Origin of the sequence: Rhodoferax fermentans, assembly GCF_002017865.1 — a bacterium.
GTDB lineage: Bacteria > Pseudomonadota > Gammaproteobacteria > Burkholderiales > Burkholderiaceae_C > Rhodoferax > Rhodoferax fermentans.
Window position 1 is genome coordinate 57,672 of record NZ_MTJN01000002.1, and the last position, 115,343, is coordinate 173,014.

The 115,343-nt window shown below is 58.6% G+C and carries 108 protein-coding genes, 1 tRNA gene and 2 pseudogenes (2 of these 111 cut by a window edge); 38 read left to right on the forward strand and 73 right to left on the reverse strand.

Annotation, left to right across the window (positions count from 1 at the left end; genetic code table 11):
* The 5 genes from RF819_RS00310 to RF819_RS00330 all read right to left on the reverse strand — a co-directional run.
* A protein-coding gene (locus tag RF819_RS00310; protein WP_242472963.1) for a DNA methyltransferase family protein crosses the window boundary here: on the reverse strand, positions 1–1,583 show its 5' portion. Its footprint begins 3,514 nt before the window's first position; the window shows 1,583 of its 5,097 coding nt (coding positions 1–1,583); it begins with the start codon at positions 1,581–1,583; the stop codon falls past the left edge of the window.
* Between the two features lie 2 nt (positions 1,584–1,585).
* Positions 1,586–4,579: a DEAD/DEAH box helicase gene (locus RF819_RS00315; RefSeq protein ID WP_078363136.1), complete on the reverse strand. Its 2,994-nt coding sequence runs from the start codon at positions 4,577–4,579 to the stop codon at positions 1,586–1,588.
* A complete protein-coding gene (locus RF819_RS00320) occupies positions 4,572–5,534 on the reverse strand; it encodes a helix-turn-helix transcriptional regulator (RefSeq protein ID WP_078366688.1) in 963 nt (320 codons plus the stop codon). Before RF819_RS00320 ends, RF819_RS00315 begins: the two co-directional genes overlap by 8 nt.
* Before the next feature lie 173 nt (positions 5,535–5,707).
* Positions 5,708–7,057, reverse strand: a complete 1,350-nt coding sequence (locus RF819_RS00325) for a vWA domain-containing protein (protein WP_078363137.1) — start codon at positions 7,055–7,057, stop codon at positions 5,708–5,710.
* A 182-nt stretch (positions 7,058–7,239) separates the two neighbouring features.
* Positions 7,240–7,701, reverse strand: a complete 462-nt coding sequence (locus RF819_RS00330) for a hypothetical protein (RefSeq protein WP_078363138.1) — start codon at positions 7,699–7,701, stop codon at positions 7,240–7,242.
* A gap of 287 nt (positions 7,702–7,988) precedes the next feature.
* Between RF819_RS00330 and RF819_RS00335 the strand changes: the two genes are divergently transcribed.
* Positions 7,989–8,321: a hypothetical protein gene (locus RF819_RS00335; RefSeq protein ID WP_078363139.1), complete on the forward strand. Its 333-nt coding sequence runs from the start codon at positions 7,989–7,991 to the stop codon at positions 8,319–8,321.
* 18 nt (positions 8,322–8,339) lie between these two features.
* Here the strand turns inward: RF819_RS00335 and RF819_RS21585 are convergent, their stop codons facing one another.
* Entirely contained in the window at positions 8,340–8,903 is a 564-nt protein-coding gene (locus tag RF819_RS21585) for a helix-turn-helix domain-containing protein (RefSeq protein WP_242472974.1), read from the reverse strand.
* Between the two features lie 280 nt (positions 8,904–9,183).
* On the opposite strand from RF819_RS21585, the gene RF819_RS00345 reads away from it, so the two are divergent.
* On the forward strand, positions 9,184–10,161 hold the full coding sequence (locus RF819_RS00345; protein WP_078363140.1) for an SOS response-associated peptidase family protein: 978 nt from the start codon (positions 9,184–9,186) through the stop codon (positions 10,159–10,161).
* 591 nt (positions 10,162–10,752) lie between these two features.
* Here the strand turns inward: RF819_RS00345 and RF819_RS00350 are convergent.
* The 3 genes from RF819_RS00350 to RF819_RS00360 form a co-directional block, all read right to left on the reverse strand.
* Positions 10,753–11,376: a tyrosine-type recombinase/integrase gene (locus RF819_RS00350; RefSeq protein WP_078363141.1), complete on the reverse strand. Its 624-nt coding sequence runs from the start codon at positions 11,374–11,376 to the stop codon at positions 10,753–10,755.
* A gap of 319 nt (positions 11,377–11,695) precedes the next feature.
* Positions 11,696–13,096, reverse strand: coding sequence for a heavy metal sensor histidine kinase (locus RF819_RS00355; RefSeq protein ID WP_078363142.1), 1,401 nt, complete (start codon positions 13,094–13,096; stop codon positions 11,696–11,698).
* Positions 13,087–13,770, reverse strand: a complete 684-nt coding sequence (locus RF819_RS00360; RefSeq protein ID WP_078363143.1) for a heavy metal response regulator transcription factor — start codon at positions 13,768–13,770, stop codon at positions 13,087–13,089. The genes RF819_RS00355 and RF819_RS00360 overlap by 10 nt, the downstream gene beginning before the upstream one ends.
* A gap of 194 nt (positions 13,771–13,964) precedes the next feature.
* Here RF819_RS00360 and RF819_RS00365 point away from each other — a divergent pair, with 194 nt between their 5' ends.
* On the forward strand, positions 13,965–14,408 hold the full coding sequence (locus RF819_RS00365; protein WP_078363144.1) for a DUF411 domain-containing protein: 444 nt from the start codon (positions 13,965–13,967) through the stop codon (positions 14,406–14,408).
* Between the two features lie 121 nt (positions 14,409–14,529).
* Here RF819_RS00365 and RF819_RS00370 read toward each other — a convergent pair whose 3' ends face one another.
* The 6 genes and pseudogenes from RF819_RS00370 to RF819_RS21590 all read right to left on the reverse strand — a co-directional run.
* Complete coding sequence (locus tag RF819_RS00370) at positions 14,530–14,871, reverse strand: copper-binding protein (protein WP_078363145.1); 342 nt, start codon at positions 14,869–14,871, stop codon at positions 14,530–14,532.
* A gap of 50 nt (positions 14,872–14,921) precedes the next feature.
* A complete protein-coding gene (locus RF819_RS00375; RefSeq protein ID WP_078363146.1) occupies positions 14,922–15,413 on the reverse strand; it encodes a cupredoxin domain-containing protein in 492 nt (163 codons plus the stop codon).
* A 73-nt stretch (positions 15,414–15,486) separates the two neighbouring features.
* The gene (locus tag RF819_RS00380) at positions 15,487–16,872 is read right to left on the reverse strand and encodes a multicopper oxidase family protein (RefSeq protein WP_078366690.1); all 1,386 of its coding nucleotides are present in this window, start codon (positions 16,870–16,872) and stop codon (positions 15,487–15,489) included.
* A 15-nt stretch (positions 16,873–16,887) separates the two neighbouring features.
* Entirely contained in the window at positions 16,888–17,994 is a 1,107-nt protein-coding gene (locus tag RF819_RS00385; RefSeq protein ID WP_143541538.1) for a TolC family protein, read from the reverse strand.
* Positions 17,995–18,344: 350 nt separating this feature from the next.
* Positions 18,345–18,467, reverse strand: a complete 123-nt coding sequence (locus RF819_RS21845; RefSeq protein WP_274610609.1) for a hypothetical protein — start codon at positions 18,465–18,467, stop codon at positions 18,345–18,347.
* Between the two features lie 38 nt (positions 18,468–18,505).
* Positions 18,506–18,661: pseudogene (locus tag RF819_RS21590) on the reverse strand (transposase); the annotation flags it as partial.
* Between RF819_RS21590 and RF819_RS21595 the strand changes: the two are divergent.
* On the forward strand, positions 18,652–18,888 hold the full coding sequence (locus tag RF819_RS21595) for a hypothetical protein (RefSeq protein ID WP_242473019.1): 237 nt from the start codon (positions 18,652–18,654) through the stop codon (positions 18,886–18,888). The pseudogene RF819_RS21590 and the gene RF819_RS21595 overlap by 10 nt on opposite strands.
* Positions 18,889–19,006: 118 nt before the next feature.
* Here RF819_RS21595 and RF819_RS00395 read toward each other — a convergent pair whose 3' ends face one another.
* The 3 genes from RF819_RS00395 to RF819_RS00405 form a co-directional block, all read right to left on the reverse strand.
* The gene (locus tag RF819_RS00395; RefSeq protein WP_078363148.1) at positions 19,007–19,306 is read right to left on the reverse strand and encodes a CopK family periplasmic copper-binding protein; all 300 of its coding nucleotides are present in this window, start codon (positions 19,304–19,306) and stop codon (positions 19,007–19,009) included.
* A 207-nt stretch (positions 19,307–19,513) separates the two neighbouring features.
* Entirely contained in the window at positions 19,514–19,960 is a 447-nt protein-coding gene (locus RF819_RS00400) for a MerR family DNA-binding protein (RefSeq protein WP_078363149.1), read from the reverse strand.
* Positions 19,957–20,154 (reverse strand): heavy-metal-associated domain-containing protein, encoded by a 198-nt coding sequence (locus RF819_RS00405; RefSeq protein WP_078363150.1) that lies wholly within the window; start codon positions 20,152–20,154, stop codon positions 19,957–19,959. The genes RF819_RS00400 and RF819_RS00405 overlap by 4 nt, the downstream gene beginning before the upstream one ends.
* A gap of 124 nt (positions 20,155–20,278) precedes the next feature.
* Between RF819_RS00405 and RF819_RS00410 the strand changes: the two genes are divergently transcribed.
* A complete protein-coding gene (locus RF819_RS00410) occupies positions 20,279–22,510 on the forward strand; it encodes a heavy metal translocating P-type ATPase (RefSeq protein WP_078366691.1) in 2,232 nt (743 codons plus the stop codon).
* A gap of 26 nt (positions 22,511–22,536) precedes the next feature.
* Here the strand turns inward: RF819_RS00410 and fliE are convergent, their stop codons facing one another.
* Both fliE and RF819_RS00420 read right to left on the reverse strand, forming a co-directional pair.
* Positions 22,537–22,845: a flagellar hook-basal body complex protein FliE gene (fliE, locus tag RF819_RS00415; RefSeq protein ID WP_078366692.1), complete on the reverse strand. Its 309-nt coding sequence runs from the start codon at positions 22,843–22,845 to the stop codon at positions 22,537–22,539.
* Between the two features lie 121 nt (positions 22,846–22,966).
* A complete protein-coding gene (locus RF819_RS00420; RefSeq protein WP_078363151.1) occupies positions 22,967–23,248 on the reverse strand; it encodes a CopK family periplasmic copper-binding protein in 282 nt (93 codons plus the stop codon).
* Between the two features lie 193 nt (positions 23,249–23,441).
* Between RF819_RS00420 and RF819_RS00425 the strand changes: the two are divergent.
* Positions 23,442–23,750, forward strand: a pseudogene (locus tag RF819_RS00425) (P-type ATPase actuator domain-containing protein); the annotation flags it as partial.
* Positions 23,751–23,881: 131 nt separating this feature from the next.
* Here RF819_RS00425 and RF819_RS00430 read toward each other — a convergent pair.
* From RF819_RS00430 to RF819_RS00470, 9 genes are all read right to left on the reverse strand, one after another.
* On the reverse strand, positions 23,882–26,260 hold the full coding sequence (locus RF819_RS00430; RefSeq protein WP_078363153.1) for a heavy metal translocating P-type ATPase: 2,379 nt from the start codon (positions 26,258–26,260) through the stop codon (positions 23,882–23,884).
* Between the two features lie 19 nt (positions 26,261–26,279).
* Positions 26,280–26,780, reverse strand: coding sequence for a TPM domain-containing protein (locus tag RF819_RS00435; protein ID WP_078363154.1), 501 nt, complete (start codon positions 26,778–26,780; stop codon positions 26,280–26,282).
* 2 nt (positions 26,781–26,782) lie between these two features.
* Complete coding sequence (locus RF819_RS00440; protein WP_274610610.1) at positions 26,783–27,643, reverse strand: TPM domain-containing protein; 861 nt, start codon at positions 27,641–27,643, stop codon at positions 26,783–26,785.
* Positions 27,640–28,272, reverse strand: a complete 633-nt coding sequence (locus RF819_RS00445) for a LemA family protein (protein ID WP_078363155.1) — start codon at positions 28,270–28,272, stop codon at positions 27,640–27,642. The genes RF819_RS00440 and RF819_RS00445 overlap by 4 nt, the downstream gene beginning before the upstream one ends.
* A gap of 36 nt (positions 28,273–28,308) precedes the next feature.
* Positions 28,309–28,566, reverse strand: a complete 258-nt coding sequence (locus tag RF819_RS00450; RefSeq protein ID WP_244899848.1) for a heavy-metal-associated domain-containing protein — start codon at positions 28,564–28,566, stop codon at positions 28,309–28,311.
* Positions 28,559–29,215 carry a methyltransferase family protein gene (locus RF819_RS00455; RefSeq protein ID WP_078363156.1) on the reverse strand — a complete coding sequence of 219 codons (657 nt, stop codon included), beginning with the start codon at positions 29,213–29,215 and terminating at the stop codon, positions 28,559–28,561. Before RF819_RS00455 ends, RF819_RS00450 begins: the two co-directional genes overlap by 8 nt.
* Positions 29,212–29,493 (reverse strand): DUF2933 domain-containing protein, encoded by a 282-nt coding sequence (locus tag RF819_RS00460; RefSeq protein ID WP_078363157.1) that lies wholly within the window; start codon positions 29,491–29,493, stop codon positions 29,212–29,214. The genes RF819_RS00455 and RF819_RS00460 overlap by 4 nt, the downstream gene beginning before the upstream one ends.
* Positions 29,494–29,504: 11 nt before the next feature.
* Entirely contained in the window at positions 29,505–29,975 is a 471-nt protein-coding gene (locus RF819_RS00465; RefSeq protein ID WP_078363158.1) for a hypothetical protein, read from the reverse strand.
* A gap of 281 nt (positions 29,976–30,256) precedes the next feature.
* On the reverse strand, positions 30,257–30,538 hold the full coding sequence (locus RF819_RS00470; RefSeq protein WP_143541539.1) for a CopK family periplasmic copper-binding protein: 282 nt from the start codon (positions 30,536–30,538) through the stop codon (positions 30,257–30,259).
* A 550-nt stretch (positions 30,539–31,088) separates the two neighbouring features.
* Here RF819_RS00470 and RF819_RS00475 point away from each other — a divergent pair.
* The 5 genes from RF819_RS00475 to RF819_RS00490 all read left to right on the forward strand — a co-directional run bounded on the left by RF819_RS00475 (position 31,089) and on the right by RF819_RS00490 (position 37,863).
* Positions 31,089–31,472 (forward strand): copper-binding protein, encoded by a 384-nt coding sequence (locus tag RF819_RS00475; RefSeq protein WP_078363159.1) that lies wholly within the window; start codon positions 31,089–31,091, stop codon positions 31,470–31,472.
* A 211-nt stretch (positions 31,473–31,683) separates the two neighbouring features.
* Positions 31,684–31,827: a DsbA family protein gene (locus RF819_RS21205; protein WP_158081208.1), complete on the forward strand. Its 144-nt coding sequence runs from the start codon at positions 31,684–31,686 to the stop codon at positions 31,825–31,827.
* 7 nt (positions 31,828–31,834) lie between these two features.
* Entirely contained in the window at positions 31,835–33,106 is a 1,272-nt protein-coding gene (locus tag RF819_RS00480; protein ID WP_078363160.1) for a TolC family protein, read from the forward strand.
* Positions 33,103–34,716, forward strand: coding sequence for an efflux RND transporter periplasmic adaptor subunit (locus RF819_RS00485; RefSeq protein WP_078363161.1), 1,614 nt, complete (start codon positions 33,103–33,105; stop codon positions 34,714–34,716). Before RF819_RS00480 ends, RF819_RS00485 begins: the two co-directional genes overlap by 4 nt.
* Positions 34,717–34,728: 12 nt before the next feature.
* A complete protein-coding gene (locus tag RF819_RS00490; protein ID WP_078363162.1) occupies positions 34,729–37,863 on the forward strand; it encodes an efflux RND transporter permease subunit in 3,135 nt (1,044 codons plus the stop codon).
* A gap of 604 nt (positions 37,864–38,467) precedes the next feature.
* Here RF819_RS00490 and RF819_RS00500 read toward each other — a convergent pair.
* The 7 genes from RF819_RS00500 to RF819_RS21210 form a co-directional block, all read right to left on the reverse strand.
* Positions 38,468–39,004, reverse strand: coding sequence for a hypothetical protein (locus RF819_RS00500; RefSeq protein ID WP_143541540.1), 537 nt, complete (start codon positions 39,002–39,004; stop codon positions 38,468–38,470).
* A complete protein-coding gene (locus RF819_RS00505) occupies positions 39,001–39,438 on the reverse strand; it encodes a hypothetical protein (protein ID WP_078363165.1) in 438 nt (145 codons plus the stop codon). Before RF819_RS00505 ends, RF819_RS00500 begins: the two co-directional genes overlap by 4 nt.
* Positions 39,439–39,825: 387 nt before the next feature.
* Positions 39,826–40,965 (reverse strand): recombination directionality factor, encoded by a 1,140-nt coding sequence (locus RF819_RS00510; RefSeq protein ID WP_242472979.1) that lies wholly within the window; start codon positions 40,963–40,965, stop codon positions 39,826–39,828.
* 152 nt (positions 40,966–41,117) lie between these two features.
* Positions 41,118–42,128, reverse strand: coding sequence for a YqaJ viral recombinase family nuclease (locus RF819_RS00515; protein WP_078363166.1), 1,011 nt, complete (start codon positions 42,126–42,128; stop codon positions 41,118–41,120).
* A 161-nt stretch (positions 42,129–42,289) separates the two neighbouring features.
* Entirely contained in the window at positions 42,290–43,258 is a 969-nt protein-coding gene (locus tag RF819_RS00520; RefSeq protein ID WP_078363167.1) for a DUF932 domain-containing protein, read from the reverse strand.
* A gap of 389 nt (positions 43,259–43,647) precedes the next feature.
* Entirely contained in the window at positions 43,648–44,010 is a 363-nt protein-coding gene (locus RF819_RS00525) for a hypothetical protein (protein WP_078363168.1), read from the reverse strand.
* Between the two features lie 43 nt (positions 44,011–44,053).
* On the reverse strand, positions 44,054–44,197 hold the full coding sequence (locus RF819_RS21210; protein WP_158081209.1) for a hypothetical protein: 144 nt from the start codon (positions 44,195–44,197) through the stop codon (positions 44,054–44,056).
* Positions 44,198–44,265: 68 nt separating this feature from the next.
* Here RF819_RS21210 and RF819_RS21215 point away from each other — a divergent pair, with 68 nt between their 5' ends.
* Together RF819_RS21215 and RF819_RS00530 are read left to right on the forward strand one after the other, a co-directional pair.
* Positions 44,266–44,475 (forward strand): hypothetical protein, encoded by a 210-nt coding sequence (locus RF819_RS21215; RefSeq protein WP_158081210.1) that lies wholly within the window; start codon positions 44,266–44,268, stop codon positions 44,473–44,475.
* 559 nt (positions 44,476–45,034) lie between these two features.
* Positions 45,035–45,454 carry a hypothetical protein gene (locus RF819_RS00530; protein ID WP_158081211.1) on the forward strand — a complete coding sequence of 140 codons (420 nt, stop codon included), beginning with the start codon at positions 45,035–45,037 and terminating at the stop codon, positions 45,452–45,454.
* Between the two features lie 307 nt (positions 45,455–45,761).
* On the opposite strand, the gene RF819_RS00535 is transcribed toward RF819_RS00530, so the two are convergent.
* The 18 genes from RF819_RS00535 to RF819_RS00620 form a co-directional block, all read right to left on the reverse strand.
* Positions 45,762–45,838: transfer RNA gene (locus tag RF819_RS00535), tRNA-Pro, on the reverse strand.
* A gap of 34 nt (positions 45,839–45,872) precedes the next feature.
* Positions 45,873–46,322: a MerR family transcriptional regulator gene (locus tag RF819_RS00540; RefSeq protein ID WP_078363170.1), complete on the reverse strand. Its 450-nt coding sequence runs from the start codon at positions 46,320–46,322 to the stop codon at positions 45,873–45,875.
* A gap of 94 nt (positions 46,323–46,416) precedes the next feature.
* Positions 46,417–46,758: an integration host factor subunit alpha gene (locus RF819_RS00545; RefSeq protein WP_078363171.1), complete on the reverse strand. Its 342-nt coding sequence runs from the start codon at positions 46,756–46,758 to the stop codon at positions 46,417–46,419.
* A gap of 39 nt (positions 46,759–46,797) precedes the next feature.
* Positions 46,798–49,230: a phenylalanine--tRNA ligase subunit beta gene (pheT, locus tag RF819_RS00550; protein ID WP_078363172.1), complete on the reverse strand. Its 2,433-nt coding sequence runs from the start codon at positions 49,228–49,230 to the stop codon at positions 46,798–46,800.
* A gap of 55 nt (positions 49,231–49,285) precedes the next feature.
* The gene (gene pheS / locus RF819_RS00555) at positions 49,286–50,362 is read right to left on the reverse strand and encodes a phenylalanine--tRNA ligase subunit alpha (protein ID WP_078363173.1); all 1,077 of its coding nucleotides are present in this window, start codon (positions 50,360–50,362) and stop codon (positions 49,286–49,288) included.
* Between the two features lie 108 nt (positions 50,363–50,470).
* Positions 50,471–50,830, reverse strand: coding sequence for a 50S ribosomal protein L20 (gene rplT / locus RF819_RS00560; protein WP_075587399.1), 360 nt, complete (start codon positions 50,828–50,830; stop codon positions 50,471–50,473).
* 25 nt (positions 50,831–50,855) lie between these two features.
* Entirely contained in the window at positions 50,856–51,059 is a 204-nt protein-coding gene (gene rpmI, locus RF819_RS00565) for a 50S ribosomal protein L35 (protein ID WP_078366696.1), read from the reverse strand.
* Positions 51,060–51,281: 222 nt separating this feature from the next.
* On the reverse strand, positions 51,282–51,875 hold the full coding sequence (infC, locus tag RF819_RS00570; protein ID WP_078363174.1) for a translation initiation factor IF-3: 594 nt from the start codon (positions 51,873–51,875) through the stop codon (positions 51,282–51,284).
* Positions 51,876–51,973: 98 nt separating this feature from the next.
* Complete coding sequence (gene thrS, locus RF819_RS00575; protein ID WP_078363175.1) at positions 51,974–53,887, reverse strand: threonine--tRNA ligase; 1,914 nt, start codon at positions 53,885–53,887, stop codon at positions 51,974–51,976.
* Between the two features lie 284 nt (positions 53,888–54,171).
* On the reverse strand, positions 54,172–55,500 hold the full coding sequence (aceA, locus tag RF819_RS00580) for an isocitrate lyase (protein WP_078363176.1): 1,329 nt from the start codon (positions 55,498–55,500) through the stop codon (positions 54,172–54,174).
* Between the two features lie 258 nt (positions 55,501–55,758).
* The gene (glnT, locus tag RF819_RS00585; protein ID WP_078363177.1) at positions 55,759–57,090 is read right to left on the reverse strand and encodes a type III glutamate--ammonia ligase; all 1,332 of its coding nucleotides are present in this window, start codon (positions 57,088–57,090) and stop codon (positions 55,759–55,761) included.
* A 79-nt stretch (positions 57,091–57,169) separates the two neighbouring features.
* Positions 57,170–58,639 (reverse strand): aldehyde dehydrogenase, encoded by a 1,470-nt coding sequence (locus RF819_RS00590; protein ID WP_078363178.1) that lies wholly within the window; start codon positions 58,637–58,639, stop codon positions 57,170–57,172.
* Between the two features lie 60 nt (positions 58,640–58,699).
* The gene (locus RF819_RS00595; RefSeq protein ID WP_078363179.1) at positions 58,700–59,560 is read right to left on the reverse strand and encodes an ABC transporter permease; all 861 of its coding nucleotides are present in this window, start codon (positions 59,558–59,560) and stop codon (positions 58,700–58,702) included.
* A gap of 136 nt (positions 59,561–59,696) precedes the next feature.
* Complete coding sequence (locus tag RF819_RS00600; RefSeq protein WP_078363180.1) at positions 59,697–60,599, reverse strand: ABC transporter permease; 903 nt, start codon at positions 60,597–60,599, stop codon at positions 59,697–59,699.
* A gap of 10 nt (positions 60,600–60,609) precedes the next feature.
* A complete protein-coding gene (locus RF819_RS00605; protein WP_078363181.1) occupies positions 60,610–61,713 on the reverse strand; it encodes an ABC transporter ATP-binding protein in 1,104 nt (367 codons plus the stop codon).
* Between the two features lie 97 nt (positions 61,714–61,810).
* Positions 61,811–62,971: an extracellular solute-binding protein gene (locus RF819_RS00610; protein WP_078363182.1), complete on the reverse strand. Its 1,161-nt coding sequence runs from the start codon at positions 62,969–62,971 to the stop codon at positions 61,811–61,813.
* Positions 62,972–63,062: 91 nt separating this feature from the next.
* A complete protein-coding gene (locus tag RF819_RS00615) occupies positions 63,063–64,472 on the reverse strand; it encodes an aspartate aminotransferase family protein (RefSeq protein ID WP_078363183.1) in 1,410 nt (469 codons plus the stop codon).
* A gap of 56 nt (positions 64,473–64,528) precedes the next feature.
* Positions 64,529–65,896 (reverse strand): glutamine synthetase family protein, encoded by a 1,368-nt coding sequence (locus RF819_RS00620; protein ID WP_078363184.1) that lies wholly within the window; start codon positions 65,894–65,896, stop codon positions 64,529–64,531.
* A 184-nt stretch (positions 65,897–66,080) separates the two neighbouring features.
* Between RF819_RS00620 and pdxR the strand changes: the two genes are divergently transcribed.
* The gene (gene pdxR / locus RF819_RS00625; protein ID WP_078363185.1) at positions 66,081–67,556 is read left to right on the forward strand and encodes a MocR-like pyridoxine biosynthesis transcription factor PdxR; all 1,476 of its coding nucleotides are present in this window, start codon (positions 66,081–66,083) and stop codon (positions 67,554–67,556) included.
* Positions 67,557–67,635: 79 nt separating this feature from the next.
* On the opposite strand, the gene RF819_RS00630 is transcribed toward pdxR, so the two are convergent.
* From RF819_RS00630 to cadR, 6 genes are all read right to left on the reverse strand, one after another.
* Positions 67,636–68,940, reverse strand: coding sequence for an NAD(P)/FAD-dependent oxidoreductase (locus tag RF819_RS00630; RefSeq protein WP_078363186.1), 1,305 nt, complete (start codon positions 68,938–68,940; stop codon positions 67,636–67,638).
* 9 nt (positions 68,941–68,949) lie between these two features.
* Entirely contained in the window at positions 68,950–69,870 is a 921-nt protein-coding gene (gene speB / locus RF819_RS00635) for an agmatinase (RefSeq protein ID WP_078363187.1), read from the reverse strand.
* A gap of 151 nt (positions 69,871–70,021) precedes the next feature.
* Positions 70,022–70,552: a GNAT family N-acetyltransferase gene (locus RF819_RS00640; RefSeq protein WP_078363188.1), complete on the reverse strand. Its 531-nt coding sequence runs from the start codon at positions 70,550–70,552 to the stop codon at positions 70,022–70,024.
* Positions 70,553–70,616: 64 nt separating this feature from the next.
* Positions 70,617–71,135 (reverse strand): ClbS/DfsB family four-helix bundle protein, encoded by a 519-nt coding sequence (locus RF819_RS00645; RefSeq protein WP_078363189.1) that lies wholly within the window; start codon positions 71,133–71,135, stop codon positions 70,617–70,619.
* Between the two features lie 9 nt (positions 71,136–71,144).
* A complete protein-coding gene (locus tag RF819_RS00650) occupies positions 71,145–71,576 on the reverse strand; it encodes a GNAT family N-acetyltransferase (protein WP_078363190.1) in 432 nt (143 codons plus the stop codon).
* 86 nt (positions 71,577–71,662) lie between these two features.
* Entirely contained in the window at positions 71,663–72,094 is a 432-nt protein-coding gene (gene cadR, locus RF819_RS00655) for a Cd(II)/Pb(II)-responsive transcriptional regulator (RefSeq protein WP_078366697.1), read from the reverse strand.
* A gap of 79 nt (positions 72,095–72,173) precedes the next feature.
* Here cadR and RF819_RS00660 point away from each other — a divergent pair, with 79 nt between their 5' ends.
* Both RF819_RS00660 and RF819_RS21220 read left to right on the forward strand, forming a co-directional pair.
* The gene (locus RF819_RS00660) at positions 72,174–74,459 is read left to right on the forward strand and encodes a heavy metal translocating P-type ATPase (RefSeq protein WP_078363191.1); all 2,286 of its coding nucleotides are present in this window, start codon (positions 72,174–72,176) and stop codon (positions 74,457–74,459) included.
* A gap of 167 nt (positions 74,460–74,626) precedes the next feature.
* Positions 74,627–74,797, forward strand: coding sequence for a hypothetical protein (locus tag RF819_RS21220; RefSeq protein WP_158081212.1), 171 nt, complete (start codon positions 74,627–74,629; stop codon positions 74,795–74,797).
* Between the two features lie 63 nt (positions 74,798–74,860).
* On the opposite strand, the gene RF819_RS00665 is transcribed toward RF819_RS21220, so the two are convergent.
* On the reverse strand, positions 74,861–75,826 hold the full coding sequence (locus tag RF819_RS00665) for an alpha/beta hydrolase (protein ID WP_078363192.1): 966 nt from the start codon (positions 75,824–75,826) through the stop codon (positions 74,861–74,863).
* A 201-nt stretch (positions 75,827–76,027) separates the two neighbouring features.
* On the opposite strand from RF819_RS00665, the gene RF819_RS00670 reads away from it, so the two are divergent.
* The 6 genes from RF819_RS00670 to RF819_RS00695 all read left to right on the forward strand — a co-directional run bounded on the left by RF819_RS00670 (position 76,028) and on the right by RF819_RS00695 (position 82,438).
* On the forward strand, positions 76,028–76,819 hold the full coding sequence (locus RF819_RS00670; RefSeq protein ID WP_078363193.1) for a sulfite exporter TauE/SafE family protein: 792 nt from the start codon (positions 76,028–76,030) through the stop codon (positions 76,817–76,819).
* 73 nt (positions 76,820–76,892) lie between these two features.
* Positions 76,893–78,713: a nitrite/sulfite reductase gene (locus RF819_RS00675; RefSeq protein ID WP_078363194.1), complete on the forward strand. Its 1,821-nt coding sequence runs from the start codon at positions 76,893–76,895 to the stop codon at positions 78,711–78,713.
* A gap of 31 nt (positions 78,714–78,744) precedes the next feature.
* Positions 78,745–79,128 (forward strand): DUF934 domain-containing protein, encoded by a 384-nt coding sequence (locus RF819_RS00680; protein ID WP_078366698.1) that lies wholly within the window; start codon positions 78,745–78,747, stop codon positions 79,126–79,128.
* Positions 79,125–79,871 (forward strand): phosphoadenylyl-sulfate reductase, encoded by a 747-nt coding sequence (locus RF819_RS00685; protein ID WP_078363195.1) that lies wholly within the window; start codon positions 79,125–79,127, stop codon positions 79,869–79,871. Before RF819_RS00680 ends, RF819_RS00685 begins: the two co-directional genes overlap by 4 nt.
* Entirely contained in the window at positions 79,868–80,839 is a 972-nt protein-coding gene (gene cysD, locus RF819_RS00690; protein ID WP_078363196.1) for a sulfate adenylyltransferase subunit CysD, read from the forward strand. Before RF819_RS00685 ends, cysD begins: the two co-directional genes overlap by 4 nt.
* A gap of 195 nt (positions 80,840–81,034) precedes the next feature.
* Positions 81,035–82,438, forward strand: a complete 1,404-nt coding sequence (locus tag RF819_RS00695) for a sulfate adenylyltransferase subunit 1 (protein WP_078363197.1) — start codon at positions 81,035–81,037, stop codon at positions 82,436–82,438.
* Between the two features lie 273 nt (positions 82,439–82,711).
* Here the strand turns inward: RF819_RS00695 and RF819_RS00700 are convergent, their stop codons facing one another.
* From RF819_RS00700 to ppa, 3 genes are all read right to left on the reverse strand, one after another.
* A complete protein-coding gene (locus RF819_RS00700) occupies positions 82,712–83,347 on the reverse strand; it encodes a hypothetical protein (RefSeq protein ID WP_078363198.1) in 636 nt (211 codons plus the stop codon).
* A 374-nt stretch (positions 83,348–83,721) separates the two neighbouring features.
* Positions 83,722–84,576 carry a fumarylacetoacetate hydrolase family protein gene (locus RF819_RS00705; protein WP_078363199.1) on the reverse strand — a complete coding sequence of 285 codons (855 nt, stop codon included), beginning with the start codon at positions 84,574–84,576 and terminating at the stop codon, positions 83,722–83,724.
* Between the two features lie 179 nt (positions 84,577–84,755).
* Positions 84,756–85,295, reverse strand: coding sequence for an inorganic diphosphatase (gene ppa, locus RF819_RS00710; protein ID WP_078363200.1), 540 nt, complete (start codon positions 85,293–85,295; stop codon positions 84,756–84,758).
* A 230-nt stretch (positions 85,296–85,525) separates the two neighbouring features.
* On the opposite strand from ppa, the gene RF819_RS00715 reads away from it, so the two are divergent.
* A complete protein-coding gene (locus RF819_RS00715) occupies positions 85,526–87,589 on the forward strand; it encodes a sodium-translocating pyrophosphatase (protein ID WP_078363201.1) in 2,064 nt (687 codons plus the stop codon).
* A gap of 125 nt (positions 87,590–87,714) precedes the next feature.
* Entirely contained in the window at positions 87,715–88,629 is a 915-nt protein-coding gene (gene ybiB, locus RF819_RS00720; protein ID WP_078366699.1) for a DNA-binding protein YbiB, read from the forward strand.
* A 7-nt stretch (positions 88,630–88,636) separates the two neighbouring features.
* Here the strand turns inward: ybiB and RF819_RS21850 are convergent, their stop codons facing one another.
* Positions 88,637–90,379 (reverse strand): methyl-accepting chemotaxis protein, encoded by a 1,743-nt coding sequence (locus tag RF819_RS21850; protein ID WP_078363202.1) that lies wholly within the window; start codon positions 90,377–90,379, stop codon positions 88,637–88,639.
* Positions 90,380–90,677: 298 nt separating this feature from the next.
* Here RF819_RS21850 and moaA point away from each other — a divergent pair, with 298 nt between their 5' ends.
* The 3 genes from moaA to moeA all read left to right on the forward strand — a co-directional run bounded on the left by moaA (position 90,678) and on the right by moeA (position 93,895).
* Positions 90,678–91,838: a GTP 3',8-cyclase MoaA gene (gene moaA, locus RF819_RS00730; protein ID WP_078366700.1), complete on the forward strand. Its 1,161-nt coding sequence runs from the start codon at positions 90,678–90,680 to the stop codon at positions 91,836–91,838.
* 87 nt (positions 91,839–91,925) lie between these two features.
* A complete protein-coding gene (mobA, locus tag RF819_RS00735) occupies positions 91,926–92,561 on the forward strand; it encodes a molybdenum cofactor guanylyltransferase MobA (protein ID WP_078363203.1) in 636 nt (211 codons plus the stop codon).
* Positions 92,558–93,895 carry a molybdopterin molybdotransferase MoeA gene (moeA, locus tag RF819_RS00740; RefSeq protein WP_078363204.1) on the forward strand — a complete coding sequence of 446 codons (1,338 nt, stop codon included), beginning with the start codon at positions 92,558–92,560 and terminating at the stop codon, positions 93,893–93,895. Before mobA ends, moeA begins: the two co-directional genes overlap by 4 nt.
* Positions 93,896–93,963: 68 nt before the next feature.
* On the opposite strand, the gene RF819_RS00745 is transcribed toward moeA, so the two are convergent.
* On the reverse strand, positions 93,964–95,004 hold the full coding sequence (locus RF819_RS00745) for an NmrA family NAD(P)-binding protein (RefSeq protein ID WP_200224240.1): 1,041 nt from the start codon (positions 95,002–95,004) through the stop codon (positions 93,964–93,966).
* Between RF819_RS00745 and RF819_RS00750 the strand changes: the two genes are divergently transcribed.
* The 3 genes from RF819_RS00750 to RF819_RS00760 all read left to right on the forward strand — a co-directional run bounded on the left by RF819_RS00750 (position 95,005) and on the right by RF819_RS00760 (position 96,960).
* Positions 95,005–95,829 carry an AraC family transcriptional regulator gene (locus RF819_RS00750; protein WP_078363205.1) on the forward strand — a complete coding sequence of 275 codons (825 nt, stop codon included), beginning with the start codon at positions 95,005–95,007 and terminating at the stop codon, positions 95,827–95,829. It abuts the gene before it with no gap.
* Between the two features lie 183 nt (positions 95,830–96,012).
* Positions 96,013–96,420, forward strand: coding sequence for an energy transducer TonB (locus tag RF819_RS00755; RefSeq protein WP_078363206.1), 408 nt, complete (start codon positions 96,013–96,015; stop codon positions 96,418–96,420).
* A 93-nt stretch (positions 96,421–96,513) separates the two neighbouring features.
* Positions 96,514–96,960, forward strand: a complete 447-nt coding sequence (locus tag RF819_RS00760; protein ID WP_078363207.1) for a hypothetical protein — start codon at positions 96,514–96,516, stop codon at positions 96,958–96,960.
* Between the two features lie 10 nt (positions 96,961–96,970).
* Here RF819_RS00760 and RF819_RS00765 read toward each other — a convergent pair whose 3' ends face one another.
* Genes RF819_RS00765 through RF819_RS00775 form a run of 3 tightly spaced genes read right to left on the reverse strand, consistent with a single transcriptional unit; the run spans position 96,971 to position 99,074 of the window.
* Positions 96,971–97,240, reverse strand: coding sequence for a cytochrome C oxidase subunit IV family protein (locus RF819_RS00765; RefSeq protein WP_078363208.1), 270 nt, complete (start codon positions 97,238–97,240; stop codon positions 96,971–96,973).
* A 13-nt stretch (positions 97,241–97,253) separates the two neighbouring features.
* Entirely contained in the window at positions 97,254–97,847 is a 594-nt protein-coding gene (locus tag RF819_RS00770; RefSeq protein WP_078363209.1) for a cytochrome c oxidase subunit 3 family protein, read from the reverse strand.
* An 18-nt stretch (positions 97,848–97,865) separates the two neighbouring features.
* Positions 97,866–99,074 carry an NnrS family protein gene (locus RF819_RS00775; protein ID WP_078363210.1) on the reverse strand — a complete coding sequence of 403 codons (1,209 nt, stop codon included), beginning with the start codon at positions 99,072–99,074 and terminating at the stop codon, positions 97,866–97,868.
* A 206-nt stretch (positions 99,075–99,280) separates the two neighbouring features.
* Between RF819_RS00775 and RF819_RS00780 the strand changes: the two genes are divergently transcribed.
* The 7 genes from RF819_RS00780 to RF819_RS00810 all read left to right on the forward strand — a co-directional run bounded on the left by RF819_RS00780 (position 99,281) and on the right by RF819_RS00810 (position 108,135).
* A complete protein-coding gene (locus tag RF819_RS00780; RefSeq protein WP_078363211.1) occupies positions 99,281–99,718 on the forward strand; it encodes a c-type cytochrome in 438 nt (145 codons plus the stop codon).
* A gap of 37 nt (positions 99,719–99,755) precedes the next feature.
* The gene (locus tag RF819_RS00785; protein ID WP_078363212.1) at positions 99,756–101,201 is read left to right on the forward strand and encodes a cbb3-type cytochrome c oxidase subunit I; all 1,446 of its coding nucleotides are present in this window, start codon (positions 99,756–99,758) and stop codon (positions 101,199–101,201) included.
* A complete protein-coding gene (locus RF819_RS00790) occupies positions 101,194–101,982 on the forward strand; it encodes a CbbQ/NirQ/NorQ/GpvN family protein (RefSeq protein ID WP_078363213.1) in 789 nt (262 codons plus the stop codon). The genes RF819_RS00785 and RF819_RS00790 overlap by 8 nt, the downstream gene beginning before the upstream one ends.
* Positions 101,972–103,042, forward strand: a complete 1,071-nt coding sequence (locus RF819_RS00795) for a 4Fe-4S binding protein (RefSeq protein ID WP_078363214.1) — start codon at positions 101,972–101,974, stop codon at positions 103,040–103,042. The genes RF819_RS00790 and RF819_RS00795 overlap by 11 nt, the downstream gene beginning before the upstream one ends.
* Positions 103,042–104,877 (forward strand): nitric oxide reductase activation protein NorD, encoded by a 1,836-nt coding sequence (locus RF819_RS00800; protein WP_078363215.1) that lies wholly within the window; start codon positions 103,042–103,044, stop codon positions 104,875–104,877. Before RF819_RS00795 ends, RF819_RS00800 begins: the two co-directional genes overlap by 1 nt.
* An 88-nt stretch (positions 104,878–104,965) precedes the next feature.
* Positions 104,966–105,670 carry a Crp/Fnr family transcriptional regulator gene (locus RF819_RS00805; RefSeq protein ID WP_078366702.1) on the forward strand — a complete coding sequence of 235 codons (705 nt, stop codon included), beginning with the start codon at positions 104,966–104,968 and terminating at the stop codon, positions 105,668–105,670.
* Positions 105,671–105,798: 128 nt separating this feature from the next.
* A complete protein-coding gene (locus RF819_RS00810) occupies positions 105,799–108,135 on the forward strand; it encodes a TonB-dependent hemoglobin/transferrin/lactoferrin family receptor (protein ID WP_078363216.1) in 2,337 nt (778 codons plus the stop codon).
* A gap of 213 nt (positions 108,136–108,348) precedes the next feature.
* On the opposite strand, the gene RF819_RS00815 is transcribed toward RF819_RS00810, so the two are convergent.
* Both RF819_RS00815 and RF819_RS00820 read right to left on the reverse strand, forming a co-directional pair.
* Positions 108,349–108,660 (reverse strand): c-type cytochrome, encoded by a 312-nt coding sequence (locus tag RF819_RS00815; RefSeq protein WP_078363217.1) that lies wholly within the window; start codon positions 108,658–108,660, stop codon positions 108,349–108,351.
* A 65-nt stretch (positions 108,661–108,725) separates the two neighbouring features.
* Positions 108,726–110,444, reverse strand: a complete 1,719-nt coding sequence (locus tag RF819_RS00820; protein WP_078363218.1) for a nitrite reductase — start codon at positions 110,442–110,444, stop codon at positions 108,726–108,728.
* A 417-nt stretch (positions 110,445–110,861) separates the two neighbouring features.
* Between RF819_RS00820 and RF819_RS00825 the strand changes: the two genes are divergently transcribed.
* Positions 110,862–113,768: an adenosylcobalamin-dependent ribonucleoside-diphosphate reductase gene (locus RF819_RS00825; RefSeq protein ID WP_078363219.1), complete on the forward strand. Its 2,907-nt coding sequence runs from the start codon at positions 110,862–110,864 to the stop codon at positions 113,766–113,768.
* A 72-nt stretch (positions 113,769–113,840) separates the two neighbouring features.
* Here the strand turns inward: RF819_RS00825 and RF819_RS00830 are convergent, their stop codons facing one another.
* Together RF819_RS00830 and RF819_RS00835 are read right to left on the reverse strand one after the other, a co-directional pair.
* On the reverse strand, positions 113,841–114,278 hold the full coding sequence (locus RF819_RS00830) for a universal stress protein (protein ID WP_078363220.1): 438 nt from the start codon (positions 114,276–114,278) through the stop codon (positions 113,841–113,843).
* A gap of 44 nt (positions 114,279–114,322) precedes the next feature.
* Positions 114,323–115,343 carry the 3' portion of an NAD(P)-binding protein gene (locus tag RF819_RS00835; protein WP_078363221.1) on the reverse strand. 605 nt of this gene lie beyond the right edge of the window, so only the last 1,021 of its 1,626 coding nucleotides appear in the window; its start codon lies off the right edge, out of view; the stop codon is at positions 114,323–114,325.

A 115,343-nucleotide genomic window follows, 5' to 3' on the forward strand; every position in this document is an offset into this window, starting at 1 on the left:
GCATCACCGCCGCTGCCGTCTGCGTCGTCGGCATCGTCGTCAGCACTGGCACGGCCACCCTTTTTGGGGGCGGGTTTGACTTCATACAGGTCTTCTGCGGCAAAAAAACCCCGGTAACTCAGCAACGCCTCATACACCGCGCCCAATTGGTTGATGGACAGCAGCTGGTAGCTGACGCGGCCACGGCGCTGGCCACCTTTTTTGCCACGGCTGAGTGACATAAGGCGGATGATGGTCTGCCACACATGGTTGGGGAAACGCACCTTGGCCAACAGCGGCATGGTGGATTCGTCAAACAGGCGGCTGTCCAGCGGGGCCAGCGTGAAGGTGTCTTTGGCACCGGCCAGTTGGCTGGCCAGGTGTTGCTGTTCACCGGTTTGCTTCTCAAAACCGCAGCCGGTGGCTACCAGGCTGAACAAGCGGCGCAAGGTGGCATCGAAGTAAAAGCCGTCACGCGCGTGGGGTGTGTTGAGCGGCTGCAGCTCTAGCTCGCGCAAGGACTCCAGGCTGTAGCCCTTGAGGTAAACCTCACTCTTGGCGATGGGCACATAACCCAGTTCAGGCCGAGCTTCGATGTAGAACATGAACAGCAGCCGGTACACCATACGCAGGCATTCCAGACTGAGGTCGGCGGGGTCAAGCTGGTCTTTGCCACTGAAGAAGCCTTTTTTTGCATCGACCGCTTGCTGACGCAACTGGTTGGCGGCCTCGTTGCCCAGCAACTCGATGGCTTCGCGCAGGGCGTGTTTGAGGTCTTCGCTGACACCAAAGGCGTGTTTGTGGGCGTTTTCGTCCAGGCTTTCCAGCAGGCTGATGCCCTCACCGGGGGCCAGACTGTCGTGGTGCAAGAGCGCGGCGGCGGCTTGCAGGGTGGCGGTGTCTCTGCGGTCGAGGATGTCGACCCAGTCAAAACGCAAGGCGCGGTTGTTGGGCCACTTATACCGATCCAACAGCAGCCAGTGGTCCAGGCCCAGCAGGATGACGTAACGCGGGGGATTTTCAGCGCCAAAGATAGCTTCAGAAACAATAGCAGCCCACGCTTGCCCCTTGAGGGCTGGCGGGACATTTTCACCGGCATAGTGCAGGTGAGTGAGTTTGTGGTCAAGCAGGTCTTCGTCTTCTGCGCCGGGCTGGTAGGCCGGGACGATGGCGAGCTGGCTGGGCAGCATGGCTGCTGCAGCGGCGCTCTGCCCTGCACTGCTGCCCTTGGCCAGCAGCTGCCACAGTGGCAAGGGCTGGCCGGGGACCAGTTCATGTATCACCGACGCTTTACTGGGGGCGGCATAACCCAGGGCTTGCAGCAAGCCGGTCTGGATCTGGGTGAAGATTTGCCACTTTTCAGCGTCGTCGCGGGCTTTGGCAATCTGGCCACGCAGGGCAAACCACTTTTGACCCCAGGCGCTGAGACGTTTGGCGGGGGCACGCTCTTGTTCTTCGCCGGGATGCAGGGCTTCATGCGCGTCCCAAGCTTCCAGGCGGCTTTTGATGTCGCCCTTGAAAACTTCGGCCAGGTAGTGGTGGCTGTAAAACTCGTTTTCGTTGGCAATGCCAGCGAAGGTTTCAACGGCGTCGAGTACGGCCATGGTCAGGCTCCCGTAGAGGTATCGCCGGAGGCGGGGTTGCACAGCGCCGCCAGCACCTGGATCCAGGGCTGGGGTTCGGTGGTAAGGGTGTCTTTAACCCATTCACGGTAGTCGTCGAACACGCGGCCAATTTGCTGGCTACGCCGCTCAAAGCGGCTGCGTTTGACAGTTTCGATCTGGCCCGCCAGGCGCAATTCAAGCTGAACGATTTGCCTCTTTTGCAACTGCTCCAGACTTTGGAGCGTGTTTTGCAGGCGCAATGCGGACTGGGTGGCAAATTCACCTTGCAACTGCAGCATGTGCGCATGCATGGTGGCCACGGCGTCTGGCAACGCTGCTTGCAACAAACGGGTGGCGCTGGCCAGCGCGTCAGAGGTGCCACGATTGGGCAAACCACCTGCTTGCAGCCCCACGCGGTGAGTAAAGGATGTGAACGGCTCCAGGGTAAAGGCCCCGTGGTTGCCAACACGGCAAGCCACCTGCCACTCCACCAGCAAGGGCTGGCCTTTGCGGTTGGGCACCAGGCTCATCAGGATGAAGGCCTGCTCACCAGGGCGCAGCTTGTGGTTTTGCAGCACGGGTGCGCTGTGGCGGGGAAAGTGGTTCAGAACACGGTCACCCAGCCATTCCAGCACTGGGTGCTGGGGCCAGAGGTAATGCAGTTGTGGCCAGGTGTCGTCTTCAGCCTTGGCCTGGCGTGCGGTCTCGATGGCGGTGGCCATACGCGACGGGTCGGCACACAAGGCGTAGTGATCATTGGCGGCCTGAGCTTCTCGGGGCAACTGGCGCAAGCGGTCTTGCAGATCTGCAGGCGCAGTGATGGCGATGATCTGCTCGGCGTCATGTGCCGTCCACTGGCACAGCATCTCAGGCTGGTTGATTTGCTTGAGGGCTGTGTGGGCGTAGTGGTAGTCGTTTTTGAAAAGCGAGGTGGGCTCGGTGATTTGTGACAGGCTGTTGCCGGTGTGCCCGGATGAGCCGGCCCCGCTGCCTGACGGTTCAGCGCCGTTTGCTGCGGGCGATGGGCCTGCGCCAAACAACTGCATCATCCAGTCGGCTTCGTTGTCGTTTTCTGAAGCGGCGGCTGCGTCCAGCGTGGTTTCGACCTGCTCTGGAGTCAGACCGTCGACCATGAAGTTGGCGACTTTTTCAGCCTCTTTGTCTGGGTCAAAGACGTTCAGGAAGGCAGACGGGTCACCCAGGTTGGAGGTGGCTTGTTCGTCTTTTCTTTCCAGAATCTCAAGAATACGCAGGTCGCCACGGATCTTGTCGTTGAGTGACTCGGTGAACAGGTAGACGATTTGTGGTTGGTGCTTCTGGCCGTAACGGTCCACCCGGCCGTTGCGCTGCTGAAACACCATCAGCGACCAGGGCATGTCGAAATGCACCAGACGGTGACAGAAGTAGTGCAGGTTCAGGCCTTCACTGGCCACGTCTGAACACAGCAGCACGCGCAGGGGATCTTCCAGGCGGCCAAATCGCTCCACCAAGGACTGCTGCTCTGTGTCAGCCATCTGGCCGTGCAGCAGTTCAATCTGGTTGGCTTTGAGCTTGAGGTCTTGACCCAGTTGGTTCTGCAGCCAGCGCAAGGTCTCGATCCGCTCAGAGAAGATGACCAGGCGATCATTGGCATCGGTCTTTTGCCAAGCGAATTCGTTAGACGTCAAATGGCCCAGTAAACGCTGGTACTTGCTGAACGCGCTGGCGGACTCGTCTGAAGTCAGCACCTTGAGGGCGTCGGAAAAATCCTGCAATCCCTGAACTTCAGTGGCTTCATCTGCGGTCGGGCTGGACTTGGTCTGCAGCACCTGCATGCGCTTGCAGGTGGACTCCAGCGCTGCTGCCGGGCTGGAGAACAAGCCTTTTTGCATGCCGACGCGTTGCAGCTCTTGCTGTTTGCCCGCGCGGTGCTCACCGCCTTGGGTGAATCTGATGTCAAGCAGGGCGCGGTAAGCGGCTTCCTCATGGGCGCTGGCCGATTGACGTAAACAGGTGGTCACGCGCTCCTGAAAATCAGCTGTCACCTGGTCTTTGATGTCTTTCTTGAACCGGCGTACCACCAGGCCTTTGCTTTTGAAGTCATCCGGCGTGTAGTCGTCTGGGTCGGAAATGGCGGTGGGGTCGAGCAATGCCATGAGGGACGCAAAACTGCGGGCAGAGCCGTCATGCGGGGTGGCCGACAGCAGCATAAGCGTGTCAGATCGGGTGGCCAACAGTCGGGCCAGGCGGGCGCGGCGGGACACACCCGACTCCCCGGCCCTGGCAGCTACGTTGTGACACTCGTCAATGACGATGATGTCCCACCAAGCGTTTTCGAGATAGTTGCGGTATTCCAGATTGGACTTCAGCGTGTCAATGGAGATGATGCTGCGGTCAAAGTGGTTGAACGGGTTATGGTTGGCAGGAATACGGTTGCGCACACGAGCCAGGCCAACGGAGTCGAGCCGCACCAAGGGAATAGAAAAACGGCTCCACCACTCCTTTTGAAACTGGGTCAGCATGGCTTTTTGGGTGACCACCAGGATGCGTTTGCCACGGCCTCGCTGGATGAGCTCGGTAGCCAGTACACCCGCTTCAAGCGTCTTACCCAGGCCAACAGCGTCAGCGATCAAGATGCGCGCACGGGGTTGGCGCAATGCCTGCAGCGCGGGGTCAAGCTGGTAGGGCACCAAGTTCATCACACCTCGGTGGCCCAGATGGATGCGTTCGTCATTCGCCACGCTGCGGCGACGCTGGCTTTCCAGATACAGCAGGGTGGCGTTGTAGGTAGGACTGTTGTCCGGCACCAGTGCCGTGGTGGCGGGGTCGAGGATCTCAATCTTGTCCTCGAGGGTGGTTAGAAATAGAGCTGATTGACTGCGCACCAATTCCGAGATGCCATCACAGGTGAGTAACCAGCCGCCATCGGTTGCCGGGTCAACGCGTCGGATGAGCCATTCTTCGTCGCGGATAACAGCACGGGTACCAGGGGCAAGACTCTCAGAACGATCAAACATACTTGGCCGCGGCCTCCAGAAAACATTTTTGAACCTTTGACCGCAGTGTCGCAGGCGAAAGCACTTGCACATCCGCGCCATAACGCATGATGTCGCCAATCAGCTCCCGGTCATCCGCATATGGAAACGACAGCACATAGCTGCCATCGGCATCGAAGGCAGTCTCTTGCATCGGGTGCCAGGTCTCGCCAGCCACCCAGCGCGCCCGCTCAGGCGTGAACTTCAATTTGGCCCAAGCCTGCGCCGCACCGTTGAAGATGCCGTAGCTGTTACCCAGGGCCTGGTCAATGGCTTTGGTGGACACTTCTTTGGCTTTGGTTTCCAGCACCTCCAACTGGGTGATGGCATCAATGCTGAAGTTGCGCACATCGTCCCGCAGGTGGCACCAGGCATCCAGGTACCAGTTATCCCGGTAATGCACCAGACGCTGTGGTGAGACTTCCCGCTCGGTGGTGATGCCGTTTTGTCGGTTGAAATGCCAGATATTCAGGCGCTTACCAGCCATGGTGGCGGCTGCCACCAGCTCAAACGACTTTGCAACCACCTGGCGTTTGCCCGCATGAACAATGCGAATGCGTTTTGCAACGTCCTGGCTGGCCAAACCGTGCTTGTCCATCAATTGGGCCAGGCGCTTCTGAAGGGGTTGCAACTTGGCGCCCAACAGACCAGGTTCCAGTTGCTCCAACAAATGCTGGATGGTGACCAGGGACAGGATTTCTTCCTGGCTGAACCACAGACCAGGCAATTCGCTCGCCGTTTGGTCCCGCTCCAACTGGTAGCCACCGAGTTCACGGTTGTAGACGATGGGCACATGGAGTTGGTCACGCAACTTGGCGATGTCGCGCTTGAGGGTGGCGCGGGAGATTTCCAGCGCTGTCATGAGTTCGTCGGCAGAGATGGCGGCGCGACTGCTCAGCAAGCCCTTGAAACGATAAAGACGCACCACCTCACTCATCATCACTCCCCATGGTTACCCGTTTGTTCTTTAACTTTTGATAGACAGGCATTACAAATGATATTCGATTCAATGGGCTCCACAGGGCGGGTTTCATCAATGAAACTCTCAATTTTTACCCTGTGGAGCAGCTCCCTGCGTTCACCCTGTGTGACAGCGTGATAGGTGTCCGGTCAGACCGGGTTGTTGGGTGAAATGCCAGGCGATGCGACATGCGGCTGGCTACGACCCCTGCCCTCTTGGCCCTTCTTGCGCAAGAAGGCCGGGATAGCCAGATCGGTCTCATCCACGCTGTAACGGACTTCCGACTTGGCCGACAAGCGACTGGACATGCGCATGGCCGAGAAACACGCTTCCTTGCCCATCATTTCTGGATCGCGCTGGGCTAGTTCACGCAGGCGCTGCAGCTTTTCTTGTAGCCATGGGTGTTGGCTGAAGCGCGTCTCCAGGTCCGTCAACAGCTTGCGGGCCATCAGGATCTCGCCTTGCTGCACCAGGGTGTGCAATTCCTGGCTGGATTGGGCGAACTCGACTTCCTGCATGCGGTCCAAAACGCTCTGGTCGGGCGCCAAGGCGGCAAAGGCTGTAGCGTCCACTGCGGACAAACTGAGCATGGCCGCGTGGGTGCTGACTGCCTCACCTTCGGGGGTATGGGCTTGCAGTGAGGCTGCCAGCAGGTCACGGGTGTCACCGACGGCACTTGGGCTGACATGCAGACGCAGCATCATCCAGCTTTCAGAGTCCCACGCCAGGTCGCTAATTCGGTAACTGCCATCCGGGTTCTTCTGCACCAGGCCCATGTGTTCGATGATGACACCGGGGGCTGGGATGAGTTTGAGGTCAAGCTGTCGCAGACACAGGGCATGCAGCAGTTGGAACTCTTCGTCAAAGCTGTCAAACAGGTCTTCTGCGGTCTGACCGTAATACTGTTGCCCACCACCGGCACGGGCCATGGCGATCATCAGGTTTTCATTGAAGCCACCGCCCAGACCAACGGTGGTGGTGCTAATGCCACGGGCCAGTAAAGCGCTGCAGTGTTTTTCAATAACAGGGATGTCACACAGACCATGGTTGGCCTGACCATCGGAAAGCAGGATCACCCGGGAGATGGAGGAGGCGACGCCGCCTTCGAGCTGTTTGGCACCCGCCTCCCAGCCACCAAAGAGGTTTGTCATGCCACCGCTGACCACTTGAGACACCGCTTGTTGGATCCGGCTTGGCTTGGTCATGGCTGTCAGTGGCATCAACACATTGACCTTGTCGTCGTACACCACGACCGAGAGGAAATCAGCCGGTGTCATGCGCTCGGCAATGTGGGTGACACAACGCAGTGCTTCTGTCAGAGGTTGACCGTCCATGCTGCCGGAACGGTCCACTACCAGGGAGAGACGCTTAGGGATGATGGTGGCTTTGGCTGTATCAGGTGCATCGGGAGCCTGGACACGGACCAGGACTTCAAGAACACCGCCTTGGGCGGAGACGGCGGATTTGATGGGTGACAGCAGAATGGTGGCTTGGGTCATGGTTTTCTCCTTAGGGGTTGACGATGTGATGACCTCTCAAAGGGCCTGATCCATCGTCGTCAGGTAAAGAGTTTGGGCTTGCTGAAGTCCACAGCGTGCACCTGTGGGGCTGTTCGTTTACCCAGCCAGTCGCGTGGTTTTACAGGTAAGTCAGGGTCATCTGGTGAGCCTGGCGTGCGGTGTCACTGCTTCGACCGCAGTAGCCTGATGGCGGTCATGGCCAGGCTGACATCGTTGATCTCAACGTCAAAAATTTGGTCATCCGGCTCTCGGTAAAGGAAGGAACGGGCCAGGATGGTCTCAGCCCAGGTGTCACCATAGGCTTGGTACAGCGGGAGCTCTTTGAAGCGCGGCATCGCCAGCAACAACTTGACGACCCTGGGTGCGGGGTTTCTGACCATCCACCTGACGGTGTCGCGAATGTGTTCGGAGCCTGCCAGGTCAAGTTTGCCGGTGGTGGGCACAAACTGGAGGGTGCGCCGGACATGGGTACTGAAATTGGGGTCGGGCCAGCGCTGGCAGGTCTCAAAATCCCATGAAAGGTACGCTAGGTTCCATGCATCCGGGTCTTCTGTGAGGATTTGAGACTTGGCCGAGAAACTGTAACTCTCGATGGGCAGGGGTGAGTAGCGTACTGGGGTCATGGTGATTCCTCTCTGTGTGGATGTGGAAAGCCATGAGCTTGACGGGTGCAAGGCTCGTGACATGAGCCTGTTCGTCTGGTACGCATCACTTGATGGTCCTTCATGACACCGGGTTGAGCCAAAAACACACCATGAACACCGGATTTGGAGGTTCTACAAACTCATCGCTGGCCGCTGAGCCATCCGAGCTTGAATGTGCTCAACAACAATGGCATGCCGTCGAGGCGCCATGACCACCATAATCATGGCTCCTTCAGTCAGAACCAAATTTCAGTAAATCGTCGTAGATGGCATTTGAGAATTCACTCAGCAAAATTTCATTGGGCGACCACGTTCGCTTCAACGAGGATCGGCTGGCCTTACTAACGCTTGCAGACAAAAAACGACTTGAGGGCCGGGTGGGTGTCGTGCAAGGATACTGGAATTCCACAAGAAAGCTGATTGTTGCCTTTCCTGAGCACTGTGGCAGGCCGGTATTGCGCATTCTGGGTGTCGATCCGCGACACCTTGAAAGAGTTATCGAGGAAGAAATCGCGTCTGGTGATGCGCCCAAAGTCGATGATGAAATTCAAGGCGATTCAAAACTATCCCAGGACGATTTGGACAACCTCTTCGGCTAGCGAAACCAGCCAAATAGTTCAGGACGCACTGGTCTCTGCTGGTGACTCTTTCTTGACCAATGAAAATTCTGGATGGCTATCCGTTAGAAGCTGGAACATGGCAAAGATGGGGCCAGGCATCTTGCGCGGGTCCTGCGAGCTTTCAAGCGCCTGCCAGGTCCGGGATTGCTGCCCTCCCCGACTGCCGGACTGAACGGGATAGCCCATCAAGACCGCAGCCTGAACTTGGCTCAAGCCCACCTTGACCCTTGCTGCCTTGAGTTCGTCACCCGTTGGGGTGGGCATTTGCATCTGCATGTTGACGATAATTGAAATTAAATTTGGTCGGTGACCAAGCCGACCATGAGGCATCTTAGCCTCGCCAAGGTCAGACAATACCGGCAACGAACTTAACTGCCGAGCCTTGAAGTGAAAGAGAAATCCCGCTGGAACGTGCGCCTTGGACCCCTCGAATGGGCCAAGCACACCCATGAGCGTTTGCCCGATGACCCCCTCAAATTGCTGGGTAGCGCCCGTCACGGCATGCAAATCGGTGCCCTGGCCAAGCTGGGGGATGAATTCGTCCTGGTGGTTGGTGACCATGTGACGCCCTTGAGCAATGCAGACAACAAGCATCTTGCCGCAGCGACAGCTCACGCCAAGGTGCTAGATCGGCCGTTTGTTGCTCAGCCAGTGCCTGTGCGCTGCGCCCCTGCTGTGGTGGTGGTTGTGAAACGGCGGCGCATTCCAGTGCCACATTGACTTGCGCGCCCACTGCGTGGCGGCCTCGCAGGCAGCCGCCGAGGTTGATAAACGACTGGCCTGCAGGGGGAGCAGTCGCTCCCCCTGCAGGCGCAATCAAGATGGGGCACACTGATATCCCATGTGCTACAGCGCCCAAATCTGGCAAGACTACCGGAAGTATGTCCGGCAATTCGACGGACAGCTTGATCTGGAAGCGTTCGTGCAGCTTTTCTGGAGCCGCCTGGACAACGACAAGATCAAGATACCCAAGGCCATGGAGATGGCGTTCACCGACCCATTGAATCCCTCGGAGGAAGGATTCAAGCAAATCCGGGCAGCAGTAGGCATCTGGCAAACCCAGCAGGCACTCAAACTTGAACAGGAGCTCTTCAAGCAGCGCGCTCGTTTGGCCGATGCACAGCGCGCCTTGCAGTCCAAAACCACCAAGGCAGCACTGGAGGCACAGCGCATCTCAGGCAGCAAGGTCGAGTGGATTCTGGCCAAGCTGGCAGACCTCCGACGCAGGGAACTCCAGGACGATGACAGCAGAATCTATCCGGGTACTTATGCACCGGTGATGGTGATCGAAGACGGTCGGCGGGTGCTCAAACCCATGCGTTACCAATGCCGACCTGCTGGCAAGCCTGTCAGCTATGACCGCCAGTACCCGGGCACCTACAACGCCAGGCGCGACAACCTGGAGGGATTCTGGAAGCGACAGTTCGGTCACAGCCATGGCCTGATGGTCGTCAATGCCTTCTATGAGCATGTCACCCGTCCACGTCCAACGGCGGCCAGCACCGGCAACGGTCACGAGGGTGATGGCTTAGAGAATGTGATCCTGGAATTCAGGCCCAGACCTCAGCAAGACATGCTGGTCGCGTGTTTGTGGTCACACTGGCGTGGTGAAGGCGAGTCCGACCTGGACTCCTTTGCCGCCATCACCGACACCCCACCGGAAGAAGTAGCAGCTGTTGGGCATGACCGGTGCATCATTCCGATCAAGTACAAGAACATGGAAGCTTGGTTGAGCCAGAACCCACGTAATCTATCGGACTTGTACGCAATTTTGGATGACCGGCAGCGGCCATATTTTGAGCATCGCCTCGCGGCCTGACTTGGATTGCGTTGGGCCGTTTCACCTCTACAGATAGTCCCCCGAAGGTTGCGTATTCCGGTCGGACTGATCACTCGTCAGTGTTCTTATCTATCTGAACGACTCACAATCTGACGACCACGCAGCACCTTATTTTGGCTAGGTGAAACATGAAGTTTCTGATCATTCCATTGCTTCGCGGGATCGCTAGTCTTGCCAGTTGCTCCGATAAATACAAGAATGGTTCTCAAACAGCCCATTCACAGAGAATTACTGATGCAGAACAAATCGTTCCCACCGATTACGGGAAACGGACTTGTCAATTGGAGCAACGGGCTTCTTCCAATACAGGAACCGCATCTATGTTGGCGACAACGAAGGTCTAGGGCCCGCTGTGAGCTCACCCGCTTAGCGTCAGCTTTTGGAGCGTCGCCGATGCCCGCAAAGGGCCAGTTGCTGTCAGTCGCGAATGACCGCTGTCCGGCAGCCAAATGACGCTGTCAATTTGCCCCATCAGTAATCCCTTTCAGCAGGGGGCGCCTGGAATGCTAACGGATCAAGGCTGGGTTTTCGCCATTCCCGATGCAACAAGTCAAAGAGAAAACTGGTCAATCAGATGTCTGTCTGCTCGGCGAGCTCCAGTGCATCTTCGACTTCGATTCCCAGATAACGCACCGTGCTCTCGATTTTGGTGTGGCCCAGCAGCAGTTGCACTGCCCGAAGGTTCTTGGTTCGGCGATAGATCAGGGTCGCTTTGGTTCTGCGCATGGAATGGGTTCCATATTGGGCAGGATCTAAACCGATCTCCTTAATCCAACTGTCCAAAATTCGGGCGTACTGTCGCGTGCCCAGATGTGGTGATTCATGAACGCGGCTCGGAAACAAGTAGTCGTCCGCCTTCAGTGATGACTCTTTGATCCAGGTCTCGACCGCTTCACGAGTAGGCTGTGTGATTTCAAACTGAACCGGCAATGATGTTTTTTGTTGCAAGACGATGGCGCGGGTCGAGACGCGATCACCATGACAGATGTCATTGACGCGCAATTTCACCAAATCGCAGGCCCTGAGTTTGCTATCCAGCCCCAGATCAAACAACGCCAGTTCTCGAGTCCTTTTGTTGAGCTGTAGTCGAATCCTGATGGCCCAGATGTCTTTGAGCTTGAGAGGTGACTTTTGACCAACAATTTTTCCCTTGTTCCATGGAATCTTGGCAGGCGAAGCGGTTGTAGTGTCCACAATGATCTCCTAAAAGTTGGGGGAGAACAACTGTGGACCGGTTGTGCGAATAGTCAATTCGATCCGGCCGTGGAATGCCGGACAGCTGACATTGGCCATCGGCTTGTCGGTGCCCACAAGAGCCATTCGACTTTCGCAACTACCTGCTACAAAGCGGACGGTCAAACGATGGCAGTAAGGCAATGTCTTGCATGATTGATTGCACCGTGGGCATCGCATCGCAAAAGCGTTCACACGGCTTCAAATGCTTGCCCATGGATCTGGATCCAAGCCTGGGTTCTCACGTTTGAACCGGAGTTCCTCATGATCAGATAGAAAATCACCGCATCGCTGAAACGCGCGGCAATCTGATTGTGAACGCGGTGATGGTTGTCGATGAGGCTGCAGAAATGCTTCCTCCATGTGCTAAGACGATGGACTTGGCAATTGCCAGACCGAGGCCAGTTCCGTCACGGCGTTGACGTGCAGTGTCAACTCTGAAAAATCGATCAAAAATACGTTCCAGATATTCCTCTGGAATGAAATCACCCGTGTTTTCAATTCTCATCAAAACCCAATCGGATTCCTGCGAAATGCAAACATTAATCGATCCATTTGGTGCCGAATGTCGAATGGCGTTGGACATAATATTCCCAATGGCCCGCCTCAACATAAACCTGTCGGCATTCACGATCGCGTCACCTTCAAGGATGAGCCGTAATCCCTTTTCTTCTGCCACAGCATCATAGTAATCAAAGAGAGCTTTGATCTCCTGAGCCAGCGTAATTGACGTGCAGCCTGATGCCGTCAAACTGTTTTCGGACTTGGCTAACAGAAGCATGTCTGAAATCATCCGGGTCATATGATCCAATTCTTCGGCGTTCGATTCAAGAATGCTGCGGTACTCATCGGCACTGCGCATTCGCGTTAACGAGACTTGGGTCTCAGTCATCAGGTTACTGACAGGCGTACGTAATTCATGCGCAATATCTGAAGAAAAATCGGAAAGGCGCTCAAAGGCTTCTTCAAGGCGGGCCAGCATGTCATTGAGTGACTGCGCAAGCTCTTCTAGCTCGAGTGGCACTGAATCTACCTTTACACGTCGATTGAGCTGTTGAGCCGTTACAACCTGAGCTTGATCGCGCATGGCGCGCAGGGGTTGCAGTCCACGTCTCACAGCAGCCCATCCGAGCAAGCCGCTAAAAGCAGCAGCAACTGCGACAAACAGCCATAAGGTTTGCACGAACGACTGCATGTATGCCAGGTGATGCATGATGTCCATGGACGTCGCCACGATGACCTTGACCCCGGGATCAGTACCAATCGACACCTCATCGGCAATGCCCCGATACGACTGCTCACTAGACTGCCACCGGAAAGGTTTGTTCGGGTGATTGGCGGCGCTTGACATGACCAATTCTTTGGGGAAAGTAGCGTCAGGTGTGGAAAAGATCGTCTCGCCCTTTGCGTCATACACGATCAAGTCCAAACCATAGTGGCCGACGAGTGCATCATTTAGAACTTGCGTAATCTGTTGGCGATCACTTGGTGAGTCAAATTTTTCAAAGGTATGACGAGTCAACATCATTTTGGCCGTCAAAACCTCCATATCTTGTTCTTCAAAGTGCTTTTCAACCGTTGAGGAAATGACAAACCCGAGTGTCATTAGAACCACGGTAGAAGTAATCGAAAATAGTAAAGTCAGCTCCAGCGTGATTGATCTTTTTCTGTTCAGGCGCAATCTGGATTCTCCAAAACATAGCCCATTCCGCGAATTGTGCGTATGAGCTTGGGTTCGAAATCGTCATCTACCTTGGCGCGCAAACGTCGCATTGCAACTTCGATCACATTGGTGTCAGAGTCAAAATTCATATCCCACACTTGAGAGGCAATCAACGAGCGCGGCAACACCTCGCCCTGGCGGCGTAAAAGCAATTCAAGTAGTGCGAACTCTTTGGCTGTAAGGTCAATGCGCTTTCCAGCACGGGTAACCCGACGACGCATCAAATCAAGATGCAAATTGGATGCCTCCAAATAGTCCGCGGCAGAAACCTTGGATCCTCTGCGCAAAAGGGTTCGAACACGGGCTAGCAGTTCTGAGAACGCAAACGGTTTGACCAAATAGTCATCGGCTCCGAGCTCTAGGCCCTTCACTCGATCATCAACATGATCGCGGGCAGTCAAAAACAGCACTGGAATGTCCTTGCCTGAGCGTCGAATGCCTGCCAACACCCCCCATCCATCTATGCCCGGCAGCATCACATCCAGTATGACCAAGTCGTAATCTTCAGTGAGTGCGCTGTGTAAACCGTCTGTCCCGTTGCGCAACAGATCTGTGACAAACCCCGCTTCAAGCAAACCTTGTTTGAGGTAATCCCCGGTCTTTTGCTCATCTTCAACTATTAAGATTTTCATGGCGTCCCTTCAATGTTTTCTAATCTGGTGCCATTTTCGATTGCAACAGTCCCGTAGATGTACAGATAACAAGAATGTAATATTCGGCTCATCGAACTGTTAGGTGGCAACGGTCACACTTCATCTTTTACTCATTGCATGTTGATGTGAAAGGAAATGGTTTGACTAAAAATTCAAATGTGAACCGGCGGGAAATGGTCATTGGCGTTCTTGTGTTGCCTTGGGTGGCAGTACAAGCGGCACCTTCGCGTGAGTTGATCGAGGTGTGGAAAACGCCAACCTGTGGTTGCTGTAAGGATTGGATTTCGCACTTGGAAAAAGAAGGTTTTGATGTCAAGACCTACATGGTGAGCGAGTCAGCCAAAACTGCCCAGCGAAGCAAGATCGGCATGCCAGAAAAATTGGGCTCCTGTCATACAGCGCTCGTTAAGGGCTATGTCCTTGAGGGCCATGTGCCAGGACGCGACATCCGTCGCTTGTTAATCGAGCGACCGCGTGCAGTTGGATTGGCGGTTCCGGGTATGCCGGTTGGCTCACCTGGTATGGACGGCCCTGAATACGGGGGCCGTAAAGATCCTTACAACGTTCTGTTGGTTCAGCGCGATGGATCTTCCTCTGTCTTTCATGCCTATTCATGAGCACAAGTCGCGCGCAACAGCAACGGTTCCCCCTATTTTGGTCAATTGTGCTTCGAGCTCGGGAGTGATACATGAAGCCCAATGCGCCAGGTATCCGCACTGGGCGATTGCATCATGTCAGTTACTTGATTGGCTGTAGCTCTGTGACGATCATCTGGCCATTTTCGTGAAGAACCATGAAGCGCACCTTGTCTCCAGCCTTTACCATGTCGAGCATGGACTTGTCTCTGGCCACAAAAACCATGGTCATTGGAGGCATCTCAAGGTGTTTAATCTCGCCATGTTTGATAGTGAGTTTTCCCGTTTCTTTGTCGATTTTTCGAACTTCCCCGTCTGTCAAGCTAGGCTTTGCAGACATATCCATTGTGTTGTGGTCTGGGGACGTCTGGGCAAAAACTGAGCCAAAAAATAGGGACGGCAGGGTTATGGCTATTGCAGCCAGCAAAGGTTTCGTTTGTTTCATGAAGTATTTCCTGAAAAGGTAATAGTCAAAAGACCGATAGCGAGTTGACCTTACTTGGCGGCTACGATGACGCGGCCTTTCATACCTGCCTCGAAGTGCCCTGGGTGCAGACACGCAAAATTGATGGTGTCCGCCTTTGTGAATTGCCATATCACATCTCCCTGCTTGCCCGGTGCCAGACTGATCTTGTTCGGCTCGTCGTGTTCCATATCGGGAAACTTCTTCATGACCTCGTAGTGTTCCAGCAGTTCCTTTTCTGTTCCCAGGCTGAATTCATGTTTGACGCCATCGGTGTTTTTTAAGACAAAGCGGATCGTTTCCCCCTTTTTGACCCGAATTTCAGAGGGTTTGAAGCGCATGCCGTTCATCATCTCCATTTCGATCGTACGGTTGACTTTGGAAGCGACTCCGGGTTTTCCAGTGGGCGAATCACCATGTCCTCCAGCGTGAGATCCCGAGGCCAATGCGGCAGAAGATGCTGCAAGCAATGCGATGGAAACCAGTGTGGAAGACTTCGACAGGAGGAGTTTTGCAAATTTCATGTTTACTTATTTAATGGAGGGTTGATAACGCTGAAAAAATTGAGCGACAAATGGCTTTGGCGGTGTTTTACAGTTAGTGCGACACTCCTTTACCACTGGGCTTGATGGCGCTTGCAGCAGCAGGCGCAGTCTCGGTACTGCCAGTTGGGCGTGCGGTCTGTGGTGTGGTGCCATTCCACTCGTAAGCCACGGTGCCGGCTGGAAACTTGTATGGTCCGGGGTCGCTGTAGTCCCCCTGCTTCTGGTCTTTGCGCACCTTGAACACCGTGAACATGCCGCCCATTTCCAATGGGCCAAACTGGCCTGTGCCGGTCATCATGGGAGCCGTGTTGTCGGGGATGGGCATCTGCATTTCGCCCATGTCGGCCATGCCGCGCTCGCCCATCAGCATGTAGTCAGGTACCACTTTCTGGATCTTTCCGACCAGTCCGCGGTGATCCACACCGATCATCGTTGGTACGGCGTGCCCCATGGCGTTCATGGTGTGGTGGCTTTTATGGCAGTGCATGGCCCAGTCGCCTTCTTCGTCAGCAATCAGTTCAATCTGGCGCATCTGCCCCACCGCCACATCCGTGGTGACCTCATACCAGCGTGTGCTGGGCGGTGTCGGACCACCGTCTGTCCCAGTGACCAGAAATTCATGGCCATGCAGATGAATCGGATGGTTGGTCATGGTGAGGTTACCGACCCGGATGCGAACACGGTCATTCAGCCGCACGTTCAAGGTATCGATCGCCGGAAAGACACGGCTGTTCCAGCACCAGATGTTGAAGTCCGTCATGGTGTTGATCTTGGGCGTTTTGCTGCCAGGTTCTATGTCAAAGGCGTTGAGTAAAAAGCAGAAATCCCGGTTCACCTCGCTGATGTACGGGTGTTTGGCCTTCGGGTGCGTCACCCACATGCCCATCATGCCCATAGCCATTTGCACCATCTCATCCGCGTGGGGGTGGTACATGAAGGTGCCTGGCCTACGCGCCTCGAACTCGTAGACAAAGGTCTTGCCCATAGGAATGGCGCGCTGGGTCAACCCGCCGACACCGTCCATGCCGTTGGGCAAGCGCTGGCCATGCCAGTGGATGGTGGTGTGCTCGGGCAATTTGTTGGTGACAAAAATGCGCACGCTGTCACCTTCCACCACCTCGATGGTGGGACCCGGACTTTGACCGTTGTAGCCCCACATGTTGACCTTGAACCCTGGGGATACTTCTCGTACCACCGGTTCAGCCACCAAGTGAAACTCCTTGACCCCGCTGTTCATGCGCCAGGGTAAGGTCCAGCCGTTTAGGGTGACAACCGGGTTATAGGGTCTTCCCGTGGTAGGGATCAACGGGGGTGCCGTTGCCACCGAAGTCTGGATGACCGGCTCAGGCAAGCCAGCCAGCGCCGAACGCGCCACAGCCAAGCCAGCCACCGATGCGGCAGCCCCTGCAAAAAATTGTCGACGTGAATTGAGATGCATGTTCTTCATTCCTTATTAGTGCGCAGCTGGTGTGGCAGTTTCACCACCACCGCCCAGAGATACAAAGCTTTCTGGTTCACCGCCATGCAACACCCATTGCAAGTCGGCCTCGGCGATCCAGAAGTCGCGCTGCGCACCGATGGCATCAATCACGGCCTGTGATTGATTACGGGATTCACCCAGCAAATCCCAAACGCTGCTCAACATGCCGTTGTAGTGCAGGAGAGTTTCCTCGCTGATGAATTCGCGCGTCTTAAGCAACTCATCCCGCGTGCCTTTGACCAATGCGTGGCTGGCCTGGTATGCGGCCAACGCCAAATCGACGTTGGATTGGTTACGTATGCCTTCAGCAACCGGCAATTGCGCTTGTATCTCCTTTACTTTTTTCTGCCATTCATCGCGTGGCACCAGTTGTGGGGGCACATCTGGCAGGGAATTGGGTAGCGTCACATGCGTGTATTGGCCACTTAAACCCAGTAGCTTTATCAAACCAGCCTGAGCCTGGTCCGCTGTGTATTGGGCGCGTACCAGATTCATTTTGGCGGTTGACTGGGCCAGTTGCATCTGAGTCTGTTGCAGCTTGCTCCAATTGCCCACGTTGACCATGCGCCTGCCCAATTCATTTGCAGCTTCGGTAGCATCCAGGGCTGCACGGTACTGCGCCAGAGCTTGACGTGTGGCAACCGCTTGCAACCAGGCTTTTCGCCCTTGTACGGCCACCTCCAGCACCTCGTCCATACCGTCCACTTTGCGCTGCAGGCTGGGGTCAACTTCAGTCCAGCGGCCCGTCACGATAAGTGCCACAGTGGCCGTGTCAAGACGAGTCAACGACCGAGCCAAATCGCGGTGAGCTCGCCAAGCCTGACGAGTAAGATCTTCTATCGTTAGCAGCTTGAGCCCATTGGCGACCTGCCCTTGTGTTGTCGAGGGCGACTCATTGGCTTGTTCCCATTTGAGTACATCTGCATGGCCTCGCTTGAGTTGCCCCACCGCATCGTTTGCACTTCGCCAGTCTGTGCCCGAGTCGGGAGCAGTCGTCTGTGCTGACAATGTCAATGGAATCGACACGAAACCCAAAACCATAACCGGCCACACATGTTTTATTTTAAGTTTGAGAGTCACTATTTCACTTCCTTTTGATGTGGATCAAATAGGTTTTATTGTGCGGGCTAATGGATGTCATTTGAATGTCTTGAAAATTACATAGTCGTAATGTTCATCAGTGATGTGTTAAATCCGACAATAGAAAACTCACTAAAAAGTGGCGTTGCTTGCACGCACCTGATCAGATCGGGCTGTCATTGAAGCTGTTGGCGTGGGTTGTGTCGGCGAATGCACTGAATGATGTGCAATCACGTCAAGTCGCTTTGAGGCTTCAACTTGCTGCTGACCGATTTGCATAACAGAAGTGACTGTCTGTAGTGCATTAGCTTCTCAGAAGTCCGGGGGGGGATCAAGACCGCGAGCTCTGATCACAAGTGCTTATTTCCGATGTCGGAAAAACCGGTATCGGTGATACCGTTGTTGTCAAACCGGACGACGTAGTCGAAACCGCGCCCAATCGAGCCAGCGTTTCCCACTTTGGGGTGTTTCATGGGTCTTTCGTCCCCCTATCGCGCCCTCATGGACGCACCTATGCCATCAACCACACTCGACTGAGATAGATGTTGGTCAGTGCCAGAGCAGTAAATACCCGTGTCGCATTCTTTTGCAATCCGCGGTATCGCACCTTGCCAAATCCCCACAGCCGCTTGACCACAGCAAAGACATGCTCCACGCGTGAACGGATTTTTTGGATATGTTGCGGTTCTTGGCGCAAATCGCCTCAACGACAACCCCAGCGCGGCGACTGCGCTGATTGGTGAAGTCTTTGGCCTTGGGTGCGGCACTGTGGATCAGCTCCTTCTGGCTGGCATAGGCACTGTCGCCATAGAGGCGTTGCTCGCAGCCATGCAACAAATCTGGCAGTCGGTGTTTGCAATGAATCATGCAAATCACGGGCCAGGTTGGGACTAAATCAGCATTGCCTTAGTCAGAAAGACCGAATAAAGAATGCGGGTGGAGGTGCGACATCTTGTTCTAGGACGCTTTTGTGGCTTCCTGACGCTCCAAGATGTAGATTGCACCCCGAAATTTACTTGCGGGTTTCCGATTTCTTTTGCGTGAAGAGTCTAGCAACTTCGTTACCAGACATGGAGATTGTTTTTCCGTCGCTGGTTTCCATTGATACGCCGTCCTTCATGTAAACGATTTTTCCTAATGAATCTTCCATGGACATCTTGCCGTCCTTGTAATGGTGCATCGTGGTCCCATCCTTGAGTTGCACGGACTGCACGATAGCGGCATCGCCTTTTGAAACATCCGGACCTGCGGCAACTGCCGACAGTGCGGTAGCGACAAGACTCAAGGCGATCAGCGATTTGCGAATAGACATGATAAAACTCCATTTTGATGATTGCGGTGCCCTGTTGAGTTCATCAGTAGGGCTGGTGATGCAACTGCTGCATCACTGGGGTTAATGTAGAACTCGGGTACTGTCAGCAGCATGACCCAGAAATTACAGATATGTAGGATTTGGGTCACAAGCCGAATATCATGGAGTTTTCTTGCTGTCTTGCGTGATCGTGAAACGCGGGCAGAATTAACAACACCCACCCGCCAGGTCATCCAAAATTGGGCAGTCAGGTCGTTCATTGTCTGGGCAATGTGTTAGCAGCGAAGCCAAGGTCCGTTGCATGGACTGCATGGCCTCAATGCGTACGGCCAAGTCCTCAACATGCTTTTGTGCAACGCGTTTGACACTGGCACTGGCACGCGTTCGGTTGCGCCACAATCCCACCAGTTCCGCAATCTCGATCATGGAAAACCCAAGTTCCCGCCCGCGTTTGATGAACTGCAGAGTGCGCACATCTGCCTCGCCATATTGACGGTAACCGCTGTCTGTACGTGCCACTGGAGCCAGTAAACCCAGTCCTTCATAGTGCCTGATCATCTTGGCCGACACCTTGGAAAGACGCGCTGCGACACCAATTGTCACCGGCCAAACGGTGCCAACCAAGTCAGCAGTGACCTTTATGTCAGCTTTCATTGGACGACGATATAGCCTTCGTCCGTGATGGCCTTGGAAATCAGTTCAGGCGCACACGTGGAAACCACCTCCACCTTATTGAGGTGTCGATCAATCGTCACTTCGGCTTTTGGATCAATCCCTTTGACGGCACGAGCGACTGCTTTTTCACAATGGCCACATGTCATGCCCGTGACGGTGAAAGATTGGTTCATAAAAACTCCTTTTAAACATTGGAAAGCATAGCTTGAAGCCTCCCACCATGGGAAGGTCAAGGGTTAGAAGCATGGAATCTTTGTGCTTGACCTTGCCATGGTGTCAAGGATTACGCTTGCCGGCATGACTACTTATCCAACACAATCAATCGTCACTACTATTTCTGAACCAGTGGACATAGGCATAGGGGGCATGACTTGCGCCTCTTGCGTTTCAAGAGTCGAAAAGGCGCTCAGAAAAGTGCCGGGTGTTCAAGATGCCACTGTCAACTTGGCCACCGAGTCGGCCCGCATTTTGGCAGCACCAGGTGTGCACATGCAGGCGCTCCTGCGCCGCGCCGTGCGCGACGCAGGCTACGAACCTCGGACCGCCGAGGCGGGTCTAGATGCTCAAGAAGCTTCACCTTGGTCGGGCTTTATGCCTGTGGCCATAGGACTGCTTCTGTCTATGCCGCTGACTGTTCCCATGCTGGGTGACCTGTTCGAACAGCACTGGATGCTGCCCCCGTGGTGGCAATTTTTACTGGCAACACCCGTACAGTTCGGCCTTGGCGCACGCTTTTACAGGGCGGGGTTGCACGCACTCAAGGCCCGAACCGGCAACATGGACCTGTTGGTATCTATTGGCACGACAGCAGGTTGGGCGTTGTCGGTGTGGTTGTGGTTGACGGCCGAAGCAGGTGCCGTGGTTCATCTTTACTTCGAAGGCTCAGCGATTGTTATCACGCTTGTGTTGCTGGGCAAGTGGCTCGAAGTCCGTGCCAAGTGGCAAACAACCTCCGCCATACGCGCCCTCCATGCGCTACGCCCCAACATGGCTCATCTGCTGGGGCTGGACGGCGAAGTGGATGTTCCCGTGGCTGAGGTGCTTGTCAGTGACAAACTGGTGGTCAAGCCTGGCGAACGTTTTCCGGTTGATGGAACGCTGTTTGAAGGGCATACCGAGGTGGACGAGTCCATGCTCACAGGCGAGCCCCTTCCCGTAGCCAAAGACGTGGGCACAGCCCTCACAGGTGGCTCAATCAATGGCGAAGGGCGTATCGTGATGCAGGTCGGCGCAGTAGGCAACGAAACCGTGTTGTCCCACATCATCCGGCTGGTGGAGGACGCGCAAGCTGCCAAAGCACCGATCCAGCGGATGGTGGATCAGGTCAGTGCGGTATTTGTTCCAGTGGTTCTGGTGCTGGCAGTCGCCACTCTGCTGGGCTGGTGGCTGACAGGGCATTCGTTTGAGCTCGCAGTGATTCGCGCCGTGGCTGTGCTGGTGATTGCATGCCCCTGCGCATTGGGCCTGGCTACACCAGCAGCCATCATGGCGGGCACTGGCGTGGCTGCTAAGCATGGCATTTTGATCAAGGATGCCCAGGCCCTTGAGTTGGCCCACAAGGTTGATGTGGTTGCGTTTGACAAAACTGGCACGCTGACAGTAGGTAGACCCAAATTGACGAGCCTGTTCCCGTTGCATGGGATCTCCGAGGACGAAGTGCTGCAGATAGCAGCAAGTGTGCAAAGCGGTAGCGAGCATCCACTGGCGCGTGCTGTGGTGGCAAGAGCTCAAGAGTGTGGACAAGTGTTCGAAGCTCCCGAGAGTGTTCGCTCAATCGCCGGTCGAGGCACCGAGGGTGCGGTGGGTGCGCGCAATTTCTTGATTGGTAGCCTGAGATGGATGGAAGAACTCAATGTTGACACCCTCGCAGTGAAAGCGCGGACTGTCGAGTGGCAGAGCCAGGGTGCCACTGTTTCTGCGATGGCTGAGCGCACGGCACAAGGCTTGACTCTGCGAGCAGTAATGGCGTTTGGAGATGAACCCAAGCCAGGAGCGAAGGAAGCGCTCGCCACGTTGCGGCGACGCGGTATCAAAACCGTGATGATTTCCGGTGACAACCAAGGTGCTGCCGAAGTTATGGCACGTCGCCTTGGCTTGCGACCAGAGGACGGTGAAGTCATGGCGGAAGTGCTGCCAGGCGAAAAGGCCGCCAGGGTCATTGCCCTCAAAGAGGGCGGTTATACCGTTGCCATGGTGGGCGATGGAGTTAACGACGCTCCTGCACTTGCCGTTGCGGATGTTGGCTTTGCAATGGGCAACGGCACCGATGTTGCAATGCACGCAGCAGGGATCACCCTCATGCGAGGCGATCCCACGCTAGTCGTTGCCTCGCTGGATATTTCAGATAAGACCGTTGCCAAAATTCGTCAAAATCTATTCTGGGCGTTTGCCTATAACGTTGCAGGCATTCCTTTGGCGGCGTTCGGCTTTTTAAGCCCAGTCATGGCCGGTGCCGCAATGGCTTTGAGCTCGGTCAGCGTAATGAGTAATGCACTGCTACTAAAGCGTTGGAAACCGGACAAACAATAGGTTTTTATGCTGCGCAAAGCTGCTCTTCACACCTGCATATTCATGACATCTGTATATGCCTGGACAACCCTGTTGCGTACCTGCAAGGTCGCCTGAAACGCGACATTTGATTTAACACCTGCCAACATGGTTTGCTCAAGGCTAACGGTTGGATTTTCGAGGGTGAACGCCGTGGTAAGTCGCCCAGACTCTTTTTGAAGATTGCTTGTTGAACTCAAGGCCTGCACCAGAGCATCCTGAAATCCGGTTTCAGATGAACCCTGACTTTTGCGGAGCGGTGGATTTAGATCCACGACAGCACGTATTAATTCGGGTGACTTGATTGTGAGGTTCATGAGCATGCCTATAGGCTGCAAATCGGCTGAGTTGAGGGCAAGTGCCCAACCGCCCAGTGCGCACGGCACTGGGCTCTAATGCGGGCAAAACCTCTTGGGTACGCCTGCACCGGTCAGTACCCTAGTTGCGGTTGTGTTTATAAATGCCTTGGGCCAGCTTAGCTACCTCGTCTCCTTTCATGGTGATCGATTGACCGTCTGCTGTTTCCATCGTTGTGCCTTCTTGCATGCGCACGGCTTTTCCGAACTGACTTTCCATGGCCATCTTGCCGTCTTTGAACTGATACACAGTTGAGCCGTCCTTGAGTTGGGTGGACTTCACGACATCGGTGTTGTCCAAAGCGAAAGCCGACAAAGCGGGCAACACAAGACTCAGAACCAGAATGGATTTACGAATTGACATGATAAAACTCCTTCAAGATGATTGCAGTTCTCCCCGAAGTTTCTCGGGGACTGGTGACGCAACTGCTGCATCACTGGTGTTAATGTAGAAGTCCAACCCCAACAAAGGCATGACCGCAAAATTACAAAAAGGACGCCTAAAGAAAGTTTTCGGATCACATTGACGGGTTCTGAAAAACGACATCAAGCATCGCGAACGTTTTCCGGTTGATGGAACGTTGTTTGAGGGGCATACCGAGGTGGACGAATCCATGCTCACTGGCGAGCCCCTTCCCGTAGCCAAAGACGTGGGCACAGCCCTCACAGGTGGCTCAATCAATGGCGAAGGGCGCATCGTGATGCAGGTCGGCGCAGTAGGCAGCGAAACCGTGTTGTCCCACATCATCCGGGTGGTGGAGGACGCGCAAGCTGCCAAAGCACCGATCCAGCGGATGGTCTATCAGTTCAGCGCGGTATTTGTTCCAGTGGTTCTGGTGCTGGCAGTCGTCATTCTGCTGACATGGCATTCGTTTGTGTGTGGTGAGTAATGCACTACAGTTAAAGCGATGGAAGGCTGCACAGTGAAGCGTGGAAGTGGTGACGAAGTGCTCTTGAAATTTTGCAGAACATGACACCCCATGTGCCTGGCGAACCACTAAAGCCGAGCAGATCGCAACCGCAGTGCATTGCCAATAACCGACACCGAACTAAAGCTCATTGCCAAGGCAGCAATCATAGGTGACAGTACCCAACCGGTGAAGGGATAGAGGACCCCAGCAGCCACGGGGATGCCCAGTGCGTTGTACAGGAATGCAAACATCAGGTTCTGTTTCATGTTGCCGACAGTGGCATTTGAGAGTGCCAGGGCGATAGAAATGCCACGCAAATCCCCCTTGACCAGAGTGACCTGAGCGCTGTTCATTGCCACATCAGTTCCCGTTCCCATTGCAATTCCCACATTGGCTTTTGCCAGGGCCGGGGCATCATTGATGCCGTCACCCGCCATGGCCACGATACGGCCGTCCTTTTGCAGCTGCTCGACCAAATTGAGTTTGTCTTGAGGCTTGACCTCCCCATGTACTTCATCGATGCCGAGCTTTGCGCCAACTGCTTTGGCCGTGGTCAGACCGTCACCCGTTGCCATCACAATGCGGATGCCTGATGCCTTGAGTGTCCTGAGGGCCTCCATCGAACTGGTCTTGATGGGATCGGAGACCGCGAGCAATCCGGCGAGCTTTCCATCAACGGCAAGGTGCATGACGCTGGCACCTTCGGTCCGCAGGGCTTCAGCCTGTCCTTTCAACTCATCCACCGCAATCTTCATTTGCTGCATCAGAGTAGTATTTCCCAAGACCAAATGTTTTCCTGCAACTTGGCCTTGCACACCAATGCCAGAGCCTGATTCAAAGTTCTCTGGCTTTTCCAATATGAGTTTGCGATCACGCGCGGCGGTCACAATGGCTGCCGCCAAAGGATGTTCGCTTCCCTGATCAAGGCTTGCGGCAAGACGCAAAACTTCGTCAGCTTCGTACCCAGCACTCGGCACCGTCTTTTCAAAACTTGGGTGCCCTTCTGTCAGAGTACCGGTTTTATCGATGATCAGGGTGTCGATCTTGCGCAGGTTTTCAATGGCTGCGGCGTCGCGAAACAGTATTCCCTGCGTCGCCCCTTTCCCAGTGGCCACCATGATCGACATGGGTGTGGCCAGCCCCAGTGCGCAGGGGCAAGCGATGATCAATACGGCGACGGCGTTGATCAATCCGTACACCCAGCTTGGCTCAGGACCCCAAAGCCCCCAACCAATGAAAGTGAGCATGGCGATGCTTACAACTGCCACGACAAAGTACCCAGCGACCTCATCCGCCATGCGCTGCATCGGAGCCCTAGAGCGTTGGGCCTGTGCGACCATTTGAACGATTTGGGACAGGACGGTGTCAGACCCGATTTTTTCAGCCTTCATCACCAACGCGCCACTGGTGTTCAGCGTTGCACCAATGATCTTGTCGCCCACGCGTTTGGTAACAGGCAGAGGTTCGCCAGTCAACATGGACTCATCGAGTGCACTGCTGCCTTCAGTGACGATGCCATCGACTGGAACCTTTTCGCCCGGGCGCACCCGCAACAAGTCACCCAGATGAACATGCGAGAGTTCAATGTCCTCCTCGGTGCCATCGGTTTTCACACGGCGCGCCGTTTTTGGTGCCAGTCCCAGCAGCGATTTGATTGCCGCTGAAGTCTGGGAACGCGCCTTGAGTTCCAGCATTTGCCCCAAAAGTGTCAGTGAAATGATGACCGCAGCCGCTTCAAAATAGACAGCCACCCGGCCCATGGAGATGAATGAATCCGGAAATACACCTGGCACAATGGTCGCCACCACGCTGTAGAGGTACGCTGCTCCAGTGCCAAGACCAATCAATGTCCACATATTGGGACTGCGGTTCATGACGGACTCTGCACCGCGTACAAAAAACGGCCATCCCGCCCACAGGACGATGGGCGTTGCCAGCGCAAATTCGACCCAACTCTGCACCGTCATATCCATCCACTGCAGGCGATGGCCCACCATCGCCAGCACAAAAACCACGGCAGTGAGAGGCAGCGTCCACCAAAAACGCCGCTGAAAGTCTTGCAGCTCTGAATTTTCCTCATCATCGAGCGCAGGCATCAGGGGTTCCAGCGTCATCCCACATTTCGGGCAGTTGCCTGGATGATCCTGGCGAATTTCGGGGTGCATGGGGCAGGTGTAAATCGTCCCTGCAACCGTTGGTGCAGCGGCCGTTTTGGCAGTGGGTTCCCCCATGTACTGCATGGGAGCGGCATCGAATTTCGTTTTGCACTTGGGGCCGCAAAAGAAGAACGTACGACCCATATGCTTGGATCGGTGAAAGGACTGGTCCGTCACCGTCATACCGCACACGGGATCCTTCAGAGCCTCAGTGCTGCCTTTTTCGGTGCTATTGTCTGCTTGAGGCACAGCGCTCCCGGCGCCATGGTGGTGCGCATGCGCGTGTTCGTCGTGTTGGTGGGTATTCATAGTATTTCTGCAATGTTTGTCAGGTCAACAAGACCGGGGCATCGGGAAGCTCGTTAACGCGCGCTTCCTGCGCTGGGAAATACGCTCCGATCAGGTTGGCAAGTGCCGCAATGCCCTGCAATGCGCCGGCTTGGAACGCGGCACTGGAAAACGCCTTTTGCATGTCATGGCAGATGGCGGCCCAAGTTTCATTGCCAGCTTTGGCATGGATTCCCCGGTCTGCAACGATTTCAACCGCATGGTCTGCCAGCAAAACGTAAATCAGGACACCGTTGTTGTGCTCGGTGTCCCAGACTCGCAGTTGGGAGAACACTTCAAGGGCGCGCTCGCGCGAGGATTGGCCCTTGAGCAAGCGCATGCCGTCCAGACCACCTTCCACGGCAAATCGAATCTCGCCGCCATGCTGTTGTTCGCTGGACTGGATCGCTTGCTCTATGGCGCGCAGGCTCTGTGGCGTGAAGGCCCGGTGCAACTGCCAATCGGTAAACAGCAGGTGTCGCATAAAACGCTGGATATGCATGGCTACCACCTTCCCGACGCGCCGCCGCCGCCGAAACCACCACCGCCACCCCGGAATCCGCCACCGCCGAATCCACCTCGACCACCACCAGAATAGCCTCCGACGCCACGAAGCAGTGTGCCTGCTCCAATCAATGTGACAAACATGGAAGCAATACCGGCCAAGATGGCATAAAGCAAGGTCCCAATCAACATCCAGGCAAGGCCAGTCACGATGGCCCCCGTGATCAAGGACCCACCAAACTTTCCAACGACATGGCGCAGCACACCGCCAACTCCCAGGGCCACAATGAACAGAAATGGCACGAACTGCCGAAGACTCTGATCGTTCCCTCTTGGGTTGCTCTGGGTTGCCGGTAGAGGTTCACCATCCACCACCTGCATGATCTGCGCCGTGCCGGCTTGCACACCGCCGTAGAAATCACCTTGCTTGAAGCGCGGCACGATGGTCTCGCTGATGATGCGCTTGCTGACGATGTCTGACAGTGCGCCTTCCAGGCCATAGCCCACTTCGATGCGTACGGTGCGATCGTCCTTTGCCACCACCAGAATGACGCCGTCATCTACCTTCTTGCGCCCCAGCTTCCATTGCTCGGCCACCCGCAAGGCATATTGCTCAATGCCTTCGGGCAGCGTGGTGGCAAGCATCAGCACGGCCAACTGTGTGCCCTTGCGCGCTTCAAAAGCTGTCAATGCTTGTTCGAGCTGGGCTTTCTGCTCCTGCGTGAGCGTGCTGCTCCGGTCGGTGACGTGTCCCACTAGGGGAGGCACTGCGACCTGTGCATCGGCAAGTCCTGGAACGAACAATGCAAACGTCAGCCAGACAGCAAGACACCCGCGGTGCATCGCCCCTTTGATGGTCATTTTGTGACTCCGGATGCCGCGCCTTGTGGCGCAGCCGCTGGGCGGTCAAAGCTGACGGACGGTGGCTTGGAGATTTCCTTCTCGTTCTCCACCGTGAAATTGGCTTTTTCTTTGTATCCAAACACCATTGCAGTCAGATTCGATGGGAATGACCTCACCGTCACGTTGTACTCCTGAACTGATTTGATGTACCGGTTGCGGGCGACCGTGATGCGGTTTTCTGTGCCCTCCAGCTGCGCCTGCAAATCTCTGAATGCCTGGTTGGCTTTGAGATTGGGGTAGTTCTCGGATACCACCAGCAGGCGCGACAGGGCTCCCGACAATTGGCCTTGTGCCTGTTGGAACTTCTGAAAAGCAGCAGGGTCGTTGATCAGCTCAGGCGTCGCCTGTATGGACGTTGCCCTTGAGCGCGCCTCGACCACTTTGATCAACGTGTCTTGCTCAAACTGGGTCTCGCCCTTGACGGTGCTGACCAGGTTGGGCACCAGATCCGATCGACGCTGATACTGGTTCAGCACCTCCGCCCAGCTGGCCTTGATCTGCTCGTCGGTGCTCTGAAAGCTGTTGTATCCACAGCCCGTCAACCCAAGGATCGCGGCAGACATGATGAAGATGAGAAGTTTGCGCATTTTTTGTGCCTCCGATATAAATGAAATATGCCAGCGTTATGCGCAGCAGCAGGCGACTTTGTTATCCAGGCTGCTCTGGCACCCAGATGTCTTCGAGAATCCAGAAGAGACCACACGCGTGCGGCCACTTGCCAGGTCCACCTCCACACGAGTTACACCAGGAACAGCTTGCAATGCTGTCGTGACATGTTTCACGCACGATTCGCATGTGATGTCGTGAACCCTCAAATCACCTTCGATTCCCTTTTTTCTATTTTGCGAAACAATCCCAGTAGCTCCACATGGCTCAGCCACCAGATGTCGCAGACGACTGATGAAAGTGCGGAAAAAAACGTGGCGTCTGCTGGGCGTAACGCGTATACATCTCGCCAAATTGCGACCGCATCTCTGCCTCTTCGGTGACTGCCAAGCGCCCATACATCGTTAGCAAGACTGGAAACATCAACAGGGTTAACAAGGTCGGCCATTGCAATAGGAAGCCAAAGAGAATCAGGACAAAGGCCACATATTGCGGATGACGGATACGGGCGTAAGGTCCCGCCGTTGCCAATACGTGCCTGCGTTGGGCGTGGTACAGCACATTCCAAGCACTCGACAACAGGTAGAAACCCAGGCCCAGGAAGATATAACTCGCAATATGAAGAGGCCCCCAATGCGGATCACCCTTTTCGCCCAGCAGTGTGGACCATAAATGTCCAGCGTCATGGGTCAGGATGTCCAAGCCAGGGTATTTGGTTTGCAACCAACCGGACAGAAGATAGATGGTCAATGGGAACCCGTACATCTCCACAAACAGGGCCACGATAAAGGCAGAGAACGCACTAAACGTTCTCCAATCCCTGGCCGTTGCGGGTTTGAAGAAGCTGTAGCCAAACATGATGAAAATCGCTGAATTGAAGATCACCAACGTCCACAACCCATAGGCAGGTTGATCATGGCTCATGCTGATTCTCCCGGCCGCGGATTGCTCGATTTGCTGGAATCATCAATGGGTGGACCGCCACCTTGACCGTGACCATGAGCTCCGTGTCCGTGGTGCATGAAGACATGCATCAAGGGACATGCCAACAAGAGCAGCCAGGGCAAAGCTCCTGCAACATGAGCCAGGTGCTCCGTCAACAAGTAATACGCAGCTGCTGCGCCAATCACCAATAGTCCCACGGCGTATCGGGAACTCCAAAAGCTTGGCGGTTGGTCTGGGGTTTCATGGTCATGGTCCATGATTGGGCTCCTTACTTTGCGGGATCGTCAGGAAGGCGATCCATCATCATTTGCATCATGGAAGTCATCATTTCCATGCGCTTTTCCATCATCTCGGGGTGGGCCATCATGTCCAAGGGCACACGCCCTTTGTTTGCGCCAGAGTCCGTGCTGCCCATGCCTTTCATGCCACCCATGGAGGCCATCGAACCCATCATGTTCATGCCGTCTTGCATGGCCTTCGCGTGATCAGCCATAAGCGCGTTGCGTTCTTCCGGTGTTTTTGCCGCCATCATCTTTTCATGCATCTCGCGCATAACTTTCATTTGGCTATCCATAGCGGCCATCGATTCCTTGACCAATGCTTTCGGCTTGGCTACAGCCGCCTTTTTTACAGAATCAGCCGGATGATGTTGAACATGTTGGGCGTCCGTTTGCGCATAGGCGCCAAATGCAGCGGCAGCCATAACTAGAGGCAGAACAGTTTGACGAAAAGTTGTCATTTGAAACTCCGGTTGGTGGAAATGGGTAATGCCAATGCCATGCCCAAATTGGTGAGCAGTGCGAGTGAAGCAGTCAGAGCGCCAAGCGTCCGTGCGCTAAGCAACTTATTGAAAGCTTTCGCTGGATGGAAAAGTTCAATATCGACAAGTGGAGGATTCCGCATGTGAATTCCTTTGCACCTCGCCCAGACGTTGTTTGAAGATGGCCTCTTGGTTACCACACTTGCACCAGATCATGATGCGGTGCTGAAATGTCCGCATCACTCCTGGTTACGGGCTCGTTAGCGGCGGTTTTCCAATTTGACGTAGTAAGCCAGCCTGCCGACCTCATCCCCGTTCATGGTGATTGTTTGACCATTCGCGGTTTCCATCGCTGCGCCTTCTTGCATGCGAACAACTTTTCCAAACTTGTTTTCCATGGCCATCTTGCCGTCTTTAAACTGATGCACGATAGCGCCGTCCTTGAGTTGGGTGGACTTCACAATATCCTGATTGGTCACTGCGAATGCAGACAGGGCAGGCAAAGCAAGACTCAGAACCAGAATGGATTTACGAATTGACATGATAAAACTCCTTCAAGATGATTGCAGTTCTCCCCGAAGTTTCTCGGGGACCGGTGACGCAACTGCTGCATCACTGGTGTTAATGTAGAAGTCCAACCCCAACAAAGGCATGACCGCAAAATTACAAAAAAGACACCTAAAGAAAGTTTTCGAATCACATTGACGGGTTCTGAAAAACACGAACGTCTCGGTGGATTAATGCTCTTCCTCCACGCCGGCTTATGCACTCAGTCTCAGTTGGAAAACGCTCAAGTGCCAAGTCTGAGTTCATAGATGCATGAAGGCAACAGCCCAGATGCGGTCTCAAAGACTTTGTGTCTTTGCCAGGTAATCGGTTAGTCAACGACGATATCCAGAAGTGCGAATTTCGTCAGAGTCAGTCAGATCAATCAAATTGCCTTCTTCACTGTCGTCTTAATGCCAACAGCTGATTGAAATAGAAAGTCGAGCATGAGATTTCGAAGATGACACAAATGTAATTTTCGGGTCAACTTGTTGTTCGTTTCGGCGGTTCAAAATCGGACATCCAATTTCACAAAGGAGTTCCCTCATGAACGCTCGTTCTTTTTTCACCTTGATTCTGGCTGTTGCTGGAGTGGGATTTTCGACACTTGGCTTGGCGCAAATGGATCACGGCAGTATGAAGGGCGGTGCCATGGCTGGTGGCAGCATGCAGGGAAGCGCTGCCACCATGGCGGCCCAACATGGCGCCGACACCAGCATGGCTGAAGGCACGGTCAAGCGGGTCGACAAGACAAAGGGAACAGTGACCCTGGCGCATGGGTCGGTGAACGGCATGCCGCCCATGACCATGGCCTACAAGGTCAAGGACATCACTTGGCTCGACAAGATGCAGGTCGGACAAAAGATTCGCTTTGCCACCGACCCCGCCGACGGAGGCATGGCCGTGCTGCGTTTTGAAGCATTGAAATAACTGATACAAGTTTTATGCGCTGGTCAAGGTTCTGGTGGCTGCGCACCAACAATGCCGGTTTGAAGTCATACTGCAATCTCTGCATGCCAGCCAAGATACCTGGATGATCATCCACACGGTCGATGGGCAATGCATCGGCCCCTTGCTGCAAAACCTGGGATTGAACCTGGCTCGCCTGTAAAACGACGCGACTGCCCTTGAAGTAACGGCCTTGGCCACGTGTGATCTGGCGGATGCCCAAACTCTGAAAGTGACGATGACGCCGTGGTATTTTGTCAACGGCAAACCGCTGCCACAGTTCGGTTTTGACGAGTTAATGAAGCTCGTCGAAGACGCACTCGCCCAACATCTATAGGATCATTATGAAAGACATTTTTCAATCGGCTGCCTTATTGACGCTGCTGGCCTGGGGCAGTGCTGCGCCTGTGCTGGCACAGGAGACCTTGCCCGGCGCCCAGCTCGAAGGTTTGCTGGCCATCGCCAAAGCGAGCAACCCGGACTACGCCAGCATGCGCAAGGAAGCCCAAGCCGCCAGCGAGCGAGTCGTTATGGCCGGCGCCTTGATGGACCCGAAATTCCGGGTGGAATGGATGGACATCACCAAGGGCGGTTCGCAATCAGCCACGCTGTTGCCCAACGAAACCGGCAGTACCAAATACACCTTCATGCAAGACCTGCCCTGGTGGGGAAAACGCGATTTGAAGCGTGCCATTGCTGGTCAGGAGGCACAAGCTGTTGACGGCAAGGCACAAGGGACTTGGGCGGAACTGGCCGCCAAAGTGAAAACCACCCATGCCCAGCGTTACTTTCTGTACAACACCAAGAAACTCACACAGGAATTACTCGACCTGACCAACCGCTTGTCCAATGTGGCCCAGGTGCGCTACGCCGGAGGGTTGGCCATGCAGCAGGATGCCATTCGCGCCCAGGTGGAGCAAACCACCATGCAGACTGAATTGGTGGCACTAGAAAGCGAAGCCCGCCAGGCCGACGCACGGCTTAACGCCTTGTTAGCGCGGCCAAGCAGCGCGCCCTTGGCTGCGCCTGAGCGTCTGTCAGTTTTGCCTGCTGCGGAGAAGTTCGATGCCGATTCCTTGCTGGAGCGGGCGCATCAGCGTAACCCGCAGCTTTTCTCGGAGGACGCACGTATCAAGGCAGCAGAGCTGTCACGTGAGCTCAGCCTGAAGAACCGCTACCCGGACTTCACGCTGGCCATCACGCCCACGCAAATGCAGAGCCGCGTCACCGAGTGGGGTCTGATGCTGGAGATGAACATTCCACTGCAACAGGGCACACGACGGGCTCAGGAGCGTGAGGCCCAAGCCATGCTGGCGGCAGCTCAGTCCCGTCGTGAGGCCGTGGCTAACCAAGTCGCATCCGATTTGTCTGAAAACCTGGCTGGCATACAAGCGGCGCAAAGGACAGAGCAACTTGTCAAGACCAGCTTGTTGCCACAGGCCGAATTGACTTTTCAGGCGGCCTTGGCGGGATACGAAAACGGCAAACTCGACTTTGCCACTCTGCTGGACGCACAGCGGCAAATTCGCCAGGCCCGCTTGGGACAACTGAAGGCGCAAGTTGACGCGCAGATGCGTCTGGCTGAGATTGAAAAGTTATTGGGAGAAGAATTATGAAATCAGGTGCAGCTATCTCTGTAGGTGTTATCGCTTTGGTTGCTGCCGTGGGCAGTGGTTATTGGTTAGGACAGTCGGGCAAGGCAGCACAACATGCGCCAACTGCCGCAGTTCAGGCCACAGGCGCACCAGATACCCCCAAACAGCCAAAACTGTTGTACTACCGCAATCCCATGGGCCTACCCGACACCTCGCCGGTGCCGAAAAAAGACCCGATGGGCATGGATTACATCGCCGTGTTTGAGGGCGCATCCACCGACGACAGCGCTGCTTCTCCGAATCAGGTCAACATCAGCACCCAGAAGGTCCAGAAACTTGGTGTGCGTGCCGAAGCCGCCCAGCTGCGCAGCCTGGATCGGACCATTCATGCCGCCGGCCGCGTGGAGCCCGATGAACGCCGCATTGCGATGATTTCGCCAAAGTTTGAAGGTTATGTCGAGCGCTTGCATGTCAATGTGACCGGCCAGTATGTGGCCAAAGGCCAGCCGCTGTTTGAGGTTTACAGCCCGGAGCTGGTGTCGGCGCAGCGTGAATATGCGATTGCGGTACAGGGCGCCGCGTCACTCAAGGGTGCCGACAGCTCGGCGCAGTTGGGCATGGGGCGACTGGTCGAATCGAGCCTGCAGCGGCTCAAGAACTGGGATATTTCCGAGGAGCAGATCAAGGCCCTGGTGGCCTCTGGTGATACCAGACGCACGATGACTTTTCGCTCACCGGTGTCGGGCATCGTGACCGAAAAGAAGGCGGTGCAGGGTATGCGTTTCATGCCCGGTGACGCGCTTTATCAGGTGTCCGATTTGTCGGCCGTCTGGGTGGTGGCGGATGTGTTTGAACAAGATCTGGGACTGGTCAGGACCGGCGCAAAAGCGCAGGTCAGGATCACCGCTTACCCCGACAAGCTGTTCGAGGGAAAGGTGACTTATGTCTACCCCACACTTAAAGCAGAAACGCGAACGGTGCCGGTGCGGGTGGAGATGGCTAACCCGGGCGGACTGCTCAAGCCCGGAATGTTTGCCCAGATGGAACTTCAAGTCTCGGGCAAAGCTCAGGCGGTGACTGTGCCGGTGTCGGCGGTGATCGACAGCGGTACCCGGCAAATTGTCTTGGTCCAGCTCAAAGAGGGCCGCTTCGAGCCGCGCGAGGTCAAACTCGGTGCGCGCAGCGACACCTATGTCGAAGTGATCGACGGGGTCAAGGAAGGTGAGCAGGTGGTGGTTGCGGCCAACTTCCTGATTGATGCCGAAAGCAATCTCAAGGCCGCAATAGGTGGCTTCGCGGGCGCAGCAACACCCAATTCTGCGGCACCGGCCGCATCTGGTGCAGCCGGCCCGGCCAGCGCCGGTCATCAGGCGCAAGGCACGGTCGAAGAGGTAGATGCCAAGACCGGTACGGTCAGCATTGCCCACGGTCCCATTGCCAGCCTCAAATGGCCAGCGATGACGATGGAGTTCAACGTGGCCAACGAGGCATTGCTCAAAACACTCAAGCCAGGCGCCAAAGTGGCGGTCGAGTTTGTCGAGCGCCAACCCGGTGAGTGGGTGATCACCAGTGTCAAGCCGCTTACAGCGGGCCAGGCCTCCACTGGCAGCGACGCGCACGCCGGTCATTAATGGGAATCCGCAATGCTTTCAAAAATCATTGATTGGTCAGGCCGCAACCGTTTTCTGGTGCTGCTGGCCACCCTGTTCATTCTTGCGGGCGGTGTTTTCGCCGTGCTGCGTACGCCGATTGATGCACTGCCGGACTTGTCGGACGTGCAGGTCATCGTTTACACCGAAGTTCCCGGCCAGGCGCCGCAGGTGGTGGAAGACCAAGTGACCTACCCGCTGACCAGCGCCATGTTGTCGGTGCCTAAATCGAAAGTGGTGCGCGGCTTCTCGTTTTTTGGTGCGTCGTTTGTCTACATCATTTTCGAAGACGGCACCGACATTTACTGGGCACGTTCACGGGTGCTGGAGTACCTGAACTTTGCCTCCGGCCGTATGCCTAAGGGCGTCACGCCACAGATCGGGCCGGACGCCACCGGCGTTGGCTGGGTCTACGAATACGCGTTGATCGCCAAGAACAAAACCCTGGCCGAATTACGCAGCATTCAGGACTGGTATGTGCGTTACCAGTTGACCAAGGCCCACGGCGTGGCCGAGGTCGCGTCGATTGGCGGCTTTGTCCAGACCTATCAGGTGACCGTCGACCCGGTCAAGCTGCGTTCCTACGGCATTCCGCTGATGAAGGTGGCGCAGGTGATTCGCGACTCGAACCGCGATGTGGGGGGCCGTGCGGTCGAGATGGCCGAGACCGAGTACATGGTGCGTGGCAAAGGCTATCTGCGTGGCAAAGGCGACATCGAGATGCTGGTGGTCAAGGCCGACAAGGGCACACCGGTGCTGATTCGTGACATTGCCCGTGTGGAACTGGTGCCCGACGAGCGCCGTGGCTTGACGGAACTCAATGGTGAGGGCGAAGTGGTCTCAGGCATTGCCATGGCGCGTTACGGTGAAAACGCGCTGGAAGTCATCGCCAACCTCAAAGACAAGATTGCCGAGATTGGCCCGGGCCTGCCCGAAGGGGTGACAGTGCAGGCGGTGTATGACCGCTCCGAGCTGATCTACCGCGCCATTGACACCCTCAAACGAACACTGCTGGAAGAATCGCTGATCGTTGCCGCCGTGTGTATCGTCTTTCTGCTGCATGTGCGCAGCGCCTTGGTAGCGATTCTGATGCTGCCAGTGGGCATTCTGATGGCGTTTATCGCCATGCGGTTGCTGGGCATGAGCTCGAATCTGATGAGCCTGGGCGGCATTGCGATTGCCATCGGCGCGATGATTGACGCGGCGATTGTGATGATCGAGAACGCCCATAAACACCTGGAGCGCCTGCCCGAAAACCACAGCACGCATGACCGTTTTGAGGCCATGCTGGCTGCCTGCAAGGAGGTTGGCCCGGCGCTGTTTTTCTCGCTGCTGATCATCACCGTGTCGTTTTTACCGGTGTTTGCACTGGAAGGGCAGGAGGGGCGGCTGTTCTCGCCGTTGGCCTACACCAAGACCTTTTCCATGGCCAGTGCGGCGCTGCTGTCGGTGACGCTGGTGCCGGTGCTGATGCTGCTGTTTATCCGCGGCAAGGTGATGCCCGAGTCCAAAAATCCAGTGAACCGGTTTCTGATCTGGGTCTACCGGCCAATCATCACCGGCGTGATGCGTTGGAAAAAAGTGACCATCTTCCTGGCACTGTTGACACTGCTGGTTTCCTGGTATCCGGCCTCCAGGTTGGGTTCTGAATTCATGCCCACGCTCAACGAAGGCAGCCTGCTCTACATGCCAGCTTCGTTGCCCGGCATGTCGATCACCAAGGCCGCTGAGTTGTTACAAACGCAGGACAAGATCATCAAGAGTTTCCCCGAGGTGGCCTCGGTTTTTGGCAAGGCAGGGCGCGCCAACACCGCCACCGACCCGGCGCCGACCGAGATGTTCGAGACCGTGATCAACCTCAAACCCGAGTCCGAATGGCGTGCCGGTCTGACCATGGACAAGTTGATCGCCGAGATGGACAAGGCGCTGCAGTTCCCCGGTGTGGCCAACTCCTGGACCATGCCGATCAAGGCGCGCATCGACATGTTGTCCACCGGCATCCGTACGCCGATTGGCATCAAGGTGTTTGGCAAGGACCTGATTGAAATGGAAAAGCTGGCCCGGCAGATCGAAGCCGTGGTCAAGACCGTGCCGGGCACCAGCAGTGCCTTTGCCGAGCGCATCACCGGCGGCTTTTACCTCAACATCGAACCCGATCGCACGCAGTTGGCGCGGTACGGCCTGGCCGTGGGCGACCTGCTTGACGTGGTTGGCAGCGCCTTGGGGGGGGAGATGGTGACAACGACGGTCGAGGGCCGGGAACGCTTTGGCGTGACGGTGCGTTACCCGCGTGAATTACGTGGCGACCCGCAGCAAATCGCACGTGAGGTGCTGGTGCCAACCATGGATGGCGCGATGATCCCGCTGGGACAATTGGCCAAGGTAGTGGTGGCCAAGGGCGCACCGGGCATCCGGACCGAAAATGCTCTTTTGTCGGCCTACATCTATGTTGACATCCGCGACCGTGACATTGGCGGTTATGTGCATGACGCTAAAAAAGCCGTGGCCGAGCAGGTGACCTTCCCAAGTGGTTATTACGCCACCTGGAGCGGCCAGTTCGAGAACATGGAGCGCGCCATCGAGAAAATGAAGGTGGTGATTCCGGTCACGCTGCTGATCATCTTCCTGCTGCTGTACCTGAATTTCCGGCGCATCACCGAGACGCTGATCGTGATGCTCTCGGTGCCATTTGCCCTGGTGGGTGGTATCTGGCTGATGTGGGCGCTGGGCTACAACCTGTCGGTGGCGGTGGCGGTGGGCTTCATCGCGCTGGCCGGTGTGGCCGCCGAGACCGGCGTGATCATGCTGATCTACCTCGACCATGCCTGGGAGGCTATCAAGGTTAAATGCCGTGCAGAAGGGCGCGAGCCTGCCGTTGGTGATCTTTACGAAGCGGTGATGGAAGGCGCTGTCGAGCGCGTGCGGCCCAAGATGATGACGGTGGTGGCGATCATGGCTGGCCTGCTTCCCATCATGTGGGGCACCGGCACCGGCTCTGAAGTCATGAGTCGTATCGCCGCGCCGATGGTCGGCGGCATGTTGTCAAGCACGGTGCTGACGCTGGCGGTGATTCCTGCGATCTACGCGCTGGTCAAACAGTGGCGGTTAAAGAGGGGGTTGGAGGGCTAATCGTTCACCCTGAAGTTTGAAACCACTGGCCTTCTTCAGTTAGATTTATTTTCAAGCATGAATCAAATTGGATATGGCAGTGCTCTGAGTGAGATGTGTCCTGTGCCAGGCAGAGATACTTCAACAAGTGGACTTTAATCTGGGAGGGAATTTTGATTTTGGCATCTCGATACCGGCCATTGTTGAGCCTCAATTCCTGGTCGAGACACGACTACCACTTTAAAGATTGGGTCTCCCGCAAGCGGTCATTGCGGGTCTGCTGATTCCCATCAGCGAATGTCAGCTTTCCGGCGTTGAAATCGCCAGAGGCTAAGACCGCAATGGGTCGTGTCCTGCCGATGGCAACCGCCATTCCAATGGCGCCTGTCAGTCTGCCTGTCGCTGAAGACAGCCACATTACCGTGGTCCCTGTCATTTTTGAACACAACTCATCTCGAGCCATCCACCACGCAGCGTCAACGAGATCGACTACAGGCAGGATTTTTTGCGCAATGCCATCGTTAATGTCTGAGACCGACCTCATGAGCAAAATTTGTGCTTCTCAAGAAAAAAAAACAGGCTGCCACCCACTGCACCACACCACAGGGGTGCAGTGCAGCGGCAATCAAGCAACTTGGCGCAGGTTCATGCGATTCAACCGATCATCGACACAGTCAGATATTCGCTTGAGCGCCAGGCCCTCCAACTCAAACGTCTCCGGTTCATTAATGTCGTGATGGATCATGGCCCGTTTGATGCCCAGCGCAGCCACCGCCTTGGTCAGTTCGGCATGCACATTGGTGTCACGCGCAAAATCACTGCACGGGTAGACCTTGCCTTTGACCAACAGCCGCTTCATCACCTTGATGCGAAGTTCGCACTCACGCAAAGTCATTGAACTCACATCATGCAACCGTAAGTCAATGCTGACCGTACTCGCAACGGTGGCATAGACATACAAGCCAATATCACTCACTGCACGGCAAACGTCGTTCATGTCATTGTGGCGGTCCCCGGGCAACACCCCCCGAAGTGACACCCAGAATGAGGATGACTGGTCGTCATAAGCAGAATAGTCCCGGTCACCCCAATACCCTGGCCCGGTGCTGCCTGCCCAGGTGGGAATGACAATTTCCGTTTTGGTTGATTTCTTCATGCTCATGCTGCCTCTTTGAAGTGAGTCGTGGCTACTGTCCGGCATGGCGGTGAAGCTGCGATTTGGCTGTCAACGCCTCGCGGATAAGTGATGTGCTCAGCCAGTGGCCCAAAGTGACTGGGTGTCCCCAGTTGGTTCAACGCGTAGTACGCTTTAACGTACGCCTTGGCGCTCAATCCGGTGGGTGGAAAGACACGGGGACTCGGGAACAGCCTGACCTTACGATGCCGCCCGTCGCATTTCATCGCGTAAGTCTGCAGGTCCTTGACACGTTCAGCCAGCAGTGCCTCGGGTGTCAAGTGCCCTCTCACCTCCTCCCAAGGCATGTCTGGGTTGGCTTTGTAAAGTTTGGCCAGCGTTGGTTGCTGGTTGGTCGGCACACGCACCAGGTAACGCAGCTTGCCGATTTTGAGTACCGCGCTTGAAACGTTTTGCGCCATGATGTCCTCCTGAAAGGTGAGTGAATTGGCCCGGTTTCCAACTTTGTGTACGTGACCGAGGAAACAGGAAAATCGCCACGGCCTGCTTGCCAGGCTCAGTGATGCCTTTCAACAGCGCACTAAAAAGCCCTGACGCGCAGGGCTCTGTGGTGTGGGTTGAAGTGGTGGTGTCAGAGCGGCTATCAAAACCGTCGGAAATCAGCCCGCTCAAAGCGCTGGCGATCCCAGCCCAGTTGACGCTTCAGACGTGCTTTGGCCTGAGCCGGATCAAAGTCAAAGGCAGACCAGGTATCGCCTCCACTGGAGTACCGATACTCCCAGCCCGCGCTGATGCGCTGGAACAAGATGACATCCCGGCTGTTCCTGCATATCTGTGGCTGCTGCCGATCAGTGGCTGCCATGCTGCGCTGGCCCTGTCGGCTGGGATGGACGCGGTGGCTGGGATGGCTGAGAAGATCCGGACAACTGTTCCACTGCCACTGGCTTGCCCAGGTCCGTCATCAGCGCCACTTTTCGGTTGAGCTTGTCTGCCAGCCCAGGTTTCAGGCCATTGGGTGACAGTCTTGCACTCTCTTTGTCAGCCCCCTCCTCTGCGCTGCCAGCTTCTGGACTGCCAAACTCATCTGGATAAAACTCCTCGACCACCGCCGCACCCTCCTCTTCCGACTCTTCAAAGGCCCCGGCTGCAAAACCCAGCCTGGCCGCCGCATCCAATGCCACCTGGTCAAACCCAGCGTTCTGACGCAATTCACGCTCAGTTTTGGCATAGGTCAATGCATCCGCCAAGGTCATGCCGGTTCTGATAGTCAAATCCACGTAGTAAATGGCAGCCCGATGTGATTTGGTGGTGGACTTGCCCCGCAGTCGCAACTCCAGTGGCAAGGTCGACAACATCCCTCCCGAGATCGCCTGGAAGTAACGCAGTCGGGCTGACAGGGTGCGGATCGAATTGAAGCCGGTGGTACGGAAGATGAAACTGCCCAATTCATCCTCCGCCTGTGCCGGGTCTTGGTCTTGGTCTTGGTCCTGGTCCTGGTTCTTGTCCTGATCTTGACTATGGTTGTGTTTCTTTTGCTGATCCACCACCACCCGCACATTGAGCCGGCCATAGGGCTTGCAGTACCCTCCCTTGGCCAGTTCACAGGCCTCAGGAGATGGACACGGCAAGGTCTGCACTCCGGCTGCCAAGGACCGTCTGCAGGTCTCCCCATTGCCAACACACATTGGTCTGCCGGTTTGGCGGTCAAACAGGTGGTAGCTGGCTCTCAGGTTGAGATCAGGGTCATCGAACAAGAGCCGGATGGGAATGTGGCGAAGTTTGGTCCCCGCCCCTGTTCCATTCCCTGCCACCTTGCGCAGGGCCTCATCCAGAGGGTGGTTGACCCAGCCGCCGTCTCTGGACTGCACCTGGCTGGTCAGGGTAAAGCCGTCGTCTTTCTCAGGCAGACGTTTGCCCGCTTTCTCGACAACTTTGCCGATCGAGATTCGGCCAATGATGGGAGGCGTTAAAGCCAGACCTTTGAGCATGGTGGTTCCTTGGGTTGGGATATAGAAGATGGAAGACGGAAGTCAAAACGGCAACAAGTTCAGTTGCCATCACCCACCCCCGCATGCCGCTAGGAGGTGGGTCAGTGGGTCACCCCAGCGGTTAGGGTTGGGGGATAGCCCGGGTGCAGGTGTCAGGTGGTCACCAGAAAGCGTCTGGAACCCGGTTTGACCAGGGCATAACGCTGGGCCAGTTCCGGTTGGTCTTTGAGCAAGCTGGTCGTATCCAGTGCTGTGCCATCCTTGCTGCGTTTCCAACTGACCTCCCCGGTCTCAAACAGCACCTTGGTGGCCTCCCCCATGCGTTGCTGGATACGCTGTTTGAGTTGGGCTTCCAACAACACATTGGTCGTCAGTACTTCCCGGATCGACAGCAGGTCCGAGAACACCGCTGACATCTCCAGGTCACCTGAGAGATCCAGGGTTTGGCCGCTGTCCTTCGGATACAGACAACGCAGTGCCAGATCAGCGGAGTCCGAACCATCTGCTGGGGGTGCTGTGTCTGTTTGCACGTACTGCCAGAACGCCCGTTCCAACTCGATCATTTTGGCGATCAAGGCTTCATCACGGTGGATGCGGTGGATCTGGAGGTCCTGGCCACAGATCAATACCGCCACATCGGCACAGGGTTTGCCAGTGACAGCCAACTGGTGCATCACCTGAAGCTGGATGTATTCCGGTACACCTTCACGCCACAGAAAGGAGCCTTGGAATCCGGCGGTCTTGCATTCCAGGATCTGGACATCCGGGGTGCCAATGACTTCGCGGTCAATGTTGGCCAGCATCCAGGGTTCTGTCGGATGCTGCAGCACCGCATTGATACGACGAACACGGTGGCCGGTGCGTCGGGTGTAGTGGGCTGCCACGATGTGTTCGAGCAAGGTGCCCCAGTACATCGGGCTGGTTTCGTCATTAGGATCGGTTTTGGGCAGCTTGTCATCACGCCCGGTCTTTTCCATCCAGAGTTCGAGTTGGGACTTGTAGGGGTTCAGGCCAACCGCTGCAGCAGCATCGGAGCTGCCGATGCCTTGTTTTCTGACAGTGAGCCATTGGTCACGGTCCAGGGTGTTGGTCTTGACCAGTTTTAATGCCGGGGCGTGACGGCGGGGTTTGTCACCCAGGGGGGTCTGTAGGGGATGGGCCATGGTGGTTCTCTCTGGGTTGGGGTTGAAACAGGGATTGCTGTCATTGCCACCAACAAAAAACCCCGCGCAATCCGAAGACTGGGCGGGGCTGTTCTGCTAGTTGGTGTTGTGGTTTCGTTGGGTCGTTGCCGTTGTGAACCGGTCAGTTGGTGCCGTTCCTGTCAGGCCACCAGTTGCAGGGCATGGTCCAGGGCACGCTGCTTTAATGCGGCCCCTTGACCAAACCAGGCGGAGTCCAGCCGGTATTCCTGACTTCTTGCCCGGCGTTCGTGGTCGGTGAACTGGGTGACCGCATTCAGGAGTCCCCAGGCGGTGCCTGAAGCCGATGCAAGATCGGCTCCTTGGCCCTTGCCGTCGTACAGGGCTTGCACCGTCTTCAAAGCACGCTCGTTCATCAGGCCTTGTGCCGGATCGACATGGCTGTCGGTGTTGCACAGGACTTTGAGGAAGTAGTTCATGGCCTCGTGGCTTTTGACTTTGCGCTCGGAGAGGGTCTTCATGCGGTACATGAAGCTGTCCCAGCTGGAGACTGCGATGCCCAACTGCTTCTTGACCGCTTGAGGGTCGAAGCTGGTGCTGTGGGGCACCTTGATGGCGCTGCTGGCACCGTTCAAGGCCACGGCCAGGGTGTTTTGGCAAACCACGCGGATGGTGGTGGGTGTGGCGGTGGTGGCCAAGGTGCCGTCACAACTGGTGGCCAGCAGGATGTAGCCCTTCACCGTGTCGTTGCCCTTGAGTGCGGTTTCCTTGCCGGTCTTGGCCAGGGCCCAGAACTTCTTGCCTTCCTTGAGGACACCGGCGGTTTCCAGCTCAAAGCCGGAGACCTCGACCAGATCACGGTAGAACTCCAGGACTTCCTTGGGCTGGACCACCTGGTAGCGACCGGAGACCACTGACAAGGGGGCCTTGGTGTCAGAGCGGTACAGAACCTTCTGGTCGTCAAAGGTCATGATGGAGCCCAGGGTTCCAGCTTGTTCGGTCATATAGCGCACCGGGGTGTCTTTGATTTCCCAGTCCATGCCTGCTTTTTGAGCCCAGACTTCGATGGGTTGTTGGGCTGGCAAGGCGTTGCCGAGTTGGTGCCAGGGGGTCTGGCCGACATAGGCCATGGTGTGTACTGCGTGTGCCATGATGATTTCACTTTCTTGGATGGATGGTTGTGGGGATGGTGGGGGTGAATGACGGAAACAGGGCTGTGACTGGACGTGACAAAGCCGCTGAAGGGTTTCAGCAGTCAAACGCCAGGGGTCAGTCAGGCCTGTGCGGCCAGTGGATCAAGTGAGAACAGGAGCGGGAACGAGAACGGGGGAGACATCACCCGGGGTGGGTGATCGGGTCAGGTGCTCAAGATCGATGGATTGATCTGAATGCTCTGATCCAGTGGGATGGCAATGGTGAAAGCCATGGTGGGTATCGAGTGAAACTGCGAGGGCGCAAAGCGTCGAGCAAGCGTCCAAAGATGTCCGAGGACGTCCGAAGACACCAATGGGTGACGGAATCCCCAGATTTCAAGCCTGGATCACATGCCCGAGGGGTACATCGTCTCCGGTTCAGGCGGTTTCTTGCTGAAGGTGTAGTGGCAAGCCAGGCATTGGTAGTTGTCGAAGACGTTTTGATCAACGACTTCACCAAGTTTGGCACCCAGGGCACCACCGGTGGCGCCACCTATCAGGCCACCGATGATGGCACCCGTGATGGTACCCACGGTGGTGCCGACAGGTCCGACCACCGCACCTGTCATGGCGCCGATTTCGCCACCGCGCAGCACACCGGCAGCCACACTGGCCGCACCAGCGAGGGTGCCCAGGGTGCTACCGGCCTTTTTGCCGTAGTTGCGGGTGTCGATGCGGTCTGAATGGCATTGAGGGCATTGGATGGTCATGGGGCATGTTCCGATTTGGAAGGAAGGGGGGGCATATCCATGGTCAATGCTGGTAGATCCTGCGCAGTTCGCACCGTTTGAGGGCATGGATGTATTCGACCAGGCCAATGGCGGTGATGGCTGCAGTGACCATGACGATGGCAAAGGCTGTGAGGCATTCCATGGGGGAGATGGGGTTGATGTACATGGGGTCCTTTCGTGGTTTGGGGGATTGAGAGACAAGACCAGGCTCTCCTCTGGGTGGGGAAACGGGAAATGGTCGACGTAAGCACAAGTGACGGCATAAAGACCCGCCGCATCGCTGCTGGCGTGGTCGAGCCAACGCCAACCGGTGCCGCAATTGAAGAATTTATTGCTTCAGCTTCATGCTGTGAGAGTGGTGTGATCAGGTTGAGCGACAACCCAGTTGATTCGACGACTGGCCAATCGAAAACAGCTGATGCACCAATCTTCAGCCTTGACTGAACCTCCTCTTGATGCCAATCGGTGCCAGTGAAATCCAATGGGCATTTGACGAGCGTCTTTGAGCGGCCAGCAAGAACAGTGACCTGATTATTTCTGGAGAATTCAAATGCAATCAGCCCGGTGCACCCTCAATGGGTCAGTCTACCAAGCGCAACAACTCACAGGCCTGCCAAATCTCGATTTGTCGCAGCACCGCCATCACCTGGTATGCCCTGAGTGTGGTGGACCTGCCTTTTATCGAAAGGAATCGCTAAACGGGCGTGATGCCTGTTTTGGTGCGCGACCTCATGCCAGTGGCTGCAGCTTGAAAGCGGCGCAGTCCGCGCTTCAGGCACACGGCCAGGCAGATGGCTATGTTGCTCTGATGGAGAAATCTGAACGAATCTTGGTGGATTTTGGGTACGGTGCCCATCCGTCTCAGGGTTAGGTGTCCCAAACCGACGAATGGCACAGTCCTATGAACCATGTTGGTACCCGGTCTGGCTCAGATTCTGGTGCGACCTCTGCGACACATGTGCGGTTGAGACCGCTGCTACGCATGCTGGTGGCAATACCGGCTTTGAACAGCTCACGGCAATGGGTGGACGTGCCGAACATCGGCACTTTCAAAGTAGCAGATTTCTTTGTCCGGTTTGAACGCCTGACGGAGTTGCCGGGTTGCCCATACCTGGGAGCGTTCGGAAAAGTTCATTCAGCGTTGCTGGCACCGCTGGATGGCGCACTGTGGCTGAACGCAGGCCAAGTTGATGATCCGAGTATTTGCATACCTCAACCACTCATTGCAGCTCTGGCTGAGCGGTTTCAGATGGGAGATGCCAGTGATCTGACTGAAGCCGATGTGTTGGTTTTTGGCATCCTTCGGACCTCTCGGAATGGCAAGAAATTCATGGTGCTGGATGACTTGAACCACATCACTCTTGTTTTACCGGACGATCAGCAAGATTTTGGCGCTTCGGATGCCGTTGGATGGTCGTGGTAAACAGCCCTCAAGAGAGTGATATATGGCTAAAAAAAGTTGGAATACAGATTGGCGCTTACCAGACCAGCGTTTGATCGGCAACTCTTGATGGCCGAAAAGGTTTCACGAAAATCTCGACCCTTGCAACCCCGACGAGTTCACTTCGCGACCAAGAACTTCAAAAAAGATCCAGGTCTCGTCCAAATTGATTCAATGGCATCCATTCGCAGCCATTGAGAAACGGCAACCGAACGGCAACCAGAACTCAGAAAATAGGAAACAAAGAAAAAGGACTTAGTGCATTTCTGCGCTAAGTCCTTGATTTTATTGGTCGGTGTGAAAGGATTCGAACCTTCGACCCCTTGCACCCCATGCAAGTGCGCTACCAGGCTGCGCCACACACCGAAGCCCATAATTATAACGCGTGTCAGGCCTATTCTTAGAAATCGAGAGACAGAAGCTCTCGAATTTCACCAAGTTCCCTGCGCACATGTTGCCAGGCCCCCGAGACGGGCTCATCTTCTTGAAGCAGCGTCGTGTCTTCAAAGTCTCCAAACTGAGAGTTGCTGACCTCAATGACTTCCACACCATCCAGCAACACCTCGCCATGACGCGACTTGTCGCGCTCATGCTGGAGCAGCTCCTGCATTTTGTTGCGCGCACCACTGATGGTGAAACCCTGGTCATAGAGCAAGTCACGGATACGGCGGATCATCAGCACCTCGTGGTGCTGGTAGTAGCGCCGATTGCCACGACGCTTCATCGGGCGCAGCTGCGTGAACTCCTGCTCCCAATAGCGAAGCACGTGCGGTTTGACACCACACAAATCGCCGACTTCACCGATGGTGAAGTAGCGTTTTGCGGGGATGACTGGGAGAGAATTCTCCATTGAAATCAATGAAATAGCTGCAAAAGCTTGCAGGTTACTCTAAGTCAATGGTGCCTGTAAAGCAGGCTGTGTATCAATTTGTGAGACTGTTGGCTCAGGGCACAAAACGCGAGGACGAAAAGCCTTGCTCCTGGATCTGTTCCTTGAGCTTATGACTGGCATGGAAGGTGACCACGCGGCGCGCCTCGATCGGAATCGCCTCGCCCGTGCGTGGGTTGCGCCCGGGCCGGGGCGCCTTGGTGCGGATCTGGAAGTTGCCAAAACCGGTGATCTTGACGTCATCACCGTCCACCAGGCTTTGTGCCACCAGGTCAAAAAACGCGTCGATCATGTCCTTGGACTCGCGTTTGTTCAGGCCGATTTGCTCAAACAGCAGCTCCGCCAACTGGGCTTTGGTCAAGGCAGGCGTTTCCAGGGATTCAACAGTGATGTCCATGAGGTTCTTTTCTTCTGTAAGGCGCTATTTTGCATCCACTCAGGTGCGCTGGCGGGCACCCAAACGCTCCGCCAGGGTTGCCACCACCGCCGCCACGGAGGCATCAATCTGCGCCTCAGTCAGCGCGACCTCGTCCGTGGTGTTGAGGGTCAGACGCACCGCCATGCTTTTCTCGGTATTGGATGTGTCACCGCTACCCGAAGACTTGGGACGGTAGATGTCAAACAGCACGGCATCCCGTAGTACCCCACCCACAGGTGCGGCCCAGATGGCGGCCATCAACGCGTCGTGGGTGACATTTTCAGCAACAAGCACCGCGATATCACGCTCGACCGCCTGGAACTTCGGCACCGCTTTGAAGCGAGGCACCTCGCGGCACAACACCGCCTCCAGGTCCACCTCAAACAGGATGGGTGCCTGATTCAGGTCATAGGCCTGGCGCCATTTGGGATGCAGTTCACCCACAAAACCTACATCCACGCCGTTGAGCATCACCTTGGCGCAACGCCCCGGGTGCAGTGCCGGGTGTTCGGCCGCCACAAACGTGGCACGTGCAGGGGCCAGCAGGGCCTCCAGATCACCCTTAACGTCAAAGAAGTCCACGGCACGCTCTTTGACACCCCACTCAGGAGCATCACAAGCGCCCACAGCCAGACCGGCCAGCCGCATCGGCTGGTCAAAACCCTGCACTGTGGTGTCAGAGCTGGTCACCGAGGCATCACGCAAAAACACGCGGCCGATCTCAAAAACACGCACGCGCTGCGCCTTGCGGTCCTGATTGAACTTTAAAACCTGTAGCAAGGAACCCAGCAAGGACGAGCGCATGACGCTCATTTGGCTGGCAATCGGGTTGAGCAGCTTGATCGGATTCGGGTTGCCCGCCAGCTCGTGCTCCCAGCGCTCTTCAACAAAGCTGAAGTTGATGGTTTCCTGGTAACCCAGTGCGGCCACCGCTCGGCGCACCGCAAAGTCACCACGCCGGGCTTCGGTGCGGACTTTTGCCGTGATCGGTGCCTGTGGCGGTGTGGCCGGCAGGTTGTCATAACCCACCACACGCGCAACTTCCTCGATCAGGTCTTCCTCGATCTGGATGTCAAACCGATAGGACGGCGCGGTCACCGACAACACGCCGTCGCCCTCCACCACCGGCAAACCCAGTCCGGCGAGCGCCTTGGCGCATTGCGCCTGACTCAAAGGCATACCCAGCACCTTGATCGCACGCGCCACACGCAGCGTCACCACAGCGGGCTGGGGCATAGCCACACGTTGGTCGTCCATCGGGCCGCAACGGGTGTCAGGTGTGCCGCAAATCTCGACAATCAGTTGCGTGATGCGTTCGATATGCTCCACCGTCAGCTCAGGATCAACACCCCGTTCAAAACGGTGGCCGGCATCGGTGGAGAAGTTGAAACGACGTGACCGCCCGGCAATCGCACGGGGCCACCAGAAAGCAGCTTCCACGTAGACATTCTGGGTGTCGTCCGAGACGGCGGTGGCGTCACCACCCATGATGCCAGCCAGCGACTCCACTTGCTGGGCATCGGCAATCACACCCACCTGCACATCCACCGTGACGGTGTTGCCATTGAGCAGCTTGAGCTGTTCACCGGGCTGACCCCAGCGCACCTCCAGCCCGCCGTGGATCTTGTCTAGATCAAAAATATGCGATGGCCGACCCAGCTCGAACATCACATAGTTGGAGATGTCGACCAACGCGGTCACGCTACGCTGACCACAACGTGCCAGGCGGTCCACCATCCAGGCCGGGGTGCTGGCCTTGGGGTTGACACTGCGGATGATGCGGCCCGAAAAACGGCCACACAAATCCGGCGCACTGACCTTGACCGGCAACACATCACTGATGGTCACGGGTGTGGCAGGATGCACAGGTGTCTTCAAAGGCGCACCGGTCAGCGCCGACAGTTCACGTGCGACGCCATAGACGCTGAGGCAATGTGCCAGGTTCGGTGTGAGCTTGAGGGTGAACAGCGTGTCGTCCAGATTCAGGTGTTCACGGATGTTCTGCCCCACGGGTGCATCAGCGGACAACTCCAGCAGGCCACCGTGGTCTTCGGACAGCTTCAGTTCACGCGCCGAGCACAACATGCCAAAACTCTCAACCCCGCGCAGCTTGCCCACCTTGATCAGAAACGGCTTGCCATCCTCACCGGGCGGCAGTTCGGCCCCCACCAGGGCACAGGGCACCTTGATGCCCACTCGGGCATTGGGCGCGCCACAGACGATGGTCAGCAGCTCTGGCTGGCCCACATCCACCTGGCAGACGCGCAGACGGTCCGCATTGGGGTGCTGTGCTGCTGCCTTGATCTCACCGACCACGATGTGTTGGAAAGGCGGTGCCACTGGACTGAGCTCCTCCACTTCCAGGCCCGCCATCGTCAGCGTGTTGGCCAGTTGTTCGGTGGTCAGGGATGGGTTACAGAATTCACGCAGCCAAGATTCAGGAAATTGCATAGTCGTTTTATCGGGTCAGACACATGGGACGGAGACAGATCGAACAGATCAGGGCTTATCGGAATTGCGACAAAAAGCGGATGTCACCGTCAAAAAACAGGCGCAAATCGTTCACACCGTAACGCAGCATGGTCAGCCGGTCCGGCCCCATGCCAAAGGCAAAACCGATGTAACGCTCGGGGTCCAGCCCCATGTTGCGGATCACATTGGGGTGCACCTGGCCACTGCCAGCCACTTCGAGCCAGCGCCCGGCCAACGGGCCGCTCGGGAACTGGATGTCGATCTCGGCGCTGGGTTCGGTGAACGGGAAAAAACTCGGCCGGAAGCGCAGAACCAGGTCCTTGTTTTCAAAAAAGGTGCGACAGAAGTCAGTGAACACATACTTCAGGTCCTTGAAACTCACCGCCTCACCGACCCACAGGCCCTCACACTGATGGAACATCGGCGAATGGGTGGCGTCACTGTCGACACGGTAGGTACGGCCCGGGGCGATGACACGAATCTCGGGCATCGCGCCAGAAAACAGGCCAGATGTATTGCTTGAACCCTCAGCAGCCAGACGGTGTTTTTTGACGTGTTGTACCGCGTGGCGGATCTGCATCGGGCTGGTGTGGGTGCGCAGCAGATTGGGGGCCGTTTCCGAGCCACCTTCGACATAAAAGGTGTCGTGCATCGAGCGTGCGGGGTGGTCTTCGGGCGTGTTGAGCGCAGTGAAGTTGAACCAGTCGGATTCAATCTCGGGGCCTTGCGCGACTTCAAAACCCATGGAGCCGAAGATCGCTTCGATGCGCTCCAGCGTGAGCGACACCGGGTGCAAACCACCCTGCCCGCGCTGGCGGCCAGGCAGGCTCACATCCAGCGCCTCAGCCTGCAACTGGGCCTGCAGTTCGGCATCGGCCAGCGCCTGACGACGTGCATTCAAGGCCGCTTCGATGGTCTGTTTGGCCAGGTTGATGGCCGCACCCTGGGTCTTTTTCTCTTCGACGGACAGCGTTGCCATGCCCTTCATCATCTCGGTGATGCGTCCGGATTTGCCCAGGTACTGGGCCTTGGTGTTTTCCAGATCGGCCGGGGTGTGGGCCAGTTCAAAAGCGGCACGGGCCGCTTCGACAACGGTAGTCAAGTCGTTCATAAGGGGTCAAATTCTGTGATCAAGGAAAAAGGGCTAGTGCTTTTTCAAGCTCTAGCCCTTATCTCTGTTACTTAGTTAGCTATTCTTAAAATAGCAAACAGTCGGCACTCAGGCTGCCAGCTTGGCCTTGACTTGGGCCACGATACCAGCAAACGCTGCCATGTCATGGACGGCGATATCGCTCAGCACCTTACGGTCGATCTCGATAGAAGCCTTCTTCAGACCGTTGGCGAACTGGCTGTAGGTCATGCCACACTGACGAGCAGCGGCATTGATACGAGCAATCCACAACTGACGGAAGACACGTTTTTTGGTACGACGGTCACGGTAGGCATATTGCCCAGCTTTCATGACCGCTTCTTTGGCGACCCGGAAAACATTACCACGACGACCGCGGAAGCCTTTTGCAAGGGCCAGAACTTTTTTGTGGCGGGCGTGAGCCGTTACACCACGTTTGACGCGAGGCATTGAATTACTCCTTGTTCGTCGTTAATCAAAGACCACGGCAGGGCAGCATCTGTGCCATGCGACCCATATCGGTCTCATGAACAGCGGTTGCACCACGCAGATGGCGTTTATTTTTGGTGGTCTTCTTGGTCAGAATGTGACGTTTGAAGGCTTGACCGCGCTTGACGGTGCCACCTGGACGGACGCGGAAGCGTTTCTTCGCCGCGCTCTTGGTCTTCATCTTGGGCATTTTCATGCTCCTTTTTACATTGTGCTCGTGAGGCGTCTACACACTCTGTGCAGCCTTGTTGGCCCCGAGCCACTTGGTTCAGCAGTCGACTCACATCGTCTGCTGCTTGTTGGCCATGAACTTGCGCTCATTGCCTTCAAAACAGATTCAAGTCACCACTTACATGACCACCCGATCCTGTTTCAAAACCTGCCTGGCGCCCACGTGGGACACCCAATTCCTTCAAGCTGCGACCGCGGCACTCTCAGCAGCCACCGGCTTCGGAGCCTGTTTTTTGCGACCTGGTGCAATCATCATGATCATCTGGCGGCCTTCCAACTTGGGAAACTGCTCCACCACAATCAGGTCACCCAACTCGTCGCGAATCCGATTCAACAAGGCCATACCCAACTCTTGGTGGGTGATTTCACGACCCCGAAAACGCAGCGTGATCTTGCACTTGTCACCTTCGGACAAGAAACGCTTGATATTGCGCATCTTGATGTTGTAATCGCCATCATCGGTACCTGGGCGGAACTTGATCTCTTTGATTTCGATCACAGTCTGCTTGGCCTTGGCCTCAGCAGCCTTCTTCTGCTCCTGGTACTTGAACTTGCCGTAATCCATCAGACGGCAGACCGGCGGTGTGGCCGTGGCCGCAATCTCCACCAAATCCACATCCAGATCGCCGGCCATGCGCAACGCCTCCATCAGGCTGACGACACCAAGCGGCTCGTTGTCCACACCAGAAAGGCGAACTTCTGGCACCATGATTTCCCGATTCAATCGGTGTTTGCGTTCTTCGCGCTGACGGCGATCACGAAATTCGGTAGCGATGGCTTAATCCTTCACAATAACAGCTACTACATCAGTAGCGATAACCGCACAACACACGCCGGTGAACTGGCATTTTTGCCTGCAACTTAAGTATTCGCTTAAGCGTTCGATTTATGAGCAATGTCAGCTGACAACTTCTGCGAGAAATCTTCCAGAGACATCACTCCAAGGTCTTGACCACCTCGGGCGCGCACAGCAACGGCACCAGACGCCATCTCTTTGTCGCCAATAACGACCAGATACGGCACTTTTTGCATCGAATGCTCCCGTATTTTATACGTGATTTTCTCGTTGCGGAGGTCTGACTGAACCCTAAACCCTTGATTTTGCAGCGTTTTGACCACGTTTTGGGCGTATTCTGCCTGCGCATCGGTGATATTGAGCACCATCACCTGAGTCGGCGCCAGCCAGGTTGGCAAGGCGCCAGCAGTTTCTTCGATCATGATGCCGATGAAACGCTCCAGGCTGCCGACGATGGCGCGGTGCAGCATCACCGGGCGATGGCGGGCACCGTCTTCCCCGACGTATTCCGCATCCAGACGCTCGGTCATGAAGAAGTCAACCTGGATCGTGCCACATTGCCATTGGCGACCAATGGCGTCCTTGAGGGTGTACTCGATCTTGGGACCGTAGAAGGCACCTTCTCCGGGTGTGATTTCAAACTCGCAGCCCGAAGCACGCAGACTCTCCATCAAGGCGTGTTCGGCCTTGTCCCAGCTCTCATCCGAGCCAATGCGTTTCTCGGGCCGGGTGGCGATCTTGTAGATGATGTTCTTGAAGCCGAAGTCTGCATACACCTTCTGCAGCAGCGCGGTGTAGTCCGAACACTCCTTGAGGATCTGGTCTTCGGTGCAGAAGATGTGCCCATCGTCCTGGGTGAAGCCGCGCACCCGCATGATGCCATGCAGGCCACCGGTGGGTTCGTTGCGGTGGCACTGACCGAACTCGCCGTAGCGCAGCGGCAGGTCGCGGTAACTCTTGATGCCTTGTTTAAAAATCAGGATGTGGCCCGGGCAGTTCATCGGTTTGAGGGCGTACTCGCGCTTTTCACTCTCGGTGGTGAACATGTTGTCACGGTACTTGTCCCAGTGCCCGGTTTTTTCCCACAACGACTTGTCCAGCAGCTGCGGACCTTTGACTTCCTTGTAGCCGTTGTCGCGATAGACCTGGCGCATGTACTGCTCCACCACTTGCCACACCGCCCAGCCATTGGGGTGCCAGAACACCACACCGGGCGCATGGTCGTCGATGTGGAACAGATCAAGTTGCTGACCGAGCTTGCGGTGGTCGCGCTTCTCAGCTTCTTCCAGCATGGTCAGGTGCGCGGCGAGATCTTCTTTGCTGGCCCAGGCAGTGCCGTAGATGCGCTGCAGCATCTCGTTCTTGTGGTCACCACGCCAGTACGCACCGGCCACCTTCATGAGTTTGAAGTGTTTGAGCTTGCCAGTGCTGGGCACGTGCGGGCCACGGCACAGGTCTTCAAAGGTGCCTTCGCGGTACAGGCTCACATCCTCATTGGACGGGATGCTGGCGATGATTTCGGCCTTGTAATGCTCACCCAGGCCCTTGAAGTAGGCCACCGCCTCGTCACGTGGCAACACACGGCGGGTCACCGGCTCGTCCTTGCTGGCGAGCTCGGTCATGCGTTTCTCGATCAAGGCCAAGTCGTCAGGCGTGAAGGGCCGCTCAAACGAGAAATCGTAGAAAAAGCCGTTTTCAATCACCGGGCCAATCGTGACCTGAGCCTGCGGGAACAACTGTTTGACGGCATAGGCCAGCAAGTGCGCGGTGGAGTGGCGGATCACCTCCAGGCCATCGGCGTCTTTGGCGGTAATGATGGCCAGCTTGGCATCGGCGTCGATCAGGTAGCTGGTGTCAACGACCTTGCCATTGACCTTGCCAGCCAGTGCCGCTTTGGCCAAGCCAGCGCCGATGGAGGCAGCGACATCGGCCACGGTCACCGCAGCGGGGTAGTCACGTTGTGAACCGTCAGGAAGCGTAATTTGAACCATGATGATCTGAGGGGGTTTGAAATGAACAAAAAAAAACGCGGATCAGTCCGCGTTTTACTATTATCTTGAGAGCACACCGTGCATAAGGCACGCGGGCTACGGCCTTATTCTTTGAATACCTTTGCCGTTGTCGTTCGCGGTGTCATAACCAGATGCCTTTCTCGCTCTTATCAGTGTGTGATGCGCACATTTTAGCCGCAGTCGAACACCCCATAAAAAAGGGCTGGCAGCCCTTGCGGGCCACCAGCCTTTTCACCCCTCCTCGGGTTCTTCTAGGTTGTTACTTAGTGGAACTGTGCTTCTTCGGTCGAACCGGACAAGGCCTTGACGCTGCTGGAGCCGCCCTGGATCACGGTGGTCACGTCATCGAAGTAACCGGCGCCGACTTCCTGCTGGTGCGAAACAAAGGTGTAACCCTTGTCGCGTGCGGCAAATTCCTGCTCCTGCACCATCTCGGTGTAATGCTTCATGCCTTCGCCACGGGCGTAAGCGTGGGCAAACTGGAAAGTGTTGAACCAGTTGATGTGGATACCAGCCAGCGTGATGAACTGGTACTTGTAACCCAGCGCCGCCAGGTCTTCCTGGAACGAGGCAATCTGTTTGTCATCCAGGTTTTTCTTCCAGTTGAAGGACGGTGAGCAGTTGTAGGACAGCAGCTTGCCAGGGCAAGCGCCCTGCACCGCCTGGGCGAATTCGCGGGCAAAACCGATGTCTGGCACACCGGTTTCGCACCACACCAGATCGGCATAGGGCGCGTAGGCGATACCCCGACTGATGGCTTGCTCGAGACCGTTTTTGACGCGGTAGAAGCCTTCTGGCGTGCGCTCGCCGGTCAGAAAGGGTTTGTCATTGGCGTCGTGGTCGCTGGTGATCAGGTTGGCGGCTTCGGCATCGGTGCGGGCCAACACGATGGTCGAGACACCCATCACGTCAGCGGCAAAACGGGCGGCGATGAGTTTTTCACAGGCTTCTTGTGTGGGCACCAGCACCTTGCCACCCATGTGGCCGCATTTCTTGACGGCAGCCAGTTGGTCTTCAAAGTGCACACCGGCAGCGCCGGAGGCGATCATGTTTTTCATCAACTCAAACGCGTTGAGCACACCACCAAAACCGGCCTCGGCATCGGCCACGATCGGCAGGAAGTAGTCGATGAACTCAGCAGAGCCCGGCTCGATGCCACGGCTCCATTGGATTTCGTCAGCACGTTTGAAGGTGTTGTTGATCCGGCGCACCATGGTCGGCACCGAGTCGTAGGCGTAGAGCGACTGGTCGGGGTACATGGTTTCCGACGTGTTGCCGTCGGCGGCCACCTGCCAGCCCGACAGATACACCGCTTCCAACCCGGCCTTGGCTTGCTGCATGGCCTGGCCGGCGGTGATCGCGCCAAAGGCGTTCACATAACCTTTTTTGGCGCCACCATTGACCTTGGCCCACAATTTCTCGGCGCCATGTTTAGCCAATGTGTACTCGGGTTGCAGGCTGCCACGCAGGCGGACCACGTCTGCAGCGCTGTAGCCACGTTTGACACCTTTCCAGCGGGGGTTGGTTGCCCAGTCTTTTTCGAGGGCGGCGATTTGCTCTGCACGGCTGAGGGCCGAGGTGGATTGAGACATAAAAACACTCCTGAGTTATGAAAACTGGGCCATCACACATGGGAATCACGTGGTTGGCATGGAGTGAATTCTAGGTCTTGTATAAGACTTGTTTTCAATCTTATGTCTTATATAAGACATTTATTTTTACAATACATATCAATGACTTGCAGAGATATTTCTCAATGCAAAATGAAATTTTTCAACCGGAGTGATTTTTCTGGATCAACCGATCCCGTGATATCTCACAATGCAAAAGCAATTTTCTGCATTATGAAATTAGAACTGGTCGACGTAATGTTGCAGCTCCCAGTCGCTCACGCTGGCGACATAGGCTAACCATTCCTCGGTCTTGAGGGTGATGAACTGTTGGCAAAAGGCCTCTCCCAGCGTCTGGGTCAGCGTGGTGTCCCGTGCCAGAGCCTGCAAGGCCACTCCCAGATCCACAGGCAGGCGCTCGGGCATCACAGCGCCAGAGGCAAACCGCTCATAAAGATCTTCGTTGCAGGCGGTCGGCACCGGCAAAGCGCGGTCGATGCCATCCAACCCGGCCGCCAGGGTAGCGGCAATGGCGGCGTAGACGTTGCACGAGGGGTCGGGCAGACGCCATTCCAGCCGACCCGCCACGGTGCGGACCACACAGGTGCGGTTGTTGTCCCCATACGCCTTCCAGACCGGTGACCAGGTCGTGCCCGAGGCGCTGTGGCTCAGCGCCAACCGTTTGTAGCTGTTGACCGTGGGCGCACAGAGGGCCGTCAAGGCATCCGCATGTTGCAGCAAGCCCGCCACAAACCCGTAGCCCTGGGCGCTGAGCTGCAACGCGTCGTTGCTGTCCGTGAACACCGCCCTGCCCTGTTCGTCGGTGATGCTCAGGTGAAAGTGCAGACCACTGCCCGGCGCACCGGCAAAGGGCTTGGGCATACAGCTGAAGACACAACCATGTTGCTCGGCGATGGCATGCGCCGTCAGCTTGAACAGCATAAAACGATCCGCCGCGGCCAGCGCGTCATCAAAGCTGTAGTTGATCTCGTACTGGCCGCAAGCGTCTTCATGGTCAATCTGCTGCAGCTCAAACCCAAGCTGGGTCAGCGCCACACGCATGTCGTCCAGAAAACCTTGGTTGCGGTGGATGGATTTCAGGTCATATGAAGGTTTGTCTAGCCTGTCCTGTCCATCCGCTGGCAACCAGCGCCCGTCAGAGCCCTTTTTCAGCAGGAAGAATTCAGGTTCAATCCCCACCCACAAGGTCCAGCCGCGTTCTTTGAGCCGCGCCAATTGGCGTTTGAGCAGTTGGCGCGAATCGGTATCCAAGGGTAAACCGCCCGCATAACCGTCACACACCGCATGAGCCACGCCCGGCATGAACGGCAAGGGGCGCAGGCTCTCGGGTTGAACACGGCCGTAATACTCGCTGCGCGCGCCAAAACGGCCGAGACCGGTGCCCCAGATGCTGGGCCCGGCAAACCCGGCACCCGTCTCAACCCATTCACGCAGGTTCTGCAGCGGCACCAATTTGCCCTTGGCCACACCATGGAGGTCACAGAACTGGGTCAGGATGGAATGGATGCCGCTCGCCTGCAGGTCGGCGATGCGTGTCTCGTAGTTGTTCATGGTCTTTTCGCCTTCTAGCCCTTATGTATCAAGGGCGAGTAGCTACGCTTGACGTAGCACGACACGGATGACTTGCCGGTTACACCGGGCTGTCGATGCGGATCCAGGTGGTCTTGAGTTCGGTGTATTTGTCAAACGCGTGGAGCGATTTGTCGCGCCCGACACCACTTTGTTTGAAACCACCAAATGGCACGGTGATGTCGTCCTCGTCGTACTGGTTGACATGTACCGTACCGGCCTTGAGTGCACGCGCCACACCATGGGCTTTGTTGATGTCGCGTGTCCACACCGCAGCCTGCAAGCCGTAGACACTGGCATTGGCTTGGCGAACTACCTCAGCCGCGTCGGTGAAAGACAGCACCGAGAGCACCGGGCCAAAAATCTCTTCGCGGCAAATGGTCATGCTCGGATTCACCCCGGCAAAAATCGTAGGTTGTACATAACAGCCACCGGTCTCGCTCAAAGCCTGTTCACCACCGTAGAGCAAGCTGGCGCCTTCTGATTTGCCACTTTCCACATAACGCAGCACGGTCTCCATCTGGGTTTTGTCCACGATGGCGCCCATGATGGTGTCGGGGTTCAGAGGGTTCGCCGGCAAATACTTGGGTGCCAGCGCCAAGGCCTTCTCCAGGAACTGGTCCTGGATGCTGGCTTCCACAAACAGGCGCGAGGGTGCGTTACAGCTCTCCCCCTGGTTGAAGAAGATGCTGCCTACCGCTGCTTCCACCGCCTTGTCCAAATCCGGGCAATCGGCAAACACGATGTTGGGCGACTTGCCACCGAGTTCGGTCCAGGCGCGCTTGAGGTTGCTTTGCCCGGCCATCACATGGATCTGTTTGCCCACCCGGGTCGAGCCGGTGAAACCGATGCAGTCCACATCCATGTGCAATGCCAGCGGTGAACCCGCCTCGGGACCATAGCCTGGCACCACGTTGAACACACCGGGGGGAATGCCGGCTTCGAGCGCGAGTTCGGCCAGACGCAGCGCGGTCAAAGGCGACTTCTCGCTAGGTTTGAGCACCACAGAGTTGCCTGCCGCCAACGCCGGGGCAATCTTCCAGGCGGCCATGATCATCGGGTAGTTCCAGGGCACTATCACCCCCACCACACCCATCGGTTCGCGCTGAATCAAGGCCAGCGCGCTGCTGGCGGTGGGCGCAATCTCGTCATACACCTTGTCGACCGCCTCGCCATACCAGCGGATGCAGTTGGCAGCGCTGTTGACGTCGACGGCACGGGCGTATTTGATGGGTTTGCCCATGTCCAGGGTTTCCATCAAGGCCAGTTCTTCGGCATGGGCCAGCAGTTGGTCGGCAAACTTGATCATCACGCGTTTGCGCGCGGCTGGCGCCAAGCCACACCAGCGTTTGTCCTCAAACGCCGCACGCGCAGCAGCCACCGCCACATCCACATCAGCCTGGCCACAACGTGCCACTGTCGTGAGGCGACGGCCATCCACGGGTGACAGGCAGTCAAAGGTCTGGCCATCCAGTGCTTCGACCCGTTTGCCATTGATCAGAGCGCGGCCATCATAAGAGCTGATTGACATTTTGATACCTCAAAATAAATAGCATTCAGCCCAATTTGGAAAAGGGCTAGAGGCGAAAAACTACTGACCCTGCAACGCCACCAGCTCCGCGCGCGTGGCCGCTGCAATTTCGCGTTCACGTTTGCGCGTCTGGCGCGCCACCCAGACACTGTAGGCGATCACCACCACGGTGACCGACACAATCAGCAAGGTGGCCGCCGCGTAAATGGTCGGGTTGATGCCGCGCCGGGCGTAGCCAAAAATCACCTGCGGCAAGGTGTTGACCCCCGGGCCGGACAAGAACTCCGAAATCACCACATCGTCAAACGACAAGGTAAAGGCCAGCAGGAAGGCCGCCAAAATGGCCTGCAAGATGTTGGGCATGGTGACCAGAAAGAAGACCTGGAACGGCCTGGCGCCCAGGTCCATGGCAGCCTCTTCAATCGAGCGGTTCATCTCGAGCAGGCGCGACTGGATCACCACCATGCCATAGGCCATGCCCAGCAGCGTGTGGCCCAGCACAATCGTCAACATGCCGCGCTGCGGCCAGCCAAAAGCGTTCTGGATGCCCACCATCAGCAGCAGCAGGGACAGGCCAATCACCACCTCGGGCATCACCAGCGGCGCATTCACCATGCCGGAAAACAGGGTACGGCCCGGGAAACGGCGGTAACGCACCAACACAAAAGCGGCAAAGGTGGCCATCACCGCAGACGCCAGACCGGCGGCTGTGGCCACCTGCACCGACAGCCAGAAACCTTCCACAATCTTGGTGTCTTCGGTCAGCGCCTGGTACCAGCGCAGCGAGAAGCCGGTGAAATTCGCGTCCTGGCGGGTGCTGTTGAACGAAAAAATCACCATGAACATCAAGGGCAGGTACAAAAACAGGAAGACCAGCGCCATCCAAAACTTGCCGATGTACTTTGCAAGAAACTGATTCATTTGGAAGCCCTCAAAATGGCCACGGCAAAGGCATCGGGTAAACCAACGACACGAGAAGAAAACATCGCGGAACCGGCTTCGCCGGGCCGCAGATGTTGTCCCCCTGGCGGGAAGGCGCGTAGCGGCTCAGGGGGGCTCATTTCTCTTCTCCGGTGTAGTGGTAATAAATCGCGAGCGGGATCACGATCAGGCCAATCATCACCACCGCCAACGCCGAAGCGCGGGGCCAGTTATTGCTGGTGAACATTTCGTCCCACACCACCCGGCCAATCATGATGTTCTCCGGCCCGCCTAACAGCGACGGGATCACAAACTCGCCCACACACGGGATAAACACCAGCATGAACCCGGCAATGATGCCCGCCTTGGACAGCGGCACGGTCACCAGCCAGAAGGCCTTGAACGGCGACGCACCCAGATCGTAGGCCGCTTCCAGCAGGCGGAAATCCATCTTGACCAGATTGGCATACAGCGGCAACACCATGAACGGCAGGTAAACATAGGTCATGCCCACCAGCATCGAGACATTGGTGTAGAGCATCTGGATCGGTTCGGCCGTGAGCCCAAGCGCCATCAGCAGCTGGTTGAGCACCCCCTGGTCCGCCAGAATCCCCTTCCAGGCATACACACGCAGCAAAAACGAGGTCCAGAACGGCAGCATCACCATCATCAGCAAGGCCGGGCGCACCTTGGCGTCTGACCTGGCGATGAAGTAGGAAAACGGGTAACCAATCACCAGACACAACACGGCGGTACACAAGGCGTACCAGATCGAGCGCAGATAAGCCTCGATATAAATCGTGTGGAACACCGCCCCACCATCGGCCGAGCGAAAAATCGACCAGTAGTTTTCGTACTTGAGATGCAGCAGACCGGTCTCATGGTCCCAGATGGGTTTGAACGGCGAGATGTCGTTGCCCATGTCCACAAAACTGATGTAGAGCAGGATCAGGAACGGCAGCATGAAAAACACCACCAGCCAGACATAGGGCACGCTGATGACAAATCGGCGGCCGGGCATCGGAATCGATAAAGCCATGACGACCTCCTCAGTTACGCAGGATCAGGGCGTCGGTGTCATCCCACCAGAAAAACACATCGTCTTCCCAGGTGATGTCCAGCAGGTCCAGGTGGGAGCCATTGGGCTCGGTGATCTTGATCCGGTTGCCCTGGGGGGTGACCACAATGTAGGTGTTGTAGGCGCCAAAGTAGGCAATTTCCTTGACCCGCCCCCGAAACAGGTTGTGGCTCAGTCCCTGGGGCGCTTGTTTGCCAATGCTGACCTTCTCGGGCCGCACCGCCACCGCCACCGGCATGCCCACGGTGCCGCTGATGCTGTGACCCACGTGGATTTCACCAATCGGGGTCTCGGCCGCGCAGTGGTCAGTCTCATCGACACTGAGCTTGCCATCGAGCAGGTTCACGCTGCCGATGAAGTCCGCCACAAAACGGTTGCGCGGGTACTCGTAAATCTCTTGCGGCGAGCCGACCTGCAGCACCCGGCCCTTGCTCATGACCGCAATGCGGCCGGCCATGGTCATCGCCTCTTCCTGGTCGTGGGTCACCATGACACAGGTCACACCCACTTTTTCGATGATGTTGACCAATTCAAACTGGGTCTGTTCGCGCAGTTTCTTGTCCAAGGCACCGAGTGGCTCGTCGAGCAGCAAGACCTTGGGTTTTTTGGCCAGACTGCGTGCCAGGGCCACCCGCTGCTGCTGCCCGCCCGAGAGCTGGTGCGGCTTGCGCTTGGCATAGGGTGTGAGCTGCACCAGGTCCAGCATTTCACCCACACGTTGTTTGATGTCTTCCTTGGCCAGGCCTTCACGTTTGAGGCCAAACGCGATGTTTTCCCAGATATCCAGATGCGGAAACAGCGCATACGACTGGAACATCATGTTGAACGGTCGCTCGTACGGCGCCAGCGATGCCACGTCCTTGCCACCGAGCAGAATCCGGCCCGAGGTCGGCTTCTCGAAACCCGCCAGCATGCGCAGCAGGGTGGACTTGCCACAGCCTGAACTGCCCAACAGGGCAAAAATCTCGCCCTGGGTGATGGACAGGTTGACCTCGTCCACCGCCAGCGCCTCATCAAAACGCTTGACCAGATTTTCGGTCACCAGGTAATTGTCTTTGGACCCGCCAGTTGCCATGTTTGAACCTTTGTTATGCCTGCCATGCGGCCATTAAAAAGGGCTGCCTATACCCAACAGTACAAACAGCCCCGTGAGACTCGCAAGAAACAGATGTTTATTTGCCTTTTTTGAAGCTGTTGTAGACCGTGGCCATGGCTTCGCGGGCTTCGTTGGTGAAGCTGCTGGGTGGCACCATCTTGGGCATGTAGTCAGCCGCCACAAAAATCGAGGCGTTGCCGGCGATCTCGGGCTTGATCTTGTCCTTGGCCGCCAAATTGCCGCTGTTGTAGGTCATCTCATTGGCCATGGCCGCGCCATTTTCAGGACGCAGGAAGAAGTTGATGAAGGCCATGGCGTTCTGGGGATGTTTGGCATCCTTGGTCACAGCCATGGTGTCGGCAAACATCAACGCGCCTGTGCTCGGCAACAAAGCCTCGATCTCGTCCTTGGAACCATTTTCCTTGGCACGTGCAGCGGCGATGTTGATGTCGCCACCCCAGCCGATCACGACGCAAGCCTTGCCACCGGAGATGTCGTCGATCATGGTCGAGCTGAACAGGCGCACATCCTTGCGCACCTTGGTCAACATCTCACCCGCAGCCTTGTAGTCAGCCGGGTCGTTGGAATACGGGTCTTTGCCAATGTAGTGCAAAGCCACCGGAATGATCTCGGTCGGAGAATCCAGGTAGGCAATGCCGCAGGACTTGAGTTTGCTGCTGTACTCGGGCTTGAACACCAGGTCCCAGGCGTTCTCAGGCATTGGGGTCTTGCCCAGGGCCTTGGCAACCTTGGTTTTGTTGATACCCACGGTGGTGAAGCTCCAGGCCCAGGGCACCAGGTACTTGTTGTCGGGGTCAGCCTTGCCCAGCACAGACATCACCGCCGGGTCCAGATTGGCCAGGTTGGGAATCTTGGCCTTGTCCAGCGGCTGCAACAAACCACCTTCAATTTGTGGCTTGGCAAACACCGAGCCTGGCACCACGATGTCGTAACCGGTGTTGCCGGCCACCAGTTTGGCGTGCAGGGCTTCGTTGGTCTCAAAAGTGTCGTAGTTGACCTTGATGCCGGTTTCTTTCTCAAAAGCCGCCAACATACCTTCAGGGATGTAGTCGGGCCAGTTGTAGACGTTGAGCACCTTTTCCTCAGCGGGCTCTGGTGCCGGTGCACTGGCCACGGGCGCAGGCGCCGTCACGGGTGCCGGTGGCTCCTCTTTTTTGCCACAAGCGGCCAACACCAGCGCCGACAGCGCGAAGGTCACCAGGTACTTTTTCATCATGAACAACACTCCAAAGAGAAGAAGGAAGTTAAGGGAAGCGTGAGTTTATAGCTAGCAAAAAGCACACCAACACCCAATGCACCAAAAACACTCAAATTAATCCTTTTTGGTGCAAATCAGCTTGTGTCAGGTCCAGTGCCTGGTGAATCAGGCGCAGCAACTCGTCGATGTCGGCGTGGGTCATCGTCAAAGGCGGTGCGATGATCATGCGGTCACCCACGGCACGCATGATCAGCCCGTTGCGGAAACAGTGGCCACGGCAGATCATGCCGACCGCGTCATCAGGGTTAAACCGCTGCTTGGTCTGTTTGTTTTTGACCAACACCAGGCCCGCCACAAACCCGCAGGTTTCGGCATCCCCCACCAGCGGGTGGTCTTTGAGCGCCAGGAATCGCTTGGCAAAGTAGTCCCCCATCTCACCACGCACCCGTTGCGGCAACTGCTCTGCCTCCATGATGTCGAGGTTGGCCAGCGCCACCGCGCAGGCCACCGGGTGGCCGCTGTAGGTGTAGCCGTGGTTGAACTCGCCGCCCTGCTCGATCAGCACCTTGGCCACACGGTTGCCCACCATCACCCCACCGAGCGGGATGTAACCGCTGGTCACCGCCTTGGCAAAGGTCACCAGATCTGGCTTGTAACCAAAACGCTCGTAGGCAAACCAATGGCCCAGCCGGCCAAAGGCGCAGATCACCTCGTCGCTGATGAGCAAAATGCCGTATTTGTCGACGATGCGCTGGATTTCGGGCCAATAGGTGGCGGGCGGGATGATCACCCCACCGGCGCCCTGGATCGGCTCGGCAATAAAAGCCGCCACCTTGTCGGGCCCCACTTCCAGAATCTTGTCTTCCAGCCAACCCGCAGCGCGGACACCGAACGCGTCGGCCGTCTCGCCCGGTTTGCCGTCTTCAAAAAAGTAAGGCTGGCCAATGTGGGTGATGTTCGGGATTGGCAGATCACCCTGCGCGTGCATGCCACTCATGCCACCGAGCGAGGCACCGGCCATGGTGCTGCCGTGGTAGGCGTTGTGGCGGCTGATGATGACCTTGCGCTGCGGCTGACCCAGCAAATCCCAATAACGGCGCACCATGCGCACGTTCGAGTCATTGCTCTCAGAGCCGCTGCTTGAGAAAAACACATGCTCAAAACTGCGGTCGCCCACCTTGGGCGCCAGCGCGGCGAGCCGGGTGGCGAGCTTGACCGCCGGCACATTGGTGGTCTGGAAAAAGCTGTTGTAGAACGGCAGGGTCATCATCTGCTCGTAAGCCGCCTCGGCCAGCGCCTTGCGGCCATACCCGGCGTTCACACACCACAGGCCACTCATCGCATCCAGCAGTTTTTCACCTTCGGAGTCCCAGATGTAAATGCCGTCGCTGCGGGTGATCACACGCGCACCACGGGTGGCCAGGTCACCATGGTCGGTGAACGGGTGAATGAAGTGGGCGCTGTCAAGCGCCTGGATCTCGCGGGTGCTCAGCTGCTCAGCGGTGCTGTGTGTGTTCATGGTTCACATCCTTATCAAAAAATGGGTTCTAGCCCTTTTACATCAAGGGCATACAGCTATACATGCAATAGCAAATGTTCACGCTCCCAGGGTGAGATCACTTTCATGAATTCCTCAAACTCCAGTTCCTTGATCTCGGAGTAGACGGTGATGAACTCCTTGCCCAGCACGTCGTGCAACTCGGACTCGCGGCGCAACCACTCCAGCGCGTCGCCCAGGCTGCGCGGCAAGGCATAGGGTGACAAATAGGCGTCCCCTCTCATCTCGGCCTTGGGTTTGATCTTGTTCTTGAGGCCCAGGTAACCGCAGGCCAGGGTCATCGCCAGCGCCACATAGGGGTTGGCGTCGGCACCAATCACCCGGTTTTCAACACGGCGCGCGGCGGGCGACGAGATCGGGGAGCGGATGCCCACGGTGCGGTTGTCATAGCCCCACTCGATGTTGATCGGTGCGGCGGTGTTGCGTGACAGGCGGCGGTAGCTGTTGACATAGGGAGCCACCAACACCATCGCCGCCGGGATGTAGCGCTGCAAACCGCCGATGTAGTGCATGAACGCCTCCGACGGTGTGCCGTCGGGGTTGCTGAAGATGTTTTTGCCACTCTCCTTGTTCAAAATGCTCTGGTGCACATGCATCGCGCTGCCGGGTTCACCAGCGATGGGTTTGGCCATGAAGGTGGCGTACATGTCGTGGCGCAGGGCCGATTCACGCACCGTGCGTTTGAACAAAAACACCTCGTCGGCCAGGCCCAGGGGTTCGGCGTGGAAGAAGTTGATCTCCATCTGGCCCGCGCCAATTTCGTGGATCAAGGTGTCCACGTTGAGCTCCATCTTGTCGGAGTAGTCGTAGATTTCTTCAAACAGCGGGTCGAACTCGTTGACCGCGTCGATGCTGTAGGCCTGGCGCGAGGTCTCGGCGCGGCCACTGCGGCCAATTGGCGGGCGCAGCAAGGTGTTGGGGTCGGTGTTGCGCGCGGTCAGGTAGAACTCGAGTTCGGGCGCCACGATCGGCTGCAGGCCTTCTGCGGCAAACAGATCACACACCCGGCGCAACACACTGCGTGGCGCAAACGGCACCAGGTTGCCCTGGTTGTCAAAACAGTCATGGATCACCTGCGCGGTGGGGTCGGTGGACCAGGGCACGATGCGCACGGTGCTCGGGTCGGGGCGCAGCTGCATGTCACGGTCGGTGGGGTCGATCACGTCGTAATACGGACCACTCTCGGGGAACTCGCCGGTTACCCCCATCGCCACCACCGACTGCGGCAGGCGCATGCCACGGTCTTCGGTGAACTTGCCACGCGGCAGGATCTTGCCACGCGCCACACCGGTCAAGTCGGGCACCAGGCATTCCACCTCGGTGACCCGCCGCTCGTTGAGCCATTGCTCCAAATCATTGAAATTCATCGATTTTTTGTCAGTCATGGAACTCTCCTGAATCAGGCTGTACTCGGTTGAACACAGTCTGCTGGCACATTGTGGGGGCTGAATTGGCTCAAAATCAGGGCCATTTGATTCAAATCAAAGGTGCCACTTGTTAAAGTGGGCATCACAGCCCCGAGCTCGACCCTGAACCCACTGTAACCGGGCTTTGACCCGCCAACGCGCCATGTTGTCCGAATTCCTGCTGAGCGAACTCAGCCGCCTGAACCCGCAAGACCGGCTGCCCTTACACCGGCAGTTGTACGAGGCGCTGCGCCGCGCCATTCTGGAGAACAAGCTCAGCCCGGAAGAACGCCTGCCCTCCAGCCGCGATCTGGTTCAGGACCTGGGCCTGTCGCGCAACACCGTGGTGGCGGCCCTGACCCAGCTCACGGTCGAGGGTTACCTGGTGAGCCGGGTGGGCAGTGGCACCTTTGTCAGCGCCAAGGTTCCGCAGCGCCAGCGTCGGCCCCTGCGCCAAACCAGCCACCCGGCACAACAGCTGTCACACCGCGGCCAGGCGCTGGGCAAACACTTTTGCGCCAGCGAGCTGGAGATCCAGCCCTTCACCCCGGGCATTGCCGATTTCAGCGCGTTCCCGGTGGCGCTGTGGCAGCGCCTGCAGAACAAACACTGGCGCATGACCTACCCCGACATGCTGGACTACAGCAGCAGCGGTGGTTATGCCCCGCTGCGCCGAGCAGTGGCCGACTACCTGCACATGTTTCGCAGCGTGGCGCTCGATCTGGACCAGGTCATCATCACCAGCGGCACCCAGGAGTCGCTGGAGTTGTGCGCACAACTGCTGGCCGACCAGGGTGACACCGTCTGGCTGGAAGACCCGGCCTACTGGGGCGCGGGCAAAGCCTTCATGGCCACCGGGCTCAAAATCCACCCGGTGCCGGTCGACGAACAAGGCATTGCGCCCCTGGCGAATGACCGCCACGCGCCGCCCAGACTGATGTACGTGACCCCATCACACCAGTACCCGACCGGTGCGGTGATGTCACTGGAGCGGCGCCACCAGATCCTGTCGCTGGCCAATGAACACCAGGCCTGGGTGCTGGAGGACGACTACGACAGCGAGTTCCGTTTCAGCGGGCCACCCATTGCCTCGCTGGCCGGGCTCGACACCCAGGGCCGGGTGCTGTACCTGGGCTCGTTTTCCAAGGTGCTGTACCCGGGCCTCAAGCTGGCGTACGTGGTGGTGCCCAAGGGGCTGGCGGCGGCTTTCAAGGCCGCCCACTACGACCTCAACCGCCCGGGCCAGATGCCGGTGCAGGCGGCTCTGGCCGAGTTCATCGACATGGGCCACTTTGCGGCTTGCCTGCGCAAGGCGCGCCAGAGTTACGCCCAGCGCCGCCACTGCCTGCTCGAAGCCTTGCAGCCCTGCCTGGGCACACGCGCGCGCATCACCGGCGCCGAACAGGGCTTGCACCTGTGTGTGCGCCTGCCCGACCACCTGGATGACCAGGCGCTGGCCAGGCAACTCGGCAAGCTCGGTCTGGTGGTGCGGCCGCTGTCGGCCTACTGCCTCAAGCGCCGCGACCTGCGGGGTCTGGTGATTGGTTATGGCTACGCACCACTGGCGCAGATCCAACGGTTTGGGCCGGTGCTGGCGCAGGTGGTGCAGCAGGCTTTGGCCCACCGGGCTCCAGCCTGAGTGCCTGCGCTGCCCAACACAATACTTTGCTTTTGATAGCTACCAGCCCTTATCAAACAAGGGCCAGAGCACAAAAACATCAGAAAGCGTTGCGCAAACGGTGGTACAGCGTGCCCAGCACCAGGCTGGGGGTGCGCAACAGCGGGCCACCCGGGAAAGGCAGGTGGCGCAGCTTGGCAAACACATCAAAGGACTCGGCTTGCCCGGCCACGGTCTGCGCCACCAGTTGCCCGGCCAGCCCGGTCAGGGCCACACCGTGGCCGCTGAAGCCCTGCAGGTAATACAGGTTGTCACCGAGGCGGCCAAAGTCGGGCGCGCGGTTCATGCTGATGTCCACAAAACCACCCCAGACATACTCAATGGACGCGTTTTTCAGCTGCGGAAAAATCTGCCCAAGGCGCTGCGTCATCGTCTCTTTCAGGTTGGCAGGCGTGCGCGTGGTGTAGCTGACCCGCCCGCCAAATAACATGCGGTGGTCAGCGCTGAAGCGGTAGTAGTCCAGGATGAAATTGTTGTCACACACCGCCGCGTCACTCGGAATCAGTTGGCGGCACAGCTCGGCGCCCAGCGGGGCCGTGCCAATGATGTAGGTGCCCACCGGCATCATGCGTGCGCTCAACTCCGGTGCCACCTGGGGGCCGAATTCGGGCAAAGCGTAGTTGCCTGCCAGCACACCAAAACGGGCGGTAACGCTGCCTTGGGCCGTTTGCGCCGTCAGTGTTTTGCCACGCCGCAAGCGCAGCACCGCGCTGTGTTCACAGATCCGCACCCCCAGGCTTTGGGCCGCTTGTGCCAGACCCAGGCCGTATTTAAGCGGGTGTACATGGCCCGACACCGACTCGAACGCGCAGGCCGCATAACGTGGGCTCTGGATAAAACGCTGCACATCGGCGCCAGCTGCCACCTCGCTGGCAAAACCATAGTTTTTGGCCATGGTGGCAGCATCTTCTTCGAGCGCGCGGGCCTTGCGCGGGCAGTCCGCCACATGCAAATAACCCTTGACCAGATCACAGTCGATGCCAAAGTCACGCACCCGCTCGTCCACCAGGCGCACCGCGTCGAGTGACATGTCCCAGGCCTGGCGCGCCAGATCGGGGCCGAGTTGTTGTTCGAACACCTCCTGCCCACTGGCATAACCCACAATCACCTGGCCGCCGTTGCGCCCGGAGGCACCGCTGCAGATCCGGTCGGCCTCGAGCACCACCACCGAATACCCCCGGCGTGCGAACTCGATGGCGGCCGACAGACCGGCAAACCCGGCGCCCACCACCAGCACATCCACCGACAGACTCTCGCTCAGCGCAGGCTGGGCTGGGGGCCGCGAGACGCTGGCTTCGTAATAACTGTTCTGGTTGAGCTGGGTATCCGAGTTGAGCAAGGCCATGGTGTCCTCCTATCCAACGCGTTTGGCGATCTGGCCACACAGGTAGGTCCAGACAAAGCTCGCCGCTGCCGTGCTGGTGAGTTCGGCATGGTCGTAGGCCGGGGCCACTTCTACACAGTCCATGCCCACCATGTTGAGCGTGCTGAGTTCTTCGAGCAGCGTGAGCACCTGCGAGCTGGTCATCCCGCCGGGCTCCGGCGTGCCGGTGCCGGGGGCAAACGCCGGGTCCAGGCAGTCGATGTCGAGCGTCAGGTAACACGGGCGATTGCCGATGCGCTCGCGGATCTGCGCCACCACCGGGGCCAGTCCCGCGCCATCACGGCCGCGCAGGCTGCGGGCGTCAAATATCAGCCCACCCTGGTCTTGCACATACTCACGCGCTGCCCGTTCACCACTGGAGCGCAGGCCAATCTGCACCGTGTGTTGCGGGCTGACCAGGCCTTCCTGAATGACCTCATAGGTCCAGGTGCCGTGGCCCGAGGGTTCACCAAAGTGGTCAACCCAGGTGTCGCAGTGAGCATCAAAATGCACCAGCGCCAGCGGACCAAATTGCGCATGGGCGGCGCGCAGCAGTGGCAAAGTCACCGAATGGTCGCCCCCCAGAAACACACAATGGTGCTGCCCCATCAGCGCGGCCGCCTGCGCCTGGATCTGCTGGCGCACCTCCACCAGCGGTGAGGCATTGGGCAGGGCCATGTCATAACCATCGCCCAGGAACCCAAGCGGTGTCACATTGAAGTACGGGTGGATGCCGTCACACAACATCAGGCTGGCGCTGCGAATCGCTTGCGGGCCAAAACGGGCACCGGGCCGGTTGGTCACCGCGCCGTCAAAAGGCACTCCCACCAGCGCAAAAGGCTGCGCCGCCAGTTCGGGGGCCGCGAGAAAACGGCTGGTCTGGGCCGCGTAGGCAAAACGGATGGCAGTCATGGTTGGGTCCTTGCAACAAAAAGTATTTGGCGGGTCTCAGGCCGAAACAAGCGCCTTGTGCGTGGCACCGTAGTGTCGGCAATTCAGAAGCAGCCGAAGGTGCCAATTTGGCACGCCAGTGGCAATCCACTGGGCCACGCTGTGGCCCGATTCAGCCCTCAGACATCACCAGCGAAGCCGCTTGTTCGGACAACACTTTGCTGAGCACCACACTGCGGTACACCTTGCCCGTCCACTGGACCGAACTCACCGGCAGATAACCCAGGCTGGTGTACAGCTTGATCAGGTGGGTGGCCTGCTCGGCGGTGTCCATCGCCAGCTCATGAAAACCCTGTTCGGTGGCCCACTGTTCACAGACCTGCAACAAGGCCCGCCCAATGCCCTGCCCCTGCAGGCCGGGGGCCACCGCAAACTGGTGCACGGCCGCCACGCCCGGCCGGGTGAAATAGTCACACTCGTTGGTGGCATAGGTTGGCTTGACCACCACCGTGCCCACCAGTTGGCCATCCTGCTCAGCCACATAACATTGGCCGCCTGCGATGCGCTCGGCGGTCACTTCGGGGCTTTGGTCTACAGCGGTGTAATTCAGGCCCAAGGCGCCCAAACGGGCGTAGGCGGCGTGTAACAGCTCGGTGAGTTCCAGCAGGGAATCGCTGGGGTGCAGTTTGCGGATCGAATACATGGCAAAACAAAAAGAAGATTGAGAAAAAAGCCTTTGGCCCGGTGACCAAAGCACCGGTGTCTGGTCACGGGGTGGGTGTTGCCAGCCGTGATTTTTGCCACTTTCTGAGCTTGGCGCGGGCGCTGTCGTAGGGTGCAATGGTGTTGACCTGCAGCCATTTCACCACCGGCCACTTGGCACCCGCCCACTGACGTTGCCCGACATCGAACAAAAAAGTGTCACTGCTGGCAGCGATGAAAGAACGCAAGTCCGATGCCAGGGCATCGAATTGCGCCAACAACTGCGCCGCAGAATCATCGCGCGAGTGCAGGTAAAAGGACTGGGCCAAAGCCCCCAACTGGTTCCATTTAAAACCGGGCGCAGGCATCTCGACCGGCTGGCCCGCCTGCTCCCGCGCCTCCCACTGCAACACAAGCCGACCCCAACCAATCTGGTAGGCCATCAGGTCACACAGGCACATCCCGCCTTCGAGTTGCGGCGCGCGGCTCAGTTCATCGGGCACGCGACTGATCTCTTCGCGCAGCTTCTGGTACGCCGTGTCAAAACGGCTCAGGAGTTCTTGTTGGCTGGTGGGCAAAGGCATAACAAACCGTCAATCAGGAAACACATGCCCGCGCTCAATGGCCTGCGCCGGGTTCTCAAACACCGCCATGGCGGTGCGCATACGAAGAAATCCGAAGTTTTGATAAAAGCCCTCCTTGCCGGGCACCGCGTACAGCAGGATCTTCTTGTGGCCAGCTGAGAGCTTCATCAGGCGCTGGACCACCTCTTTGCCCAGGCCCAAACTCTGGTGCGAGGGCAGCACCGCCACATCACAGATGTAGCTGGTGTCCACACCGTCGGCCAAGGCCCGCCCGGCCGCCACCAGCTTGCCATCTTCATGCGCGAAGCAGTGGTAACGGCTGTTGCGAAAAACGGTTTCCAGATCCCTGGCGTTTTTGTTGCCCAGCGGGGCCACGCGGTACAGGTTTTCCAGCTCCTGCCAATCCAGGGCGGTGAGGGACTCAGACCAAACAATTGCCACAAATACTCCTGTTGATGGGTGACGGATGGGTTGAAAGCACTTGGCCAGCGGAGGGTTCAACCATCTGTTAAAAACGGCTGCAGCCCTTATCCCAAATGGGTGTGCCGCTCTGATTTTGGCTCGGTTTCCATGGCCGCCAAGCCGTGCAGGATGCCGCAACTCGCCACCGCCTGCTCCGACTGGCAGCGCTGGCGCAAATCGGTGAGTTGTTGTTTGAGCTGGCAGAGTTCACGGATGCGCTCATCCACATGGGCCATGTGCTCGTCAAATACCGCGTTGACCGCACCGCAGTCTTGCGCCGGATGGTCCACCAGGCTCAGCAAGGCGTGGATTTCCTCATGGCTCATGCTCAGGGCGCGGCAGTTGCGGATAAAACGCAGGCGCTCCAGGTGCTGCGGCCCGTAGACCCGGAAGTTGCCCGAGGTGCGGCCTGGCTCGGGCAACAGCCCTTCTTTCTCGTAATAACGCACGGTTTCCACCGAACATTGCGCCACCTGCGCCAATTCACCTATTTTCAAAATGGGCACTCCCAAAAACCACTTGACTCTATAGTAACTTCAGCTTGCCTAATACAGGACAACACTCTTGAAAGCCTGTATGCCGCCGCTGGACACACCCCATTCACACGACCACACACATGGTCACGATCACGAGCATGGCCATCATCACCATGGCGAATCCAATGACCATGGATGCGGCAGTGGCGGGGCCTGTTGTGGTGCTGCGCACACCAGCCAAGCACCCTTGGCACCAGTTGCCGCCAGCCAGACAGTGGCCGATGGCCAACTGGTGCAAACGCCCATCCGTATCCTGCAAATGGATTGCCCCACCGAAGAAGCCCTGCTGCAAAAGAAGCTAGGTGGCATGGCGGGTGTGACGCAATTGGACTTCAACCTGATGCAGCGTGTCTTGACCGTCACCCATGCACCCACGGCCATCGAACCCATTCTGGACGCGGTGCGCTCCCTGGGCTTCACACCCGAGCTGGCCAGCAGCGCCACAGCGCACGAGGAACCCGCACCAGAGCCGAGTAAACCCTGGTGGCCACTGGCCCTGGGTGGCTTGGCCGCTTTGGGCTCCGAGGCCCTGCATTGGGCAGGCGCCCCCGCCTGGCTGGTGGCGACGCTGGCCCTGGTGGCGGTGCTGGCCAGTGGTCTCACCACGTACAAAAAAGGCTGGATTGCGGTGCGCAATGGCAACCTCAACATCAACGCCCTGATGAGCATCGCCGTCACCGGCGCGCTGCTGATTGGCCAGTGGCCCGAGGCCGCGATGGTGATGGTGCTGTTCACCGTGGCCGAGCTGATCGAAGCCAAATCGCTGGACAGGGCGCGCAACGCCATCCGTGGCCTGATGCAACTCACGCCTGAGCGCGCCACGGTGTTGCAAGCTGACGGCACCTGGCTGGAGGTCGAGGCCAAGTCGGTGCCCGTGGGCGCCCAGGTGCGCATCAAACCCGGTGAACACATTGCGCTCGATGGGCGCATCCTCAGCGGGCGCTCCAGCATTGACCAGGCACCGATCACCGGTGAGAGCCTGCCGGTGGACAAAACGGTGGGGGATGAGGTTTTTGCCGGCACCCTCAACACCTCGGGTTCGTTTGACTACAGCGTGACCGCCGCCGCCAATGACAGCACCTTGGCCCGCATCATCCATGCGGTGGAAGCCGCCCAAGGCGCCCGGGCACCGACCCAGCGTTTTGTGGACCAGTTTGCCCGCATCTACACCCCGGTGGTGTTTGCCTTGGCGTTGCTGGTGGCCGTCTTGCCGCCTTTGCTGACCGGCGCAGACTGGTTGGACTGGGTCTACAAGGCGCTGGTCTTGCTGGTGATCGCTTGCCCGTGCGCGTTGGTGATCTCCACCCCGGTGACCATCGTCAGTGGCTTGGCGGCAGCGGCACGCAAGGGCATCCTGGTCAAAGGCGGGGTGTATCTGGAACAGGGCCGCAAGCTGCGCTGGCTGGCGCTCGACAAAACCGGCACCCTCACCCATGGCAAGCCAATACAGACCGATTTTGTGGTGCTCAACGGGTATGACGAAACCCATGTGCGCAGCCTGGCCGCCAGCCTGGCCCAACGCTCTGACCACCCAGTGTCACGCGCCTTGTTGGAGGCGGCGCAGCGTGACGGTGTGGCCTTGCGTGAGGTGAGCCACTTTGAAGCCCTGCCGGGGCGCGGCACCCAAGGTGTCATCAACGGCAAGCTCTACCACCTGGGCAACCACCGCCTGATCCACGAACAGGGGCGCTGCTCTGACGCGCTGGAGGCCCAGCTGTCGGTCCTGGAAGAACAGGGCAAAACCGTCATCCTGCTCACCGATGAGCAGCAGGTGCATGGCCTGTTTGCGGTGGCCGACAGCCTCAAGGACAGCAGCCGCGAGGCCATAGCCGAGTTGCATGCGTTGGGCATCCAAACCCTGATGCTCACCGGTGACAACGCCCACACCGCACGGGCCATTGCGGTGCAAGCTGGCATCACCGAGGCACGAGGTGACCTGCTGCCCGAGGACAAACGCCAGGCCATTGAACAACTGATCGGCCAGGGTGGTCTGGTTGGCATGGTGGGGGACGGCATCAACGACGCCCCGGCGCTGGCACGCGCTGACATCGGTTTTGCCATGGGTTCGGCGGGCACCGGCACCGCGATTGAGACCGCCGACGTGGCCCTGATGGACGACGACCTGCGCAAACTGCCGCGTTTTGTGCGCCTGTCGCGCGACACCCACAGCCTGCTGGTGCAGAACATCGTGCTGGCGCTGGGCATCAAGCTGGTGTTTCTGGTGCTGACGCTGAGCGGCAACGGCAGCATGTGGATGGCGGTGTTTGCCGATGTGGGTGCCAGCCTGCTGGTGGTGGGCAACGGGCTGCGACTGTTGCGCAAGTGAGGCGCTCAGCGGCCACCAAACCGGTGGCCAAGCAGTAAACTCCTGCCTCAGCATTTGTTCACCAGAGAGATCAAATGTCAAAATGAAACTTGATGGTGGACAGATCGCACTGTGACCCACAAGTCATGAGGTCTGATCTCGGGAACATCGCTTTCAAAGGACACACAATGGCAAACAACAATCAAATCGTCCCACGGTTTTTCCTGGCCACGGTGCTTCTCAGCCTGGTCGGCGCCTACGTGGCCTCACACCACTTGCCCAACATCTGGCATTTGCTGGACCTGGTGGCGTTTTTTGCCGCCTTGGCTGTGCCCTTGCCCGCATCCAAGCAAAAATAGTCCGACTGGCCTGCTTGGGGCCTGTGGTGGCAAACACAATCAGCGTTACCACCATCCCACACTTCAGCCAAAGACCTGTTTGAGCGCCCGTGCGGCCGCTTGGTGGGCTTGGCGTGCCTCGGGAATGGCGCGCCCCATTTTCACGAACTCGTGCACCACACCGCGGTACAGCTCCAGGTCCACAGCGACCCCGGCGGCGCGCAGGCGGTCGGCGTAGAGCAGGCCCTCATCCACCAGCGGATCACATTCGGCCAGACACACCCAGGCTGGCGCCACACCTGCCACATCGTCGGCCAGCAGCGGCGCAAAACGCCAGTCGTCGCGGTCGGCCTCTCTGCGCAGGAACAGCTTGAAAAAGTAGTCGATGTGGGCCTTCTCCAGCAGAAAACCCTGGCCAAAAGTCTTGTGTGAGGGCATCTCCTGCCGCGCTGAGCAGCCCGGGTAAATCAGCAACTGCAAGGCCAACGGCAAGCCAACATCACGCGCCTGCAGCGCACACACCGCCGCCAGCGTGCCGCCGGCACTGTCACCACCCACAGCGATGCGCCGGGTGTCCAGGCCGACCTCCGCGCCCTGCTGAAACACCCAGTGCACAGCGTCCCAGGCGTCATCAAAGGCCACCGGAAAAAGAAACTCGGGCGCCAGCCGGTACCCCACCGACAACACCGCACACTGCGCCAAATGGCTCAAGCTGCGGCACAGGCTGTCGTGGGTGGCAATGCTGCCCACCACAAAACCGCCACCGTGAAAAAACACCAACACCGGCAGCGGCGCGCCTTCCACCTGAGCGGGTGCGTACAAACGCACAGGCAGTTCATAACCATCACGTGTGGGCACCGTGAAACTCTCCACGCGGGGCAGCTTGACCGGGCTGATCTCCAGCACGTTGGCACCCACTTCATACGCCAGACGCGCCTGGGCCGGGCTCAGCGCATGCAAGGGCAACTTGCTGGCGCGGGCCATGCGGTCCAGCACACTATGCATGGCGGGGGTCAGCAAACTGCGGGGGTTTCGGTGGTGGTGGGGCATGGAATGAGGCGCGTAGCAAAGCAATGGGGCGCGATTGTCCTGCCAAAGTGGCAAGGTGTTGGTGGGCCGCCTGGCGTGGCACGGCGATGGCCAGGGAAGCTACCCGTCACCTCGCCAACACCAGCTTAGACACATATCCATATAAGCACATCACCACAATGTCGTTTGATACATATCGGTTCACCCGTACAGTACGCGCCTATGTTTGACATCGCATTCATTGTGGCGGGTTTTGTGGTCGGCACCGTGGTCGGTTTGACCGGGGTGGGCGGTGGCTCCTTGATGACGCCGATCCTGATTTTTGCCTTTGGTGTCAAGCCCTATATGGCAGTGGGCACCGACCTGCTGTTTGCCGCGTTCACCAAGATGGGCGGCACGGTCAAAACGGCGCGCTCGGGCCTGGTGCCCTGGCGTGTGGTGGTACACCTGTCGGCGGGCAGCATCCCGGCGGCGCTGGCCACCCTCTGGGTGCTCAAAAACATCGGCCCGGCCAACCCGCAGGTTCAGCATTGGATGACCACCACCCTGGGTGTCGCCCTGCTGCTCACGGCTGCTGCCACACTCTACAAAGCGCTGCGTGGCAAAACCGCACCGCAAAAGATCAGCGCCGGGCAGGAAACCCTGGCCACCACTGCCCGCCACTGGAGCCTGCCGCTGCTGTTTGGTGCTTTGATTGGCACGCTGGTGTCGCTCACCTCGGTCGGCGCAGGAGCCATTGGCGTCACCGTGTTGATGCTGCTGTACCCGATGTTGCCGCTATCGCGCATTGTGGCGGCCGACATTGCCTACGCGGTGCCGCTCACGCTGGTGGCCGGGCTGGGGCACGCCTCGCTGGGTTCGGTAGACTGGCGCATGCTTGGTCTGCTGCTGGCGGGTTCCCTGCCGGGTATCTGGCTGGGCTCCCACTTCATGGTGCGGGTGCCGGAGCGTTTGATCCGCTCCCTGTTGTCGCTGCTGCTGGCGTATGCCGGTGCCAAGCTGATCACCATCTGACCCCTTTAAACTCATCTATTTATAGCTAACCGCTCAATCCATACAAGGGCTCAAGCCGGATTTCACTCTTACCATGTACCACTACACCGACTTTGACCGCCAATTCGTCCAGCAGCGCGCCGCGCAGTACCGCGACCAGCTGCAACGCCACCTTGCAGGTGAGCTCAAAGACGAGGACTTTCGCCCGCTGCGCCTGCAAAACGGCTGGTATGTGCAACGCTACGCACCGATGCTGCGTGTGGCTGTGCCTTATGGCGAACTGGCCAGCCGCCAGTTGCGTGTGCTGGCCAAGATTGCCCGCGACTACGACCAGCCCAGCGCCGAGGTGCTGGGCACCGCACTGAGCAAACAGGCCGAACTCGGCACCCAGAGCCTGGCCGTGGGTTACGGCCACTTCACCACGCGGCAAAACGTGCAGTTCAACTGGATTGCCTTGGACAAGAGTGCCGACGTGATGGAGCTGCTGGCCAGTGTCGACATGCACGGCATCCAGACCAGTGGCAACTGCATCCGCAACATCACCGGTGACGCGCTGGCCGGCATTGCGCCCGACGAACACATCGACCCACGCCCCTACTGCGAAATCATGCGCCAGTGGAGCACCCTGCACCCCGAGTTTGCTTTCCTGCCGCGCAAGTTCAAGATTGCCGTCTCGGGCGCGGCGGAAGACCGTGCCGCCACCGCCTGGCATGACGTGGGCCTGCACCTGATCCACAACGACCAGGGTGAGGTCGGTTTCAAGGTGTTGGTCGGTGGTGGCATGGGCCGCACACCGATCATTGGCCGCACCATCCGCGAGTTTGTGCCATGGAACCAGATCCTCAACTTCCTCGAAGCCGTGGTGCGCGTCTACAACCGTTTTGGCCGCCGCGACAACCTGTACAAAGCCCGCATCAAGATTTTGGTCAAAGCTGAAGGCCAGCGTTATTTTGACGAGGTCGAAGCCGAGTACCAGGCCATTCTGGCGCACGACGGTGGCCAACACGCCATCCCGCAGGCCGAGCTGGATCGAGTGACCGCCTGCTTCAAGGCGCCAAGCATCACGCTGGACGACACAAGCGCTGCCGCCGAGTCGATCCTTGCGACGCTGTCAACCAAAGACCAAGCCGAATACCAGCGCTGGTTACAACAAAACGTCAAGGGCCACAAATACCCGGCTTTGCGCGCGGTGACCCTGTCGTTCAAACGCCTGGGCCTGGCCCCGGGGGATGCCTCGGCCGACCAGCTCGATGCCGCGGCCGACCTGGCCGACCGTTTCAGCGCCGGTGAAGCCCGCGTCAGCCATGAACAAAACCTGCTCTTGCCCTGGGTGCGTGCCAGCGACCTGCCCGCACTCTGGCAAGCCGCCCGCGCGCTGGGCCTGGCCCGGCCCAATATCGGCCTGCTGACCGACATCATTGCCTGCCCGGGTGGTGACTTCTGCGCGCTGGCCAATGCCCGCTCCATCCCAATTGCCGAGGCCATCACCGAACGCTTCCAGGACCTCGACGAGTTGTTTGACCTGGGCGAGATCGACTTGCACATCAGCGGTTGTATCAACTCCTGTGGCCACCACCACAGCGGCCACATCGGTGTGCTGGGTGTCGACAAGGACGGGCGCGAGTGGTACCAGGTGTCGCTCGGCGGCTCTGACGGCAGCGCGCTGAGCGGCGACGCCATCCCCGGCAAGGTGATTGGCCCCTCGTTTGCCGCCAGTGAGGTGGCCGATGTGGTCGAGGCTCTGCTCGACACCTATCGCACAGCACGCACCCCCGGTGAGAACTTCATCAGCTGCGTGCGCCGCCTCGGGCTCGACCCCTTCAAAGCGGCGGGCAACGCCGCCCGCCACGAAACCCGCGACGCAGGCCAGGTGCTCAACGTGCACCTCAACAGCGCCGACGCCTTGACCGACTGAGCAGCTGCTCCCACACGCCATGAACAAATCCATTAAATTGATAGCTGCTGACGCTGACCAGGCAAGGGCTACAGGCCCAAATGTCTTAAAAATAGCGAACGACGCCAACCCGGCCGAGGTCAACCTGGACGGGATCGAGCGCATCGACCTGCACTTCCCCAAGTTCACCGATGGCCGCGCCTACAGCCAGGCGTTTTTGTTGCGCCGTCGGCTCGGTTTCAAAGGCGAGTTGCGCGCCACCGGTGATGTGCTGGTGGACCAACTGCAGCTGATGCAGCGCAGCGGCTTTGATGCTGCGGTGTTGCGCGCTGACCAGAGCCTGGCCGCCGCCGAACGCGCGCTGGCGCTGTTTGCCGACTTCTACCAAGGTGACGCAGCGCACCCCCAACCCCATTTCACCGGGTCCCAAGCATGAGCGCCATCGACCTCAACGCTCGCGCCTCCAGCACCTATGCCGACAAGCTGGCAGAGACCAGCGTGCTGTTGCAACAGGCAGCACGCGACCACGCGGCCAGCGCCCCCGGTGGCGCATCACGCATCACCTTGGCCTGCAGCCTGGGCGCTGAAGACATGGTGCTGGCCCACCTGATCAACCAGTTGCAGCTGAACATCGGCATTTTTGTGTTGGAAACCGGCCAGTTGCACCCAGAAACACTGGCTTTGCTGGACCGCCTCAAAGCCACCTCCCGTGCGCCGGTTGAGGTGTTCACCCCGGTGACCGAGTCGGTGGTGCAGTTTGTGGACCGTGAAGGCAAAGACGCGATGTACAAAAGCATCGAGTTGCGCAAAGTCTGCTGCCACATCCGCAAGATGGAGCCGCTGGGCCGCGCGCTGGCTGGCAAAGCCGCCTGGGTCACCGGCCTGCGCCGCGAACAGTCCGGCGCCCGCGCCGAGGTGCCGCTCATCGACAGCAGCGATGCCAAGATCACCAAGCTCAACCCCCTGGCCAACTGGACCTGGGGCGACGTCTGGTTCTACATTGCCGAAAACAAGGTGGACTACAACCCCTTGCACGACCAGTTTTACCCCAGCATCGGCTGCGCACCCTGCACCCGCGCCATCAGCATGGGAGAAGACTTCCGCGCCGGACGCTGGTGGTGGGAGGACGAAACCGCCAAGGAATGTGGCCTGCACGTCAAAGACAAGGCCGCCGCATGAACACCCGCACCCCACCCGAACTTTTGCAAGCCATGACGACACACCACCGCCCCGACCATCTGAGCAACGCCCACCTGGACGCGCTGGAAGAAGAAACCATCTTTGTCCTGCGCGAAGTGGCCGCCGCCTTCGAGCGCCCCACGCTGCTGTTCTCGGGCGGCAAGGACTCGCTGGTGATGCTCAAGTGCGCCGAAAAAGCCTTTGGAACCCCTGCCACCGGCGGCAAGATTCCCTACCCGCTGCTGATGATCGACACCGGCCACAACTTCCACGAAGTGACCGACTTCCGCGACTTCCGCGCCAAAGAACTCGGTGCCGATCTGATCGTGCGCAGCGTCGAAGACTCGATGGCGCGCGGCACCGTGCGCCTGGCGCACCCGGGTGAGAGCCGCAACGTGCACCAGTCGGTCACGCTGCTCGAAGCCATCGAAGAATTCCGCTTTGACGCACTGATTGGCGGCGCCCGCCGCGACGAGGAAAAAGCCCGCGCCAAGGAACGCATCTTCAGCCACCGCGACAGCTTCGGCCAATGGCAGCCCAAAGACCAGCGCCCCGAACTCTGGACGCTGTTCAACACCAAGTTGCAACCCGGCGAACATTTCCGTGTGTTCCCCATCAGCAACTGGACCGAGCTGGACGTGTGGCAATACATCGAACGCGAACAGATCGCCCTGCCCTCGCTCTACTACACGCACAAACGCGAGGTGGTCGAACGCAAGGGACTGCTGGTGCCGGTGACTGAACTCACCCCCCTGAAGCCCGGCGAAGTAGCCGAGCTGCGCGACGTGCGCTTTCGCACCGTGGGCGACATCACCTGCACCTGCCCGGTGGAAAGCCTGGCCGCCACACCCGAGCAGATCGTGCACGAAACCCTGGCCGCCGACGTGAGTGAACGCGGCGCCACACGCATGGACGACAAAACCTCCGAGGCGTCGATGGAGAAGCGCAAGAAGGACGGTTACTTCTGATGGCCATGGCTTTGGGGGTTCTACCCGGCGCAGCGACTGGGGCATGTGCATGCGGTTTTGGGGTGAAAACACACGCGAAACCGACGTTGCAACCCACCACCACTTCAGACGCGCGCCTTTCACCCCAAAGCCCGGTCACCTACCCCAATCACCCCGCCGAGCGCCAACGAAATGAATCCAACTGGAACGACTGCAATGAACACTACAACATCAGTAGCGACTAGCCCAGACAATACAAGGACTAATGGCCCATTTGACCAACAATCCGCCCTCAAGTTCATCACCTGCGGCAGCGTCGATGACGGCAAAAGCACCTTGATTGGCCGCCTGCTGCTCGACAGCAAAAGTGTGCTGCAAGACCAACTCGCCAACGTCTCCAAAAGCGGCGAAGCCGATTTGGCGCAGTTCACCGACGGCCTGAGCGCCGAGCGTGAACAAGGCATCACCATCGACGTGGCCTACCGCTACTTCAACACCGCCGAGCGCAAATTCATCATCGGCGACGCCCCCGGCCACGAGCAATACACCCGCAACATGGTCACCGCCGCCAGCAGCGCCGACGCCGCCGTGGTGCTGGTCGACGCCACCAAACTGCAGTGGCAAGACCCAGCTTTGAGCCTGCTGCCCCAAACCCGCCGCCACAGCCTGCTGTGCCAACTGCTGCGTGTGCCCAGCATCGTCTTCGCCGTCAACAAACTCGACGCCCTCGAAGACGCCGCCAAACCTGAAACCGCTGGCCAGGCCACTGTCGCGTTCACCCACATCCGGGGCGCGCTGGAAAAGTTTGCGCAGGCTGCTGGCATTGAAGTGACCACCATCGTGCCGATTTCCGCCCTCAAAGGCCACAACGTGGTGGACGCGGCAGAGGGCTGGTGCGGCTACACCGGCCCGAGCCTGCTCGACATTCTGGAACTGCTGCCAGTGACCCCCGCCGACACCGCGCTGCCCTTTGCCTTCCCGGTGCAGTGGGTCGAAAAATTCAGCAGCTCGTCCGACACCTCCCAAGGCCGCCGCATTTTCTGGGGCCGGGTTGCCAACGGTGTGGCCCAAATTGGCCAGCAGGTCAAAGTGCTGCCCAGCGGCCAGACCGCCACGGTGGCCCAGGTGCTGGGCACCACACGCAAGCCCGGCATCGTGCAGGCCGGTCACAGCGCCGGTGTCGTGCTCGACCGTGAAGTGGATGTGTCACGCGGTGATTGGCTGCTAGCCCCGGTGCCGCCTGCTCCTGCCGCTATCACTTCTGATGACGACTTTGCTGATACACCCACCGCCACCAGCCTGCCACCCAGCCGCGAAATCAGCGCCACCGTCGCCTGGATGGACGACGAACCACTGGTCGCCGGCCGCGTTTACTGGGCGCTTCACGGCCACCGCTGGGTCAAGGCGCGTGTTAAACGCGTGGTGCACCGCCTGGACATCAACACCCTGGCCGAAGAAAACGCCGACACCTTGCCCGCCAACAGCATCGGCCACATCGAGCTGCTGCTGCAAGAACCGATTGCCGCCCTGCCATTCGCCCAGTCGCGTGTGCTGGGCTCGCTGGTGCTGGTGGACACCGCCACCCACCGGACAGCGGGGGCTGTGTTGGTGAATGGGTGACAGGGACGCGGCAAAGGCATCGCGACTTGCCGTGCGCTGCCTGGTGAACTCGCTGGGTGGCGCAGCCCTCGGGCCAGTCAGAGCGTCATGGCTGGTCTGAACAAAACATGCCTCTAGCCCACGTCTTGCGTTGGCACAAAGCTACCAAATATGCAGCATTTCAATGGAGCCAACAACCGAATATTCGCACCGTTGGATGCGGGCCTGAACAGCGACAACAGGCTGACAGAAGCCATTGGGATCTTGGCTGCCAAGAGCAGGACCTGACTGATGTTAGGCATCAGCGCTTTCATGAACCTGTACGGGGAGTCCAAGTCGGATCAACTGCATTATCGACTTCGGGGTCAGTACGTCTACATCTACATCTGGAGTCAAGGTGGTATTCGAGTAGCCCGATGAACTCCAAATACGGACGCCGTGTAGCCGAACCAGATAGGCATGACCATCGAGAGAGAACATTGCGCCCGGTGGCAGTGAATCCAGGCTGGCCCGATAGGTCGCTTTCTTCCTCTGTCCGTCAATACGTTCGCTATGGAGTTGCGAGTCAATCTCCTTGACACCGATTGACATCGAACTATTCAGGCTTTCAGGAAAACTCGCCCAAAGCTCCTTAAAAACTGCCAACTCTGCCTTGCGACAATCGTTGCAGGGGCGATGCCCAGCCGCGTAGGCCGTTGCTTCATCGAGGAAGAAGAGCTCTGAATAGCTGAACGGTTGCGTCTTGAAGAGTGGGCGTCGATCAATTCCCTTGAAATCCTTGACGCAGAAAATCCAGCGCTTTCTATCCCAAGTCTTCTTCACTTCTCTGAACTGATCATGAACTACTCCACGGTTGCCCATGAACTGAACGATCCGGTTCTTGTCGCGGCGAAGGTTTGACCAGGGGTCAACGGTGTTCTGCAGTAGCACAGCATTTTCCTTTCAGATGCTTAACGAACAAAAGGGATTTCCCCGCCCCGACTGAGCCGCGAGTCGTTGCAGCTGCGGCTATCAGCAACTGCGTGCAGCGATGGAGGGGGGAATCATGACCATCGTACCGAATGACTCCTGACGCTGCATTGGAGTCGTTCAACAACCGTTCAGATACCCGGTTATCCGGGCGCCAGCACCCAGTCTCAAACGATATTAGCCACAAAACCCTCCCTGCTCTCAGGTCATGTGGACTCAGACAGGGGCCGATGTCGCAAAGCGAAGCGCGTCAGAGGCCCGCCGCCTGAGTACACATGGACCACCGCCATTGCTGGTACATACCTAGATACAGCCTGTCGTTTACGGACAAGCCCCTACCCCTGCACCACCCGCTGCGTCTGAATGCCCAAACCTTCAACACCCAAGCGCATGGTCTGACCCGCACGCAAGTAGACCGGAGGCTTCTGGCCCATGCCCACACCGGGTGGGGTGCCGGTGGAGATCACGTCGCCAGGCTGCAAACTCATGAACCGACTCAGGTAGCTGATCAGGAACGGCACCTGGTACACCATGGTGGCTGTGCTGCCGTTTTGGTAGCGGTGGCCGTCCACCTCCAGCCACAGTGACAGCGCCTGCGGGTTGGGCACCTCGTCAGCTGTCACCAGCCACGGACCCAGCGGGCCGAAGCTGTCGCACCCCTTGCCCTTGTCCCAGGTGCCGCTGCGGTTGAGTTGGAAATCGCGCTCGGACACATCGTTCATCACGCAGTAACCGGCCACATGCTGCATGGCATCGGCTTCTGCAATATGGCTTCCGCCCTGCCCGATCACCACCGCCAGCTCGACCTCCCAGTCGGTTTTGAGGGAACCCCGTGGGATGTGTACCGCGTCATCCGGGCCACTGAGGGCACTGGTCCACTTGCCAAACACCACCGGCTCGGGCGGCACCGGCATACCGGACTCGGCAGCATGGTCGGCATAGTTGAGGCCAATGCAGATGCATTTGCCCACATGGGCGACACACGGACCCAGGCGCAGGTCCTGCTGCGGCACACCGGGCACCAACGGCAAGCTGCTCAGGTCCAGGCTGCGCAGGTGCGCCAGACGCTCGGGCAACAAGCTGGTGCCGCCAATGTCGTCCACCAAGGCACTCAAAGACCGCACCTGGCCATTGGCATCCAGCACACCGGGTTTTTCCTGGCCCGCCGGGCCATAACGCAACAACTTCATGGGGTTTGCCGTCCTTTCCAAAACATAAGGACAAGTTTAGGCCCGCGCTCTGTCACAACACTGGGTTTGGGGCCAAGCAGCAAAAAGCGCCTGCTGCGTGGTCACAGACAGGCGCTTGAATTGCTCTTATTTCAAGAGCTATCAGCCCTTATTGAATAAGGGATGAAGGCATAAATGGCTTACTTTTTCTTGAAGTTCTTGAAGTTTTCAATGCCTTCCAGAATTTCCTGGTGAGCGGCTTCGGGGCCTTCCCAACCCAGGATCTTGACCCATTTGCCGTCTTCCAGATCTTTGTAGTGTTCAAAAAAGTGGGCAATGGTCTTCAGGCGCAAGGGTTGCAAGTCTTCCGGCTTTTTCCAGCGGCTGTAGAGCGACAGAATCTTGTCGATCGGCACCGCCAGCACCTTGCCATCCATACCGGCTTCGTCTTCCATCTTCAGGATGCCGACGGCACGGCAGGTCACCACCACCCCCGGGATCAAGGGCACGGGCGTGACCACCAGCACATCCACCGGGTCACCGTCACCGCTGATGGTTTGCGGCACATAACCGTAGTTGGTGGGGTAATGCATGGCCGTGCTCATGAAACGGTCGACATAAATCGCGTGCGTTTCGTGGTCCACCTCGTACTTGACCGGGTCGGCGTTCATCGGAATCTCGATGATGACGTTGAACTCTTCAGGGACTTTCGAGCCGGGGGTAACGGTATTTAATGACATGGTTTGGGCACGGTTTGGTTTAAATCAAGAACATCTGAGATTAAGTCTGATTTTACTGACTAGCCCCTTTCAAGCGGCCCAACAGCAGCATTTTTGGCGTTACAGTCTGCCCGTTGGCCAACCGTCCCTGCAGTCACCTCACGGGTGCGCGGAGGCGAGGAAGCAACGCAGCGGTGGTGCCGATTGCGTTGCACCACTCCCTCGCGAAGCAACTTCAGGAGATTTCTCACATGACAGGCAACTCTGCGCTGATTCTGGCGCTTATCTGCGGCTTGATCGCCGTCGGCTATGGCTTCTGGGCCCGTAGCTGGATCCTCTCCCAAGACGCTGGCAACCAGCGTATGCAAGACATTGCAGCTGCCATCCAAACCGGTGCGGCAGCCTACCTGGCCCGTCAGTACAAAACCATCGCCATGGTCGGCGTGGTGCTCGCTGTGCTGATTGGTGTGTTTCTGGACCCCTTGAGTGCAGTCGGTTTTGTGGTGGGTGCGGTGCTCTCAGGCGCTTGCGGTTTCATCGGTATGAATGTGTCGGTGCGCGCCAATGTGCGTACCGCCCAGGCCGCCACCAAGGGCATTGGCCCGGCACTGGACGTGGCTTTCCGTGGCGGCGCCATCACCGGCATGCTGGTGGTGGGCTTGGGTCTGCTGGGCGTGACCGGTTTTTACTGGTTCCTGGTGCCGGACGGCGTGGCCACCGCAGCCAAGCTCAACCCGCTGATCGGATTTGCCTTCGGCTCCTCGCTGATCTCGATTTTTGCCCGCTTGGGCGGCGGTATCTTCACCAAGGGTGCTGACGTGGGCGCTGATCTGGTGGGCAAGGTCGAGGCCGGCATCCCCGAAGATGACCCGCGCAACCCGGCGGTGATTGCCGACAACGTCGGTGACAACGTGGGTGACTGCGCCGGTATGGCCGCTGACCTGTTTGAAACCTACGCGGTGACGCTGATCGCCACCATGGTGCTGGGTGCCCTGCTGATCACCGGCGCCGGCCCCAACGCGGTGTTGTACCCGCTGGCCCTCGGCGCGGTGTCGATCGTGGCATCCATCATCGGTTGCTTCTTTGTCAAGGCCTCACCTGGCATGAAAAACGTGATGCCAGCCCTGTACAAGGGCCTGGCTGTCGCCGGTGGTCTGTCGCTGGTGGCGTTTTACTTTGTGACCCAAAGCCTGTTCCCGCAAGCGCTGACGCTGGCCGATGGCCGCGTCATTGGCGCAGGCAGCCTGTTTGGCGCCTGCACCGTGGGCCTGGTGCTGACCGGTGTGCTGGTCTGGATCACCGAGTACTACACCGGCACCCAGTACAAACCGGTGCAGCACATTGCCGAAGCCTCTACCACGGGCCATGGCACCAACATCATTGCCGGTCTGGGTGTGTCGATGCGCTCTACCGCCTGGCCGGTGTTGTTTGTTTGTGCCGGTATTTATTCTGCTTACGCCCTGGCTGGCCTGTACGGCATTGCGATTGCGGCCACCTCCATGCTCAGCATGGCTGGCATCATCGTGGCGCTGGACGCCTACGGCCCGATCACCGACAACGCCGGTGGTATTGCCGAAATGAGCGAGATGCCCGCCAGCGTGCGTGACATCACCGACCCGCTGGACGCCGTGGGCAACACCACCAAGGCGGTGACCAAAGGTTACGCGATTGGTTCAGCCGGTTTGGCCGCGCTGGTGCTGTTTGCCGACTACACCCACAAGCTGGACGTGTATGGCAAACACATCACATTCGATCTGAGCGACCCGATGGTCATCATCGGCCTGTTCATCGGTGGTTTGATTCCCTACCTGTTTGGCGCCATGGCGATGGAAGCGGTGGGCCGCGCTGCGGGCAGCGTGGTGGTCGAAGTGCGTCGCCAGTTCCGTGAAATCAAGGGCATCATGGAAGGTACTGCCAAGCCGGAATATGGCCGTGCGGTCGACATGCTGACCACCGCAGCGATCAAGGAAATGATGATCCCGTCGCTGCTGCCGGTGGTGGCGCCGATTTTGGTTGGCTTGGTGCTGGGCCCGGCGGCTTTGGGTGGTTTGCTGATGGGCACCATCGTGACCGGCCTGTTTGTGGCGATCTCGATGTGTACCGGTGGCGGCGCCTGGGACAACGCCAAGAAGTACATCGAAGACGGCCATTTTGGTGGCAAGGGTTCTGAGACCCACAAAGCGGCCGTGACCGGCGACACCGTGGGCGACCCCTACAAAGACACCGCAGGTCCGGCTGTGAACCCGCTGATCAAGATCATCAACATCGTGGCGCTGCTGATTGTGCCGGTGATGATGAAAATCCACGGCGGTTGATCGGTTCAACGGCCCGCCTTCCAAAAACCCGCCTTGTGCGGGTTTTTTTGTGGGCGGTTTTGACGACAATCACACGCTTGCACCGCACTGCCGCCATTTTTTGTGACTTTTTCATCTCCTCACCCATGAGCATCACCCACTACATCAAAGACATTGGCCGCGGCAAAGAAGGCGCGCGCGCACTGAACCGCACGCAAGCAAGCGACCTGATGGGCCAGGTGTTGGACGGTTCGGTCAGCGACCTGGAGCTCGGCGCCTTTGTGCTGGCGATGCGCATCAAGGGCGAAACCCCGCTGGAGATGGCCGGGTTTCTGGACGCGGTGAACCAGCGTTTGCACCCCATTCCCAATCACGGTGTACCCACCGTGGTGCTGCCCAGCTACAACGGTGCACGCAAGCTGCCGGTGCTCACCCCTTTGTTGGCGCTGCTGCTGGCGCGTGAAGGCCTGGCGGTGGTGGTGCACGGTTGCGCCACCGAACCTGGCCGCATTTCCGCACAAAAAGTGCTTGAATCCCTTGATATACAAGGGCAGACAGCTATTGAAACTGCAGTACCTGGCCAGGTGCAATGGGTACCGACGGCCCTGCTGCTGCCCGGCCTGCAACGCCTGCTGGAAGTGCGCCAGGTGGTGGGCCTGCGCAACAGCGCACACAGCCTGGTCAAGCTGATGAACCCGTGCACGGACTCGGCCGTGGTGGTGGGTTGTTACACCCACCCGGAGTACGCGGTGTCAATGGCGGCCACGCTGGAGCTCACCCAGACCAACGCCCTGCTGCTGCGTGGCACCGAGGGAGAACCGGTGGCCGATGCCCGCCGCTGCCCGGCCATGACGGCCATTTGCCGGGGCCATGCGCGCCAGGTACAAGAGGCACAAACTGGCGCACTGGCTGCCTTGCCGGACCTGCCCACGCCCGACCCCATGGCCACGGCGCAATGGATTCAGGCGGTATTGGCCGGGCAGGTGCCGGTGCCTGAGCCGATCACCCGGCAGGTGGCCCACCTGGTGGCGCTGTGCCACAGCCTCAGAACATCACCTTAACAGGGCTCTAAAAAGTTTCCCACTCGCCATCTTCTGACTTGGCGGGTGCCTTCACTTTGGCAACCGCCTGCTCCAGCAGTTTGGTAGGTGCCGATGACGGGGCCGGTTTGGCCGTGGTGGCAGGGCGTGGGGCGGCCTTGGTACCCGGCAACTTGGCCGGCTGTGAGGGCGTCGCCACCGGGTGATGTACTGCGGCTGGCACAGCGGTACTGCCATCCAGCCGGAACACCGCCACGGTTTGCACCAGGTCTTGTGCCTGGGACTTGAGGCTGCTGGCTGCCGCCGCCATCTGCTCCACCAAGGCGGCGTTTTGCTGGGTGGTTTTGTCCATGTGGGACACCGCCTCACCCACCTGGTTCACCCCCAGCGACTGTTCCTTGCTGGCGGCACTGATCTCACCCATGATCTCGGTCACCCGTTTGATCGAGCTGACCACCTCGGTCATAGTTTCACCGGCCTGATCCACCAGCTCGGTGCCCTGCTCCACCCGCGTCACGCTGGCGCTGATCAGGGTCTTGATTTCCTTGGCGGCCTCGGCACTGCGCCCGGCCAGGCTGCGCACTTCACTCGCGACCACAGCAAAACCCCGGCCTTGTTCACCAGCTCTGGCAGCCTCGACGGCGGCATTCAGAGCCAGGATGTTGGTCTGGAAGGCGATGCCGTCGATCACACTGATGATGTCACCGATTTTGCGTGAGGCCTCATTGATGCCTTTCATGGTGTCCACCACCTGGGCCACCACCTCACCCCCTTGCGCAGCCACGATGCTGGCATTCAGCGCCAGCTGGTTGGCCTGGTGGGCGCTTTCGGCGTTTTGCTTGACGGTGGAGCCCAGCTGCTCCATCGACGCAGCGGTCTGCTCCAGCGAGCTGGCCTGTTGTTCGGTGCGGGCCGACAAGTCGTTGTTGCCCTGGGCGATCTCGGCACTGGCAATGGCCACCGCCTCCGAGCCCTGGCGTACCCGGCTGACCGTGGTCACCAGGGTTTTGATCATTGTCTCCAGCGCACCGGCCAGGCTGTTGGCACTGGCCGACTCCAGCGCGGGCAGTCGCCTCAAGTCACCTTCGGCCACCTGTTTGGCCGCTTGCATGGCGTCATTGAGCTCCATGCCCAACTGGCCGGTGATGCTGCGCGACACCAGAATCGCCAACACCACCAGAACCAAACCGCCCAAGGCAGCCGACACCATGCTGATCATGCGTGTGGCTGCTACACCGGCCTCAAACGCCTCGTCAGCCTCGACCGACTCGGCCTGCAAGCTGGCCACACCTTGGCTCACCAGGCCCTCGTACTTGTCGATCAACTTGTCAATCTGGTCATCCACCACCGCCAGCTCACTCACCGGTGCGTCGCGTTGGGCCATCGGCAAAAAGCTGTCGGTGTAGAGCTTGCGCAACTCATCCATGACAGCGCGTGCTTCTTTGGCCCACTGCTTTTCCTGGTCGGTGTCGGCCACTTTGGCGTAATAAGCCAGCGCCTCATCCATGCGGGTGGACATGGCCTGCCACTTCTTGGCGGCATCGTCAAACTGGCGGTTGATGAAGGTGTCGGCAACAATGCGGTAGGCCTGTGCGCCCAGGCCGGTCTCGTAGAGCAATCGCCCCGCCTCCTGGTCGCGCCTCTGGGACTCGTTTTGCAAATCATGCAGCTTGCTCAAGCCCAGCCAATTGATCGCCACCAGAATCAGCATCACCACCACCGACACGGCAATGATCAGGTTCAGGCGTTTGGAGATTTTCCAGGTGTTCATACGATGCTTCCCTGTAACGAAGGGCCCGCATGGGGGCCCATGTGATTTGACACGCGCCGATGCTGGCGAGGCCACACCAGACTATCACACGGCAAAGGTGACGACCATCCGGCATTCCCCCGAACTTTGCCTGTTTTGGCGGCTTTTGCAAGCCAGCAAGCCCAGTCACCCCTGGCCTTCAACGGCCATATGGCTCGCATGCTGATTCCAGCGCGCTCTGCCCTGATCGGGTGTCCATGACAGAATTGACTTCTTTGCCCTGTTGGCCCATCGCTTGACCTTGCCCAGCCTGCCCCTGATGTCAGCCCCCCACACGCACCGCGTGATCCCCCTGCAAGACCTGCGGCCCCAAGCCTGGGCGCTGCCAGAAGCCACCTTGCGCAGTGTGCAGCGCCTGCTTGCCAACGGCCAATTGGCCGACGTGCGTGGTCGGCCGTTGCGTGACCTGCGCATCAGCGTGACCGACCGCTGCAATTTCCGCTGCAACTACTGCATGCCCAAGGAGATTTTCGATACCAACTACCCCTACCTGCCGCATTCAGCCCTGCTGTCGTTTGAGGAGATCACCCGCCTGACACGCCAGTTTGTGGCGCACGGGGTACAAAAGATTCGCCTCACCGGCGGTGAACCCCTGCTGCGCAAGAACCTGGAGCGCCTGATCGATCAACTCGCCAGCCTGCGCACCCCCGAAGGTGCACCACTGGACATCACCCTGACCACCAATGGCGCCCTGCTGGCCCGCAAAGCCCAGGCACTGAAGGCCGCTGGCCTGCAACGCATCACCGTGAGCCTGGACGCACTCGACGACGCGGTGTTTCGCCGCATGAACGAGGTGGACTTCCCGGTGGCCGATGTGCTGGCAGGCATCGACGCTGCCCAGGCGGCAGGACTCGGGCCGATCAAGATCAACATGGTGGTCAAACGCGGCAGCAACGAGCAGCAGATTTTGCCGATGGCCAAACATTTCCGAGGCAGTGGTCTGGTGCTGCGGTTTATAGAGTACATGGACGTGGGCGCCACCAACGGCTGGCGCATGGACGAGGTCTTGCCATCGGCTGAGGTGCTGCGGCTGATCCAGTCCGAGCTGCCGCTAGTGCAGTTGGAACCGAACCAAGCCGGCGAAACCGCCGAGCGCTGGGGGTATGCTGACGCCCTGGGGCGCCACGACCCGGCTCTCGGTGAAATTGGTCTGATCAGCAGCGTGACCAAGGCGTTCTGCGGCGACTGCAACCGCGCCCGCCTGTCCACCGAAGGCCAGCTCTACCTGTGCCTGTTTGCCGAAAAAGGTTACGACCTGCGCCAGCTGCTGCGTGGCGAGGCCAGCGACGCCGATCTGGCCCATGCCATCGGCCACATCTGGCAGGGGCGGCAAGACAACTACTCCGAACAACGCCAAATGCAGGCGCCAGACACCGGCACGCGCACCAAGCGGATCGAGATGAGTTACATCGGCGGATAAACATGAGCCCCCACGTTTGTCACTGCGTGTACTGCGCTGCCCCCCGAGGGGGCCGCATTTTTCCTTGGGGCGGCCCGGCGGAAAAACATGATTGACGCTTCGGACATCACTGCATTGATCCTGGCAGGCGGGCGCGGCATGCGTATGGGTGGCGTGGACAAAGGCCTTTTGTCCTTCAACGGTGTGCCGCTGGTACAGCACACGCTCCAGCGACTGCAAAGCTGCGGCGGTGTCGGCCACATGTTGATCAACGCCAACCGCCATCTGAACACCTACGCCGCCTTTGGGGTTCCGGTGGTGTCGGATGATTTGGCCAACTTCGCCGGGCCACTGGCGGGTTTTCTGGCCGGGCTGACGCACTGCACAACGCCCTATCTGCTGACTGTGCCCTGCGACACGCCCATGTTCCCGCTGGACCTGGCCAGCCGACTGGCTGCGGCGCTGGAAACCCATCAGGCCGACATCGCGATGGCCAGCGCACCAGTAGCTGATGACAACGGTCAGCAGCCATTGCGCCCCCAACCGGTGTTTTGCCTGCTGCGTGCTGAGCTGCGAAATAGCCTGACCCACTTCACCCAAGCCGGTGGCCGCAAGGTTGGCGCTTGGACCGGGCAGCACCACACCGTGTTGGTGCCGTTTGACCAAGCCGGTGACGACCCGCAGGCCTTTTTCAACGCCAACACCCCAACCGAACTGCAGCAGGCAGAGCGCCACACCCCATGAACACACTGGACCAGATAACAACCGAACTGGTCGGCTACAACCCGCACAACATGTCTGCCGACAGCGTGACAAGCTTCTTGACCCAGCTGGTGCAACCAGTGACCGAGGTGCAGCAACTGAGCCTGTGCCAGGCGCTTGGGCGGGTACTGGCGGCAGACATCATTTCGCCCATCAGCGTGCCACCACACAACAACTCGGCCATGGACGGCTATGCTTTCGATGGCAGCCAGCTCAGGCCCGGAGAGGGCTTGAGTCTAAAAATTGTAGGAAGCGTGCTGGCCGGTCAGGCCTGGACTGGCAAGGTGCAAGCGGGTGAATGCCTGCAGATCATGACCGGCGCCATGATGCCGCCCGGCCTGGACACCGTGGTGCCGCAGGAGCTGGTGACCCGCACGGACACCCACATTTGCCTGCCGCCCCACACCGTCCGCCCGGGTGACCACTGCCGCCTGATGGGTGAAGACCTGCAACAAGGCCAGCCTGCGCTACACAAAGGTGAGCTACTAACACCCGCTGCAATTGGGCTGGTGGCCAGTTTGGGCTTGCAAAGTGTGCCGGTGTATCGACGCCTGAAGGTGGCCACCTTGTCCACCGGCAACGAAATCCTGAGCCTGGGTGAGCCACCGCGCCCAGGTGCGGTGTACGACAGCAACCGCTACACCCTGTTTGGCCTGCTGACCCGACTCGGGTGTGAGGTGATCGACCTGGGTGTGGTACGCGACGAACCGGCCGCATTACAAGCCGCGTTTGAACAAGCCGCCAGCCAGGCCGACGCCATCATCACCAGCGGCGGCGTCAGTGTGGGTGAAGCCGACCACACCAAACAGACCATGGCCCAGCTCGGTGAGGTGGCCTTCTGGCGCGTCGCCATGCGCCCAGGCAGGCCGCTGGCGGTGGGCCGGATCTTCAAAGACAAATTGACCTCTAGCCCTTTTACCAAAAGGGCTGATAGCTATGAAAATAAAAGTTGTCCGACGGACTCAGCCATCCTGTTTGGCCTGCCCGGCAACCCGGTGGCGGCCATGGTGAGTTTTCTGGCCTTTGTGCGCCCTGCTCTGCTGCGTTTGATGGGTTGCCAAGCCGAGGCGCCACCGTTGTTGCAGGCCCATGCCAGCGAGATCATTCCCAAAAAACCCGGTCGTACCGAGTACCAGCGCGGCATCGTCAGCACCGCAGCCGACGGCACCCTGCAGGTCAGAACCACCGGCAACCAGGGTTCGGGTGTGCTCAGCTCCATGGCCCACGCCAACGGCCTGATCGTCTTGTCCCACGACCAGGGCACGGTCCAGGCCGGTGAGCTGGTCAAGGTGATGATGTTTGACGGGGTGATGTGAGGCCAGGTCCTGGCCTATCATTGCTCAAGGACAACCCACAAGGGTGGAGAGATCAGCCGCAAGCAGGTTCATGGCGCTTGGCGCGAGTCCAGTTCATCCCTTGCGCACCACATTGGAAATGTTTCGGGCTGTTGTCCATCGGCCACGGCCTCCAGATATCGCGGTTTCCAAACGTCTCTGATGACCGCCTCCATGGTGGTGGGCAGCGGGGGACGGACATCATGGTCACCATGGAAACGCACCACGCCATGGTTCAAGGCGTCAGATGTCAGACTGTCATCAAGCCAATGTTCCGGCGACCCAAATCTCTTGAGATACTCAGCTTGGACATCGGTGCGCGTTCTGTCGATGAAACGATAGTCCACCGGTCGGCCAATCTCCGCACCGATGATCGCAGCCACCTCTAGCATCGTGAGGTCCTGCGAGCCGACCTCCCGGATGACGCGGTGTTCGCCTGTCGGATGGCTCAATTCCTTCGCGGCAAGATCAGCGATGTCGTCAGTGGCCACCCATGGCATCTTGAGATCTGGCGTACAGGACCACGCGATCCGGCCATACTTGGCGACTGAACCGGTCCAAGCCAAGGTGTTCTCCATGAACCAGGCAGCACGCAGATGCACCAGGTCGATGTTGCTCAACTCGTTCAGCTTGTGATCCAGGTGATAAAAGCTTTCAAAATGGCCGGTCTTGCCCTTCACGTCCGACCCCATGGCGGACAAGCTAACAACCAGCCTGACCGGCGAATTGCGAAGCGCATCGACAAAACGCTGAGCAACCACCGGATAGTGCCCTTCAATGTTGTTCCAGTCGGTCTTGACCATCAGGAATGCGGCATCGGCATCCTGAAAAAATGTGTCGAGTTGTCCCGCGCCTGTGTCGAAGCTGCCCAGAAACGGCTCCGCTCCGATCTCGACCAGTGCGTCGAGGGCTGGACCGCCCCGCGATAGGGCTCTTACCTGGTGCCCGGCACCCAGCAGGGTCCGGGTGAGTTTCGCACCGATTCTTCCGGTTGCGCCAACGACAGCAATTCGCATCAAAGTCTCCATCAAGGTGTTGAAACCACCGACGATAGCGATTTGCAGCCATTCTGAATTTGAAGATAATGCCATATGATCTCCAAATCGGGCCAATCTGCAAAAAAGCCGCGTTCCTGCGACGTCAACTTTGATTCAAACCGTTCAGATCGCCCGGCGATCGCCTTGCGTCTGGACTTCAGCGACTACGACGCCGAGGGGCCACTGCACCAGCATCGGCAGGGACAGCTTGTCCTGGCCTTGCACGGGGCCGTTACCTGCACAACGGCACAAGGCCTCTGGATTGTCCCGCTGGGCTGCGGGGTCTGGATTCCAGGCGGCGTGCCGCACAGCAACCAGGTGACCTCCAACGCACGCTTGTCCTACCTGTTCGTCGAACCCGGCGCAGCGGCGATGCCGCAGGAATGCTGTGCACTGTCGGTGTCGCCAATGCTGCGCGAGATGATCCTTCGCCTGGCAGATATGCCGGACAACTATGCGCCCGACAATCACGTTGGCCGCCTCGTGCGGGTCTTGCTGGACGAACTGACAATGATGCCCAAAGACGGGTTGGCGCTACCCGTGTCCAAACACCCCAAGATCGCGCTTATCGCCGCTACGCTGACGGCAGATCCTGGTGATCGACGTACGCTTGGGGAATGGGCCACGCACATCGCCATGAGTGAGCGATCCTTGAAGCGGTTGATGGTTCAGGAAACCGGGCTGAGCTTCGGCCGGTGGCGGCGGCAACTGCATCTGGTCATCGCGCTGCGCGAACTCGCCAGCGGCGCGACGGTCCAGAGGGTGTCGAGCGACCTGGGATACGAGTCTGTCACCGCCTTCATCGTGATGTTCAAGAAGGCGCTCGGTACAACGCCAACGCACTACTTCGCAGCCAGAAGATCGCGACATGTGAGCTAAGCGGTGTCACTGGACACCATCACTGTGCCGATTCGGCCCCAGTGTGCTGCCATCGCGGTTTTTTGGATTTCTGACGGACGGTTGCCGACCCATAGGCGAAATCCGCTAAACCGGCGGCGCCCAACGCCGGGGCATGTACGGCGGCAGGTAATATCCTGGCGTACCAAATTGGAAGAGTCCCTCATGCCTACTTTCATAAAACCACTTCTTAGCCTGGCCACCGTGCTCAGCTTCACGAGCCTCTCGTGCACTGCGGCAGCTGCAGAATCTGCCGGGCCAGCCTGGCCAACCGCAGTGGTCAAGTTTGAGGATCTTCGCCCGCTCACCCACTTCAAACTCCAGGTTCCTGGCCTGGTGGCCAAGGGACGGGTCACGGGTCCGGCCATCCTGCAGGCCCACATCAATGCCGAAGGTACGGTGGCCAAAACGGCGCTGCTGGCGTCTTGCGGGAACCCCGACCTGGACGAAGCGTCGTTACATGCCATGCGTGTCATGCAATTCCAGCCCTACACGCTGGACGGCACGCCAAGTGAGGTGACCCTGGTTGTACCCATCCATGTGCCAGCCCGGCTCGGCAGGTCGCCGCGTTAAGTAAATGAGTTCACTGGGCCAAGACATCCCAGCAGCAAGCTTGACTCGGCGGCCAGGCTAGCTGCAAGCCCATCGATCACAGAAGGAGGTTTTATGAAGATCAGCACCGACTCACATCCCACGTTCTCCACACAGCGTGCGCAAGCAGCCACAGCCACAAACACCCAGGCCACAGCGTTTTCGTCCGCGCTGGCAGCCGCAAAGGCTGACACCCCCTCCGCCAAACAAGCCGACTTCACCAGCATGACACGCCAAGATCTGTTTGACTGGATGAATGGGCAAATCCGCAGCGGCAACATGTCTTTGGACGAGAGTTCGGCTTTTCTGGGGATGACCATGAAGGTTGACGTGGCAACAGGTCAGCCGGTGGACATGGCCACAGACAGCACACGCATCAACTTCGTGGAGAAAGCCCGCGCAGGGATCGACGGCGCCTTGTCTCGCAACGATCCCGATCTGGCCAAGAGATTGCAACTGGCTGTTGCCAGCATGCAAAAGCTGCTTGGCCAAACAGAGGGGGCTGGTACACGCGCGCGGTGAATGGCCGCGCTCAGGACCTGGCCAACCAGTACGCCAGCACACACAGTGCGGTCACAAGCAGCAGCCAGCCTGTCAAAAGTCGACGCCACAAAGCCGGTGCGTGGCGTAATTCCATGAAGTCGTTGATCACCCACAGCCCCTTGAACACCGCCAGCGCAAACATCAGCAACACCGGGCCCAGATGGCCCGCACCCACCTGGCCGAACTCACCCAGCCAATAAGTGACCGCCGTCGCCAGCAGCAACAGGACCCAGATCAGGTTGACAGAGGGTGTACGCATGGTTTGTTGTCTGTCAGCGCATGACATAAATCAGCGGGAACAACACGATCCATAACAAATCCACCATGTGCCAAAACGCGCCCCCCGTCTCCAGGGCATGGTGGTCATGGCTGCCATAGTGTCCCTGCGCGGTTCTGACGGCCAGAATGCCCAGAAACACCATCGCGGCCAGCACATGAAAAAAGTGAAAGCCGGTGATCAAAAAATAAAACATGTAGAAGGTGTTGGTCGACAGGTCCAACCCGGCGTCCCATTTGGCGTTGTACTCGGTGAGTTTGATCACCACAAAAGCTGCCCCGCACAACAGGGCAACAAACATCCAGCGCACACCTGCGGCGCGAGCATCCACCTTGACAGCGCGCACGGACCGCACCACACACCAACTGCCGGTGATGAGCAGCGCGGTGTTGATCCCCCCCAAACTCAGATCCAGCGTGTTTTGGGAGGTATTGAACAGCGCCACGTCACGCGTGCGGGCAAAGGCATACGACAGGAAAAATATGCCAAACGCCAGCAGCTCGGCCAGGATGATCAACCACACCGCCAGGTCGCCCACCAGACGTGGCTCTTGCTGCTCAGGTGCATCCACTCCAGCTGGTGCTGGCATCAGGGCAGTATTCAAAATTCAGCCATCCTTGCCATCGAGCCGCGTCGCCATCAGCCAAGGCGTAAACACCCACAGGTACAGCGCAAATGCCAGGCTCCAGGCCGTGGTCGCCAGCATCAGCAGCAGGCTGTAGTGCTGGATCAGCAGGCTCGAAGCCAGCACCCGGCACATAGTGGCCAGCATCACCAGCACGTACATGGCCACTTCGGGTTTGGAGGCGATGATGGGTCGCCCGGTGTGGCCACGTGCGGTGCGGGTCACCATGCCGATGATCAGGCCACCGGTGGCGCCCAGCCCCAGGGCGTGTACACCGGCAGATGCAGGCAGCCAGCCCATCTGCGCCAGCGCCAGCAACACCAAGGCCAGAGCGATCCAGGCGTAGGACAGGTGCAGGATCCACAGAATGGGGCGGTTCATCGTCACGCCCGGGCGCCAGCTCCACAGCCGCAGCGCCTGAGCCACTCCCGCTAGTGCCAGCACCACAGCGCTGACCGCGTTGGCGGGCAGCAACACCCACATGGCCAGACCCAGCACTGTCAGCGCCAGTGTCACCCGTTCTCGCCAGTCTGAGGTCATCAGCGTTAGGCCCGGCGTCACGTTTTTGGTGAACATCGGCACCACGCGCCCGGCAATCACGGTTTCAATCACCGTGATCAACGCCAGTGCGGCGTACAAGGTGGTCATCGGGTTGATGTCCAGCACACCCAGGGCCGCCAGATGGAACAGGCCGTTGGCCGTGGCCAGCAGCAGCAACACCAGGGCCAGAGGCATGTTGCGGACGTTCTTGGCGCGCCACAACAGGCTGGCAAAAATCAGCGCCACCAGCGGCAGCAGGGCCACATCCAACACCGCATAGACCAGAGCTGAGCCAAACAGCGAAGCCAGTCGCGCGGCCAGCCACAGCAACACCAGCGCACCCAAGAGCGGGCCACGCGGGGTGTCCAGGCCGGTCCAGTTTTTGCCCGCCGTCATCAGGAAACCCACCACCACTGCCGTGGCAAATCCAAACAACATCTCGTGGGCATGCCACAACAAAGGCGATACCGCTGGTGTGAACGTGAGTTTGCCCAAAAACAAGAGCAGCCATAACGGCACCATCAACGCCGCCACCAACGCTCCACCCAAGTAAAACGGGCGAAAGCCCAGTCGCAACAGCGGCCAGCCTGTGGGGGGTGGTGTGGTTGGTTGACCGTTGGAAAAGATGGGTAGGGAAACTGTCTTGATCATGGCGTGTGGATGCCGGTGGCACCGGGCGGGTCGTTCAATCAAAGCCCATTATGGGAAAGCCCTGGCACGCTGTCCTTGAACTACTTCAAGAAGCCATGCTGTCAACATAAAAAACATGATTCGCATCAATTCTTGAAGTGGTTCAAGGACACCGCTGCGGGCGCCCCCTAACCTCCGGCTGTCACTTTTTTTAGGAGCGTTCCAGCATGAGTCAACCCAAAGCCAGCGGCTTTACCAAGCAGATGGCCCGCAACATGTTTTATGGCGGGTCGGTGTTTTTCATCTTCATTTTTGCAGGGCTGATCTTTGACAGTGAACGCAAAATCCCCCAGCGTTCCAACGCCCAGGCACTCACCGAGCAGGTGGTGCGTGGCAAACAGCTGTGGGAAACACGCAACTGCATTGGCTGCCACACCTTGCTGGGTGAAGGCGCCTACTTTGCGCCCGAACTGGGCAATGTCTACAAGCGCCGCGGGCCGGACTTCATCAAAGCCTGGATCGCCTCCCAACCCACCCACATTGAGGGGCGCCGGCAAATGCCGCAGTTCAACTTCACACCTGAACAGCTGGACGACCTGACCGAGTTCCTGCGCTGGACCGGTGAGATCAACACCGAAAAATGGCCACCCAACATTGAAGGCTGAAACGTGACGCAGAACAGAACACTTTAGGAACCCTCACATGCAAGCTATCACACTCAAATACAAGTCGCAGGGCGTCGCCAAGTACTACTTCATTGCGGCACTGGTGCTGTTCACCGCCCAGATCATTTTTGGCATCACGCTCGGGCTGCAGTACGTGATTGGCGACTTCGCCTTTCCGTACATCCCGTTCAACCAGGCGCGTATGGTGCACACCAACCTGCTGATCGTCTGGTTGCTGTTTGGTTTTATGGGCTCAGCCTATTACCTGGTGCCCGAAGAGTCCGAGACCGAGCTCTACAGCCCCAAACTGGCGATGGTCCTGTTCTGGGTCTTCCTGGCAGCTGGTGCGCTGACCATCGTCGGCTACCTGGCGGTGCCTTATGCCAAGCTGGCCGAGCTGACCGGCAACGAGCTGCTCAAAACCATGGGACGCGAGTTTCTGGAGCAGCCCTTACCGACCAAAGTGGGCATTGTGGTGGTCTGCCTGGCCTTTTTGTTCAACATCACCATGACCGTGCTCAAAGGCCGCAAGACCAGCATCTCGTTGGTGCTGCTGATGGGCCTGTGGGGCCTGGCGCTGATGTTCCTGTTCAGCTTTGTTAACCCCGACAACCTGGTGCGCGACAAGATGTACTGGTGGTTTGTGGTGCACCTGTGGGTGGAAGGCACCTGGGAGCTGATTCTGGGCGCCCTGCTGGCTTTTGTGCTGGTCAAAACCACCGGTGTGGACCGTGAGGTGATCGACAAATGGCTCTATGTGATCATTGCCATGGCGCTGATCACCGGCATTCTGGGCACCGGCCACCACTTCTTCTTCATCGGTATGCCGGGTTATTGGCAATGGGTGGGCAGCATCTTCTCGGCCATGGAACCGATTCCGTTTTTCATGATGACGGTGTTTGCCTTCAACATGGTGCAACGCCGCCGCCGTGACCACGTCAACCAGGCTGCTCTGCTGTGGGCGGTGGGCTGCTCGGTGGTGGGTTTCCTCGGTGCGGGTCTGTGGGGTTTCATGCACACCCTGAGCGCGATCAACTACTACACCCACGGCAGCCAGATCACAGCGGCCCACGGCCACCTGGCGTTTTACGGCGCCTATGTGCTGGTGGTGATTGCGATGATCAGCTACGCCATGCCCACGCTGCGTGGTTTTGAAGCCAACAACCGCCGCGCACAGGCGTTTGAGATGTGGTCGTTCTGGATCATGAGCATCAGCATGGGCTTGATGGTGCTGGCGCTCACTGGTGCGGGCATCCTGCAGGTGTGGTTACAACGTATGCCCACCGACGGTTCGGCCATGTCGTTCATGGCCACACAAGACCAGCTGCGTTTCTTCTACTGGTTACGTGTGGGTGGTGGCGTGGGCTTCCTGGCCGGTTTGTTGACCTATCTGTATAGCTTTTTTGCAGCCCCGGGCAGCCAGGACCGCGAGGAACAAAGCAGCACCGGCCTGTTCCAACTGAGGCCACAACAGCGTGTCTGAGATCCCGTTTTACGCCCAGCAGGGCAGCGAGTGTGGGCTGTTTGAACACGCCTGGCGTCAGCAGCTGCCGCTGCTGATCAAGGGCCCCACCGGGTGTGGCAAAACCCGCTTTGTCGAGCACATGGCGGCACGCCTGCAGCGCCCGCTGGTCACCGTGTCCTGCCATGACGATTTGAGTGCGGCCGACCTGGTGGGCCGATTCCTGATTGGCAATGGCAGCACCCAGTGGTCGGACGGGCCGCTGGCACGTGCGGTGCGATTGGGCGCGATCTGTTATCTGGACGAGGTGGTGGAGGCGCGCAAGGACACCACCGTGGTCTTGCACCCGCTGGCCGACGACCGGCGCATCCTGCCGATCGAGCGCACGGGGGAACAACTGCAGGCGCCGCCCGAGTTCATGCTGGTGATTTCCTACAACCCGGGTTACCAGAACCTGCTCAAGGGTCTGAAACCCAGCACGCGCCAGCGTTTTGTGGCGCTGAGCCTGGGTTACCCGAATGCCGAGGTGGAACTGGCCATTGTTCAGACAGAAACCGGCCTGCCCCAAACCCAGGCGCAGCAACTGGTGCAACTGGCCAAGGCCCTGCGCAGCCTGAGCGACCAGGATCTGGAAGAAACCGCCAGCACCCGTTTGCTGGTGTCGGCCGGGCGGTTGGTGGCAAGCGGTCTGCCGATGCGCCAAGCCTGCCACGCGGCCATTGTGGACGCCCTCACCGACGACGCAACAACAGCGCAAGCACTCGACGAGGTGATGCGGGCCTTGTTTGGTGATGCTGCCTGAGCGGTCCCGCTCCGCTGCCACGCTGGCCCAGCCAGTGACGTCCGCCCGCTCCGGCCTGGGTCGGCAGGACTGGCGGCGTATCACACAAACCGGCTTTTTCCTGCTGTTTTTGCTGGCCCCGGCGCTGAACCTGCTGCGTTTTGATCTGACTGAAGCGCAACTCTGGTTTCTGGGTGTGCGTTGGTCGCTGGGCATCGACGCCCTGGCGCACGGCCAGATCGACGCGAACACCGCAGCGCTACAACTAGTGTTGCGCGCTTTCCTTCCTGCACTTGGGCTAGCGGCCATTTTTATCATGATTGCTTACCGCTATGGGCGGCTGTACTGCGGTTGGTTGTGCCCACATTTTTCGATGGTGGAGATGCTCAATGGTTTGCTGCAGCGCGCCTGCGGCAAGCTCAGCCTGTGGGACAGCAGCGCCACGCCCCGCGCTGGCCAGCGGCCCAACAAGCATTGGTGGCCGCTGTTTGGCCTGAGCTGTGGGCTGGTGGGTTTTGTCTGGGCGATCACCCTGCTGACCTATCTGTTGCCACCCACGGTGATTTGGGGCAACCTGCTGCAGGGTTGCCTGACACCCAACCAGCTGCGTTTTCTGGGTGTGGCCACGCTGTTGATCAGCCTGGAGCTGGCCTTTGCCCGCCATCTGTTTTGCCGTTTTGGCTGCGCTGTGGGTTATTTCCAGAGCCTGGCTTGGATGGCCAACCCCAAAGGGATGGTCGTGGCTTTTGAGCGCGAACGTGCCAAAGAGTGCAAAACTTGTGGCACACAGCCCCTAGACCCCGTACCGGGGTCGTCCCCCGAGGGGAACGCCTTGCTTGGGGCGGCCCGGCGCGCGGCCCCACGTGGCAGCGCCTGCGACAACACCTGCCCGATGCGGCTGAACCCGCGCAACATCAAACGCATGATGTTCTCGTGTGTGCAATGTGGCCAATGCCTGGATGCCTGTGAAACCTCCCAAGGCGCCCAGCAACGCAGCCCCACGCTGGAATGGCGTATTGGCGCGGACGCACTGCGCGAAACCTTGCGCCAACGCGCCCAAACCCGTCAACAGGAGCCCTGATGGAAGAAATGGTGGGTCAATGGTGGCACCAGGCCATCACCCGGCTGGCCCGGGTGGAGCACCCAGAAGCCGCAGTGTCTTTGGCGCAGGTGCGCAAACCCATCGGTATTCTGTTTCGCAGCGCAGGTGGTGGCGCTGCCACACGGCTGACCCAGGCCAGTCAACAGCTTGTGGGTGGCCAGCGTGGCTGGTTACAGCGCCTGTCTGGCAGCGGCCAACGGGCCGCCTTGGCCCAGTGGGAGCCCGATGTAGTGGCCCTGCCCGAACAACTGGCGGTGTTTGAGACGACCGCACTGAACCGCGACCTGTACCTCTGGCTGGCCCTGGTATCGGCATTTTTTGAGGACACCCAGGACTGGCTGGGTGACAACCAGCGCGCAACAAAAAGGGCCTTGAGCGCTTTTCCAGGCTTCATCCTTCGCTATGATTTTTTAGTGCAAACACATCTGGCACAACGGCCCAAACTGGCCACATTGCGCGGCCCGGCGCAACAGGCCGAAGCGCTGGTGCAGGCGCATTTGAATTGCCAGATCAACCCCGACACAACGGTGACCATCCACCCACAAGACGTGGCCCCGGTGTGGTTGTGGCTCAGCGCTTTTGGAACGCCGCAGGGGTCAAAGCCATCCCGGGACCAGCCACCCGCCACCCCACCGGCCAAAGCCACCCCCAACGCCGAAACCCAACGCCGACGCACCCGCCGCGCCGAGGAGCAGGACAAACGCCAGGCGCTGGTGCTGCCGTTTCACAGCGGCGGCCTGATGACCTGGAGTGAACACGTCAAGGTCAACCGGGGCACCGATGACGAGGACGATGGCAACACCCTGACCGCGGCCAACGACATGGACGCACTCACCATCGCCCCGGACGGCCAGACCCTGGCCAGCCGCGTCAGGTTTGACCTGGACCTGCCCAGCGCCAGTGCCGATGATGTGCCGCTGGGGTCGGGCTTGCCATTGCCCGAGTGGGACTACCGCAAGAGTGCCCTGCTGCCCGGGCACTGCATGGTGCAGGTGATGCAGGCTCGCCAGGCACCGGCTTTTGTGCCCAGCCCCGCCCTCAAACTCACAGCACGGCGCATCCGACGCAAGCTCGAAACCCTGCGCGATGCACCCCGGCCGCAACACGGCCAGGACAGCGGTGACGACATCGACCTGGACGCCTGGGTGCGTTTTAACGCCGACCAACAAGGCGCGGGTGGTTTGCACACCGACTCACCACCGATCTACACCCGCCGGGTGTTGAGCGAACGCAGCCTGGCCACATTGCTGATGGCCGATCTGTCACTCTCCACCGACGCCTACGCCACCCCCACCGAACGGGTGATTGATGTGATCCGCGACGCCTTGTACGTGTTTGGTGAGGCGCTCAGCGCGGTGGACGACCCGTTTGCGGTCTGGGGTTTCAGCTCGGTGCGGCGCAACCATGTACGCCTGCAACACCTCAAAGCCTTTGGTGAGCCCTGGAACGACAGCTGCCGCGCCCGCGTTGGCGCGATCCGCCCCGGCTTTTACACCCGCATGGGTGCCGCAGTGCGCCACGCCACACAACAACTGGCTGGCCGGGGTGAACAGCGCCGCCTGTTGATGCTGCTGACCGATGGCAAACCCAATGACCTGGATGTGTACGAAGGCCGCTACGGTCTGGAAGACACGCGCCAGGCCATTCGCGAGGCGCAGGCACTGGGCCTGTCGACCTTCTGCGTCACGATTGATGAGCAAGCCCACGACTACCTGCCCATGTTGTTTGGCCAGCAAGGTTACGCGCTGGTACACCGGCCGCAGGACCTGGTGAAACAACTCACCCAAGCATGGGCTAACCTGTCGCGCCGCTGAAACAACACAGCACAGTGGTATGGTGGCGAACCCCATGATGACCCCACAAGCGGCAGCGCCCGATGGGGCTGCCCGAGACAAACACCTTATGAAAAACAACAACGCCACTTTTGACATCCAGCGTTACCTGGCGGTCATGCCGCTGTTCAGCGACCTGTCCAACGAAGAACGTGCCCGCTTGTCTGAGGGCTGCCAGCTCAAACGCTTCGCCCGGGGTGAGATGGTGTTTCGCACCGGTGACCCGTGTGACGCCTTTTATGTGGTGGTGGTCGGTCAGGTCAAGCTGTTCATGCTGGCGCCCAGCGGCCAGGAAAAAGTGATCGAAATTGTGGGCCCAGGCCAGAGTTTTGCCGAGGCCATTGTGTTTCTGGACATCCCCTACATGATCAATGTGCAGTCCCTGGCCGACAGCTTGCTGCTCAGTGTGGGCAAACAGGCGGTGTTCAAGGAGATTGAGCAGGACCACCGTTTTTCGCTGCACATGCTGGCGGGCATTTCCAAACGCCTGCATGGCCTGGTGCACGACGTGGAAGGGTATGCGCTGCGCAGCGGCATGCAGCGCCTGATCGGTTTTTTGCTACGGGATGTAGAGCAGGATGGCCAGATACAGTCTGGGGTTGTGACCGTTTCTTTGCCTGTGAGCAAAGCCACCATCGCCTCCCGCCTGTCACTCACCCCCGAGTATTTCTCGCGGGTCCTGCATGAGCTGGAAGCCGAGCGTCTGATCGAGATCGACAAACGCGAGATCCGCATCCTAGACGTGCGGCGTCTGGCCAGCTACGGCTCGCAATAAGCCATCTTCGGCGCGTCTGCAGCGGCGCCGCCATGGGCAGCCAGGCTGGTTTTTCTTAATCTGCTTCATGTACGACAAGCCCTGGCCTCACTACGCTTGCCTGTGTCTCCACTTCAGGCTGGCTTGTCATGTCGCACCCCTTCCAACGCACACCGGTGAGCTCGCTGGTCTCTCTGGTGGTTTGCAGCCCTTTGGCGGCCTGGGCCCAGGCCGCCCCCGACAGTGCCAGCGCCACCTTGCGCGAAGTGGTGGTCAGCGCCAGCCGCTACGAACAAGCGGTTGAAGAGTTGCCGACCTCACTCGACGTGCTGGGTCGGCAGACCCTGGAAGACGGCCAGCTGCAAGACATCCGCGACTTGGCCAGGAACCTGCCCAATGTCTCGGTCAAACGGGCACCGGCGCGTTATGCGGTCACCGGCAAAGGCAACGCGACTGGGGCCGATGCCAACGCGGGCTTCAACATCCGCGGACTCGGTGGTAACCGGGTGCTGATGCTGGTGGACGGTGTGCGCCTGCCGCGCAGTTACCTCAACGGCAGCAACGCGTTTGGCCGCGACGCGGTTGACCTGGGTGTGCTGCAGCGGGTGGAAATCATCCACGGCCCCAGTTCAGCGCTGTATGGCTCGGACGGCCTGGCCGGGCTGGTCAACTTCATCAGCCTGACCCCGGCCGACGTGCTCCAAGACGGCAACGCAGGCTTGCGTCCAAGCGGCGGCAAAGCCTGGGCCAGTGTCAGCGGGGACGACAAAGGCCGCACTCTGGGCGCCACCGTGGCGCACCGTGCCGGTGACAACGCCGAATGGTTGCTCTCCAGCAGCGTCGGCCAGGCCAGCGGGTTGAAAAACAAAGGCTGCAACGACGCTGCCAACGTGGACCGCACCACACCCAACCCCCAAAACAGCCACAGCGCCAGCCTGTTGGGCAAACTGGTGTGGCGCCCCAGCAGCAGCCAGAGCCACAGCCTGACCCTGGAACAGGTGCAGAAAAAGGCCGATGTGACGCTGTTGTCAAGTGCACTCAAGTCACCGGTGGCTTTGCCGCTGGGCTACAACGCTCTGTCGGCTACGCAAAAGTCGGCAGCGGTGGCCGCCGCCGTGACCGGGGAATCCGCCAGCCAGGACCAGACGCGCAGCCGCCTGAGCTGGAACGCCCGCTACACGGTGGACTCGCCCTGGGCAGACCGGGTGAGCAGCCTGCTGAGCTGGCAACACAGCCGTGCCCAGCAAGACGGCCAGACCCGGCTGGCCACCCTGTGGGCCAACAACGGCCTGCGCCAGCGCCAGACCTCATACGACGAACAGAGCCTGCAGGCCACACTGCAGGTTGAGAAGAGCTGGGCGGTGTCGAGTGACTGGGGCCACAAACTCAGTTATGGCCTGGATGTATCGCAAACCGATGTCTCCAGCTTCGCTGATGGCCGCGACCCCGTACCCATCACCGCCTATGTGCCCAAACACTACTTCCCCGACACCCGCGACACCACACAAGCCATCTACCTGCAAAGTGAGTGGTTCAGCGAACGCTGGAGCATCACCCCGGGTCTGCGCTTTGACCAGTTTGCGCTGGACGTCAGAAACCAGAGTGGTTATTACCCCACGGCGTCTGCCACACCGGGCAAGTCCCTGTCGGGCTCGGCGGTGTCACCCAAGCTGGGCCTGATGTTCAAGGCCACACCGCAGTGGTCGGTGTACGGCAACTACGCCACCGGTTTTCGTGCACCCGAGGGGCAGCAGCTCAACAGCACGCTGGAGGTCTCCACCGCCAAGTTGTTACCCAACCCGGACCTGAAACCAGAAAAGAGCCGATCGCTGGAAGTTGGTATCAAGGGACGGTGGGACCAGTTGGCCTTGGATATGGCGGTTTTCTCCAGCCACTTTGATGATTTGATCCAGGAGAAAAAAGACCTCGGCACGGCCAACGGCCTGGCTGCCAGCATCAGCAACCCGACCCTGTTCCAGACCATCAACATCGACAAGGCCAGCATCCAGGGCTTTGAAATCCGTGGGCGTTACGACTGGGGAGTTTTCGGCGGTGGACAACTGAGCATCCCCTTCAGCTATGGCCGCACCCGTGGCACCAACGAGGTGACGGGCCAGCCCCTCAACAGCATCGAACCGGCCAAACTCACGGTGGGCCTGGCCTACCGCGCAGCCCGGTGGGATTGGGGGCTGGATGTGCAGCACCAGGCGGGCAAAAAGGCCAGCGAGATCGACAGCGCCTTCATCCCCAAATCCAGCACCCTGCGGCAATTTTTGCCCGCAGCCGTGACCACGCTGGACGTGCACACCCAATGGCGCCCGCGCAAAGGGGTGCGCCTGAACCTGGCGGTGGTCAACCTGACCGACAAAAAGTACTGGAACTGGTCAGACGTGCAGGGTCTGGCCAGCAACGCCACGCCGTTGGTGGTGGATGCCTACACCCAGCCTGGGCGGCATCTGAACCTGTCTTTGCTGGTGGATTTTTAATAAAAAGTGCCTCTAGCCCTTATGGAATAAGGGCTAGCAGCTATTTATTTTGAGACAGAGGTGGACCAGACACAGGCTGGTGATCTTCCGTGAGCCCCCGTTTTCCCAAAACCACAAGCCGTCTCAGGGACGGCTTGTGGTTTTGCTGGGCACACTTTGTGTTGTCAACCCGGCAATACCGCACCCAAACAGGCGCTGCCGGATCAGCACGGGTCAGAGCTTGAGGATGTAGTCCACCACGGTGGCCAGATCGGCATCGCTGATTTTGTCGGGGCCGTTGGGAATCATCGGGATCGGGCCGTACACCCCCTTGCCACCTTGGCGCACTTTGGCCATCACCAAAGCGGCGGCGTCCTGGCCTTTGTACTTGGCCGCCACCACCTTGTAGGCGGGTCCGACCGACTTCTTTTCCACCTGGTGGCAGGCCAGGCAGCCACTTTTGCTCAAGATGTCTGTGGGTGTGGCGGCCTGGGCCGAGGTCGCGCACAACAGGGCTGCCAACAGCAGCGAAGGTGTTTGTTTCATGTTTGTCTCCTGGATTCAGATGTCAAAGGGGGTGGCTGGCCCGGCGTGCGGGCCAGCCTGTGATGTCAATACACGTCGTGCTGGGTGTTGTTCACATTGAAGTGGCCGGTGGGGGTGATCAGGCGCGGGTCCTTGATCACAGCCTTGAGTTCCAGTGTCTTGTCGTCCACCACCACCAGGGCGCTTTGTTTGTCCTTGGCCGACCAGACCGAGATCCAGACCTCGTCACCAGCCTTATTGAACTCAGGCTGCAGAGCCCGCATGGCGCCACCGTCGGTGATGCCAGCCCACTTGGCAATCGGCAAGACCTTGAAGGGTTTGTCCAGGTTCTTGATGTCAAACACCGCGATCGACTGAGAAACTTCCGGGTCCGGGTTCAGTGCGGTGTCCACATACAGGTGTTGTGACTTGGGGTGGCTCTTGATGAACAGCGAACCCCCACCCTGCCCGGTCAGGTCAGCCACCTTCTTGAAAGCAAACTGCTTGTGTTTGATCGGGTCGGTGCCAATCAGCGAGATCGTGTCGTCACCCAGGTGGCTGGTGGCCCAGACCGGCCCAAACTTGGGGTGAATGAAGTTGGCGCCGCGACCCGGGTGCGGGGTTTTGCCCACGTCCACAATCGCCGCGAGTTTGTCGAGCTTGGCATCAATCACCGTGATCTTGTTGCTGTTGTTGGCGGCCACCATGAAGTAACGCTTGGTGCTGTCCCAGCCGCCGTCGTGCAGGTAACGGGCCGAGCCAATTTCGGTCATCCTGAGGGCGTGGATGTCGGAATAATCCACCATCAGGGTTTTGCCGGTTTCCTTGACGTTGACCACAAACTCGGGCCGGAACTCGGACGACACGATGGAGGCCACGCGTGGCTCGGGGTGGTAGTCCTGGGTATCCACCGTCATGCCACGGGTGCTGACCACCTTGAGCGGCTCCAGCGTGTCGCCGTTCATGATCACAAACTGCGGTGGCCAGTAGTCACCGGCAATCACGTATTTGTCTTCATAGCCCTTGAACTTGCTGGTTTCGACCGAGCGGGCTTCCAGGCCAACGCGGATTTCGGCCACGGTGTCGGGTTTTTCCATCCACAGGTCGATCATGTTGATCTTGGCGTCGCGCCCGATCACAAACAGGTAACGCCCCGAGGCCGACATGCGCGAGATGTGCACCGCGTAGCCGGTCTTGAGGATCGAGATGATCTTTTTGCTGTCACCATCGACCAGCGCAATCTCCCCGGCGTCACGCAGCGTGGTGGAGAAGATGTTGCTGATGTTGAGCTTGTTCATCTTCTTCTTGGGACGGTCTTCGGGCTTGACCAGCACTTTCCAGCTGCCCTTCATGTCGCCCAGGCCCCATTCGGGCGGTTGTGGTGCGTCCTGCTGTACATAACGCGCCATCAGGTCAACCTGCGCCTCGGTCAGGTCACCCGAGGTTCCCCAGTTCGGCATACCGGCGGGTGAGCCGTAGTTGATGAAGGTCTTGAGGTAGTCGGTGCCTTTGGCGATGGTGATGTCGGGTGTCAGTGGCTTGCCGGTGGCGCCTTTGCGCAGCACACCGTGACAACCGGCGCAACGCTGGAAGTAAATGTTGCGGGCATCATCAAACTCGGCCTGGGTCATGGCCGGCGCTTTGGGGTTGCTTCCTTGCACCATCGGCACACCCGCCAGCGCCGAGGCCCCGGCCTGGTAATTCATTTCTCCCGAGGTGACACCTTTTTTGTCCTGGGCCAAAGCGGCCAGGACCAGGGTGCTCATCAACACAGCGGCTAGCTGTGACAAACGCGGACTTTTCATGTGGTTTTCTCCGTTGAACTGCTCAGCCAGGCTCCAAAACAGTGAACATCTGGGCTCGGCGAAGGCTGCAGCGATTCGACTCGAGCCAGGCCATTGTTGGCGCCGCCGCCGCTCCTGTCCTTGAACCAGCTTAAGGATTGCGCGCCCCATTGGCGCGGGTCTGGCACGCCAACTTCCGCTGCGTTGGTGCACCGCTGCCCAAGCCGATACGCCAACAAAGACTCGCCTGTCAAGCGAAAAGATCCATGGGTAGCGGTAAAAGTCCACAAAAATTACACACCATAGGTGGTAAGATTTCGCCCCGAGAACACTACATCTAGTGTCCGGAGCCGGTTTTGACACTCAGGCAGGCTGATCAAGAAGCCCCTGAACCTCAATCAAACCCTTTATTTCGCGCTCACTTTTTAGGATCAATTCATGGCACTGCACACCCCAGAGCAAGCTCATACCGCCCTGTCACTCCCGCCCCAGCCGATCAGCGAAGAAGTGCTGATCGAGAAATACAGCAAAGGTGATGAACGCAGCATTGCCGACGTCAACCTGCGGGTGGCGCGCGCTTTGGCCAGCGTGGAGCAGCCCGAGCAGCAAAAACTCTGGGAAGGCAAGTTTCTGGAGGCCTTGCAAGCCGGCTTCCTGCCCGCAGGCCGCATCCAGTCGGCCGCTGGCACCAACCTGTCGGCCACTTTGATCAACTGTTTTGTGCAACCCGTGGGTGACTCGATCGCCCATGTGGAAGATGGCCACCCCGGCATCTACACCGCATTGACCGAAGCCGCTGAAACCATGCGCCGTGGTGGTGGTGTGGGTTATGACTTCTCCCGCATCCGCCCGCGTGGTGCCTGGGTCGGCAGCACCCAAAGCAGCGCCTCCGGCCCGGTGAGTTACATGCGGGTGTTTGACCGCTCGTGCGAAACGGTTGAATCTGCCGGTGCACGCCGTGGCGCCCAGATGGGTGTGCTGCGTTGTGACCACCCGGACATCGAAGAGTTCATCCACGCCAAGGACAAGGGTGACCTGAAAAACTTCAACATCTCGGTCGGTGTCACCGACGAGTTCATGCAAGCGGTGCAAGCCGATGGCGACTTCACGCTGGTGCATCGGGCCGAACCGGGCATGCCTCAAAAAGAAGACGGCGCTTACCAGAACAAGGACACCGGCATCTGGGTCTACCGCAAACTCAAAGCCCGCACCCTGTGGGACCAGATCATGCGCTCCACCTATGACCATGCCGAGCCGGGTGTGTTGTTTCTGGACCAGATCAACCGCGACAACAACCTGTCGTATTGCGAAACCATTGCCAGTACCAACCCGTGTGCCGAACAGCCGCTGCCGCCTTATGGCTGCTGCTGCCTGGGCTCCATCGACCTGACACGTTTTGTGCGCAAACCCTTCACCGGCAAGGCCAGCTTTGATGAAGCCGGTTTTGCGGCCGTGGCCCGCGTGGCCGTGCGTATGCTCGACAACGTGTTGGAAGCCACCGTCTGGCCCCTGCCCCAGCAACAACAAGAAGCCGCCAGCAAACGCCGCGTGGGCCTGGGTTTCACCGGTCTGGGCGACACGCTGGTGATGTTGAACCTGCGTTACGACACCCAACAAGCCCGCGACATGGCACAACGCATCTCGATCCTGATGCGCGACACCGCTTATGAAGCATCGGCCGATCTGGCACAAGAGCGTGGCGCCTTCCCGCTGTTCAACGCTGACCTGTTCTTGAGCGGCCAGACCTTTGCCTCGCGCCTGCCCACCAGCCTGAAAGACCGCATCCGCAAGACCGGCTTGCGCAACTCGCACCTGTTGTCGATTGCCCCCACCGGCACCATCAGCCTGGCCTTTGCCGACAACGCCAGCAATGGCATCGAGCCCGCCTTCAGCTGGACCTACACCCGCAAAAAACGCATGCCCGACGGCAGCTTCAAGGAATATGCAGTCGAAGACCACGCCTGGCGCCTGTACCGCCACCTCAAGGGCGAAGACGCGCCGCTGACCCCGGCTTTTGTCACCGCACTGGAAATGAGCGCCCAAGCCCATGAGGAAATGGTGGCAGCGGTTGCTCCCTATGTGGACACCGCGATCTCCAAAACCGTCAACGTGCCTGCCGACTACCCCTACGAAGACTTCCAGGACCTGTACACCGCAGCCTGGAAATCGGGCCTCAAGGGGCTGGCCACCTACCGGCCCAACAGTGTGCTGGGCTCGGTGCTGAGTGTCACCCCCAGCGCGCCCGCCGTGACCAAGCCGCTGCAAATCGACAGCGCCAACCACCGTCTGGCCCTGGACCGCCTGCCCGCACCCGTGCTGTCGAGCCTGCGCTGGCCTGGTCGCCCGCAGTTGCCAGGTGGCAACTCGGCCTGGACCTTCATGGTGCACCACCCGTTTGGCGACTTTGCGCTGTTCATTGGTGAACTCTCGCCCGAAGAAGGTGGCGCACCGCAACCGTTTGAGGTCTGGATCAACGGCTCTGACCAACCCCGTGGCCTGGGTGCCCTGGCCAAAACCCTGTCGATGGACCTGCGCGCCAACGATCCGGCCTGGTTGCAGCTCAAGCTCGACGCCCTGGCCACGGTGAGCGAAGAACACGCCTTTGACATGCCTTTCCCGCCCCATGGCGAAAAACGCATGTTCCCAGGTGTGGTGGCAGCCACTGCCGCCGTGATCCGCTGGCGTTGTGAACAACTGGCGTCCAACGCCAAGTTGCGCACCAGCGAAGCCAAACCCGCCTACACCCCGGTGATTGACGCGATGTTCAGCCGTGGTGAACCCCAGACCGGCACCTCGGGCACTCTGGCCTGGTCGGTGGACGTGGACAACCCGGCCACCAGCGAGTCCTTCACCGTGACCCTCAAGGAAGTGAATCTGCCCAGCCACGACGGTGGTGTGGTGACTCGCCCTTGTGCCATTGGTTTCAGCGGCAACTACCCGAAAGCCATGGATGGCTTGGCGCGTCTGCTCTCCTTGGACATGCGGGTGATTGACCCGGCCTGGATTGGTATGAAGCTGCGCAAGTTGCTGAACTACGCGGAACCCCTGGGCCACTTCATGGCCTTTGTGCCGGGCCTGCCCAACAACGAGCGCCGCCAGCAGGTGTGGCCTTCCACCGTGGCCTACATCGCGCGCCTGATCATTCACCGCTACGCGATGCTGGGTATCCTCAACGAGGAAGGTTTCCCGCTGCGCGACATGGGTGTGCTCGACACCCCCGAAACCAAGGAAGCCAGCCAGACCATGGCCGGTAAACCCTGCCCCGAATGTGGCAACCCCACCGTCATCCACAAAGATGGCTGTGACTTCTGCACCGCTTGCGGCTACGTGGGTCAGTGCGGTTAAGCTGAAAACAACAAAGGGCCCTCAAGGCCCTTTGTCTGCAAGAACAACAGCCCCTTTTGGGGCTGTTGTCGTTTAGTCGCGCATCACCAGCACAGGCAGTTTGGTGTGGGACAGAACGGCCTGGGCCACACTGCCAAGCACCAGCTTCTCGAACCCGCTGCGACCATGTGACCCCATCACGATCAGGTCAGCCTTGAGCGACTCACCGGCTTCGACAATGCCGCGCCAGGCGGTGTGGGCCTCAATGACCGAGGTGTCCACCTTCACACCGGAAGCAGCCAGACTCTCCTTGGCCGCATGCACGGCGGCATTGGCCTCGGCGGTGGCGGCACTCAGATACTCGGCTTGTCCGTAGGCAAAGTCGGTACCCACCCCGGTGAACGGGTACGGGTCAATGACGTAAATGACCGTCACCGTGCTGTCAAAGGCTTTGGCGAGCTCAGTCGCCTTGCCAACCGCCACTTGGGAGGTGCTTGAACCATCCACGGGAACCAGAATGTGCTTGAACATGATGAACTCCTTCTCAAAATCGTCTCATGTCATTGTGCGCCAATTCAGACCTCCTCCGGCACCATTTTGATAGCACCGCAGGGGCACTCTGACACACAAATGCCGCAGCCCTTGCAGTAGTCGTAATTGAACTCAAAACCTTTGCCCGGCCCGAGTTTGACCACCGCGTTGTCGGGACAGACACCGTAGCAGTTGTCACACTCAAAACAGTTGCCACAGGACAGGCAGCGCCGGGCTTCGAACAGGGCATTGGTTTCATCCAGACCGCCCTGCACTTCCTCAAACGTGGACTGGCGGCGGATGATGTCAAGCACCGGGCGCACGGTCTTGGGCGCGTCGCTGTAGTACCAGGTGTTGAGCTTGTCGTAAGTGGCCACGCTGTGTTTGGGCGCTGCCACATAGACTTCACCCTTGAGCCAGGCATCGATGTTGCGCGCGGCTTTTTTGCCGTGGCCAATGGCCACCGTGACATTGCGCTCGGCGGGCACCATGTCACCACCGGCAAAAATGCCAGCGTGGCCAGTCATCATTTGGGCATTGACCTGTACCACACCGTCCTGCACCACCAGACCAGGCACTTTCTCGATCAGCGACAGATCCACGTCCTGGCCGAGTGCGAGCACCACCGAGTCGGCTTCCAGGGTCTCAAATTCACCCGTAGGTTGCGGAAAACCCTTGTCGTCGAGCACCATTTTCTCGACCGTGATAGAGGCGTCCCCAGCCTGTTTGATGGTGGATAACCACTTGATCAACACGCCTTCCTGCAAAGCTTCTTCCACCTCAAAGTCGTGGGCGGGCATCTTTTCGCGATTGCGACGGTAGACGATGATCGATTCAGTGGCACCCAGGCGCTTGGCGGTGCGCGCCACGTCAATCGCTGTGTTGCCACCGCCGTAAATCACCACTTTGCGACCCAGCAGCGGTTTGTCTTCACCCTCCATCGAGCGCAACACCGAGACCGCGTCCAGCACATGGGCCGAGTCCCCGGCCGGGATGTAGGCACGTTTGGCAATGTGGGCTCCCACAGCCAAAAACACCGCGTCAAAACCGCCGTCCTGCTTGGCC

Bases quoted from the DNA above. Each gene is read 5' to 3' on its own strand.
- ybiB (WP_078366699.1), top strand. From the start codon at position 87,715: ATGAGCATCACCCACTACATCAAAGACATTGGCCGCGGCAAAGAAGGC.
- RF819_RS00765 (WP_078363208.1), bottom strand. From the start codon at position 97,240: ATGCGTACACCCTCTGTCAACCTGATCTGGGTCCTGTTGCTGCTGGCG.
- RF819_RS00775 (WP_078363210.1), bottom strand. From the start codon at position 99,074: ATGATCAAGACAGTTTCCCTACCCATCTTTTCCAACGGTCAACCAACC.
- RF819_RS00715 (WP_078363201.1), top strand. From the start codon at position 85,526: ATGACAGGCAACTCTGCGCTGATTCTGGCGCTTATCTGCGGCTTGATC.
- RF819_RS00595 (WP_078363179.1), bottom strand. From the start codon at position 59,560: ATGAATCAGTTTCTTGCAAAGTACATCGGCAAGTTTTGGATGGCGCTG.
- RF819_RS00470 (WP_143541539.1), bottom strand. From the start codon at position 30,538: ATGTCAATTCGTAAATCCATTCTGGTTCTGAGTCTTGCTTTGCCTGCC.
- RF819_RS00755 (WP_078363206.1), top strand. From the start codon at position 96,013: ATGCCTACTTTCATAAAACCACTTCTTAGCCTGGCCACCGTGCTCAGC.
- RF819_RS21850 (WP_078363202.1), bottom strand. From the start codon at position 90,379: ATGAACACCTGGAAAATCTCCAAACGCCTGAACCTGATCATTGCCGTG.
- RF819_RS00640 (WP_078363188.1), bottom strand. From the start codon at position 70,552: ATGTATTCGATCCGCAAACTGCACCCCAGCGATTCCCTGCTGGAACTC.
- RF819_RS00375 (WP_078363146.1), bottom strand. From the start codon at position 15,413: ATGAAATTTGCAAAACTCCTCCTGTCGAAGTCTTCCACACTGGTTTCC.
- RF819_RS21220 (WP_158081212.1), top strand. From the start codon at position 74,627: ATGGCAAACAACAATCAAATCGTCCCACGGTTTTTCCTGGCCACGGTG.
- RF819_RS21585 (WP_242472974.1), bottom strand. From the start codon at position 8,903: ATGGTCACCAACCACCAGGACGAATTCATCCCCCAGCTTGGCCAGGGC.
- RF819_RS00380 (WP_078366690.1), bottom strand. From the start codon at position 16,872: ATGCATCTCAATTCACGTCGACAATTTTTTGCAGGGGCTGCCGCATCG.
- RF819_RS00345 (WP_078363140.1), top strand. From the start codon at position 9,184: ATGTGCTACAGCGCCCAAATCTGGCAAGACTACCGGAAGTATGTCCGG.
- RF819_RS00540 (WP_078363170.1), bottom strand. From the start codon at position 46,322: ATGGAGAATTCTCTCCCAGTCATCCCCGCAAAACGCTACTTCACCATC.
- ppa (WP_078363200.1), bottom strand. From the start codon at position 85,295: ATGTCATTAAATACCGTTACCCCCGGCTCGAAAGTCCCTGAAGAGTTC.
- RF819_RS00440 (WP_274610610.1), bottom strand. From the start codon at position 27,643: ATGACCATCAAAGGGGCGATGCACCGCGGGTGTCTTGCTGTCTGGCTG.
- RF819_RS00760 (WP_078363207.1), top strand. From the start codon at position 96,514: ATGAAGATCAGCACCGACTCACATCCCACGTTCTCCACACAGCGTGCG.
- RF819_RS00430 (WP_078363153.1), bottom strand. From the start codon at position 26,260: ATGAATACCCACCAACACGACGAACACGCGCATGCGCACCACCATGGC.
- RF819_RS00500 (WP_143541540.1), bottom strand. From the start codon at position 39,004: ATGAGCATGAAGAAATCAACCAAAACGGAAATTGTCATTCCCACCTGG.
- RF819_RS00360 (WP_078363143.1), bottom strand. From the start codon at position 13,770: ATGAAAATCTTAATAGTTGAAGATGAGCAAAAGACCGGGGATTACCTC.
- RF819_RS00435 (WP_078363154.1), bottom strand. From the start codon at position 26,780: ATGCATATCCAGCGTTTTATGCGACACCTGCTGTTTACCGATTGGCAG.
- mobA (WP_078363203.1), top strand. From the start codon at position 91,926: ATGATTGACGCTTCGGACATCACTGCATTGATCCTGGCAGGCGGGCGC.
- RF819_RS00330 (WP_078363138.1), bottom strand. From the start codon at position 7,701: ATGACCCCAGTACGCTACTCACCCCTGCCCATCGAGAGTTACAGTTTC.
- RF819_RS00510 (WP_242472979.1), bottom strand. From the start codon at position 40,965: ATGCTCAAAGGTCTGGCTTTAACGCCTCCCATCATTGGCCGAATCTCG.
- RF819_RS00660 (WP_078363191.1), top strand. From the start codon at position 72,174: ATGCCGCCGCTGGACACACCCCATTCACACGACCACACACATGGTCAC.
- RF819_RS00665 (WP_078363192.1), bottom strand. From the start codon at position 75,826: ATGCCCCACCACCACCGAAACCCCCGCAGTTTGCTGACCCCCGCCATG.
- RF819_RS00475 (WP_078363159.1), top strand. From the start codon at position 31,089: ATGAACGCTCGTTCTTTTTTCACCTTGATTCTGGCTGTTGCTGGAGTG.
- RF819_RS00785 (WP_078363212.1), top strand. From the start codon at position 99,756: ATGCAAGCTATCACACTCAAATACAAGTCGCAGGGCGTCGCCAAGTAC.
- RF819_RS00320 (WP_078366688.1), bottom strand. From the start codon at position 5,534: ATGAGTGAGGTGGTGCGTCTTTATCGTTTCAAGGGCTTGCTGAGCAGT.
- RF819_RS00630 (WP_078363186.1), bottom strand. From the start codon at position 68,940: ATGGCCTTGCTCAACTCGGATACCCAGCTCAACCAGAACAGTTATTAC.
- pheS (WP_078363173.1), bottom strand. From the start codon at position 50,362: ATGAACGACTTGACTACCGTTGTCGAAGCGGCCCGTGCCGCTTTTGAA.
- RF819_RS00685 (WP_078363195.1), top strand. From the start codon at position 79,125: ATGAGCGCCATCGACCTCAACGCTCGCGCCTCCAGCACCTATGCCGAC.
- RF819_RS00365 (WP_078363144.1), top strand. From the start codon at position 13,965: ATGGTCATTGGCGTTCTTGTGTTGCCTTGGGTGGCAGTACAAGCGGCA.
- RF819_RS00335 (WP_078363139.1), top strand. From the start codon at position 7,989: ATGGCATTTGAGAATTCACTCAGCAAAATTTCATTGGGCGACCACGTT.
- RF819_RS00610 (WP_078363182.1), bottom strand. From the start codon at position 62,971: ATGATGAAAAAGTACCTGGTGACCTTCGCGCTGTCGGCGCTGGTGTTG.
- rpmI (WP_078366696.1), bottom strand. From the start codon at position 51,059: ATGCCCAAGATGAAGACCAAGAGCGCGGCGAAGAAACGCTTCCGCGTC.
- glnT (WP_078363177.1), bottom strand. From the start codon at position 57,090: ATGAACAACTACGAGACACGCATCGCCGACCTGCAGGCGAGCGGCATC.
- RF819_RS00780 (WP_078363211.1), top strand. From the start codon at position 99,281: ATGAGTCAACCCAAAGCCAGCGGCTTTACCAAGCAGATGGCCCGCAAC.
- RF819_RS00420 (WP_078363151.1), bottom strand. From the start codon at position 23,248: ATGTCAATTCGTAAATCCATTCTGGTTCTGAGTCTTGTGTTGCCCGCT.
- RF819_RS00770 (WP_078363209.1), bottom strand. From the start codon at position 97,847: ATGCCAGCACCAGCTGGAGTGGATGCACCTGAGCAGCAAGAGCCACGT.
- RF819_RS00465 (WP_078363158.1), bottom strand. From the start codon at position 29,975: ATGACAACTTTTCGTCAAACTGTTCTGCCTCTAGTTATGGCTGCCGCT.
- RF819_RS00600 (WP_078363180.1), bottom strand. From the start codon at position 60,599: ATGGCTTTATCGATTCCGATGCCCGGCCGCCGATTTGTCATCAGCGTG.
- aceA (WP_078363176.1), bottom strand. From the start codon at position 55,500: ATGTCTCAATCCACCTCGGCCCTCAGCCGTGCAGAGCAAATCGCCGCC.
- RF819_RS00615 (WP_078363183.1), bottom strand. From the start codon at position 64,472: ATGAACACACACAGCACCGCTGAGCAGCTGAGCACCCGCGAGATCCAG.
- fliE (WP_078366692.1), bottom strand. From the start codon at position 22,845: ATGAACCTCACAATCAAGTCACCCGAATTAATACGTGCTGTCGTGGAT.
- RF819_RS00480 (WP_078363160.1), top strand. From the start codon at position 31,835: ATGAAAGACATTTTTCAATCGGCTGCCTTATTGACGCTGCTGGCCTGG.
- RF819_RS00545 (WP_078363171.1), bottom strand. From the start codon at position 46,758: ATGGACATCACTGTTGAATCCCTGGAAACGCCTGCCTTGACCAAAGCC.
- RF819_RS00825 (WP_078363219.1), top strand. From the start codon at position 110,862: ATGGCACTGCACACCCCAGAGCAAGCTCATACCGCCCTGTCACTCCCG.
- RF819_RS00620 (WP_078363184.1), bottom strand. From the start codon at position 65,896: ATGACTGACAAAAAATCGATGAATTTCAATGATTTGGAGCAATGGCTC.
- RF819_RS00410 (WP_078366691.1), top strand. From the start codon at position 20,279: ATGACTACTTATCCAACACAATCAATCGTCACTACTATTTCTGAACCA.
- RF819_RS00750 (WP_078363205.1), top strand. From the start codon at position 95,005: ATGATCTCCAAATCGGGCCAATCTGCAAAAAAGCCGCGTTCCTGCGAC.
- RF819_RS00515 (WP_078363166.1), bottom strand. From the start codon at position 42,128: ATGGCCCATCCCCTACAGACCCCCCTGGGTGACAAACCCCGCCGTCAC.
- pdxR (WP_078363185.1), top strand. From the start codon at position 66,081: ATGTTGTCCGAATTCCTGCTGAGCGAACTCAGCCGCCTGAACCCGCAA.
- RF819_RS00590 (WP_078363178.1), bottom strand. From the start codon at position 58,639: ATGTCAATCAGCTCTTATGATGGCCGCGCTCTGATCAATGGCAAACGG.
- moeA (WP_078363204.1), top strand. From the start codon at position 92,558: ATGAACACACTGGACCAGATAACAACCGAACTGGTCGGCTACAACCCG.
- RF819_RS00810 (WP_078363216.1), top strand. From the start codon at position 105,799: ATGTCGCACCCCTTCCAACGCACACCGGTGAGCTCGCTGGTCTCTCTG.
- RF819_RS00815 (WP_078363217.1), bottom strand. From the start codon at position 108,660: ATGAAACAAACACCTTCGCTGCTGTTGGCAGCCCTGTTGTGCGCGACC.
- cysD (WP_078363196.1), top strand. From the start codon at position 79,868: ATGAACACCCGCACCCCACCCGAACTTTTGCAAGCCATGACGACACAC.
- RF819_RS21215 (WP_158081210.1), top strand. From the start codon at position 44,266: ATGGTCGACGTAAGCACAAGTGACGGCATAAAGACCCGCCGCATCGCT.
- RF819_RS21210 (WP_158081209.1), bottom strand. From the start codon at position 44,197: ATGTACATCAACCCCATCTCCCCCATGGAATGCCTCACAGCCTTTGCC.
- RF819_RS00695 (WP_078363197.1), top strand. From the start codon at position 81,035: ATGAACACTACAACATCAGTAGCGACTAGCCCAGACAATACAAGGACT.
- RF819_RS00830 (WP_078363220.1), bottom strand. From the start codon at position 114,278: ATGTTCAAGCACATTCTGGTTCCCGTGGATGGTTCAAGCACCTCCCAA.
- RF819_RS00505 (WP_078363165.1), bottom strand. From the start codon at position 39,438: ATGGCGCAAAACGTTTCAAGCGCGGTACTCAAAATCGGCAAGCTGCGT.
- RF819_RS00805 (WP_078366702.1), top strand. From the start codon at position 104,966: ATGAAAAACAACAACGCCACTTTTGACATCCAGCGTTACCTGGCGGTC.
- RF819_RS00490 (WP_078363162.1), top strand. From the start codon at position 34,729: ATGCTTTCAAAAATCATTGATTGGTCAGGCCGCAACCGTTTTCTGGTG.
- speB (WP_078363187.1), bottom strand. From the start codon at position 69,870: ATGACTGCCATCCGTTTTGCCTACGCGGCCCAGACCAGCCGTTTTCTC.
- RF819_RS00460 (WP_078363157.1), bottom strand. From the start codon at position 29,493: ATGGACCATGACCATGAAACCCCAGACCAACCGCCAAGCTTTTGGAGT.
- RF819_RS00525 (WP_078363168.1), bottom strand. From the start codon at position 44,010: ATGACCATCCAATGCCCTCAATGCCATTCAGACCGCATCGACACCCGC.
- moaA (WP_078366700.1), top strand. From the start codon at position 90,678: ATGTCAGCCCCCCACACGCACCGCGTGATCCCCCTGCAAGACCTGCGG.
- rplT (WP_075587399.1), bottom strand. From the start codon at position 50,830: ATGCCTCGCGTCAAACGTGGTGTAACGGCTCACGCCCGCCACAAAAAA.
- RF819_RS00315 (WP_078363136.1), bottom strand. From the start codon at position 4,579: ATGTTTGATCGTTCTGAGAGTCTTGCCCCTGGTACCCGTGCTGTTATC.
- RF819_RS00605 (WP_078363181.1), bottom strand. From the start codon at position 61,713: ATGGCAACTGGCGGGTCCAAAGACAATTACCTGGTGACCGAAAATCTG.
- pheT (WP_078363172.1), bottom strand. From the start codon at position 49,230: ATGCAATTTCCTGAATCTTGGCTGCGTGAATTCTGTAACCCATCCCTG.
- RF819_RS00325 (WP_078363137.1), bottom strand. From the start codon at position 7,057: ATGACCCAAGCCACCATTCTGCTGTCACCCATCAAATCCGCCGTCTCC.
- RF819_RS00795 (WP_078363214.1), top strand. From the start codon at position 101,972: ATGCTGCCTGAGCGGTCCCGCTCCGCTGCCACGCTGGCCCAGCCAGTG.
- RF819_RS00820 (WP_078363218.1), bottom strand. From the start codon at position 110,444: ATGAAAAGTCCGCGTTTGTCACAGCTAGCCGCTGTGTTGATGAGCACC.
- RF819_RS00645 (WP_078363189.1), bottom strand. From the start codon at position 71,135: ATGCCTTTGCCCACCAGCCAACAAGAACTCCTGAGCCGTTTTGACACG.
- RF819_RS21845 (WP_274610609.1), bottom strand. From the start codon at position 18,467: ATGAAACACCCCAAAGTGGGAAACGCTGGCTCGATTGGGCGCGGTTTC.
- RF819_RS00395 (WP_078363148.1), bottom strand. From the start codon at position 19,306: ATGTCTATTCGCAAATCGCTGATCGCCTTGAGTCTTGTCGCTACCGCA.
- RF819_RS00705 (WP_078363199.1), bottom strand. From the start codon at position 84,576: ATGAAGTTGTTGCGTTATGGCCCGGCGGGCCAGGAAAAACCCGGTGTG.
- RF819_RS00800 (WP_078363215.1), top strand. From the start codon at position 103,042: ATGGAAGAAATGGTGGGTCAATGGTGGCACCAGGCCATCACCCGGCTG.
- RF819_RS00455 (WP_078363156.1), bottom strand. From the start codon at position 29,215: ATGAGCCATGATCAACCTGCCTATGGGTTGTGGACGTTGGTGATCTTC.
- RF819_RS00400 (WP_078363149.1), bottom strand. From the start codon at position 19,960: ATGAAAGCTGACATAAAGGTCACTGCTGACTTGGTTGGCACCGTTTGG.
- RF819_RS00670 (WP_078363193.1), top strand. From the start codon at position 76,028: ATGTTTGACATCGCATTCATTGTGGCGGGTTTTGTGGTCGGCACCGTG.
- thrS (WP_078363175.1), bottom strand. From the start codon at position 53,887: ATGGTTCAAATTACGCTTCCTGACGGTTCACAACGTGACTACCCCGCT.
- RF819_RS00745 (WP_200224240.1), bottom strand. From the start codon at position 95,004: ATGGCATTATCTTCAAATTCAGAATGGCTGCAAATCGCTATCGTCGGT.
- RF819_RS00405 (WP_078363150.1), bottom strand. From the start codon at position 20,154: ATGAACCAATCTTTCACCGTCACGGGCATGACATGTGGCCATTGTGAA.
- RF819_RS00485 (WP_078363161.1), top strand. From the start codon at position 33,103: ATGAAATCAGGTGCAGCTATCTCTGTAGGTGTTATCGCTTTGGTTGCT.
- RF819_RS00370 (WP_078363145.1), bottom strand. From the start codon at position 14,871: ATGAAACAAACGAAACCTTTGCTGGCTGCAATAGCCATAACCCTGCCG.
- RF819_RS00520 (WP_078363167.1), bottom strand. From the start codon at position 43,258: ATGGCACACGCAGTACACACCATGGCCTATGTCGGCCAGACCCCCTGG.
- RF819_RS00675 (WP_078363194.1), top strand. From the start codon at position 76,893: ATGTACCACTACACCGACTTTGACCGCCAATTCGTCCAGCAGCGCGCC.
- RF819_RS00445 (WP_078363155.1), bottom strand. From the start codon at position 28,272: ATGCGCAAACTTCTCATCTTCATCATGTCTGCCGCGATCCTTGGGTTG.